At 69.5% G+C, this 115,343-nt stretch carries 92 protein-coding genes, 2 tRNA genes and 1 riboswitch (1 of these 95 only partly in view); of the genes, 59 read left to right on the top strand and 35 right to left on the bottom strand.

The features are described 5' to 3' along the window. The 7 genes from ABB55_RS11995 to dnaN form a co-directional block, all read left to right on the top strand. A protein-coding gene (locus ABB55_RS11995; RefSeq protein ID WP_054359010.1) for a DUF485 domain-containing protein crosses the window boundary here: on the top strand, nt 1-244 show its 3' portion. The gene continues 65 nt to the left of window position 1, outside the view; 244 of the gene's 309 nt are visible here — the last part of the coding sequence; its start codon lies off the left edge, out of view; the stop codon is at nt 242-244. After that, a complete protein-coding gene (locus tag ABB55_RS11990; protein WP_054359009.1) occupies nt 241-1,944 on the top strand; it encodes a cation acetate symporter in 1,704 nt (567 codons plus the stop codon). The genes ABB55_RS11995 and ABB55_RS11990 overlap by 4 nt, the downstream gene beginning before the upstream one ends. Before the next feature lie 154 nt (nt 1,945-2,098). Continuing rightward, entirely contained in the window at nt 2,099-3,913 is a 1,815-nt protein-coding gene (locus ABB55_RS11985) for a putative nucleotidyltransferase substrate binding domain-containing protein (RefSeq protein WP_054359008.1), read from the top strand. Next, the gene (locus ABB55_RS11980) at nt 3,913-4,584 is read left to right on the top strand and encodes a 3'-5' exonuclease (protein WP_054359007.1); all 672 of its coding nucleotides are present in this window, start codon (nt 3,913-3,915) and stop codon (nt 4,582-4,584) included. The genes ABB55_RS11985 and ABB55_RS11980 overlap by 1 nt, the downstream gene beginning before the upstream one ends. A gap of 204 nt (nt 4,585-4,788) precedes the next feature. Beyond that, nucleotides 4,789-5,463 (top strand): nitroreductase family protein, encoded by a 675-nt coding sequence (locus ABB55_RS11975; protein WP_083463560.1) that lies wholly within the window; start codon nt 4,789-4,791, stop codon nt 5,461-5,463. Then, on the top strand, nt 5,464-5,772 hold the full coding sequence (locus ABB55_RS11970) for a DUF1330 domain-containing protein (protein WP_054359005.1): 309 nt from the start codon (nt 5,464-5,466) through the stop codon (nt 5,770-5,772). Nucleotides 5,773-6,008: 236 nt separating this feature from the next. Then, the gene (gene dnaN / locus ABB55_RS11965; protein WP_054359004.1) at nt 6,009-7,151 is read left to right on the top strand and encodes a DNA polymerase III subunit beta; all 1,143 of its coding nucleotides are present in this window, start codon (nt 6,009-6,011) and stop codon (nt 7,149-7,151) included. Between the two features lie 49 nt (nt 7,152-7,200). On the opposite strand, the gene mepA is transcribed toward dnaN, so the two are convergent. Next, nucleotides 7,201-8,130 carry a penicillin-insensitive murein endopeptidase gene (gene mepA / locus ABB55_RS11960; RefSeq protein ID WP_054359003.1) on the bottom strand — a complete coding sequence of 310 codons (930 nt, stop codon included), beginning with the start codon at nt 8,128-8,130 and terminating at the stop codon, nt 7,201-7,203. Between the two features lie 965 nt (nt 8,131-9,095). On the opposite strand from mepA, the gene ABB55_RS11955 reads away from it, so the two are divergent. The 8 genes from ABB55_RS11955 to ABB55_RS11925 all read left to right on the top strand — a co-directional run bounded on the left by ABB55_RS11955 (nt 9,096) and on the right by ABB55_RS11925 (nt 12,738). Next, nucleotides 9,096-9,359: a hypothetical protein gene (locus ABB55_RS11955; protein WP_054359002.1), complete on the top strand. Its 264-nt coding sequence runs from the start codon at nt 9,096-9,098 to the stop codon at nt 9,357-9,359. Beyond that, a complete protein-coding gene (locus tag ABB55_RS11950) occupies nt 9,356-9,655 on the top strand; it encodes a hypothetical protein (protein WP_054359001.1) in 300 nt (99 codons plus the stop codon). Before ABB55_RS11955 ends, ABB55_RS11950 begins: the two co-directional genes overlap by 4 nt. Beyond that, a complete protein-coding gene (locus ABB55_RS30615; protein WP_181184010.1) occupies nt 9,648-9,791 on the top strand; it encodes a hypothetical protein in 144 nt (47 codons plus the stop codon). The genes ABB55_RS11950 and ABB55_RS30615 overlap by 8 nt, the downstream gene beginning before the upstream one ends. 49 nt (nt 9,792-9,840) lie before the next feature. Continuing rightward, nucleotides 9,841-10,068, top strand: coding sequence for a hypothetical protein (locus ABB55_RS11945; protein WP_054359000.1), 228 nt, complete (start codon nt 9,841-9,843; stop codon nt 10,066-10,068). A gap of 11 nt (nt 10,069-10,079) precedes the next feature. Further along, on the top strand, nt 10,080-10,418 hold the full coding sequence (locus ABB55_RS11940) for a hypothetical protein (protein ID WP_054358999.1): 339 nt from the start codon (nt 10,080-10,082) through the stop codon (nt 10,416-10,418). After that, nucleotides 10,415-10,687 carry a DUF1488 family protein gene (locus tag ABB55_RS11935; RefSeq protein WP_054358998.1) on the top strand — a complete coding sequence of 91 codons (273 nt, stop codon included), beginning with the start codon at nt 10,415-10,417 and terminating at the stop codon, nt 10,685-10,687. The genes ABB55_RS11940 and ABB55_RS11935 overlap by 4 nt, the downstream gene beginning before the upstream one ends. Before the next feature lie 8 nt (nt 10,688-10,695). Continuing rightward, the gene (locus tag ABB55_RS11930; RefSeq protein WP_054358997.1) at nt 10,696-11,508 is read left to right on the top strand and encodes a transglutaminase-like domain-containing protein; all 813 of its coding nucleotides are present in this window, start codon (nt 10,696-10,698) and stop codon (nt 11,506-11,508) included. 264 nt (nt 11,509-11,772) lie between these two features. Next, complete coding sequence (locus tag ABB55_RS11925; RefSeq protein ID WP_054358996.1) at nt 11,773-12,738, top strand: sulfotransferase family protein; 966 nt, start codon at nt 11,773-11,775, stop codon at nt 12,736-12,738. A gap of 17 nt (nt 12,739-12,755) precedes the next feature. Here the strand turns inward: ABB55_RS11925 and ABB55_RS11920 are convergent, their stop codons facing one another. The 4 genes from ABB55_RS11920 to ABB55_RS11905 all read right to left on the bottom strand — a co-directional run bounded on the left by ABB55_RS11920 (nt 12,756) and on the right by ABB55_RS11905 (nt 19,715). Beyond that, nucleotides 12,756-13,658: a class I SAM-dependent methyltransferase gene (locus ABB55_RS11920; protein ID WP_054358995.1), complete on the bottom strand. Its 903-nt coding sequence runs from the start codon at nt 13,656-13,658 to the stop codon at nt 12,756-12,758. A gap of 65 nt (nt 13,659-13,723) precedes the next feature. Further along, on the bottom strand, nt 13,724-14,419 hold the full coding sequence (locus ABB55_RS11915) for a class I SAM-dependent methyltransferase (protein WP_054358994.1): 696 nt from the start codon (nt 14,417-14,419) through the stop codon (nt 13,724-13,726). Between the two features lie 128 nt (nt 14,420-14,547). After that, on the bottom strand, nt 14,548-15,900 hold the full coding sequence (locus ABB55_RS11910; RefSeq protein WP_054358993.1) for a nucleotide sugar dehydrogenase: 1,353 nt from the start codon (nt 15,898-15,900) through the stop codon (nt 14,548-14,550). Then, a complete protein-coding gene (locus ABB55_RS11905) occupies nt 15,897-19,715 on the bottom strand; it encodes a glycosyltransferase family protein (protein ID WP_160321219.1) in 3,819 nt (1,272 codons plus the stop codon). The genes ABB55_RS11910 and ABB55_RS11905 overlap by 4 nt, the downstream gene beginning before the upstream one ends. A gap of 234 nt (nt 19,716-19,949) precedes the next feature. Between ABB55_RS11905 and ABB55_RS29700 the strand changes: the two genes are divergently transcribed. Then, the gene (locus tag ABB55_RS29700) at nt 19,950-20,489 is read left to right on the top strand and encodes a hypothetical protein (RefSeq protein ID WP_152982022.1); all 540 of its coding nucleotides are present in this window, start codon (nt 19,950-19,952) and stop codon (nt 20,487-20,489) included. A gap of 283 nt (nt 20,490-20,772) precedes the next feature. Further along, nucleotides 20,773-20,988, top strand: a complete 216-nt coding sequence (locus ABB55_RS29695; RefSeq protein ID WP_140941344.1) for a hypothetical protein — start codon at nt 20,773-20,775, stop codon at nt 20,986-20,988. A gap of 1,405 nt (nt 20,989-22,393) precedes the next feature. Here the strand turns inward: ABB55_RS29695 and ABB55_RS11895 are convergent. After that, entirely contained in the window at nt 22,394-24,184 is a 1,791-nt protein-coding gene (locus ABB55_RS11895) for a polysaccharide pyruvyl transferase family protein (RefSeq protein ID WP_054358990.1), read from the bottom strand. Nucleotides 24,185-24,700: 516 nt separating this feature from the next. Between ABB55_RS11895 and ABB55_RS11890 the strand changes: the two genes are divergently transcribed. From ABB55_RS11890 to ABB55_RS11875, 3 genes are all read left to right on the top strand, one after another. Then, complete coding sequence (locus ABB55_RS11890) at nt 24,701-29,146, top strand: glycosyltransferase family protein (RefSeq protein WP_054358989.1); 4,446 nt, start codon at nt 24,701-24,703, stop codon at nt 29,144-29,146. A gap of 248 nt (nt 29,147-29,394) precedes the next feature. Further along, the gene (locus ABB55_RS11880) at nt 29,395-31,650 is read left to right on the top strand and encodes a class I SAM-dependent methyltransferase (RefSeq protein WP_054358987.1); all 2,256 of its coding nucleotides are present in this window, start codon (nt 29,395-29,397) and stop codon (nt 31,648-31,650) included. 147 nt (nt 31,651-31,797) lie between these two features. Then, on the top strand, nt 31,798-33,381 hold the full coding sequence (locus tag ABB55_RS11875) for an alpha-amylase family glycosyl hydrolase (RefSeq protein WP_054358986.1): 1,584 nt from the start codon (nt 31,798-31,800) through the stop codon (nt 33,379-33,381). Here ABB55_RS11875 and ABB55_RS11870 read toward each other — a convergent pair. After that, nucleotides 33,337-35,328 (bottom strand): glycoside hydrolase family 15 protein, encoded by a 1,992-nt coding sequence (locus ABB55_RS11870; RefSeq protein WP_054358985.1) that lies wholly within the window; start codon nt 35,326-35,328, stop codon nt 33,337-33,339. The genes ABB55_RS11875 and ABB55_RS11870 overlap by 45 nt on opposite strands. Before the next feature lie 367 nt (nt 35,329-35,695). Further along, nucleotides 35,696-35,785 (bottom strand) — tRNA-Ser (locus ABB55_RS11865). A gap of 521 nt (nt 35,786-36,306) precedes the next feature. On the opposite strand from ABB55_RS11865, the gene ABB55_RS11860 reads away from it, so the two are divergent. Continuing rightward, complete coding sequence (locus ABB55_RS11860; protein WP_054358984.1) at nt 36,307-36,966, top strand: hotdog domain-containing protein; 660 nt, start codon at nt 36,307-36,309, stop codon at nt 36,964-36,966. A gap of 341 nt (nt 36,967-37,307) precedes the next feature. Then, entirely contained in the window at nt 37,308-37,832 is a 525-nt protein-coding gene (locus tag ABB55_RS11855; RefSeq protein WP_054358983.1) for a PaaI family thioesterase, read from the top strand. Nucleotides 37,833-37,958: 126 nt separating this feature from the next. Here ABB55_RS11855 and ABB55_RS11850 read toward each other — a convergent pair whose 3' ends face one another. Further along, nucleotides 37,959-39,281 carry a cobyrinic acid a,c-diamide synthase CobB gene (locus ABB55_RS11850; RefSeq protein ID WP_054358982.1) on the bottom strand — a complete coding sequence of 441 codons (1,323 nt, stop codon included), beginning with the start codon at nt 39,279-39,281 and terminating at the stop codon, nt 37,959-37,961. After that, on the bottom strand, nt 39,278-40,108 hold the full coding sequence (gene cobA / locus ABB55_RS11845; protein ID WP_054358981.1) for a uroporphyrinogen-III C-methyltransferase: 831 nt from the start codon (nt 40,106-40,108) through the stop codon (nt 39,278-39,280). Before cobA ends, ABB55_RS11850 begins: the two co-directional genes overlap by 4 nt. Before the next feature lie 128 nt (nt 40,109-40,236). Here cobA and ABB55_RS11840 point away from each other — a divergent pair, with 128 nt between their 5' ends. Then, nucleotides 40,237-41,418 (top strand): cobalt-precorrin-5B (C(1))-methyltransferase, encoded by a 1,182-nt coding sequence (locus ABB55_RS11840; protein ID WP_083463556.1) that lies wholly within the window; start codon nt 40,237-40,239, stop codon nt 41,416-41,418. A gap of 111 nt (nt 41,419-41,529) precedes the next feature. Here the strand turns inward: ABB55_RS11840 and ABB55_RS11835 are convergent, their stop codons facing one another. The 4 genes from ABB55_RS11835 to ABB55_RS11820 form a co-directional block, all read right to left on the bottom strand. After that, nucleotides 41,530-42,330 (bottom strand): FAD binding domain-containing protein, encoded by an 801-nt coding sequence (locus tag ABB55_RS11835; protein ID WP_054358980.1) that lies wholly within the window; start codon nt 42,328-42,330, stop codon nt 41,530-41,532. 124 nt (nt 42,331-42,454) lie between these two features. Further along, nucleotides 42,455-44,809 (bottom strand): xanthine dehydrogenase family protein molybdopterin-binding subunit, encoded by a 2,355-nt coding sequence (locus ABB55_RS11830; protein WP_054358979.1) that lies wholly within the window; start codon nt 44,807-44,809, stop codon nt 42,455-42,457. 242 nt (nt 44,810-45,051) lie between these two features. Beyond that, nucleotides 45,052-45,537, bottom strand: coding sequence for a (2Fe-2S)-binding protein (locus tag ABB55_RS11825; protein ID WP_054358978.1), 486 nt, complete (start codon nt 45,535-45,537; stop codon nt 45,052-45,054). Nucleotides 45,538-45,638: 101 nt separating this feature from the next. Further along, nucleotides 45,639-46,316 carry an SRPBCC family protein gene (locus tag ABB55_RS11820; protein WP_054358977.1) on the bottom strand — a complete coding sequence of 226 codons (678 nt, stop codon included), beginning with the start codon at nt 46,314-46,316 and terminating at the stop codon, nt 45,639-45,641. A 394-nt stretch (nt 46,317-46,710) separates the two neighbouring features. On the opposite strand from ABB55_RS11820, the gene ABB55_RS11815 reads away from it, so the two are divergent. Together ABB55_RS11815 and ABB55_RS11810 are read left to right on the top strand one after the other, a co-directional pair. Then, complete coding sequence (locus ABB55_RS11815; RefSeq protein WP_152982019.1) at nt 46,711-47,958, top strand: FIST N-terminal domain-containing protein; 1,248 nt, start codon at nt 46,711-46,713, stop codon at nt 47,956-47,958. Then, nucleotides 47,955-49,331, top strand: a complete 1,377-nt coding sequence (locus tag ABB55_RS11810) for an ATP-binding response regulator (protein WP_054358976.1) — start codon at nt 47,955-47,957, stop codon at nt 49,329-49,331. Before ABB55_RS11815 ends, ABB55_RS11810 begins: the two co-directional genes overlap by 4 nt. A 111-nt stretch (nt 49,332-49,442) precedes the next feature. On the opposite strand, the gene ABB55_RS11805 is transcribed toward ABB55_RS11810, so the two are convergent. From ABB55_RS11805 to ABB55_RS11795, 3 genes are all read right to left on the bottom strand, one after another. Next, nucleotides 49,443-50,825: an HD-GYP domain-containing protein gene (locus ABB55_RS11805; RefSeq protein WP_244472024.1), complete on the bottom strand. Its 1,383-nt coding sequence runs from the start codon at nt 50,823-50,825 to the stop codon at nt 49,443-49,445. Nucleotides 50,826-51,079: 254 nt separating this feature from the next. After that, nucleotides 51,080-51,439, bottom strand: a complete 360-nt coding sequence (locus tag ABB55_RS11800; protein WP_054358975.1) for a hypothetical protein — start codon at nt 51,437-51,439, stop codon at nt 51,080-51,082. A 244-nt stretch (nt 51,440-51,683) separates the two neighbouring features. After that, nucleotides 51,684-52,340: a glutathione S-transferase family protein gene (locus ABB55_RS11795; protein ID WP_054358974.1), complete on the bottom strand. Its 657-nt coding sequence runs from the start codon at nt 52,338-52,340 to the stop codon at nt 51,684-51,686. A gap of 269 nt (nt 52,341-52,609) precedes the next feature. Here ABB55_RS11795 and ABB55_RS11790 point away from each other — a divergent pair, with 269 nt between their 5' ends. From ABB55_RS11790 to paaE, 10 genes are all read left to right on the top strand, one after another. Then, nucleotides 52,610-53,824, top strand: a complete 1,215-nt coding sequence (locus ABB55_RS11790) for a polyhydroxyalkanoate depolymerase (RefSeq protein ID WP_054358973.1) — start codon at nt 52,610-52,612, stop codon at nt 53,822-53,824. Between the two features lie 113 nt (nt 53,825-53,937). Continuing rightward, complete coding sequence (locus tag ABB55_RS29690) at nt 53,938-54,120, top strand: hypothetical protein (protein WP_152982018.1); 183 nt, start codon at nt 53,938-53,940, stop codon at nt 54,118-54,120. Continuing rightward, nucleotides 54,117-54,722: a hypothetical protein gene (locus ABB55_RS11785; RefSeq protein WP_054358972.1), complete on the top strand. Its 606-nt coding sequence runs from the start codon at nt 54,117-54,119 to the stop codon at nt 54,720-54,722. Before ABB55_RS29690 ends, ABB55_RS11785 begins: the two co-directional genes overlap by 4 nt. Nucleotides 54,723-54,812: 90 nt before the next feature. Then, nucleotides 54,813-56,072, top strand: a complete 1,260-nt coding sequence (gene coaBC, locus ABB55_RS11780) for a bifunctional phosphopantothenoylcysteine decarboxylase/phosphopantothenate--cysteine ligase CoaBC (RefSeq protein ID WP_054362009.1) — start codon at nt 54,813-54,815, stop codon at nt 56,070-56,072. After that, nucleotides 56,065-57,006, top strand: coding sequence for a PaaX family transcriptional regulator C-terminal domain-containing protein (locus ABB55_RS11775; RefSeq protein ID WP_054358971.1), 942 nt, complete (start codon nt 56,065-56,067; stop codon nt 57,004-57,006). The genes coaBC and ABB55_RS11775 overlap by 8 nt, the downstream gene beginning before the upstream one ends. Before the next feature lie 142 nt (nt 57,007-57,148). Next, nucleotides 57,149-58,150: a 1,2-phenylacetyl-CoA epoxidase subunit PaaA gene (gene paaA / locus ABB55_RS11770; RefSeq protein WP_054358970.1), complete on the top strand. Its 1,002-nt coding sequence runs from the start codon at nt 57,149-57,151 to the stop codon at nt 58,148-58,150. 59 nt (nt 58,151-58,209) lie between these two features. Beyond that, entirely contained in the window at nt 58,210-58,497 is a 288-nt protein-coding gene (gene paaB, locus ABB55_RS11765; protein ID WP_054358969.1) for a 1,2-phenylacetyl-CoA epoxidase subunit PaaB, read from the top strand. A gap of 250 nt (nt 58,498-58,747) precedes the next feature. Next, a complete protein-coding gene (gene paaC, locus ABB55_RS11760; protein ID WP_054358968.1) occupies nt 58,748-59,500 on the top strand; it encodes a 1,2-phenylacetyl-CoA epoxidase subunit PaaC in 753 nt (250 codons plus the stop codon). 14 nt (nt 59,501-59,514) lie between these two features. Continuing rightward, a complete protein-coding gene (gene paaD / locus ABB55_RS11755; RefSeq protein WP_083463555.1) occupies nt 59,515-60,081 on the top strand; it encodes a 1,2-phenylacetyl-CoA epoxidase subunit PaaD in 567 nt (188 codons plus the stop codon). Between the two features lie 107 nt (nt 60,082-60,188). Continuing rightward, the gene (gene paaE / locus ABB55_RS11750) at nt 60,189-61,274 is read left to right on the top strand and encodes a 1,2-phenylacetyl-CoA epoxidase subunit PaaE (protein WP_054358967.1); all 1,086 of its coding nucleotides are present in this window, start codon (nt 60,189-60,191) and stop codon (nt 61,272-61,274) included. A 121-nt stretch (nt 61,275-61,395) separates the two neighbouring features. On the opposite strand, the gene ABB55_RS11745 is transcribed toward paaE, so the two are convergent. Beyond that, entirely contained in the window at nt 61,396-62,415 is a 1,020-nt protein-coding gene (locus ABB55_RS11745) for a DMT family transporter (protein ID WP_083463554.1), read from the bottom strand. A 442-nt stretch (nt 62,416-62,857) separates the two neighbouring features. Between ABB55_RS11745 and ABB55_RS11740 the strand changes: the two genes are divergently transcribed. The 4 genes from ABB55_RS11740 to coaA all read left to right on the top strand — a co-directional run bounded on the left by ABB55_RS11740 (nt 62,858) and on the right by coaA (nt 65,680). Further along, on the top strand, nt 62,858-63,193 hold the full coding sequence (locus tag ABB55_RS11740) for a hypothetical protein (RefSeq protein ID WP_054358966.1): 336 nt from the start codon (nt 62,858-62,860) through the stop codon (nt 63,191-63,193). Nucleotides 63,194-63,332: 139 nt separating this feature from the next. After that, entirely contained in the window at nt 63,333-64,109 is a 777-nt protein-coding gene (gene hisF / locus ABB55_RS11735) for an imidazole glycerol phosphate synthase subunit HisF (RefSeq protein WP_054358965.1), read from the top strand. A gap of 59 nt (nt 64,110-64,168) precedes the next feature. After that, the gene (locus ABB55_RS11730) at nt 64,169-64,492 is read left to right on the top strand and encodes a phosphoribosyl-ATP diphosphatase (RefSeq protein WP_054358964.1); all 324 of its coding nucleotides are present in this window, start codon (nt 64,169-64,171) and stop codon (nt 64,490-64,492) included. A 216-nt stretch (nt 64,493-64,708) separates the two neighbouring features. Beyond that, nucleotides 64,709-65,680: a type I pantothenate kinase gene (gene coaA, locus ABB55_RS11725; RefSeq protein WP_054358963.1), complete on the top strand. Its 972-nt coding sequence runs from the start codon at nt 64,709-64,711 to the stop codon at nt 65,678-65,680. A gap of 27 nt (nt 65,681-65,707) precedes the next feature. Here the strand turns inward: coaA and ABB55_RS11720 are convergent, their stop codons facing one another. The 5 genes from ABB55_RS11720 to ABB55_RS11700 all read right to left on the bottom strand — a co-directional run bounded on the left by ABB55_RS11720 (nt 65,708) and on the right by ABB55_RS11700 (nt 71,666). Further along, nucleotides 65,708-66,526 (bottom strand): hypothetical protein, encoded by an 819-nt coding sequence (locus tag ABB55_RS11720; RefSeq protein ID WP_054358962.1) that lies wholly within the window; start codon nt 66,524-66,526, stop codon nt 65,708-65,710. 26 nt (nt 66,527-66,552) lie between these two features. Beyond that, entirely contained in the window at nt 66,553-67,014 is a 462-nt protein-coding gene (locus ABB55_RS11715; protein WP_054358961.1) for a type III secretion system chaperone, read from the bottom strand. 298 nt (nt 67,015-67,312) lie between these two features. Beyond that, entirely contained in the window at nt 67,313-67,993 is a 681-nt protein-coding gene (locus ABB55_RS11710; protein WP_054358960.1) for a response regulator transcription factor, read from the bottom strand. A 137-nt stretch (nt 67,994-68,130) separates the two neighbouring features. Further along, nucleotides 68,131-69,333: an aminotransferase gene (locus tag ABB55_RS11705; protein WP_054358959.1), complete on the bottom strand. Its 1,203-nt coding sequence runs from the start codon at nt 69,331-69,333 to the stop codon at nt 68,131-68,133. A gap of 14 nt (nt 69,334-69,347) precedes the next feature. Then, on the bottom strand, nt 69,348-71,666 hold the full coding sequence (locus ABB55_RS11700) for an NADP-dependent malic enzyme (protein WP_054358958.1): 2,319 nt from the start codon (nt 71,664-71,666) through the stop codon (nt 69,348-69,350). A 330-nt stretch (nt 71,667-71,996) separates the two neighbouring features. Here ABB55_RS11700 and ABB55_RS11695 point away from each other — a divergent pair, with 330 nt between their 5' ends. The 4 genes from ABB55_RS11695 to ABB55_RS11680 all read left to right on the top strand — a co-directional run bounded on the left by ABB55_RS11695 (nt 71,997) and on the right by ABB55_RS11680 (nt 74,808). Next, a complete protein-coding gene (locus ABB55_RS11695; RefSeq protein ID WP_054358957.1) occupies nt 71,997-72,299 on the top strand; it encodes a hypothetical protein in 303 nt (100 codons plus the stop codon). Nucleotides 72,300-72,497: 198 nt separating this feature from the next. Then, nucleotides 72,498-73,163: a peptide-methionine (S)-S-oxide reductase MsrA gene (msrA, locus tag ABB55_RS11690; protein WP_054358956.1), complete on the top strand. Its 666-nt coding sequence runs from the start codon at nt 72,498-72,500 to the stop codon at nt 73,161-73,163. 31 nt (nt 73,164-73,194) lie between these two features. Continuing rightward, nucleotides 73,195-74,070: a CHAD domain-containing protein gene (locus ABB55_RS11685; protein ID WP_054358955.1), complete on the top strand. Its 876-nt coding sequence runs from the start codon at nt 73,195-73,197 to the stop codon at nt 74,068-74,070. A gap of 222 nt (nt 74,071-74,292) precedes the next feature. Beyond that, on the top strand, nt 74,293-74,808 hold the full coding sequence (locus tag ABB55_RS11680; protein WP_054358954.1) for a TIGR00645 family protein: 516 nt from the start codon (nt 74,293-74,295) through the stop codon (nt 74,806-74,808). Between the two features lie 24 nt (nt 74,809-74,832). On the opposite strand, the gene ABB55_RS11675 is transcribed toward ABB55_RS11680, so the two are convergent. Both ABB55_RS11675 and ABB55_RS11670 read right to left on the bottom strand, forming a co-directional pair. Beyond that, nucleotides 74,833-80,469: a DUF4011 domain-containing protein gene (locus tag ABB55_RS11675; RefSeq protein WP_054358953.1), complete on the bottom strand. Its 5,637-nt coding sequence runs from the start codon at nt 80,467-80,469 to the stop codon at nt 74,833-74,835. A 197-nt stretch (nt 80,470-80,666) separates the two neighbouring features. Continuing rightward, nucleotides 80,667-81,632, bottom strand: coding sequence for an alpha/beta hydrolase (locus ABB55_RS11670; protein WP_083463552.1), 966 nt, complete (start codon nt 81,630-81,632; stop codon nt 80,667-80,669). Nucleotides 81,633-82,103: 471 nt separating this feature from the next. Here ABB55_RS11670 and ABB55_RS11665 point away from each other — a divergent pair, with 471 nt between their 5' ends. The 4 genes from ABB55_RS11665 (at nt 82,104) to ABB55_RS11650 (ending at nt 88,227) form a co-directional block, all read left to right on the top strand. Further along, nucleotides 82,104-83,897 (top strand): sensor histidine kinase, encoded by a 1,794-nt coding sequence (locus tag ABB55_RS11665; RefSeq protein ID WP_152982017.1) that lies wholly within the window; start codon nt 82,104-82,106, stop codon nt 83,895-83,897. A 78-nt stretch (nt 83,898-83,975) separates the two neighbouring features. Further along, nucleotides 83,976-86,090 (top strand): ATP-binding protein, encoded by a 2,115-nt coding sequence (locus tag ABB55_RS11660; RefSeq protein WP_152982016.1) that lies wholly within the window; start codon nt 83,976-83,978, stop codon nt 86,088-86,090. Between the two features lie 291 nt (nt 86,091-86,381). Further along, a complete protein-coding gene (olsB, locus tag ABB55_RS11655) occupies nt 86,382-87,251 on the top strand; it encodes a l-ornithine N(alpha)-acyltransferase (protein ID WP_054362006.1) in 870 nt (289 codons plus the stop codon). A gap of 181 nt (nt 87,252-87,432) precedes the next feature. Beyond that, entirely contained in the window at nt 87,433-88,227 is a 795-nt protein-coding gene (locus tag ABB55_RS11650; protein ID WP_152982015.1) for a DUF4272 domain-containing protein, read from the top strand. Between the two features lie 53 nt (nt 88,228-88,280). Here the strand turns inward: ABB55_RS11650 and mutS are convergent, their stop codons facing one another. Both mutS and wrbA read right to left on the bottom strand, forming a co-directional pair. After that, a complete protein-coding gene (gene mutS, locus ABB55_RS11645; RefSeq protein WP_054358948.1) occupies nt 88,281-91,100 on the bottom strand; it encodes a DNA mismatch repair protein MutS in 2,820 nt (939 codons plus the stop codon). A 94-nt stretch (nt 91,101-91,194) separates the two neighbouring features. Continuing rightward, entirely contained in the window at nt 91,195-91,797 is a 603-nt protein-coding gene (wrbA, locus tag ABB55_RS11640; protein ID WP_054358947.1) for an NAD(P)H:quinone oxidoreductase, read from the bottom strand. A gap of 415 nt (nt 91,798-92,212) precedes the next feature. Between wrbA and ABB55_RS11635 the strand changes: the two genes are divergently transcribed. Continuing rightward, a complete protein-coding gene (locus ABB55_RS11635) occupies nt 92,213-92,929 on the top strand; it encodes a L,D-transpeptidase (protein WP_181184296.1) in 717 nt (238 codons plus the stop codon). A 73-nt stretch (nt 92,930-93,002) separates the two neighbouring features. Here ABB55_RS11635 and ABB55_RS11630 read toward each other — a convergent pair whose 3' ends face one another. After that, entirely contained in the window at nt 93,003-93,566 is a 564-nt protein-coding gene (locus ABB55_RS11630) for a cupin domain-containing protein (RefSeq protein WP_054358946.1), read from the bottom strand. Nucleotides 93,567-93,726: 160 nt separating this feature from the next. Here ABB55_RS11630 and aptA point away from each other — a divergent pair, with 160 nt between their 5' ends. Next, nucleotides 93,727-95,049, top strand: a complete 1,323-nt coding sequence (aptA, locus tag ABB55_RS11625; protein WP_054362004.1) for an omega-aminotransferase AptA — start codon at nt 93,727-93,729, stop codon at nt 95,047-95,049. Nucleotides 95,050-96,284: 1,235 nt separating this feature from the next. On the opposite strand, the gene rtcR is transcribed toward aptA, so the two are convergent. Then, nucleotides 96,285-97,901, bottom strand: coding sequence for an RNA repair transcriptional activator RtcR (gene rtcR / locus ABB55_RS11620; RefSeq protein ID WP_054358945.1), 1,617 nt, complete (start codon nt 97,899-97,901; stop codon nt 96,285-96,287). Between the two features lie 154 nt (nt 97,902-98,055). Next, a riboswitch (cobalamin riboswitch) is annotated at nt 98,056-98,282 on the top strand. Nucleotides 98,283-98,493: 211 nt separating this feature from the next. Between rtcR and ABB55_RS11615 the strand changes: the two genes are divergently transcribed. After that, nucleotides 98,494-98,715, top strand: a complete 222-nt coding sequence (locus ABB55_RS11615) for a hypothetical protein (protein ID WP_054358944.1) — start codon at nt 98,494-98,496, stop codon at nt 98,713-98,715. 15 nt (nt 98,716-98,730) lie between these two features. On the opposite strand, the gene ABB55_RS11610 is transcribed toward ABB55_RS11615, so the two are convergent. Then, nucleotides 98,731-99,804 carry a LacI family DNA-binding transcriptional regulator gene (locus ABB55_RS11610; RefSeq protein ID WP_054358943.1) on the bottom strand — a complete coding sequence of 358 codons (1,074 nt, stop codon included), beginning with the start codon at nt 99,802-99,804 and terminating at the stop codon, nt 98,731-98,733. 116 nt (nt 99,805-99,920) lie between these two features. On the opposite strand from ABB55_RS11610, the gene ABB55_RS11605 reads away from it, so the two are divergent. From ABB55_RS11605 to ABB55_RS11585, 5 genes are all read left to right on the top strand, one after another. Then, nucleotides 99,921-100,937 carry a TRAP transporter substrate-binding protein gene (locus tag ABB55_RS11605; RefSeq protein ID WP_054358942.1) on the top strand — a complete coding sequence of 339 codons (1,017 nt, stop codon included), beginning with the start codon at nt 99,921-99,923 and terminating at the stop codon, nt 100,935-100,937. A 105-nt stretch (nt 100,938-101,042) separates the two neighbouring features. After that, nucleotides 101,043-102,944 carry a TRAP transporter large permease gene (locus tag ABB55_RS11600; RefSeq protein WP_054358941.1) on the top strand — a complete coding sequence of 634 codons (1,902 nt, stop codon included), beginning with the start codon at nt 101,043-101,045 and terminating at the stop codon, nt 102,942-102,944. Between the two features lie 40 nt (nt 102,945-102,984). Then, entirely contained in the window at nt 102,985-103,524 is a 540-nt protein-coding gene (locus ABB55_RS11595; RefSeq protein WP_054358940.1) for a VOC family protein, read from the top strand. An 11-nt stretch (nt 103,525-103,535) separates the two neighbouring features. Continuing rightward, on the top strand, nt 103,536-104,816 hold the full coding sequence (locus tag ABB55_RS11590) for a ribulose-bisphosphate carboxylase large subunit family protein (protein ID WP_054358939.1): 1,281 nt from the start codon (nt 103,536-103,538) through the stop codon (nt 104,814-104,816). Then, on the top strand, nt 104,813-106,246 hold the full coding sequence (locus tag ABB55_RS11585) for a four-carbon acid sugar kinase family protein (protein WP_244472023.1): 1,434 nt from the start codon (nt 104,813-104,815) through the stop codon (nt 106,244-106,246). Before ABB55_RS11590 ends, ABB55_RS11585 begins: the two co-directional genes overlap by 4 nt. Before the next feature lie 267 nt (nt 106,247-106,513). Here the strand turns inward: ABB55_RS11585 and ABB55_RS29685 are convergent, their stop codons facing one another. From ABB55_RS29685 to ABB55_RS11575, 3 genes are all read right to left on the bottom strand, one after another. Beyond that, a complete protein-coding gene (locus ABB55_RS29685) occupies nt 106,514-106,798 on the bottom strand; it encodes a hypothetical protein (protein ID WP_152982013.1) in 285 nt (94 codons plus the stop codon). Nucleotides 106,799-107,981: 1,183 nt separating this feature from the next. Continuing rightward, a tRNA-Ala gene (locus ABB55_RS11580) sits at nt 107,982-108,057 on the bottom strand. Between the two features lie 484 nt (nt 108,058-108,541). Then, nucleotides 108,542-108,916: a TIGR02300 family protein gene (locus ABB55_RS11575; protein ID WP_054358938.1), complete on the bottom strand. Its 375-nt coding sequence runs from the start codon at nt 108,914-108,916 to the stop codon at nt 108,542-108,544. 314 nt (nt 108,917-109,230) lie between these two features. Between ABB55_RS11575 and aroA the strand changes: the two genes are divergently transcribed. Both aroA and ABB55_RS11565 read left to right on the top strand, forming a co-directional pair. Continuing rightward, complete coding sequence (gene aroA, locus ABB55_RS11570) at nt 109,231-110,583, top strand: 3-phosphoshikimate 1-carboxyvinyltransferase (RefSeq protein ID WP_054358937.1); 1,353 nt, start codon at nt 109,231-109,233, stop codon at nt 110,581-110,583. 147 nt (nt 110,584-110,730) lie between these two features. After that, entirely contained in the window at nt 110,731-111,504 is a 774-nt protein-coding gene (locus ABB55_RS11565) for a HesA/MoeB/ThiF family protein (RefSeq protein WP_054358936.1), read from the top strand. Between the two features lie 96 nt (nt 111,505-111,600). On the opposite strand, the gene ABB55_RS11560 is transcribed toward ABB55_RS11565, so the two are convergent. Both ABB55_RS11560 and ABB55_RS11555 read right to left on the bottom strand, forming a co-directional pair. Next, on the bottom strand, nt 111,601-112,488 hold the full coding sequence (locus ABB55_RS11560; RefSeq protein WP_054358935.1) for a prephenate dehydratase: 888 nt from the start codon (nt 112,486-112,488) through the stop codon (nt 111,601-111,603). Between the two features lie 49 nt (nt 112,489-112,537). After that, a complete protein-coding gene (locus ABB55_RS11555) occupies nt 112,538-113,272 on the bottom strand; it encodes a 3-deoxy-manno-octulosonate cytidylyltransferase (RefSeq protein ID WP_054358934.1) in 735 nt (244 codons plus the stop codon). Between the two features lie 212 nt (nt 113,273-113,484). On the opposite strand from ABB55_RS11555, the gene ABB55_RS11550 reads away from it, so the two are divergent. Together ABB55_RS11550 and ABB55_RS11545 are read left to right on the top strand one after the other, a co-directional pair. After that, nucleotides 113,485-114,042 (top strand): c-type cytochrome, encoded by a 558-nt coding sequence (locus ABB55_RS11550; RefSeq protein WP_083463551.1) that lies wholly within the window; start codon nt 113,485-113,487, stop codon nt 114,040-114,042. A gap of 378 nt (nt 114,043-114,420) precedes the next feature. Then, nucleotides 114,421-115,343: ABC transporter substrate-binding protein (locus tag ABB55_RS11545; RefSeq protein WP_244472022.1), on the top strand; the 923-nt coding region annotated here is incomplete at its 3' end.

Raw genomic sequence — 115,343 nt, 5'->3', positions numbered from 1 at the left:
CACCCGCTTCGGCTGGACGCTGACATTCGTGATGCTGGCCATCTACTACGGCTTCATCATGGTGGTCGCCTACAAGAAGGAATGGCTGGCGATCAAGCTCGGCTCGGGCGTGATGACGCTCGGCATTCCGGTCGGCGTCGCCGTGATCCTGTCGGCCTTCATCCTGACCGGCATCTATGTGGCGCGGGCCAACCGCGACTACGACGCCCTGATCGCCGCCATCAAGGAGGACGCGTCCAAATGAGCCGCTACGCCAAGACTTTCGCGGGCGCTGCGGCGCTCCTTCTCGCCGGTGCGACCGTGGTCGCCGGTGCGGCCCTGGTCGCCGGAGCGGCCCATGCGGCCGGCCCGGATGTCGGTCAGGTCCAGCAGCAGGCGACCAACTGGACGGCCATCGGCATGTTCCTAGCCTTCGTGCTGCTGACCCTCGGCATCACCAAATGGGCCGCCGGGCAGAGCCGGTCAGCCGCGCAGTTCTATACCGCCGGCGGTGGCATCACGGGCTTCCAGAACGGCCTGGCGATCGCCGGCGACTACATGTCGGCCGCCTCGTTCCTCGGCATTTCGGGCCTCGTCTACACGTCCGGCTATGACGGCCTGATCTACTCGATCGGCTTCCTGGTCGGCTGGCCGATCATCATGTTCCTGCTCGCCGAACCGCTGCGCAACCTCGGCAAGTTCACCTTCGCCGACGTGGCCTCGTTCCGCCTCGGCCAGACCCAGATCCGCACCCTGTCGGCCTGCGGCTCGCTGGTCGTGGTCGCCTTCTACCTGATCGCCCAGATGGTCGGCGCCGGCAAGCTGATCCAGCTCTTGTTCGGTCTGCCCTACGCCTACGCGGTGGTGGCGGTCGGCCTGCTGATGATCGTCTACGTGACCTTCGGCGGCATGGTGGCGACCACCTGGGTGCAGATCATCAAGGCGGTCCTGCTGCTCGCCGGTGCCAGCTTCATGGCCTATATGGTGCTCGCCACCTATGGCTTCTCGCCGGAGGCGATCTTCGCCAAGGCGATCGAGATCAAGAAGACCGACGCGATCATGGCCCCCGGCGGCATGGTCAAGGACCCGATCGAGGCCGTCTCGCTCGGCATCGGCCTGATGTTCGGCACGGCCGGCCTGCCGCATATCCTGATGCGGTTCTTCACCGTGTCGGACGCCAAGGCGGCCCGCAAGTCCGTCTTCTACGCGACCGGCTTCATCGGCTACTTCTACATCCTGACCTTCATCATCGGCTTCGGCGCGATCGTGCTGGTCGCCACCAACCCGCAGTTCCTCGACGCCAAGGGCGCGCTCCTCGGCGGCAGCAACATGGCGGCGATCCATCTCGCCAATGCGGTCGGCGGCAATCTGTTCCTCGGCTTCATCTCGGCGGTCGCCTTCGCCACCATCCTGGCGGTGGTGTCGGGCCTGGCGCTGGCCGGCGCCTCGGCGATCAGCCACGATCTCTACGCCTCGGTGATCGCCAAGGGCCGGGTCTCGGAAGACAAGGAAATCCGCGTCTCCAAGATCGCGACCGTGTTCCTCGGCATCCTGGCCATCGTGCTCGGCATCGCCTTCGAGAACATGAACATCGCCTTCATGGTCGGCCTGGCCTTCGCGGTCGCGGCCTCGTGCAACTTCCCGGTGCTCCTGATGAGCATGTTCTGGAAGGGCACCACCACCATGGGCGCGCTGGTCGGCGGCTTCGTCGGCCTGATCGCCTCGGTCGGCATGGTCGTCGCCGGTCCGGCGGTGTGGGAGGGCGTGCTCCTGAACCCCAAGGGTTCGGCGCTGATCCCCTACAACAACCCGGCCCTGTTCTCGATGACGCTCGCCTTCCTGGTCATCTGGCTCGTCTCGCTGATCGACCGCACCCGTGCGGCGGCCGCCGAGCGCGCCAGCTTCGAAGCCCAGTATGTCCGCTCGCAGACCGGCATCGGGGCTTCCGGCGCCAGCGCCCACTGATCCGCGACCCGTCCCGCCCGCCCGGCCCCAGGCCGGACGGGACCCCGTCCGTCTCTCCAGCGCCAGGGCTCGTCCCTGGCGCTTCGGCCTCGGGCGATCGGATGCCGGCTTGTTGTCGGATCCGGCCGTCCGGACCCGACCGAAGGACAGAGCCATGCCGACGGCTTTCGACGCCCTCAACCCGCCCTTCGACCGGCTCGGCCATGACGAGGTCGAGCGGCTGCGGCGGCAGCTCGATATCGGCTACTTCCCGCCCGGTGCCGTCATCGTCGAGGCCGGCCGGCAGTCCGACGCCCTGCATGTCGTGATCAAGGGCGCCGTCGAGGAGCGCGATGCCGCCGGCGACGTGACCGCCGTGCTCGGCCCCAAGGACAGTTTCGATGCGCGCGCGGTCGTCCATGGCGCCGCCGATTCCCGCTTCGTCGCCGCGGCCGAGACGCTCGCCTATCTGATCCCGCGCGAGACGGTGCTCGATCTGGTCCGCCGCAACCGCGGCTTCGCGGCCTTCTTCTATTCGGAGATCTCCCGCAAGCTCGACGCCATGGCGCGCGGCGGCATGGCCGGCGGGGTCGAAAGCGTGATGCGCGCCCGCATCCGCGACGCCCGGCCGCGTGCGGCGGCCTTCATTCCCGCCGCCGCCTCGATCGAGGCGGCCGGCCACATGATGCGCGAGCGTGACGTGAACGCGCTCTTCGTGCAGGACGGCGACCGGCTCGGCATCGTCACCGGCATGAACCTCTCCAAGGCGGTCGTGCTGGCGCGCAAGCCGCTGGAGACGCCGATCGGCGACGTGACCCACTACGACATGGTCGCGGTCGACGAGGACGATTTCGTCTTCGAAGCGCTGATGAAGATGACCAAGAGCAACAAGCGGCGGCTGGCGGTCACCCGCGCCGGCGCCGTCACGGGCGTGCTCGAGGATATCGACATTCTCGGCCTGTTCGCCGGCAATTCGCAGCTGATCCCGGGCCGCATCGACCGCGCCCACGGGCTCGACGATCTCGCCATCGCGGCCGGCGACATCCAGGAGCAGGTCGGCCGCCTGCAGGCCCAGGGCGTGCGCGTCGAGGACATCGCCGAGATCACCTCCGACCTCAACCGCCGCCTGCTCGCCCGGCTCTTCCACATGCTCGCCCCGGCCTCGATCCGAGAGGCGGGCACGCTGATCGTGATGGGTTCCGAGGGGCGCGGCGAGCAGACCGTGCGCACCGACCAGGACAACGGGCTGATCCTGGCAGCGCCCGTGCCCGAGGCCGATCTCGACCGGTTCCGGAGCGAATTTTCCGGCGCGCTGGCGCAGTTCGGCTTCCCGCCCTGTCCCGGCAACGTGATGGTCTCCAACCCGGTCTGGTCGGCGACCGAGGAGGTCTTCGGCCGCCAGATCCGCCGCTGGGTGCTGGAGCCCGACGACGAAGCGCCGATGCATCTCGGCATCTTCTTCGACGCCATCGCGGTGGCCGGCGATCCGGCGCCGCTCGACCGGGTCAAGGCCGCCTTCATCGCCATGATGCGCGGCGAGAGCGCCTATCTGGCGCATTTCGCCAAGGCGATCGACCAGTTCCCCGGCCCCGGCGGCGTCATCGGCACGCTGATGGCGACGGTCGGCCGCGAGGAGGTGATCGACCTGAAGAAATCCGGCACCTTCCCGATCGTGCACGGCATCCGCAGCCTGGCCATCGAGCACGGCCTCGCCGAGGCCGGCACGGTGGCGCGCATCGGGCGGCTGGCGGAGATCGGGCTGCTCTCGGCCGCCTTCGCACGCGAACTCACCGGCGCCTTCCGCTTCTTCAGCGAGTTGCGCCTGCGCGCCCAGCTGCGCGCGGTCCGCGTCGGCGAGCCGCACCAGGAGCGGCTGGTCCGGCCGTCGGACCTCACCAGCACCGACCGCGACCTGCTGCGCGACGCGCTGCGCGTGGTCAAGCAGTTCCGCGACATCGTGCGCAGCCATTTCAAGCTGGGGCTGTTCTGATGGCGCTCCTCGGCGCGGTGACCAAGCTGATCGACCAGCAGCGGCTGTGGGACAAGCGCTGGCTGTGGATGTTCGAGCCGGACGCGACCGGCGAGGTGGTCTCGGTCGACTGCGAGACGACCGGCTTCGACACGCGCCGCGACGATGTCGTGTCGATCGCTGCGGTGCGCATCCGCGGCAACCGCATCCTCACGTCCGAAGCCTTCCGGGCCGTGATCCGGCCGGAGGCGGCGATGACCGCGGAGGCCATGAAGGTGCACCGGATTCTGGGCTCCGACGTGGTCGACGCCCGCGTCATCCGCGAGGTGTTGCCTGAATTCCTGGACTTCGTCGGCACGCGGCCGCTGGTCGGCTACTGGATCGACTACGACGCGACCATGCTGAACCGCTACACGATCGAATATTACGGCCTGCGGCTGCCGAACCGGCGGATCGAGGTCTCGAAGCTCTATTACGACCGCAAATACGGCAAGGCCCCGCAGGGCTCGGAGATCGACCTGCGCTTCGCCACCATCCTGGCCGATCTCGGCCTGCCCGACCGCGTCCAGCACGATGCCTTCGAGGACGCGCTGGCGGCGGCCGAGATGTATGTCGTGCTGAAGGACATGATCGCCCGGGACGTCCGGCTCGGCCGCGACCGGCCCGGCGCCGGCGGCCCGGTCGGCGTCTGAGGCGGCACCCGCCTCGCACGCGCCGGATGCCGTTCCGCATGGTCGGGTCCGTGCGGGCTGTTCGATCGCGGCAGGTCGCCCCGGTTCGGACTCTGCTTGCTGAGGGCGTTCGGGGGGCGACCGGGACGGCGCCGCGGTGCCGGGCGGGAAGGGGGTACCGGCCGGGCCGCGATGGGGCTATGTCTCAGGCGGGAGACCTTGCCGATGACTCAGGCCGATTTTCAGCCGCTTGCCTTCGATGTCCTGCCAGAGCCGGAGATGCGGGCGCGGGCCGACGCCTTCCTGGCGCTGATGCGCCGGCGGCGGTCCTTGCGCGTCTTTTCGGCCCGCCCGGTGCCGCGCGACCTGATCGAAACCGCCATCGCGACGGCCGGCACCGCGCCGTCCGGGGCCAACCAGCAGCCCTGGACCTTCGTGGCCATCGGCGATCCGGCCGTGAAGCGGCGCATCCGGGAGGCGGCCGAGGCGGAGGAGCGCGCCTTCTACGGCGGTCGCGCCGGGGATGCCTGGCTCGATGCGCTCGCGCCGCTCGGCACCGACGCCGACAAGTCGTTTCTGGAAACCGCCCCCTGGCTGATCGCGATCTTCGGCCAGCGCTGGGGCACGGCGCCGGACGGCACCAAGGTGAAGCACTACTACGTGCCCGAATCGGTCGGCATCGCGACCGGCTTCCTGATCGCCGCGCTGCATGGCGCCGGTCTCGCCACGCTGACCCACACGCCCTCGCCGATGGGCTTCCTGAACGAGATCCTGGGTCGCCCGGACGCCGAAAAGCCCTATATCCTGCTGGTCGCCGGCTATCCGGCCGAAGGCGCCACGGTGCCGCGCATCACCAAGAAGCCGATCGGCGAGATCGCCGTGTTCATCGAGGAGGATTGAATGGCCAAGGCATACTGGATCGCCCGCGTCGACGTGACCGACCCGGAGCGCTACAAGGCCTATGTGGCGGCGAACGGTCCGGCCTTCGCCAAGTATAACGGCCGCTTCCTGGTGCGCGGCGGCCCGTTCGACAATCCGGTCGGCTCCGCGCGCGACCGCAACGTGGTGATCGAGTTCGACAGCCTGGAGCAGGCGCGCGCCTGCTACGCCTCGCCCGAATATGCCGCAGCGATCGCCGCGCGCGGCGACGGCGCGGTGATCGATCTGATCATCATCGGCGGCTATGACGGGCCGCAGCCGGGCGCCTGAGCCCCGGTGCGGCGGACCCGTGCGGTTCCGTCGCGATCAGTCGTCGTCTGATGCGAGGTTTTGCTTGCGTCACGAAGGCGTTCCGGCCAAGTTTCACAGCCCGGCGGGGTCGTTCGCGACCGGTTCGCCATGTGGTTCCACCGGGCCGCATGGGCGACCGGTGCCGCCGGGGCAGGCCCACCGACCAGCGCGCCGAGACGCCGGCCGCGCGAGGCATCATCCAGAGTTCGAGCCCCATGAAAGTCACCGTCGAGCGGGCGCATCTCCTCAAGTCTCTGAACCACGTGCATCGCGTGGTGGAGCGCCGCAACACGATCCCGATCCTGTCCAACGTGCTTCTGCGCGCGGAGGGCGGCGAGTTGAAGCTGAAGGCGACCGACCTCGACCTGGAAGTCTCCGAGGCGATCCCGGCGATGGTCGCCGAGCCCGGCGCCACCACGGTTCCGGCGCACATGATCTACGACATCGTGCGCAAGCTGCAGGACGGCGCCCAGATCGAACTGGCCACCCGCAACGACGGTGCCACGCTCGATCTGAAGGCGGGCCGCTCGAAATTCGCGCTGCAGATGCTGCCGGAGACCGATTTCCCGGATCTGACCGCCGGCACCTTCGGCCATCGCTTCTCGCTGTCCGCGGCCGACCTGAAGCGCCTCGTCGACCGGACCCAGTTCGCCATCTCGACGGAAGAGACGCGCTACTATCTGAACGGCATCTATTTCCACACCGTCGAGGCGGGCGGCGAACTGCGCTTCCGGGCCGTCGCCACCGACGGCCACCGCCTGGCCCAGGCCGAAATGGTCGCCCCGCACGGGTCAGAGGGCATGCCGGGCATCATCGTGCCGCGCAAGACCGTGGGTGAGATCCAGAAGCTGGTCGAGGACCCTGAGGCCAAGGTCGGCGTCGAGGTGTCGGACAGCAAGATCCGCCTGACCTTCGCGGCGGCCGGCGAGGGCGCCACCGGCGCCGTGGTGCTGACCTCGAAGCTGATCGACGGCACCTTCCCGGAATATGGCCGGGTCATCCCGCAGGGCAACGACAAGGAACTGAAGGTCGACCGCGACGAGTTCGCCGCCGCCGTCGACCGGGTCTCGACCATCTCGTCGGAGCGCGGCCGTGCCGTGAAGCTGACGGTGGGCGACGGGCGGCTGGTGCTGACCGTGGTCAATCCGGATTCCGGTTCGGCGACCGAGGAACTGGCGGTCGAATACGAATCCGATCCGCTCGATATCGGCTTCAACAGCCGCTACCTGCTCGACATCGCCGGCCAGCTCGAGACCGACACGGCGGTGTTCCGCCTGGCCGATCCGGGCTCGCCGACGCTGATCCACGATTTCGGCCAGTCCAACGCGCTCTATGTGCTGATGCCGATGCGGGTCTGAGCGACCCGCGCCGGCCGTCCCGGCTCGTCGCGTCGGCTTGGCGTCGGCGTCACGGCGTGGCGAGCACCTGCGCGCAGGTCTCGGGCAGGTCGGCGAGCTTCATCGGCGGCTTCGGCGGGGAGGGCGGCGACGGCTTCCAGGGCTCTGGGCCGAGCCACCAGGCGAGATCGGTGCCGCAGCCGTCGCCCTCGGGCGGCTTGTCCTGATCCTTGCAGTCGGCGATGCCGGCCGGGCAGGCCAGCCGGACGTGGAAATGGTAGTTGTGCCCGTACCAGGGGCGCACCTTGCCGAGCCAGCGGGCCCGGTCCGGTCCGCCGTCCTTCCAGTCGCACAGCGCCTTCTTGATCGCCGGATGCACGAAGATGCGCGCGACCTCCGCGTCGCTGGCCGCGCGCCGGATCAGCCGGGCATGCGCCTCGGTCCAGACCCGGGCATCGATCTCGCGGGTCGCCATCTTGACCATCGAGACGGCGCTGATCGATTCGCGCTCCTGCAGCAGCAATTCGCGCTGCGGCATGGCGAGCAGCCAGATGTCGGCGTCGAGCCCGATCTGATGGCTGGCATGGCCGGTCAGCATGGGGCCGCCGCGCGGCTGCGACATGTCGCCGATCAGCAGGCCCGGCCAGCCGTCGCGCCGCGCCGCCTCGGCAAAGCGCTCCAGATAGGCGATCAGCGCCGGGTGACCCCAATTGCGGTTCCGGCTGAGCCGCATCACCTGCCAGGCCGGTCCGTTGACCGGCATGGCGATGCCGCCGGCGAGGCAGCCGCGTGCGTAGGACCCGATCGAGCGGGCGGCCAGCGGCGCCGGCTGCGTCATTGAACCGAACAGGACCTTGGCGGCATCGGCCGGCAGCCCGTTGCGCGCCGCGACGATCTCGGCGCGGCTCTCCTCGGCGGTCGACTGTCCCTGCGCCGGCAGGCCCAGCCCGCACAAGGCCGCCAAGCCAACCGCCCATCTCCAAACCGGCCGCACTGCCATGCCGTCTCTTCCGTTCCTGGCCACCCGCCTCGCGAAGGCATCCCCCGGAGCAAGGTCCGATCCGGGCGACGGTCGCGCAGGCCGCAAGGCCTGCCGCCGATTCGGCCGCACCACCGGGACGACTGCCAGCCTAGATCATCTGCAGGCCGAACGGAATCGGGCCACGGCCCGGGGCCCGGGGCCCGGTGGCCGGGACCCGCCAGCTGCGGCCCGCGAATGTCCGATCGACCTGATCCCGTCGCCAGTGCGTTCGCGGTGTGCAGTCACGACGCGGATGGCACCCGTTCGTCCCGATCGAGCCGTCGGACCGGGCGGGCGGTCGCCTCGCGGTGCGGCCGCCACCGCAACCGGCCTTGCGGTTCGAGCATTGGCGGCGAGGCCGGGGCTCCGGGAGCAGTCCAGTCCCCGCAATCCGATGTCGATGCACCCCGGCGACCCGATCCTCCCCAGTCGATCGGATCGGCGCCATGGCATTGCCGAATCGATGTCTTCGAATTCAGCCGAGGGTGGCGCCGATGGCCCGGGCCGCAAGGCGGATATAGGCTTCGGTCGCGTTGTCGATCTCGTCTTTGCGAAGCACGGCGGTAATGTATTTGATCGACCGGATTTCTTTCTGTCCCGCAGCCGAATGCGCGCAAATCGCTTGTGTTGTGGTGCAATGAAGTACATATAAGGAACTCGTAGATTTGGCCGATATGGCTTTGCGGTGTCAGAGACCCGCCACTTCTCTCGAATTTTCGATCGCCAAGGCATGCGCTGTTCCGGCGCGGATGTCGCTCGATTCGAATGCTGGAATGAATTCAGGCACTGACCACGGATGTACTGGCAGTCGGAGTTCGTTCCGGTTCGAATGTGAACGGCGCATGCGGCGTATCCCTTGTGGTCGAAGGGCGCGTGGGTCCGTCCGGATCGGAAGAGGTTTTTCCGGTCCGCTCGCGCCATCCGCCCCGCGGAGACCCGCACGCATGACCAGTCGCACGATCGAGACCACCGTCCGCTTCGCACAGCCGTTCCGGCTGCCGGGCTTCGACATGCTGCAGCCGGCCGGCGACTACCGCATCGATCATGACGAGGAGGCCCTCGAAGGCCTCTCCCAGATCGCCTGGCATCGGGTCGGCTCCTTCATCCACCTGCCGGGCATCGGTCTGTCCGGACCGACGCGCCAGATGGTGCCGATCAAAACCGCGGACCTCGAAGCCGCATTGGAAAAGGACAACAGGGGCTCATGACTGCCGCCAACCATCCCCGTCGCGGCTCCGCGCCGAACCGCTCCGAAGACCAGACGCATCTGTTCGCCATCGGACAGGCCGTCCGCCTGAAGGGCGGCTTCGGACAGATGTCGCGGGCCTCGGACGTCTATCGCATCACCGGCACGCTCCCGCCGCGGGGCGACCAGCCGCAGTATCGGATCCGCAACGAGGCCGAACGCCACGAGCGGGTCGCGATGCAGGACACGCTCGAACCGCTCCGCACCGCGCCCGGCGAGGGCGCCGCTCTCATCGAAAGAACCTTCGGACATGGCTAAGGCCCAGAAACGCAGCAACCGCGAGACCCGCAAGCCGAAGCAGGACAAGCCCGCGGCCAAGCCGCCGGTGCTCGGTGCCGGCCAGAACAAGGTGACCGCAGCGTTCAGCACCGATCGGACCAAGGGCAAGACCTGATGCCCGATGCGGCGTGCGGTCCCGGGGGCGCGGCGATGAGGGTCATGCCATGAAGGTCGTGATCGAATTCTACCGCATCCGCCCCTCCGACCAGGCGTGCGCCGTCGTCGGACGCGAGACGGTGGAGGTCGTCGACAGGGACGATGCGATCGCCGTCGCGCTGCGTCTCCGCGACACGCTGAACATGCCGCAACGGCCCGACGGCATGGCGATCAGCGACGGTCAGGGGAACAAGTTTCACTCCGGATCGTTTGATCCAGACGAGGTTCCGGACTGAGAGGCCGCCGCATGGACGCCCCAAGACACGACAGAGCCGGCGCGCGGCAATCCCTCGCGCTCGGCGCCTGGGAAAACGAGGGCGGAGCACCGGCCATCGCGATCCTCGATCATCAGTTCGGACGGCGCATCGAAAGCGACCGGTCCTGGACGGTCTATCACGTCTTCACCGGCGTGCCGGCGCGGCGCGGCGGGAAGCCGATGACCGGCCTCAGCCGCGCGGAAGCGACCGACGGCATGGTGTCCCTCAATCGGCTCGATGCCCGGGTCAACGCCCGGCGGCGCCGCGAGCGCGACCGGTCGACGACCGCGTGCGCCGGGACGTCCGACGACATGGGGCGCCCGTCATGACGCTGGCCTTTCCCAATCCGACCCGCAGCTTCGACGCCACGCGCAACGCGGTTCGCTTTCTCGGTCACGACGGCATGGTCGAGGTCCGGTTCTTCATCGAAGCGTCGGCGCTCGGCGGCGCGGGACCGCGCGGCGGCGCCGATCTGACGGAAGACGAATGCCTGTCCGCCTTCGACCGGCTGCGCAGCACCATCCAGGCGGTCGCGCTGAAGGCCTATGCCGGCCGTCGGCTCGAAAGCTACACCTTGACCACCACCCAGATGCGATAGTGGGGCCGATGCTCATCCGTTGCGGTTACGAAATCACCATGTCGTTCGACCAGCCCACGGCGTTGGTCTGTCTGCTCTCCGTCCACGAGGATCGGCGCGCCGATATCCGGAGCCAGGAGACCGCCTTCACGACGCCCGAAGTGCCGATGTCGATCTATGTCGACCTGTTCGGCAACCGCTGCCGGCGGCTCGTGGCGCCGCCGGGCGATCTGATGATCTGGGGCGATGCGACCGTCGAGGATAGCGGCCATCCGGACCCGGTCCTGCCCTGGGCGCGCGAGATCCCGGTGACCGAACTGCCGGATTCGACGCTCGCCTACCTGATGGGCAGCCGGTACTGCGAGACGGATCGTCTCAGCCAGATCGCCTGGGACCATTTCGGCAAGATCCCGCCGGGCTGGGGACGCGTCCAGGCGATCTGCGATTTCGTCAACAATCACATCAAGTTCGACTATCTGCAGGCGCGTTCGACGCGGACCGCCTACGAGGTCTACCATGAGCGCATCGGCGTCTGCCGGGACTTTGCGCATCTGGCCGTCGCCTTCTGCCGCTGCCTCAACATCCCGGCCCGCTACGTCAACGGCCATCTCGGCGATATCGGCGTGCCGGTCGTCGAGCCGATGGATTTCAGCGCCTGGATCGAGGTCTTCCTCGACGGCGCGTGGCGCACCTTCGACCCGCGCAACAACGTGCCCCGGATCGGCCGGATCGTGGTCGCCCGCGGTCGCGACGCCGCCGACGTGCCGCTGGTCAACTCCTTCGGCCCGCATGTGCTGAAGACATTCCGCGTCTGGACCTACGAGGTCGGGCAAGCCGCCTAGCGGTCGGACCCCGACGGTCGCGTCCCGCGGCTGTCCGACGGAATCGGTCACGCAATCAAAGAGTTGGCGGGTCCGATCCGCGAGCCGGATGGAACCCTCCGTCTCGATCGAGCCACCGGACCGGCTCCGATCGGGGGCGTGCTCCGATCGGGCGGGACGGTCCCTCGGGTTCGGATTTTCAGGTGGCCGCGCGCGCCATTCCCCATTTTCAAAGACCTCCATACCCTTGATAATGGAAGGGTATCGGGTCCATGGGGACATTGGGTGGCGAACGAAGAATGGCACGGCAAGATCGCGGGTCCGCAACGACGGGCGGTGGTCGTCCTGGGCATGCACCGGAGCGGCACCTCCGCACTGGCCGGGATCGTCGCGGCCCTCGGGGCGGGAACGCCGGCGCGCCTCATGCCGCCGGCGCCGTTCAATCCGCGTGGCTATTGGGAGCCGGTCGCCATCGTCAAAGTGCATGACGAAATCCTGCGTGCGCTCGAGATCGAATGGTCGACCTGGCGCTCGGTGCCCGCCGCATGGTTCCGCTCGGATGCGGCGGCCCGCTACCGCGCGGTGCTGTCCGACCTCGTCCTGTCCGAGTATGACGCGTCGCCCCTGTTCGTCATGAAGGACCCGCGCCTGTGCCGGCTTCTGCCGCTCTGGCATCGGGTCTTCGCCGGTCTCGGGATCGCTCCGGCCTTCCTCATCACGCTCCGCCATCCGCTGGCCGTCGCCGCCTCGCTGGAGCGCCGGGAGGGGATCGGCACCAGTCATGCCGTGCTCGTCTGGATGCGCCACATGCTGGAAGCGGAAGCCTCGACGCGCGGCCGGGTCCGCGCCTTCGTGAGCTACGAGGCCGTGCTCGCGGACTGGCGGGCGGAACTGGGCGATGCCGGCCGCCGCATCCGGGTCGATTGGCCGCTCGACGACGAGGACCGCCGGGCCGCGGTGGACGCCTTCCTGTCGGCGGATCTGCGCCACCACGCGCCGCCGCCCTTCGACGACGCCCTGCAGGGCATCCTGCCGCACGCCGCCACGGTCTATCGGCTTCTGAACGCGCTCAGGGCCGGCGACGACAGCGCCGCAAACCGGGCGGCGCTGGATGCCATTCGCCGGGAGACGGACGCGTGGTGCCGCCTGTTCGGCCATGTCGGACTGGAGCTTGGATCGGCCGGCCGCCGCAAGCCGGCGCCATCCGCGCCGGACGCCGCCGCGCCGATGCCGTCGGCGACGGCCACCTGAACCGATCGGGAACCGCTCTACCGGGTCGCCATCGCGACCGCGTAGTGGGTCTCTCCCAGCAGGGTCAAGCTTTCGTCGAGCAGCAGCGCGGTCTTCAGGAGCCCTTCGTCGGCCTGCTCGTCGATGTTGGACAGGATGTCGTTGAGCGCCGAATGATAGATGACGCCGCCGGTGAGCCTGATGAGGACGTCCGGAAAGGTCGCCTTGAGCGACGGGATGATCCGGTCGCTGTCGGCGGCCTCGGACGGATCCTGCGTGATCATGAATTCGACCGTGGGGCGCCGGACCGCGCGCGGGATCGATCGCGCAGGATCGCCCGGGGCGACGAGATAGCGATCCGGCAGGCCCTGGCGGAACCGCGTGCCGAAGTCGAGCATCCGGTCCGTCCACTGGAAGCGTGACGGTCCGACGAAGTCGTTCATCGCAAAGATGCCGCCGGAGCGCAGGCGCTCACGGCTCCAGGCGACCGCCATCTCGGTATCCGGCATGTGATGAAGGGCGTCATGCCAGTAGACGAGGTCGAACGTGCGATCCCGGCAATCCGCGAAGGCGTCGGTCTCGTGGAAAAAGACCTTGTCGGCGATGCCGAGTGTCTCGGCGTGCTTGCGGCCGGCGGCGATCCGCACGCTGCTGATCTCGTAGAGATGGAATTCGCCGACCAGCCCCGCGACGACCAGCTCCATCTCCATCACGCCGGTCCCGCAGCCGACCGAGACCGCGCGGGCGAACGGCCCGCGCGACGCTGCCTGTTCGATCAGGTGATGGAAGCCGGCATGGGCGCCCGAGATCGCCTGCCCGGTCGTCATGCGGTTGATATGGGCGTGAATGGTCGGGAACTGCCACCATCGCGCCCGCGCCGGCAGAGACCGGCGCTGCGGATCGTTCCAGTACGCGGCGGCCCGGCTGGTCGTTGGGTCCATCGGTCGGGTCCCGGGGTGAGCGGCGTTGCGGGGAACGGGCCTGCCCGTTCGGCGGGGTGTCGCCTTCAGGCGTCCCGAGGGGGCGGCTGAAGGCTGCGATAGCGGGAGTCCTCGCGCAGATAGGCGCCCACGCCGGCGAGCACGGCCGCCGATTTCGCGATCAGGTGGACGGCCTCCGTGTCGCCGGTGACCGGGTCGGCCGTCTGGACGACGAGCAGATGCAGTCCGGCTTCGGCCAGGCCGAACCGAACCGCGAAGTCGCGTCCGTAGAGATGGAAATACTGGTGCACGCCGGTGGCGGTCTCGAAGTCCTGGCTGGTTTCGCGCGAGAGGGGCCGCGAGACGACGAGATGGATCAGCCCGGCGGGGCTGAGGATGCGCGTCAGTTCGCGAAAGGATGCCCGGTCGTCGGGCACGAATTCGAGCACGTGACTGAGGGATATGAAGTCGTAGGAGTCGTCCGGGCGGTCGATCTTCTGCAGGTCGAGACTGTTCTGGCCGCCATAGACGGAGACCTCCAGCGAGGCGAACCAGGCGGGCGCCAGGGCCACGTCCGGGCTGAACTGCAAGGCCCGCCGCCAGGACAGCACCCCGATCGGCAGGTGCTGGAACAGGGCGCGATTGGCGCGATGCCGCTCCAGCGAGCCGCACCGGGTGCAATGGGGCGGCTTGCCGGACTCGGACAGACGGCCGGCAGGGCCGGGCGAAAACACGGTCCCGCCGCAGACCGTGCAGGCAGGGGTGGGTGAGGGACTGGTCATGAACTGCTTCCTGGGTCTTCGAAGGACCGGCTGCTGCCTGCCCGGTTCGGAACCTTCATGTCGTCGGGTGCCGTCGCCGGGACATGCCGCCGGTGCCGCAGGGCGGCATGCGACGACGGCTGCGCCGGTCAGGCCTTGACGATTCGATCGGCATGCCGGTCGACATGGCGCATCGCGTTGCGCGTGTCCACGATCAGCGGGCAGAATTGCGCCAGCATCTCGTAGTCGATCTGGTCGTGATCCGTGACGATCAGCGCCGCATCGAACGCCGCCAGATTGCCCGGCGACCATTCGATCGAGCGCAGTCCGGCCAGGTCCGGATGCTCGCGCGTGATCGGGATCGCCGGAATGTGGGGATCGTGGAACGCGACCTCCGCCTTGCGTGCGCGCAGCAGCTCCATCAGACGCAGTCCGGGCGATTCGCGGCAGTCGTCGACATTCTTCTTGTAGGCGACGCCGATCAGCAGAATGCGGGCCCGGCTCAGGCTCTTGCCCTGGCGCAGATCCAGCGCCTCGGCCAGCCGGTCGACCACGTAGCGCGGCATCATGGTGTTGATTTCGCCGGCCAGTTCGATGAAGCGCGTCGAGATCTCGTATTCGCGCGCCTTCCAGGTCAGATAGAAGGGATCGATCGGGATGCAGTGACCGCCGAGGCCCGGACCCGGGTAGAACGGCATGTAGCCGAACGGTTTCGACTTCGCCGCCTCGATCACCTCCCAGATGTCGATGTTCATCCGATCGAACACGACCTTCAATTCGTTGACGAGTGCGATGTTGACCGACCGGAAGATGTTTTCCGTCAGCTTGGTCGCCTCGGCGACCCTGGCGGACGACACGGGGATGACGTTCGAGACGACCTGCCCGTAGAGGGCGCTGGCGAGGGCGCGGGCCTTGTCGCCGTCGCCGCCGACCACCTTGGGGATGCTGGTGGTCGAGAAATGGGCATTGCCGGGATCCTCGCGCTCCGGCGAATAGGCGAGAAAGAAGTCGGTGCCGGACTTGAGGCCGGTTTCCTCCAGGATCGGGCGCACGACCTCTTCGGTCGTGCCGGGATAGGTGGTCGATTCGAGCACGATCAGCTGGCCGGGGCGGAGATGGTCCCGGATCATGCGGGCCGTGGCGACGACGAAGCCGAGATCGGGCTCGCGCTGCGGCGTCAACGGGGTCGGCACGCAGATGATGACCGCGTCGGCGGCATCGAGCGCCCCGGCATCCGATGTCGCTTGGAACCGGCCCGTGGCCACGGCCGCCGCGATGCGCGCGTCCGCGATCTGCCGGATATAGGATCGGCCGGCATTCAGCTGCCCGGTCTTGCCGGCATCGATGTCGAAGCCGGTGGTCGGAAAGCCGGCGCCGCACAGCGCCAGCGCCAGCGGCAGTCCGACATAGCCGAGGCCGATCACGGCGATGCGCGCCGTGCGCGCCTGGAAATGGGCATCGGGACGGCCCGACCCGGCGGGAGGATTGTCTTCCAAGATCATGCCTGTTCTTTGAGGGCGGCCGGGGCCTGGAAGCGGGCGACGATGTCCAGGATGTCCGAGACGCGGTGGTCGAAGGTGTGCCGGGCGAGCACGATGTTGCGCAGGGCGGCGCCCATGGCCTTGCGCCGGTCGTCGTCGGCGAGCAGCGCCCGCACCGTGCCGCCGAGATCGTCCGCGTTCCGGTAGGTGGCGACCGCGTCGCCGAACAGGTCGGCCATGCCGGGCACGTCGTCGCTGACGATGGTGGCGCCGCAGGCCCCCGCATCGAAGATGCGGTTGGAGACGAACCCTTCCCGCTTCATGTCCTGCCAGTGATCGTTGAAGACGATCTTGGCGTTGGCGTAGTGGTGGCGCAGCCGTTCGTTCGGCAGGTAGGTGCCGCGGATCTGCTTTTCGGGGATCAGCCCGTCCCACCGGCTGCCATAGACGCCGACGTCGACCCCCGCCCGGACGGCATCGTCGATGATCGGGCGCCGGACGCCGCGGGAATTGGCGACGAACAGGAGCTCCGGCACCGCCGCCGGGTCCGCCGCGGCGTCGCGTTCGCCGCCGTCATGGAACAGGGCCGGATCGGTGCATTGCAGGAGCGGCGACACGCGGTCGCCGAGCCGGCGCCGCAGGACTTCGGCATAGGACTCCGACGCGACGAAGACATGGTCGTAGGCGTCGAGCTCGCTCAGCGGCACGTCGTCCGGATGGCTGATCAGCCAGAGCAGATTGATCTTCGAGGCGACCGGCTTCCAGGCGGACAGCCCGCGCAGCACGATCACGACATCGTCTCCGGCGCCCTGCTGGGTAGCCCAATCGGGCAGGATGTCGATGCGCGCGAAATGCCCGGCCCGGGTCAGCGCGCGCTGCAATCCGAGAGCGAAATGCCAGTCGCCCCAGGAGAGCTTCTCCTCGTGATTGGGAACGCCGATCTTGATGCTGAAGCGCAGGGTGCTGCGGGCGAAGGCCTGCAGGGCTTCCTTGAACGCCATCGCCCGGTTCTTGTAGGTGTGCTTCTCGCGCACTTCGGCGCAGAGGCGCGCGGCCAGCGCCGCCCGCTCCTCCGGATGGCCCAGATAGCGGGCCAGGAGCGCCGACAATTCCTCGGCGGTGGAGAAGGTCGGCAGCAGGTCGCCGAACAATTCCTTGGCGCCGCCGCGGCAATTGGTGACGACCAGCGCGCCGCTGCCCAGCGCATCGAAGATGCGCGAGTTCAGGGAATTCCAGGTCCGCGTGACCGGATGCGAATCGTCGATGACCAGCCGGGCGGACGGGTAGATGTCGGGCAGCTCGTAATAGGGCACCGAGCGGCGCCAGTGCCGGCGCCAGCGCGGATGATCCCCCCATCCGTAGCCGTAGATCGCCAGGGACCCCGGCAGGTCGACCTTGTCCAGGAGCCCGACGGCCTCCCGCTCGTGGCTGAAATAGTAGCTGCCGGTGAAGACGATGTCGGTGCGGTGTTCCTCGACCGGTTCCCGGGGCGAGAAGCGCTCGTCGTTGGTCGCGATCGGCAGCAGATAGGCGGTCCGTCCGGTCGCCTCGGCGATGTGGCGGATCGCCAGCTCCGACGAGCAGAAGATCAGGTTGTAGGATTGGAAATGCGGCGAGGCGAGCCATTCGTCGACCCGGTTGCGGATCCAGGCGACCGTGACCAGTCCCGGATTGGCGCTGCGGGCCTTGCCCAGGTCGTAGTCGTGGCGCATCGCGACGGCGACATCGGTGCCGTTGAGGTCGGGCAGGCCGAACCGGACGAACAGCGTTTCCCAGCCGTACAGCGTGCGCATGGCCGAGGCCATTTCCATCGCGGTGTAGAAGTCGCCGGCCGGTGTCGAGAAGGAGGCGTCGGTGACGATGAAGGTCACGCGCAGGGGGCGCGCCCGCCAGGTGGTCTCGCCGCCGATCAGCGACAGGAGCGTGCGCTGGACGATCCGGCGTTTGAAATGCGCGTTGAAGGTCTGATGGTTGGCGATCTGGGACTTGGGATTCGACAGGATCGGATTGGGCTTGCCCGAGACGAGGCGGGCGGTCCGGGTGTAGCTGCGATTGTGGATCGCGGTGACCGAGGTGTCGCAGACGATGCGCCGGCCCAGCCGTTCGGCCAGCCGCAGGCACAGGTCGACATCCTCCATGCCGTAGAAATAGGCCTCGTCGAAGCCGCCGACGGCCTGGAAGTCCGCCTTGCGGCAGAGGAGCGCGGCGCCGGTCACCGCCGGCAGCTCGTAGGCGGCGCCGATATCGGAATATTCGTCGGCCACCTCCGCGGGGTGATAGGTCACCTCGCCGGAGGCCTGGATCCGGGGACGGAACTGGATCCCGCGATGGTGGGTCTCGTATTGCAGCGTGCCGTTCTGGTCGGGGATCGGTTCGACCAGGCGCATGCCGACGGCGCCGACGGTCGGGTCGCGCTCCAGCCAGCCGGCCATCGCGGGCAGGCAGTCGCCGGTGAACAGGATGTCGTTGTTGACGAAGAACAGATACTCGCCCTCGGCCATGCCGGCGGCGAGATTGTTGGACGACGAGAACGAGAAATTCGCGTGGCGCGGGACGATCTTGAGATCCAGCCGCGCCTGGAAGCCGCGGGCCACGTCGAGGCTGTCGTCCGACGAGCCGTGATCGACCACGATGACTTCGACCGGCCGCGAGGTCATGTGCCGGGCGATGGTTTCCAGGGTCTGCGCGAGGATCCGGGCGCCGTCCCAGTTCAGAATGATGATGCTGACGCGGCCGGCCGGTGCGGCGGCGGCCTGGGGCGCCGGAGCGGCGGCGGCCGGCGGCGGCCGGCTGACGATGTTGGTGAGCGGCACCGCCATGGTGTCGCGGCGCGGGGACAGGCTGTCATAGGTGGCGAAGAAGTCGACCAGCGGGAACAGCACGCGGCGGCTGCGCTCCCGCTTCTCGCCGATCTCCAGCACCGCGCCTTCGCTTTCGACGATACGGGCCTCGACGATGCGCCAGGTGCCGTTCATCAGATGCGCCGGCCACCGGAAGCTGAAGGCGTGAAACCCGCTTTCGGTCACCGTCTGCAGGCGCTTCTGGAACTGATTGGCGGTCACGATGGCGACCGAGACGCCGTCGACCAGAAGCGAGATCCGTATGGGCCGAAAGGGGGTCTGCAGGTTGACCGCCCAGCCTTCGACGGTCTCGCAGTCGACATGGTCCACCCGGCCGGCGAAGCGGTCGCCCTTGCCCTGCAGCAGGCTCCGGCTGAGGCTGGCCGGCAGGCGGCGATGGCTCGGAAAGGTCAGGGATTCGCCGGCGACCTTCAAGGTCAGCCAGTGACCCAAGCCGTCGAACAGGGCCTGGGGAACCGGCAGGCTGAAGCCGTGGGTGCCGAAGATGCCATATTTGGCGTTGACGTCGTTTCGGGTCACGGTCGTTTCGGCGCCGGCGACGAAACGCTTGCCGTCCCACAATTCGACCGTCACGGTGGCATCGGCCTGGGTGCTGTCGAAGGCCCAGCCGCGAATGATGCCGCCTTCGACGGAATCGACCGACATCAGCACCTTCGCCTGGTACAGCGCCAGGTTCCGGCCGCTGACATTCGGCAGATGCCGCCCCGGCTCGCCAGCCGGCGTGACGCCGATCCGATGGGGCCGGTTGTCCGCAAGAGCCTGCGGCAGGTGATAGGCGAAGGACGCGAGCGGTCGATAGGGCGTGTCGGCCGATGGCTCAGCCACGGTGACGGTCAATTCCGCGAGCTTCTCGCCGTCGCACCAGACCGCCAGGCGGATCGCTCCGCGTGCCGCCGGGATCAGCCATCCCTGGATATCCCGGCCGAGGATGCGCCAGCTGCCGTCAACGAAGCTCGTCGAGAGGGGACGCGGCATCGGACGCGATGGCGCCGTCGGCGGGACGGGCGAGGCCGAATCGGACGACATCATATCGGCGTCCGGCGCAGGGGGCGATGCCGGCGCCAGGACCGGAGCGGGGTCGAGGCCGCCGTCCGGCGCGAGGTCAGTCGCTGCCGTAAGGTCAGCCGCTGCCGCGGGGGCAATCGCTGCCGCCGGGGCAGCCGCTGCAGTGGGGGCAGGCGCTGCCGCTCGGTCAACCGTTGCGCGACTTTGGTGGTCGTCGGCCGGCTGGCGTGCCATCTCTCTCAATCGGTCGAGAAACGCCGCATTGCTGAACGGCACCCTGACATCCGGCAGGACGTCCAGATCGATCGATTCGGGCGCGTAGCGGATACGCAGAGCGGCCGGAGCATCGGGGGCCGCCGCCACGGCCTGCGCCAGGTCGTCCAGGATCGGGATGATGACGGCGGGCGGGATTTGCGCCCAATCGATTTGAAATCCACCGAGACAGTCGGCCCTTCCGATGGCGGCTGCCAGGTCGGGGCGGTGCCGGTCGGCAAGGATCGACCCGAGCGTCCGGCCCTGGAACACCAGCGCGAGTTCGGCGATCGGGGCGTCTTCGTCGGTGCCGATGCACCACCCGCCGAGGCTGGTGTCGTTGCACCATTCGACCGCGCCGCGAATGCTGGGGGACTCACGGAGATTGCCGAGGTTCCACGATGCGGCGACGGCAAGTCCCGTCGCTTCCGCTGCTCCCGTGCCGGCTGGCTGTGCCGCGTCGGCCGGCGTCCCGTCAGAAACAGTCGTTGACGCGGTCTGCGCTGCGGCGCGGAGTCCAAGCTGAACCAAAGGTAGTCTCCAGAAAGTCTGCGTTACGTATCGTTATGTTCCGTTACGGGGCCCGATCCTCAGCATGGTCCCGGCTAGCACAGGTGGCCGGTGCTAGAAACCGTAGATTCTACTACTTTGGCTACACCGGGAGGCTTGCACCAACCTCTCGTCTCTCCAATTCGCATACCAAAGGCGAGTGTGGGAAGCATGGAAGCGCAAGATCTATTGCCCATGGTGACGCGGCGCACGACTGAGGAATTGCATGCAATACCTTGCTGCCGGTCCGGTGGGCGTAGCTGCGAATGCGCTTCATTCCCTGATTTCTCAGGCTGTCGAAAGACTGCCAGGACGGTCCGAGGAGCGCCGCCTGAACGCCGCCACCGCGATGGTGACGGTGTCTATCGAGTATGAGCCGGTTGACACCTCTCTCTTCCGCAAAGGAAAGCGCCCTGCGGATCATCCCGATGTGAGAATCTGACGATAATATCATCAGCCGTTTGCTATTTTTGCAAGCGCATCAAAAAAATCCGTTCTGAAAAAATATCACTATATTAAAAAATATCAGGGCCAAAACAGTAGTGAAACCCGCGCTGAACTCAGTTTAGTTCATATGACACTCCCGATTGGCGCAGAAATTCGGAATGCAGTATATAAAAATATAAGATTGTTATGATCTATATTATTGTGAATGCGTTGATCTTTCAGATCCGGAATATTTTGCGAATCCTGCCGACGGTTGGCTTCTGTAATATTTCTATAATGTTTCCAATCTGCGTCTTCTCATCGGCGATCCTTGCCGAGATCGAACCGGCACGCGCTGTCGATGCGCGCAAAAGCTCACCTCCGCCTCATCTCGAATCGAATGGTTGAATAGTACTGATTCGTTGAATTGATATTTTCGGCATTCTTGGGCGCCATCGCAATGATTTCCCCGGTTGGGCTGGACTCAGACAGGATTTTCGCCAAAATAACAGTTGCAATGACATGCAAAGAAAATCGAATTAAGTGAGATGCATACTCAATGACTCGGTTGTACAACTATGAGTCGCAGATTCAATACTGCAGAATGAATGCGTACAACGAGGTGGGGTATATTGCATCTTCTGGGATCGAGCGGTGATGGCTACCACCACAGTGGCTAACGCCCGACAGGATGGTGCCGCCGTCGAAGATGCGACGGGGAGGAGCCATCAGGCCGACGTCCGCCGCGGCGCAGAAATCCGGTCGTCCCCGGCTCTCGATGTCCTGCGGACGGAGTTGCACCTGTCGCGGGACGCGGGCGTGCCGGTGCGGATGTGGTGGCGGGATGACGATCTCGTCGCAAACTCGCGCGGCTTCGACGCGCTGATCGGTCTGGCGCGAACCTTCCGGGCGCCGCTTCTGGTTGCGATCATCCCCGGATTGGCGTCGGAGGCACTCGATGTCTCAGAGGCCGATCCGGACCTCATTGACTTCTGCCAGCACGGCTGGCGGCACATCAATCACCAGCCCTTGGGCGGCGGCAAAAGCGAATTCGGTGCCGGACGCGACCCGGAGGCGGTCGAAGCCGAGATCGCCGCCGGTCAGGTCGCGCTCGCCCGCCTCCTGGGCGACCGCTCCAGGCCCATTTTCGTCCCGCCCTGGAACGCCTTCGACGAGCGTCATCTGGACATCGTGCGGGCCCGCGGATTCACCGGCCTGTCGACCTTCGGGCCGCGCCCGCGGGCCTTCGCGGTCGATGGCCTCCGGCTGGCCAACACCCATCTCGACATCCTGCAATGGGAGGCGCCGGGCGGCCCGCGACCGGTGCCGTTCGACGATGCCTGCCTGCGCCTGGCCCGCATCGTTCGCGAGCAAAGAGAGAAGCCCGAGGCGGATGCCGAACCGATCGGCATCCTGTCCCATCATCGGGCGATGCGCGAGGAGTCCTGGTCGTTGCTGGAGGGGCTGCTCTCGGCTTTCGCGGGCGTGCCGGGCGTGTCCTGGCTGACCCCGTCCCAGGTCTTCGCGCCGCCGCCGGCCTGAATCCACACCGCAAACGCCTGCGGATGCAGCCTCGGGTCGACAAGCTCGACCCAGGCGAAGCGATTGTGATCTTCGGTGGACGCCATGCTGGTCGCGATCAGGAGGCTTCCGCTCCCGTCCACGCCCCGCGGTATCCTGATCTGCCACGGCGTGACGCCGGTGGCGTCGGCCACGACATCGGCCCGCCCCAGCATCCGGCCATCGTGGCCGACCAGCATCAGGCCGAAGCGGACCGGCCGTCCGTCCGGATGGGCGACCGTCGCCCCGCCGCGCAAGAGGTCGCCGCCGCGCAGTGGGATAGGGTCGAGAGCGGCCTCGGTGATGCCGCGCGGCGGCGGATGCAGGGCCAGGCGGTCGCCCCGCCGGCCGACATGCTCGGGCAGTCCGCGCAGCGCGAGCAGGTTCGTTTCAAGAAGGCTCACGGAGGGCGCGGTGCGCGTGCCGGCCGCCGATCGGTCCGCAATGCCGGCAAGGCGGGCGATCCAACCCCGCGAAGCCGCGTTGTCGGCCACAACGGCGCGGGCGAAATCCGTCCTCAGCGCCTGGCGCGACGCATCGGCCGGCGCCGCGAGGACGCCTTCGATCGCAGCCCAGTGGGCATCGAGCGCCTCCTGCACCACCGCCAGGGCGGCGATCCGCGGCGCCTCGTCGCCCGCCGCGGCGGCGAGGCGCTCCGCCACGTCCGCCCAGTCGCCGCAGAGACGGTCCGGCAGCCGATACTGGTCGGTCAGGTCGGCGGCCCAGGGCGTCGCGGCGCCGGCGATCAGGACGCCGGGATTGCCGTAGGCGAAGGCGGCCAGGAAGCCGTTCCGATCGGACCCGACATAGCCGTCGCTGGCGGCAAGGCAGGCCGCCACGTCGCGCAAGGCGGCCGGCCGGTCGAGCAGGAGGTGCGGGACGGGAAGCACGGCCGACACGGCGCGCGCCAGGGCGCCGGCATTGCGGTCGGTATCGCCCGCCAGCAGGATCGGCACGCCCCGGGCGGCGGCGGCCACCTGCATCACCCGCTCGGACAGGGCCGGGGCGGCAATCCCGGCGCGGTCGTCGATATGCACGACCACCGACCGGGCCGGAACCGGCTGGCCGCGACGGACGAACAGCGCCCGGAACCGTTGCGTCAGGCTCGCGCGCGGCCAGAGGCGCGCGATGTCGAGGATCGGGTCGGGAACCAGGGACACCGGGACGGTCGCATCGGTGCAATCCTGAAGACGCCGCAGGCTCGAGCGGTCGCGAACCGCGACATAGTCGCTGGCGGCGAGAAGGGCAGCCACGAGCCGCTGCAATTCCGCCGTCCAGGCGGAGCCGGCAACACCGGGCGCGTTCCAAATCAGACGCGCGCCGGCCCGCTCGGCGGCGAGGCCTGCGCCGAGCCACAGGGACGGCAGGGCGACATGGCGCATCGGGTCGTCGGTGCCATAGGCGGGCTCATCGGCGGCCCCGATTCGGACCACGTCGCCGCCGCCGATCAGGCAGGCATCGCAGCGAAAGCCGTCGTCGAGCGCACGCTCGGACGCGACCGATGCCCCCGCATCCTGCCAGCGCAGGGACGTCCCGCCCGCCGGAGCGAGGGCCGTCAGCCGATGGTCGGCCAACCGGGCGCGCGCGATCAGCGGCATCAGCAGATCGCCGAAACCGCCGGTATCGAAGCATCCGAACTGGGCGATATCCATTCCGGCGTCTTCCTTGCCCTGGGCCCGCCTGCCGCGACCTAGGGCGGGCGGACCGATTTTGCAATCCGGCAGTCATCGATCGCGCCTGCCCTGAAGGGGCGGCGGGTTTGGACGGGCGCGGGCCGCAACCGGTTCGCGCAAGCGCTGCACCGGTCATCCCTTTTCGCCATTATGCAATCTATACGGGAAAAATCAACGATAAAACGATCCGTGATCGTATAGCTCCGCGATAATGCGTGGCGCCCAGCGCATCATTGACGCTCATGCGAGAGGCAGTATACGGCATCATGAAAGTGCGATTAGGTTTGCATGTGTCACAAGAGGGAATGCCTGTATTTTCGGTTGTATGGGCATATTTCTCCGCCAATAGATAGAATTTCTCGATAAGCGGCAGCTTTGACTACCGGAAAAGGGGCCACCATGAGCCTGAGAAGCCTGTCGACATCATGGTCGGATGACGATTCGGTGGGGACCGAAGCGGCGCGGTCCGGGTCCCGCGTTGCGACGACCGGGCCGATGTCCAGCTGGGCGCTGGACGATCTGGCCGCGGCGCCGTCGATCCGAGGGGCCGTCGAGCAGGTTACGGCGGGCGGCGTGCGCGGCTGGTGCCTCTGGGCATCCGATCCCCGGGCGACCGTCGATCTGGAAATCTCGTTTCTCGGCGTACCGCTGTATTCGGGCAGGACGGGCGTCGGGCGTCCCGATATCGGCGACATCTTGGGGCGGGGTGCCGTCCCGGTCGGGTTCGAAATCGCCTGGGCATCGCTTTGGTTCCGCGATGTCGATACCGGCGCGCTGGCGGCCGAAGTGGCGCGCGCGCCGCATGCGCCCGCCGCGGTGTCCGTCCGGGTCGCCGCCGAGGGGCGGCCGTTTCTGCCCTGCCTGCCCAATGCCGACCTTGCCCTCTCCAATGCCGAAATGCTTGCCATCGTCCGGGAGCGGACGGCGCCGACCGGCGGCATCGACAGTGCCGACCTGCTGACGGTCGACGCGCAGATCTGCTGGCCCGGCAAGGAGCGGCCGATCACGATGGCGCTGATGGTGGACGGGCGCGCCGTCGCCACGGAGAAGACCGCCCCGCGCGCGTCCACGGACGGGATCGAACGGGTCCGGATCGCGATCCCGGCCGATCTGGTCGACGGAGGCACCCATCGGATCGGTCTTCTCGCCGTGGCCGAGCCGCCGGTCCCGGTCGGCGCGCCGATCGAGCTGCGGCTGTCGGTCGTCAGCGAGGCGGCCTGGTCGGTCCGCGGGACGCTCGTCGAGGGCTGGATCGTCGGGGCCTGCGATCGGGCGGTGACGCTTGATCTGATCGCCGACGGCAGCGTCGTCGCCTCCGTGCCGGTGACGCTCGAGGCCGGTCGGCCGGCGACCTTCGCCGGCATGCTGCCGCACCAACTGACCGACGGGCAGACGCATCGACTGCAGGTCGCCGTGGCCGGGGAACGGGCCACGCCCCTGAAACACGTCTCCGGGGGCCTGGAGGTGGAGTTCCGGCGCCGGATCGCGGCTCGGGTCGAGACGACCGCCAATGGGGCGATCCAGGGCTGGGCCTTCGACCGTCTGGCCCCGGATGCGGCCGTCGAGGTCGAGCTTTGGGAGGGCCCGGTCCTGCTCGGCCGGACGATGTCGAACCTGACCCGGTCCGATGTGAATAAGGCCTTCGGCCTGCAGGGCCCGCATGGCTTTGCGATGTCGATTCCGGCCCGGCATTTCGACGGGATGGTGCATCACCTGACGCTTCGCATCGGCGGCGAGGAGATCTCGATCGCGCCGGACAAGCGTCTGCCGAAGGTTCTGGCGCCGTCGCTGATCGCCGATCCGGCGCTGCGCTATGCCGGCCGCGTCGAGATTCTGTCCGCGCAGCAGGTCTCCGGCTGGGCGGTCAATCGCCTCGCGCCTTACGAACCGGTGTCGGTGTCGATCTTCGTCGACGGCGTCTGCGAGGCGGTCGTTTCCGCCGATCAGTTCCAGAAGCGCCTCCAGGGCATCGCCGGCTCGGGCTATCATATCTTCCAGTACAAGTTCCCGCTCCGTCTGATGAACAACAGCCTGCGGACCGTGGAGGTCTTCATCAGCGACGGGCATATTCCGCTCGAGGTCATCCTGCACGGCAAGCCGCCGGGCGAGCGGGCCCACAAGGGCGAGGTGTTCTTTCCGCTGATCGACTATTTCGGCGCCACCGCCGGCGCCCCGGCCTGCAACGATCCGTATCCGCACCGGCTGACCAACATCGTCGAGGGCCGCCCGAACCCGTCGCCGCTCCGGCCGGCCGGCTCGGGCGATCCCGAGGTCAGCTTCATTCTGCTGAACTGGAACGGAGCGCCGCTGCTCGATCAGATGCTCGAATCCGTTGCGGCACATATGGCCGGCGAGAGTATCGAACTGCTGATCGTCGACCACGGCTCGACCGACGACAGTCTGGCGGTCATCGAAAAGTATCGGGCGGCGCTGGATATCCGGGTGTTGGCCCGTGGAGCGAACTTCTCCTTCTCGGCGTCGAACAACTACGCCGCCGCGCAGGCCAGGGGGCGCTATGTCTTCCTGGTCAACAACGACCTGGTCTTCCCGAGCAACTGCCTGCCCACGCTTTTGTCCTGGCTCGAACAGGATGCTTCGGTCGGCATCGTCGGCGCGGGCCTGCTCGAACCCCTGCCCAAGGCCGGCGGCGGATGGCGGTACGCCTCGCACCATCGCGGCGTCCAGTTCGCACCGTTCGCGCGGGCGGGCGACGATCCGACCTTCGGGCCGATCGAGACCCACGACAACTACTCCGCCATCGGCGCGGCTCTGGAGGTGCCGGCCGTCACGGGTGCCGCCCTGCTGTGCCGGCGCGAGGACTTCCTGGCCGTCGGCGGGCTGGACGAAATGTATTTCTACGGCATGGAGGATATCGACCTCTGCATGCGCATGTCGCGCCATTTCGGCACGCGCATCATCTGCGACCTGACGGCGATCATCCTGCACAATCGCAGCTTCACCCGGGCGGGGCGCCTGGTGACCGGAAAGCCCAATCCGGTCCTGACCCATTCGACCAGCCAGAACCAGAACACCAGGCTGTTCAGCCGGCGCTTCAAGCGGCGGTTCGTGCACGCGTCGCTGGCTTCGGCGATCGAGAGCCAGACCCTGTGGCGCAACCAGCCGCTTCGCGTCACCTTCGTGGTCAGCGAGGTCTCTCTGGAGGCCCCGGCGGGCGATTTCTCCATCGCCCTGGAAATGGCCGAGGCTCTGCGATCGGGGCGCGGGTGGGAGGTCGTCTTCGCGCTTCCGGAAACGACCGACATGATCGGGACCGATGTCCTGGTCGTGATGCGCCCCGATTTCGATCTCGCCGCGGTCCGCAACGGAAATCCCGGCATGGTCTCGGTCGCCTGGATCGGAGACCGCGTCGACCGATGGCAGGAATCGGCACATCTGCAGGGCTACAATCTGCTGTTCTGCACCTCGTCTTCCGGGGTCGACGCGATCGCGCGGACCACGGGCCGGACGGCCCACCTCTTACCGCTCGCCGCCAACGAGGAGCGCTTCCATCCCGGAACGTCGGTGCCGCACGATGCCGCCGACGTCGTCTTCGTCGGCAGCCGCCACGATGGCCGGTCGCGGGCGGCCGTCGACCTGCTCGGCGAGATCAACCTGACCGGCGAGGTGGCGATCTACGGCTTCGGCTGGGATCGCCCGCCGCAACCGGCCGGACATTGGCGCGGGCCGCGCCGCTATGACGAGCTGCCCGAGATCTACGCCTCCGCCAAGATCGTCGTCGACGATTCCCGCCCGGACCGACAGGAATGGGGCGCGCTCAATGCCCAGGTCTTCGACGTGCTGGCATCGGGCAGTCTCGCCGTCACCAATTGCCGGGGCGGATCGCAGGATCTGTTCGGCGGCCGGCTGCCGACCTTTGCCGGCAGCGCCGAGCTGGCCAACCTGCTGAAGCGCCATCTCGACCACCCGGCCGAACGGGAGGCGCTGGCGGCGGCCCTGCGCGCCGAGGTTTTAGAGAAGCACACCTACCGGCACCGCGCCGAGACCTTCAAGTCGGCCTTGGCGGCCCTGGTGCGGGACAGCCTGCGCTTCGCGATCAAGGTTGCGGCACAAGGCGCCGATGACCGCGACGGCGCCGAAACCTGGCAGATGGCCCTCGGCCTGCAGCGCGCCCTGCATCGGGCCGGGCACTTCGCCCGCGTCGATCTCAGGCCCGATTGGGGTTACGGACAGTCGGCGGGCGACGACGTCGTCATCGTTCTGCACGGCGGCGGCGCGTTCGAGCCGATGCCGTCCAAGATCAACATCCTTTGGCTGACGGACGGCCCGGACGACCTCCCGTTGGCCGAATTCGACCGCTACGATCACGTCTTCGTCGCGTCGGCCGCCCTGGCCGACCGCCTGAAGTATCGCCTGGGCGACCGCGTCTCGACCCTGCTGCCCTGCGTCGACCCGGAGGTCTTCCGGCCGGTCGAGGCGGATCCGGAGACGGCTGCCGATGTCGCCTTCGTGGGCGGCGGCCACGGCGGGCGTCCGGCCATCGTCGATGCGGCGCTTCAGGCCGGGATCGCGGTCCGCGCCTTCGGACCGCGCTGGGACGGACAGGTTCCGGCCGGATCGGCATGCGGCATGTCGCTCGCCATGGAGGCGCGCCGCGCCTGCTATTCGGGCGCCGGGATCCTCCTGCACCAGCATTCGGCCAGCATGCGCCGGGAGGGCATCGTCTCGACCTGGCTGATGGAGGCCGGGGCCTGCGGCGCTGCGGTGATCTCCGACGACCTTGCCGGCCTGTCGGAGATCTTCGGCGATGCCGTCGCGGTCTGCAGCGGCGTCGAAGACCTGGAGGCCACGACGCGCGCGCTGCTGGCCGACGGCGATCGGCGGCGGGCGATGGGCGCCGACCTGCGCCGGATCATCGTGGAACGGCATTCGCCCGATCGGCGCGTGCAGGACATTCTGAAAGTCGTCGAGACCTTCCGGTGAGGGCACGAAGGCCCGGAATGGTTCACGGCGGCCGGCGCCGGCCTGTCCGGCCGCCCGCCGAGCCGGCATTCTCGCGGTCGTCGGTTCGGATCGAATCGGGCGCGTGCCGAAGGAACCGGCCGGCGACCGCACCCGCTTGGGGATCCGGCCGGGACTGATCGGCCGGCAGATGCCGGCCAGGACCCGGCGACCGCCGCATCGCCGGCACGCGACGCCCATCGGGGATGGGATCGGAGAGGATCTTTCGGATGCTGTTCAATCAGGTCTCGAAGCCGCAAGGCGATGCGGTCTTCATCCATGTCCATGTTCCGCGGACCGGCGGCACGTCGCTGCGCCGGCTGTTCGAGCGGACGTTCGGGGCCGAGTCCTTCATCTTCAACTACAATGGCGAGATCGAGACGGCGACAGTCGATCAACGAGATCGATGCCGGCTGATCAGCGGCCACATACCGTATGGGGTGGACAGGTACTTTTCGAAACCCTGCCACTACATCACCGCGACGCGCGATCCGATCGCCCGCTACCAGTCCCTCTATGCCGAGTTCCTCACCAATTCCAACAGCCGGCTGCACCATGCGGCCGTGCGCTACGGCATCGACGATTTCCTGCGCTTCTGCATCTACAGCGACGACGCCTATACGCTCCACCAGTTGGGCAACCTGCAGTGCCGGCTGATCTCCGGATCGAATGATTTCGAGACCGCCAAGGCGTTCATCGACAGCAAGTATCTGCTGGCCTGTCCGTTGCCGGAACTGGATCTGATGGTCGCCATGTTGGCGGAGGTCGCCGGAGCGGGCGCCGTGGGCGCCGTCGAGCGGGTGAACTGGTCGGCGCTGCGCCTGGAGGGGCTGCCGTCCCGGCTGGTCCTGTCGGACGCGTCGCTGGACCTGCTGTTCGAACATGACTCGGGCGATTTCCACCTGCACAGCTATGTGCAGCAGGCCTTTCGGAAGGTCGCCGAGACCTGGGTGCCGGATGGGGCGCCGGCCGTGGCGCCGGATGCGGCGCCGACACGGGCCGTTGCCGCGCCGGTGCCGACCCGGCCGGATCCAGAAGAGCAGACGATCCCGCCATCCGAGCTGCGCTTCATGGGCGAGGCCGATGCGGACTTCATGGGCATGGCGCTGTCGCTGGCCGACCAGGTCCGCACCATGCTGCCGCGCGAGATCGGCGACGATTTCGAGCTTCTCGATGTCGGCTGCGGCTACGGCCGCCTTGCCTATGGTTTGAGGGCGCGGGACTATCCCGGCCGCTACACCGGCTTCGACTGCCTGCCGCGACAGATCGATTGGCTGAACCGGAACTTCGGGAACCGCGATACCTATCGGTTCCATCATCTCGATCTCGTCAACGAACGCTACAATCCGACCGGCCGGCCGCTGGCCGACGTGAGCCTGCCGATGGCCGAGCAGTCGAGCGACTGCCTGGTCGCGCTGTCCGTGTTCACGCACATGTACGAACACGAAGTCGTCCAGTATTTCCGGCGATTGAAGACGCTGATCCGGGACGGCGGCCTGTTCATCGCGACCTTCTTCCGGCTTCCTCCCGGCTTCGCCCTCGGCGCGAAGTATCCGCAGGCCGTTTACGAACTGACCAAGCGGGTCTCGGAGAATGCCTTCATCGCGTCCGAGGACCAGCCGCTATGGGTCATCGCCTTCCGCGAGGCCTTCCTGTTGAAGCTCTTCGCGCGGGAAGGCTTCGAGGTCGTTCTGCAGCGCAAGGGCAAGTGGCTTTCCGGCGACAACGCCATGGGTCTGCAGGACTGGTTCATGCTCCGCAAGAAGCCGTCTCCCGGCTCGGACACGGTTCGCTTCACGCCGGTCGCCATCGGGGTCGAACCGGGGACCTGCCCGATCTGCGGCTCGACGGCTTTCGCGCCCGGGCCGGGCGGCCGCCTGGCCGCCAACGGAAGCAATCCGCGCTGCCTGCAGTGCGATTCGCTGGAACGTCACCGCAGCATCCGCACCATGGTCCATGGCCTGCCGATCGGGCTCCTCAATGGGCGGCACGCGCTGCTGATCGGCTCCGCCGGTTGGATCGAGCCCGGCTGGTTCCGATCGATCGACCGTCTCGACCTCGAGCGGCCGGAGGACCTTGCCGAGCGGCTCGCCGCGCTCCCCGACGGCAGCTGCGACTTCGTGGTGCTCGACCATGTCCTTGAGTTCGTCAGCGACGACCGGGCGGCTTTCGCGGCCTTGCGCCGGGTCCTGTCCGGGCGCGGCATCCTGCTGATCACCTTCGCCAATTCGGCACAGTCCGACCGAACTGTGGATTTTGCCGAGCCGACCGGCGCCTATGCGCGCCGGCACGCCTATGGCGCGGATCTGCCCCGTCACTTCGATCTCAAAGGCCACCGCATGCGCATGCTGGCCGTCTCGGTCGAAGACCCCGGCACCGGGGTCCGGGAGACCGCGCACCTGTTCTTTTCCGATCAGGCGGCGTTTCATCAGGTCCGACGCGTGCTGGGCGCCTCGAACGCCACCGGCGCCGACGGGAGCGAATGATCCTCGGTCAGGTCTTGCACGCGCTCGTCCGATCCGAGCCGGTCGCTCCGATCGGATCGTGCGCGGGCCGCGGGGGCCGCTTCCGACGGGGCCGGCGCGCGCCGACCGTATCGGCCGGGATGGTCCGCACGGAGGAGGGGAGCCGGAATGGCCGTCGGGACGCGGCCCTGGTGGGCAACCGGGGTTCTCTACGAGGTCTATCTGCGCTCGTTCCAGGACGGCAACGGGGACGGCATCGGCGATCTCGCCGGGCTTTCGGCGCGTGCCGACTACCTGGCCGCGCTCGGCATCCGGGCGGTCTGGATCACGCCCTTCCAGCCCTCCCCGATGGCCGATTTCGGCTACGACGTCGCCGACTATTGCGACGTCGATCCGCGCTACGGCTCGCTCAAGACCTTCGACGCCGTGCTCGACGGCCTGCGCCGGCGCGGCATCGGCACCATCGTCGACTTCGTTCCGCACCACACCTCGGATAGCCATCCCTGGTTCCGGGAGGCCCGGTCGTCGCGGTCCTCGCCGCGGCGGGACTGGTATCTCTGGCGCGACCCGGCGCCTGGCGGCGGACCTCCGAACAACTGGCTGAGCCAGACGGACGGCCCGGCCTGGACGCTCGATCCGGCCACCGGCCAATATTACCTGCACAGCTTTCTGCCGCAGCAGCCCAGCCTGAACTGGCGCAATCCCGATGTCCGGCGCGCCCTGCTCGACGCCATGGCCTTCTGGCTCGACCGCGGCGTGGCCGGGTTCCGGGTCGATGTGTTGCAGGGCCTCCTGGTCGATCCCGGCTTCCGCGACGATCCGCCCAACCCGCAGTGGCGGGAGGGCGATCCCGGTTTCATGCGCCTGGACGCGGTCAACAGCTCCAACCAGCCGGACGTGCTCGAGATCGTCGCCGAGATGCGCGCCCTTCTGGCCGCCTATCCGGGCGACCCGGTCCTGATCGGAGAGATCTACCGGCCCGTCGAGACGCTCGTCGCCTATTGCGGGACACCCGAGCGCGGCCTGCAGATGCCGACGAATTTCAATCTCTTTTCGACGCCCTGGCGGGCCGAGGCGATCCTCGATCTGGTGGCGCGCTATGAGGCCGCGCTTCCGGCCGGCGCCTGGCCGAACTGGGTCCTGGGCAATCACGACATCGGCCGGATCGCGACCCGCATCGGCCGCGCCCAGGCCGCGGTCGCGATGCTGATGCTGCTGACGCTGCGCGGCACCCCGACCCTCTACCAGGGCGACGAACTCGGCATGGAGGACGTGACAGTGCCCCCGGATCGCGCCCGCGATCCCTTTGCACGGTTCGGCGCAGGGCGTGGGCGTGATCCGGAGCGTACGCCGATGCCCTGGGACGAAGGCCCTCAGGCGGGCTTTTCGACGCAGACGCCGTGGCTGCCGCTGCCGCCGGCGGGACGGCCCCGCCCCGTCGCCGCACAGGCGCGCGACCCGATGTCGCTCCTGTCGCTGACGCGTCGGCTGGTCGCCCTGCGCAACCGCGAGCCGGCCCTCCAGCAAGGCAGCTGGACCGGCATCTCGGCCAGCGGCGGCGTCCTGGTCTACGATCGCCACCATGCCGGGCGGACCTTTCGGGTGGTCCTCAATCTCACCGCGGCGCCGGCCCGGATCGACGTGTCCGCCGACGGCCGAGCCGTCCTGTCGACGCATCGGATCGATCCGCCGGGGGTATCGGACGGGTCACTCGCGCTCGCGCCGGATGAAGGCGTCCTGCTCCGGCTCTGAGGGCGCCGCCGAACCGGACCCGGAACTGGACCCGGCGCCGGCTTCGGCCGCGGCCGCCGCGATGGCGAGATCGGTCTGCGCCAGGATGTAGAGGCCGGCGCCGTAGCCGACCATCGGGATCGACCCGGAATAGCGACCGGCCGGCGCCACGTCGTAGGTCTCCGGGATCAGGCCGAAATGCCGGATCGCCCGGGCGGTCGTGAGGTCGAGCAGCTGCCGGGCCCGGTCGAGCCGGCCCCGTCGGGCCGCCACGCTGGCGGCGCGGAGGTTGACGAAGCCCCATTCGGCCGAGGCATAGCTGCCGCCGCCGGCGCTGCGCCGGTAGCCGCCGGAGGCAACCCGCAAGGTTTCGAGCGCCGCATAGGTGCGCTGCGCGACCGGCGCTTCCGGGTCGGTCGCGACGCCGAGCGCGTAGAGTTCGAAGGCCGCGCCGTCGATGTCGGTTTCCGGGCTGGATTCGCGCGCGCCGCGCAGGTGGCCCGTGGCCGGATCGCGGAAGGTCTCCGGGATTGCGGTCGCGATCGCCTCGGCGAGCGCGGCATCGCGCGCGGCGTCCTCGGACCGCCCGCATCGGCCGGCCAGCCAGGCGAAGTCGGCCAGGCCGCGCGCGGCGGTCACGCTGGTATAGAGGAAGTGCCGCGCATTCTCCTGATGCACCTCCCAGATCGAGCAGTCCGGACGCATCACCGGCGCCTCCGTCTCGATCCGCGCCGCAATGGCCTCCGCCACCTCCTCGCGCAGGATGTCGTAGACGGGGCGTCCGTCCAACGGCGTGGCCAGCCAGGCGGCGTCGCCGCTGGTCTCGATCAGGATGCGGGTCGCCCACAGCACCAGACCCCAGCCGTCGGTTTCGATATTCGGGGTGGCATGGCCGGCATAGTCGGCCTCTTCCTGGCCGTCGCCGTAATAGCGCACGACCGAAATCCGGTATGGGATGCCGCCGACCCAGTCGCGGTAGCGCCCGGCGCGCCTGTTGCCGATCAGGAACTGCAGCGCGCGCCGGGCCTCGTCGTGATGGCCCATGGTGGCCAGCGCGGCGATCGCATAGCAGCCGTCGCGGACCCAGCCGATCGACCATTCGCCCGGCGCCAGCGAGGCGAGCATCATGCCATCCGCGGCCGTCTCCCGAACCTGCCCCATGCGCAGCACCGCCTCGCTCTGCCGCCAGACCGAGACGGCATCCGGCTGCGTCAGCCAGCCCGGAGCCGGCCGCCGCCACGCCCGCCACGCCTCCAGTTCCGCTTCGACCAGCGCCTCCGCATCGCGCTCCGCGACCCAGGCGTCGATCGCCGCGATCGCCGCCGCGCGATCGGATGCCGCATCGAGATAGGCGACCACGAAGCCCAGCGCCGGCCCCGCGCCGGCCATCGCGACCGGTGCCGTCGCCCGGCCACCGGCCGGACCGTCCCGCCGCGCCGTCGTTCGGCCGACGGCCCGATAGAGCAGCGCGCCCTCGCCCGGCCCCTGTTCGATCAGGAGATCCGGCCGGATTTCGGTATAGACCGGATCGCCCGGGCCGGCGACGATCTCGAACGGGCTCTTCCAGAACGGCTCGGCGACCGGGCGCAGCCCGAGACGGAAGGAGAGATCGGCGCCGGTCGACGCCGCGCCGGGGGCCTGCAGGCCGATCAGGACGGCATTGAGGGCCAGACCGAAGGGCGACACCACGGTCAGCCGCGCCGCGGCGGCGAACCGAACCCGGACGACATGGGTCTCCTCGACATAGCCGGCGTCCCGGACCGGCCCGGGTGCCGCGCCGTCGACGCTGAAGGCGAGATCGGCCAGCAGGTTGCGCCGTTCGATCCCGAAGCCCGTCGGGTCCGGCCCGGGGCCGAGATAGCGGTAGGGATGATCGAGAAAGGCGGTGACGCGGCCGGTCCGAGCATCGACCAGCGTGAAGTTCCGGCCGTTGCCGGTGGTCAGGGTGAAGTAGCTCCGACCCTCCACGTCCGCGCCTCCTCGCGCCCTGAGCCAGGTCCGACCGAAGCGACCCGCTCCGGTCGAAACAAGCGTGCGCAAACAAAAACACCGAAAGCGTCAACCGATCCCTTCGGCTCGGATCACGCTCCAACGGACCCCGCTGCGGCCGAGCCGGCAGAAGCGGCGGGGTCGCGGGTCCGGACGTTCATGCGTCGCGCGCGCCTTCGGCCGGGACCCGCACCGACACGGGGATCGGACGCGGCGCTGCCGGCAACCATAGCCGACCGGGCGGAGGGGAGGCGAGGGCAGGCTCAAGCCGAAGGCCGGAACCCGTCCGGCCGACCCGTGGCCTTCGAAGCTGCGATTTTCGTTGGAGCGACGGTCGCGAAGGGAATGGCGGAGAGGGTGGGATTCGAACCCACGGTACGCTTGCACGTACAACGGTTTTCGAGACCGTCCCAATCGACCACTCTGGCACCTCTCCGCAAGAAGACCCGGTCGACAGGCGGCGGAACCTACACAGAGAGATTCGGGATGGCAAGCCCGATCATGGCCGGTTTGGAACCTTTCCTGACCGGGGTGCGGATCGTGGCGCCGGCGCCACCGGGACCGTCGCGCGGCTGCGTCCGGGGCGGGCCAGAGGGGCCGTTCCGGCGTCGGCGGGCGGCCGGCGGCCGGCCGGCTGCGGGGCGGCTCAGGGCATCCGTCCGGGTGGCTTGCCGGGGCCGAGGCGGCAGCGCACCCTGGGCATGTCCTGATCGGTGCCGGAGGGGCGCGCATCGTGAGCGATGTCGAGGCTGAGGCGGCTCAGGGCATCCGTTCGGGCGGCTTGCCGGGGCCGAGGCGGCGGGGCACCCTGGGCCGTCCTGATCGGTGCCGGAGGGGCGCGAATCGTGAGCGATGTCGAGGCTGGGGCGGCTCAGGGCATCCCTCCGGGCGGCTTGCCGGGGCCGAGGCGGCGGCGCACCCTGGGCCGTCCTGATCGGTGCCGGAGGGGCGCGAATCGTGAGCGATGTCGAGGCTGAGGCGGCCGCGGGAGCCGGGCGGGCGGCGGATGGCGCCGGACGGGGGCCGGCCGGAGGGCGCGCCACCGGAGGGCGCCCCACCCAATCCGACCCCACCGAATCCGACCCGGCCGACTTCGACCCGAGCGGCTTCGACCCGGCCGCCGAGGGGTGGCATCCCGAGCCCTATGGCGACTTCGTCGCCCATATCGGCCCGCTCTGGCGGCGCGTGGACGGGGCCGAGGAGCAGATCGCCCTGCGGGTCGCGCCGCAGCATCTCGATCGCGGCGGTGCCGTGGCGGCGGGCCTGCTGCTCGCCCTGTTCGATCACGCGGTCGGGGTCGCCAGCTACCGGGTCGCCGGGGAGCAGGCCATGCTGGCCACGATCCAGCTCAATTGCCAGGTCCTGCGGCATGCCGGCTGCGGCGATTTCGTAGTCTGCCGCGTCGCCGTCGCCGGCATGGACACGACCGAGATCGTCCTGACCGGCGACTGCCGTGTCGACGGCGCCCCGATCCTGATCGGCAGCGGCATCATCAAGCGGGGGCGGGCGGGGTCGCGGGAGCGCAAGGCCGCCGCGGGTGGGGCGGATGCCGGCGTGCCGGGCGCAGCCGGGGCAGCGGTCCCGGAGCGCATCATCCGATCCGACGGAACCGGGTGATGCTCTTTATTTCGTTGTTTTCGTAGGTATTTCCAGATCAGAGCGGGCTGCACCGACCGGACCGTGCCTGAGGCGGTCCGACCGCCTGGCGGGATCCCGGAGCGGCCGCAGCGCAGGAGCCGACGCGACCGCTCCGGCGCGCGGTGCGGCCCGAGACCGGCATTCTGCGCCCACCGGCTTCGGGGACCAGCCCCTGGCGAGAAAGGCCGGCACCGCCGGACCCGACCGTTCGGCCGGCTTTTCATCGGCCTGCGGCCATGATCGTATCGGCCCGGATGCCGGGGCGGGGTCGCGTGGCGCGGGCCGCGGGCGAGGGAGCCGGTCGGGGGCGCAGGCGAGCCGTGAGCAGAAACGAAATCCTCGAGCCGTCCCGGCCGGATCGCCTCGGCGGCGTGCGCGGCGGCGAGGCGGCCCTGCCGCATGCCGGCTACCGGATCATGCCGCTGCCCGACGCCTTCACGGCGGCCGTCGGCCCCTACTATGCGCGCGTCGATGCCGGCCGGCCGCTGATCGGGCTGCCGCTGCGCGACATCCATGTCAGCGTGCGCGGCTTCTGTCATGGCGCGGTGATCACGGGCCTGGCCGATCTGCAGTCGCTGGCAGCGAGCTACACGGTCGGCATGCACGATCGCTTCGCCGCCACCATGTCGCTGACGGTCGACTTCATCGCACCGGCCGGTCATGGCGATTTCCTGGAACTGAGGACCGACCTGCTGCGCTCCAGCCGGCAGTTCCTGTTCACCCAGGCGCTGGTGGTCAAAGCCGACGGCGCCTTGGTGGCGCGCACCAGCGCGGTCTACAAATGGGATCCGGCGCCGCACGAAACCCCCGACATCGTCCGGCGCCTGTTCGAGCCGTCCGCCTGAAGGCGGAGGGCCTTGATGTGTGGGTGTGGTCTGAGGGGTGGGCGGCCTGAGGGGGGAGCGCCTGAGCGTTGGGCGTCCGGGCCGGTGGTGCGTCGGCCCGGCCGGCGATTCGCCGCTGGGGCATGATCACCCGCGCGCGATGGCGTGGAAGAAGCTGCCCGAGACCCGGCCGCGCCGGCTGCCGGCCGGGGCCGGAGCGGCGCCGTAGGCGTCGGTGACCGTCGCGAAGGCCGGATCGGTGCCCGGATCCGCGATGGTCGCGTAGTGGAACTCGTGGCCCTTCAGGACGGTGCCGGCCGGGCCGAGCGGTCCGTCGGCCAAAAGCGTCGCCGTCCGGTAGCCGAGCGTCATGCGGCGCCGGGCGAAGCTGGTCGCCACGTCGAGCAGGCCCGCCATCGGATGGGCGACACCGTCGGCATCGGTCAGGCTGCGGCCGAGCACCATGTAGCCGCCGCATTCGCCATGGACCGGCCGGGTCTCGGCGAAGCGGGCGAGGCCGTCGAGGAAGCCGCGCGCGGCGGCCAGCCGGCCGGCATGCAGTTCCGGATAGCCGCCCGGCAGCCAGCAGGCGTCGCAATCCGCAGGCGGGGCCATGTCGTCGAGCGGCGAGAAGAACACGATCTCGGCGCCGGCCAGCCGCCAGCCGCGCTCCAGATGCCCGTAGAGGAACGTGAAGGCCGCATCGCGTGCCACGGCGATCCGCTGGCCGGGCGGCGGCAGCATGGCGTCGGGCGCCGCGGCCGGGCCGGCCTGCGTCCTCGCTGCCGTGGCGGCGGCGACGATGCGGTCGAGATCGACATGGGCTTCGATGAGATCGGCCATGCGGTCGAGGATTGCGGCGAGACCGGCGGTCTCCTCGGCCTGGACGAGGCCGAGATGGCGTTCGGGCAGGACGACGGCGTCGGAGCGCGGCAGGCTGCCGAGCACCGGCAGGCCGATCGCCTCGATCGCCTCGGTGGCGAGGCGTCGGTGGCGCTCCGAGCCGACGCGGTTCAGGATCACGCCGGCGATGCGCAGGCGCGGGTCGTAGCGGGCGCAGCCGAGCGCGACCGCGGCGGCGGATTGCGACTGCCCGGAAATGTCCAGCACCAGGAGGATCGGCCAGCCCGTCGCCGCCGCCACGTCGGCCGAGGCGCCGGAGCGGCCGGGGCCGGCCGGCACGCCGTCGAAAAGGCCCATCAGGGCCTCGGCGACGATCAGATCGGCGCCGTCGCCGGTCGCGGCCGCAAGGGCGGCGACGAGGTCCGGCGGCATCGCCCAGGCATCGAGATTGAGGCTCGGCCGGCCGGTCGCGGCGCGGTGGAAGGCCGGGTCGATATAGTCCGGGCCGCATTTGGCGCCGGCGATCGCGAGCCCGCGCCGGGCCAGGGCGCGCATCAGGCCGAGCGTCACGGTGGTCTTGCCGCTGCCCGAGCGCGGCGCGGCGACCAGGAGGCCGGGCGCGATCATGCGCCGGAACCCGGTTCGACCGCGTCCGGGCCGATCGCGAAGGGCGCCAGGGCGGCGCGCAGGCCGACGATCGAGCCGATCGCCACGATGGCCGGCGCCTTCATGGCGGCGGCGGCGACCTCGGCCGCGCAGGTGTCGAGCCGGGCGACCAGCACGCGCTGGCGCGGCGTGGTCGCGTCGGTGACCACCGCGACCTCCGTGTCCGGCGCCATGCCGCCCTCGAGCAGGCGCCGGGCGATGGCGTCGAGATGCGTCATGGCCATGTAGAGGATCAGCGGCGCGCCGGTCGCCGCGAAGGCCGGCCAGTCGGCATGGCTGGCGGCGGGGCCCTCCGCGCCGGCGGCGGGGTGGCCGGTCATCAGGATGACGGCATGGTTGGTGCCGCGCGTCGTCGCGGGAATCGAGGCCGCCGCGAGGCCGGCGAGGCCGGACGTGATGCCCGGCACGATGTGGAAGCGGATACCGGCCGCGGCCAGCGCGAGGGTCTCCTCGCCGCCGCGCCCGAACACGAACGGGTCGCCGCCCTTCAGGCGCAGCACGCGCTTGCCGGCGCGGGCATGGGCGATCAGCCGCTCGGTGATGTCGGCCTGGCTGTGCGAGGGGCGTCCGCCGCGCTTGCCGGCATAGTCGCGCTCCGTGCCGGGAGGCGCGAGCGCCATGACGCCGTCGCCGACCAGCGCGTCATGGACGATCACGTCGGCCTGGCGCATGGCCTGCAGGCCGGCCAGCGTGAACAGGCCCGGGTCGCCCGGCCCGGCGCCGACCAGCCAGACGGTGCCCGGCTCGAAGACGGGAAGGTTCGGCACGAGGGCGTCGAGATCGGTCATCGGCTCTGTCGGATGTCTGGCATGGGGAGACGGAGGACGGGTCTTTCGAGGACAACCGCGGCGCCGGCGCCGCAAAGGACGGCTTGCCGGCTTTGCCCGGCATCCGGCTTCTTATAGGAGAGAAGCCGATGGACGAAAGCGCAAATCCCGACCCGAACGACGCGGATGCGACGCCCGACCCGGCGCCCGAGGCGGGCGAGCCGCCGGCCGGCACCGTGCTGCGCCGCGGCTGGACCACGGGCGCCTGCGCGACGGCTGCGGCCAAGGCCGCCTACGAGGCGCTGCTGACGGGGGATTTCCCGGACCCCGTCGCGATCCGGCTGCCCGGCGGCGAGACGCCGGCCTTCGCGCTCGCCCTGCAGGACGCCGCGCCCGGCTGGGCCCGGGCCGGCATCGTCAAGGATGCGGGCGACGATCCGGACGTGACCCATGGCGCGCTGGTCACCGCCACGGTGCGCTTCGGCCCGGTCGGGTCCGGGGTGACGTTCAAGGCCGGCGATGGGGTCGGCACGGTGACGCGGCCGGGCCTGCCGATCCCGCCGGGCGAGCCGGCGATCAATCCCGTGCCGCGGCGGATGATGCGCGAGGCGATCGCGGAGGTCGCCGGCCGGCTCGGCCGCTCCGGCGATGGTCGATCGGGCGATGTCGAGATCGAGATCGCCATCCCGGGCGGCGCCCGGCTCGCCGAGCGCACGCTCAACGGCCGGCTCGGCATCGTCGGCGGGCTCTCGATCCTGGGGACGACCGGGATCGTCGTGCCTTATTCCTGCGCGGCCTGGATCCACTCGATCCATCGCGGCATCGACGTGGCGCGCGCCATGGGCTTCGATCACGTCGCCGGGGCGACCGGTTCGACCTCGGAGGATGCCGTCCGGGCGCTGCGCGCGCTCGACGAGGTTCAGCTGATCGACATGGGCGACTTCGTCGGCGGCATGCTGAAATACATTCGCGCCCATCCGGTCGCCCGGGTCACGGTCTGCGGCGGCTTCGCCAAGATGGCCAAGCTCGGCCAGGGTCTGCTGGACCTCCATTCCAAGCGCGGCGCCGTCGATCTGGACTGGCTGGCCGGTCGTCTGGCGGAAGCCGGCGGTGCGGCCAATCTGGTCGCGGCCGCGCGAAACGCCAACAGCGCGCTCGAAGTCATGGAGATGGCGCGCGCCGCCGGCCTCGATCTCGGCCGCCTGGTCGCCGCGGCGGCCTGGGCGACGGCGGCACGGCCCTTGGCCGGGACCGGCATCGCGCTGGAGATCGTGGTGTTCGACCGGCAAGGCGGGCTGGTCGCCGAGACCGGGTTGCGGACGGTCGGCTGACGGGCGCGCGCGGGGCATCCGGTCGACCCTCCTGACGCAAGAAGCCGCCCGGCGGGCCGGGCGGCTTCGAGGATCGTCATGCGGTCGTGCCGAGATCGGCGTGCCGAAATCTCAGCCGGCGGCGGCCACGGCCCGGCGGGCCATGACGTTGACCAGGTTGGCGCGGTATTCGGCCGAGCCGTGGATGTCGGAGAGCAGGCCCTCCGGCGAGACGGCGACATTGGCCAGCGCCGCGGCCGACCAGTTCGCCTGCAGGGCGGCTTCGAGCGCCGGGAAGCGCAGCACGCCGCCCTCGCCGACGCCGGTCGCCGCGACGCGGACCGAGCCGTTCTTCATCTTGGCGACGAAGACGCCGGCCAGCGCATAGCGCGAGGCCGGGTTCGGGAACTTGGCATAGGCCGCCTTGGCGGGGATCGGGAACTGGATCGCCTTGACGATTTCGTCCGTGCCCAGCGCCGTCGAGAACATGCCCTGGAACCAGGCTTCGGCGAAGATGGTGCGCTTGTCGGTGATGATGCCGGCGCCGAGTGCGAGCACGGCGGCCGGATAGTCGGCGGCCGGGTCGTTGTTGGCGATCGAACCGCCGATCGTGCCCATGTGGCGCACGGCCGGGTCGCCGATGCCGGCGGCGAGCGCCGCGATGGCGGGAATCGCGCCGCGCACGGTGGCCGAGGTGGCGACGTCGTAGTGGCGCGTGGCGGCGCCGATCGTGACCGTGTCGGCATCGGCCTTGATTCCCGACAGATCCGGGATGCGGGTCAGGTCGATCAGGTCGCTCGGCGCGGCGAGGCGCTGCTTCATGGTCGGGATCAGGGTCTGGCCGCCGGCCAGATACTTGCCGTCGGTGGCCGCGCCCATCTTGGCGCTGGCGTCGGCGAGATTCGCGGCGCGGCTGAAATTGGTGGCGTACATGCTGTCCTCCGGAACGTTCGGTTCCGCGTCCGGCCGGGGTCTCGGCAGATCCGAGAGCGCGCGCGGCGGGCGCCGGGAATGGGAGAATGGCCGCCGGGGTCGCCGGCGGCCAGACGGGATCAGATCACTCTGCAGCGGCCCGGCCGTGGATCGCGGCCCAGACCTTGGCCGGGGTCGCCGGCATGGACATATCGTTGTGGCCGATCGCGTCGGTGATCGCATTGATCACCGCCGGCGGCGAGCCGATCGCCCCGGCCTCGCCGCAACCCTTGATGCCGAGCGGATTGCCCGGGCACAGGGTCGTGGTGTGGTGTAGGTCGAAGGACGGCAGGTCGTCCGCGCGCGGCATGCAATAGTCCATGTAGGAGGCGGTCATCAGCTGGCCGTCGTCCGAATAGACCGTGCCTTCCAGGAGCGCCTGGCCGATGCCCTGGGCGAGGCCGCCATGGACCTGACCCTCGACGATCATCGGGTTGATCATGCGCCCGAAATCGTCGGCGGCGACGAAGTTGACCACCTCGGTCTTGCCGGTGTCGGCATCGATCTCGACCTCGCACACATAGGTGCCGGCCGGGAAGGTGAAGTTGGTCGGATCGTAGAAGGCGCCTTCCTTCAGGCCCGGCTCCATGCCGTCCGGCAGATTGTGGCCGGTATAGGCGGCGAGCGCGACCAGCGCGAAGGGCATCTTCTTGTCGGTGCCGGCGACCTTGAACTCGCCGCCCTCGATGACGATGTCGCCCTCGGCCGCTTCCATCAGATGCGCGGCGATCTTGCGCGCCTTGGCCTCGACCTTGTCCATCGCCTTGACGATGGCCGACATGCCGACCGCGCCGGAGCGCGAGCCGTAGGTGCCCATGCCGAACTGCACCTTGTCGGTGTCGCCATGGACGATCGAGACCTGGTCGATGCCGATGCCGAGCCGCTCGGAGATGAGCTGCGCGAAGGTGGTCTCGTGGCCCTGGCCGTGGCTGTGCGAGCCGGTCAGAACCTCGACGGTGCCGACCGGGTTGACGCGCACTTCCGCCGATTCCCACAGGCCGACGCCGGCGCCGAGCGAGCCGACCGCCTTGGACGGGGCGATGCCGCAGGCTTCGATGTAGCAGGAGAAGCCGATGCCGCGCAGCTTGCCGCGGGCCGCCGCGGCCGCCTTGCGGGCCGGGAAGCCGGCATAGTCGATCGCCTTCAGGGCCGCATCGAGCGAGGCGTTATAGTCGCCGGCGTCGTAGGTCATGATGACCGGCGTCTGATACGGGAAGCTGGTGATGAAGTTCTTCCGGCGCAGATCGACCGGATCGAGGCCGAACTGACGCGCCGCGGTCTCCATCATGCGCTCGAGCAGATAGGTCGCCTCGGGGCGGCCCGCGCCGCGATAGGCGTCGACCGGCACGGTGTTGGTGTAGACGCCGTCGACCTCGGCATAGATGGCCGGGATGACATACTGCCCGGACAGCAGCGTGGCGTAGAGATAGGTCGGCACCGACGACGAGAACAGCGACATGTAGGCGCCGAAATTCGCGTAGGTGTGGACGCGCAGGCCGAGGATCTTGTGGTCGGCGTCGAAGGCCATCTCGGCCTTGGAGACGTGGTCGCGGCCGTGGGCGTCGGTCAGGAAGGCCTCGGTGCGGTCCGAGGTCCACTTGATCGGCCGGTTGACCTTGCGCGACGCCCAGAGGCAGACGATCTCTTCCGGATAGATGTAGATCTTCGAGCCGAAGCCGCCGCCGACATCCGGCGCGATGACGCGCAGCTTGTGTTCCGGCGCGATGTTGTAGAAGGCCGAGAGCACCAGCCGGGCCACATGCGGGTTCTGCGAGGTGGTCCAGAGCGTCAGAGCGTCGTCGCCGGAATCGTAGTTGGCCACCGCCGAGCGGGGCTCCATCGGGTTCGGCACGAGGCGGTTGTTGGTGATGTCCATCGACACCACATGGGCGGCGCCCGAGAAGGCGGTCTCGGTCGCGGCCTTGTCGCCGATCGACCATTCGTAGACGCGGTTGCCCGGCGCCTCGGGGTGCAGCTGCGGCGCGTCGGAGGCAAGGGCGGCGGCGACGGTGGTGGCCGCCGGCAGTTCTTCATACTCGACCGTGACGGCTTCCGCCGCATCGCGGGCCTGGTTCTTGGTCTCGGCGATCACCACCGCGACCGCCTGGCCGACATAGCGCACCGTCTCCGGCGCCATCGCCGGATAGGCGCCCATCTTCATCGGGCTGCCGTCCTTGGAATGGACCATCCAGCCGCAGATCAGGTTGCCGATGCGGTCGGCGACCAGTTCGGCGCCGGTCAAAACCGCGATCACGCCCGGCATGGCCAGGGCGGCGGCGGAATCGATCGAAACGACCTTGGCGTGGGCGTGGGGCGAGCGCACGAAATGCGCATGCGTCATGCCGACCAGCTTCACGTCGTCGGTATACTTGCCCTTGCCGGTGATGAAGCGCTTGTCTTCCTTGCGGACGACGCGCTGTCCGATCCCTTCCATACCCATGATATCGTCCCTCCCAGGACCGATCGCAATTCTGTCGAATTCAGCCGACTGACCGTCGGCTCGTTCGCATGGCCAGTGCAGTCGCATGTCGGCCGTTCACGGCCCCGGACCCGCCCCGCCCGCGCGCGATCACCCGCGCCTTCGGCTGGGCGGCCTCCCAGATCCGCCACCCGTGTCGCCGAACGATCGGCGCGCGGGCCAGGCGGGTCCGGCGACCGGACCGGTCGACCGCTCGCGCGCCGTTACTCGGCGGCGGCCGGCATCTGCATCTTGGCGGCGGCGTCCAGAATGGCCTTCACGATATTGTGGTAGCCCGTGCAGCGACAGATGTTGCCTTCCAGCTCGTGGCGGACGGTCGCCTCGTCGAGCTGGCCGCCATGGCGGCGGATCATGTCGACCGCCGTCATGATCATGCCGGGGGTGCAGAAGCCGCACTGCAGGCCGTGATGCTCGCGGAACGCGGCCTGGACCGGATGCAGTTCGTCGCCGGTGGCGAGACCCTCGATGGTGGTCACCGACGAGCCGGCCGCCTGGACGGCCAGCATGGTGCAGGACTTGACGGCGCGGCCGTCGACATGGACCACGCAGGCGCCGCACTGCGAGGTGTCGCAGCCGACATGCGTGCCGGTCAGGCTGATCGCATTGCGCAGGTAGTCGACGAGCAGCGTCCGGTCCTCGACATCTGCCGAGACCTGCCGCCCGTTCACCGTCATGGAAACGGTCGTCATTCGAACTCCTCCCTATCTGGCCCGGGGCGCCGTCGCCCTTCGGGCTCACGGTCGTTGTCTGCCTGTCGATCGATCCCGCCCTCCCGGGCGCGAGACCGCCGTTAGGCCTTAAGTTTCCAAACGATCAGCGCCAGCGCAAGGGCCGCGACGATCCAGATCCACGACGGGATCCCGCCGGACTTGGCCGGCGGGGTCGCGGCGCCGGCCGGGGGCGCGCTGGTCCGCGGCGCGGCGGCGGGCGTTGCCGCCGGAGCCGGAGCCGGGGCCGCCGTGCCGGCCGATGCCGGAGCGGCGGAGACCGCCGCGGCAGCCGGTGCGGTGTCGGTCTCGTCCTCGGCGCCGCCGCCGGCCAGTTCGGCGAATTTCGCGAAGAACTGGTCGGCCATCATCTTGGCGGTGGAATCGATCAGCCGGGCGCCGAGCTGGGCCAGCTTGCCGCCGATCTGCGCCTTGGCGTGGTAGACGAGCAGCGTGCCGGCGCCGTCGGGCGTCAGCTTCACCTCGGCGCCGCCCTTGGCGAAGCCGGCGACACCGCCCTGGCCTTCGCCGGAGATCGTGTAGCTCTCCGGCGGCACGATGTCGTTGAGATGAACCTTGCCGGTGAAGGTCGCCTTCACGGGGCCGATCTTGGCCACCACCTTGGCGGTCATCTCGGTCGGCGACGCCATGTCCAGGCTTTCGCAGCCCGGAATGCACGCCTTCAGGATCGCAGGGTCGTTGAGCGCCGCCCAAACCTTCTCCCGCGGGGCGGGGATCCGGTACTCGCCGGACATTTCCATCGGACATCCTCCCGTCACGCAAATTCCGATGCCGTCGTGCCGGCATCCATCTTGGCATTGCGGCGCGCCGCCGTCGCGTCCCCCGCGAGGCTCCCGTCTCCCGCGAGGGCCCCGTCTTCCCACGGAGCCAGCGTCCCCCCGGAGCCAGCGTCACTCTGGAGCCAACGCCCCGCCGTCCCCGACGCCGCGCACCGGGTCGACAGTGCCTGCCGGAGACGGCGACTGCAATGCGGGCCGGAGGTTATGTCCGGCCCCGGCAGGCGGGAATTGTACTTTCGGTCGGCGCCGGCTTGGCCCGGTCGCGCGGGATCTGTTACATTTTTCGGCCCGCACGCGGCCGGGCGGCGGCCCGACGCAGAAGCGGGCTGCCGGGAGACGCCAGGGATCGGACACCATGAAGGCTGAGAGCGGGATCCCGACCGGTCCGGCCGGCGGCGCCGCCAGGGCCGGCCCTGCCGGCGGCATGACCGCCGTCGCGGCCCGGCCGGCGCGATCGTCCGGGGGAATCGTGACCGTGTCGGCCCATGCGGATTGCGTGTCCACGGCGCTCGACCAGATCGCCGGCGTTCTCGGCGACCCGGGGGCCATCGGCTTCCTGCTGGTCTTCGCCAGCCCGGTTTACGATCCCGCAGACCTCGCAGCCGGGCTGACGGACCGGTTTCCGGGCATCGGCCATGCCGGCGGCACCACGGCCGGGGAAATCGGGCCGGAGGGGCTCGACGAGGGCAGCCTCGTGGTCGTGGCGCTGCCGCGCGACGGATTCGTGGTCGAGGCCGCGCTCCTGCCGGATCTGCGCAGCTTCACGGTCGAGCAGGGGCCGGAGATCGTCTGGCCGCTGCAGTCGCGGCTCGCCCGCCGGACCGCCGGCCTTGCCGAGGGCGCCACCTTCGCGATGACCTTTCTGGACGGCATGTGCCGGCGCGAGGAGGTGGTGGTCGCCGCCCTGCAACGCTGCCTGGACAACATGCCGCTGGTCGGCGGCTCCTGCGGCGACGGACTGGATTTCCGCAACACCTGGGTGTTCCACGACGGCCAGGCCTGGAACAATGCCGGCATCCTCGTCCTGATCCACACCGACCACCCGTTCGAACTGATCCGCTCGGAGCATTTCGAGCCGACCGACGTGAAGCTGGTCGTGACCGAATGCGACGGCGAGACCCGCACCGTCTCGGAGATCAACGCCGAGCCGGCCTCGCTCGCCTATGCGGAGGCGGTCGGCCTCGACGGCGCCACCCTCGGCCCGCTGTCCTTCGCCTCGCATCCGGTCCTGGTCCGGGTCGGCGGCGAATACTATTCGCGCTCGATCCAGAAGATGAACGAGGACGGCAGCCTGTCCTTCTTCTGCGCCATCGATACCGGCGTGGTGCTGACCGCGGCCCGGCCGGTCGATCTGGTCGGCGCGCTCGGCCGCGCGCTCGGCGAGGTCGACAAGGCGGTCGGCGGGATCGAGGCTCTGATCGGTTTCGACTGCGTGCTGCGCCGTCTGGATGCTCAGAACCGCCAGGTCATCCGGCAGGTCAACGATCTCTACCTGAAGCACCGGGTGGTCGGCTTCAACACCTATGGCGAACAGTACCGCACCATGCACCTGAACCAGACCTTCACCGGGGTGGCGATCGGACGCCGGGAGGCGCTCCGGTGAGCGAAGGCGGTCGTTCGCCGGTCGATCCGCAGGCGGCCAGGATTGCGGAGCTGGAGACGCGGGTCGCCCGGCTCGAAAAGGTCAACTCGGTGCTGATCGACCGGGTCGAGCGGTCGATGGACAGCCAGGGCTCCGCCTTCTCGCTGTTCCAGACGGCGATCGGCCTCGAACGGCAGATCCGCGAGCGCACCGACGAATTGACCCGGACCCTGCGCAAGTTGGAGCGGACCAACGAGGAGCTGAAGACCGCGAAGGATGCGGCCGAAGAGGCCAACCGGTCCAAGACCCGCTTCCTGGCCGCCGCCGGCCACGATCTCCTGCAGCCCGTCAATGCCGCGCGCCTGTCGGTCTCGGCGCTGTCGGACACCCGCGTTTCCGAGGAGGGCCGCCGCTTCGTCCGCCAGATCGACCGCTCGCTCAACACGATCGAGAGCCTGCTGCGCACGCTGCTCGACATGTCCAAGCTCGATGCCGGCGTGATGGTGCCGAACCTCACGTCCGTGCCGATCGCCGAGGTGCTGGCCTCGCTCGAATCGGATTTCCGGCCCATCGCCCGCCGCAAGGGCCTGCGCCTGGTGATCGCGCCGACCACCGCCTGGGCGGTGACCGATCCGGTCATGCTGCGCCGCATCCTGCAGAATCTGGTCTCCAATGCGCTGCGCTACACCGAGCGCGGCGGGGCGCTGGTCGGGGTCAGGGCGCGCGGACCCGACCATCTGCGCATCGACGTGGTCGATACCGGCGCCGGCATCCCGCCCGACCGGCATCTGGCCATCTTCGAGGAGTTCCACCGCGGCGGCACCGAAGCCGACGATGGCGAGATCGCGCTCGGGCTCGGCCTGTCGATCGTGCAGCGCCTGGTCGGTGCGCTCGGCCACCTGCTGTCGCTGACCTCGACGGTCGGCCGCGGGACGGTCTTCTCGCTCGTCCTGCCGCGCGCCGAACCGGTCCAGCCGCTGGCGCTGGAGAACCTGATGACCCGGTCGCTGCAAGGCTTCGGCCTGTCCGGAGCCCTGGTCGCGCTGGTCGAGAATGACGAGGCGGTGCGCGAGGCGACCACGGCGCTCCTGGAACGCTGGTCCTGCCGTGTTGCGGCCGGGCGCAGCATCGACGCGGTGGTGACCGCCTTCGAGGCCGAGGGCCGGGCGCCGGACCTGGTCCTGGCCGACTACCATCTCGATGCCGGCCGGACCGGCATCGAGGCGATCCGGGTGCTGCGCCGGCGCTTCGGCTGGGACATTCCGGCCATCGTGGTCACCGCCGACCATGGCGACGAGGTGGCCCAGCAGGCCGCCGCCTCCAGCGCGGAATTGATGCTGAAGCCGGTCAAGCCGGCGGAATTGCGCGCCCTGATGACCCACATGCTGCAATGAGCGCCGGTCGGGTCCGCTCCGGTCGATCGCCGGAGACGTGGACACCCGGAGACCCGGTGCCGCCGGTCGTCCTGCCGCGCCCCGCGGTGAGGTCGTGCGCCCGTCGGGCGGTCAGGCGACCATGGCCAAGCGCCCTTCGGACGCCTCGATGACCCGCTCCAGGGCCGCGAAGCAGACCGGGTCGAAGGCCGTGCCGACATCGGCGCGCATGATCTCGAACGCCTTCTCGACCGGCATGGCCGCCCGGTAGGGCCGGTCCGCCGTCAGGGCGTCGAACACGTCGGCGACCGAGACGATGCGCGTCTCCTCCTCGATCTCGTCGCCGCGCAATCCGCGCGGATAGCCCCTGCCGTCGAGGCGCTCGTGATGGGCGCCGCCGATGCGGGCCATCGCGCAGAAGACCGGCACGCGCGACAGGATCTCCTCCGACAGGGCGGCATGGCGGCGCATCAGTCGCCATTCCTCGTCGTCGAGCTTGCCGTTCTTGTCGAGGATGGCGTTGGAGACCCCGAGCTTGCCGATATCGTGCAGCAGGGCGGCGCGCCTCAGCCAGCGTCGCCGCGCCGGCGGATAGCCCATCTCGCCGGCGACCATGTCGGCGTAGAGCGCGACGCGCTCGGAATGGCCGGACGTGAACGGGCTCTTCGAATCGACGATCTGCGCGAAGGCGCGGGCAATGTCGTCGAGATAGTCCTCGTCGACCGTGATGGTGCTGCGGGCCGGGGCCAGCGCGAAGACCACATCGGCAATGCCGTCCGAGGCCAGCGTCGCCCAGAAGGCCGCATCGGCGGCGACGGCTTCGAAACACGCCACCGCCTCCGGATCGAGCCAGCTGCCCTTGCGGGCGCGCACTTCGGTCAGTGCCGCCTCGCGGCCGGCCGCCGAGTGGAACACGTCGGCGACCTGGGCGAGCAGGGCGATCCGCGCGTTGATCGGGATCGCCGTCCCGGCTAGGCGGTCCGGCCGGCCCTGGCCGTCCCAGTGCTCGTCGAGCGAATGGACGCCTTCGGAAACCCCGGTGGGGAAGCGCAGGTTGCGGGCGATCGCCGCTCCGCGATGGCAGCGCGTCTGGATCAGGTCGTCGACGATGCTTTCGCCTTCGCGCATGATGTTGAGGAGGGCGCGCAGGCGGTCGCCGAGGGCGGAGCGCCGGCCGGTATGGGACAGGATGAAGCCGAGCACCTTCGGCAGGCTCGATCCCATCGTCTTGGCGTCGCGCTTGAAGGCGAGGTCGTCGGACAGGTAGAGTTCGCAGATGCGCGCGGCATTGCTGGAACAGCCGAGGTCCTTGAGCAGGATCGTGTAGTAGAGTTCCCAAAGCTGGTCTTGATTGAGGCCCATGCGGCGGCCGACCTGCATGCCGATCCAGGTCGCGCGGACGCAATGGCCGACCGGCTGCCCTTCCGTCAGGTCGAGCGCGTAGCTCAAGGCGCCGAGCAGCGCCGCCAGGGGAATGTTCTGCGCGCGGTCCGGCAGGAAAGAAGTTTGGTTCACCGGACTGCGCCTCCCGCTTTGTCTTGAGCCGACACGCGGTAGTCTTGCCCAGGAATGTTAATTTCGGACTATGGAATACTTCAAATCCTTAGGATTCGGGCCTGCCGGGCAGGCGCGTCATCCCCGCGCCGCTCCGGGCGCGCGGATCGCCGCGACGCGCACCGGCAGGGCCGGGCCGGCCGATCGGGGCAACGTCCCGGCACGTCCGTGCCCCGTCTCCTGCGTCGTCGGCGTGTCGGCCGGCGTCGAACCGATCAGCCGCGCGTCAGCCGCCGCGCATTCGAGCGCACGCGCTTGAGGGCCGGGCCGAGCGCCGTTTCGGCGATGGCGAGCGAGCGGCCGGGCAGATGCTCCGGACGCAAGCGGCCCATGGCGTAGTCCATGGCCAGTTGCTGCGCCGCGGCGCCACCGGCGAGGGCACCCTGCCAGGCGGCGGTCATCTTCTCGGAGGCGGCGCGTTTCACCTCCGCGCTCGGCGGCCGGGTCGGGTCCAGGGCCAGGGCGGCGAAATGCGGCAGGCGATGCGCGATGGTCACCGCGGCATTGAGGCTTGCCGCCTGCGCACCCATCATGAAGCGCGTCGTGTCGAAGAACAGGCGGTTCCAGGGATCCATGGTGACGTCCTTGTCGTGAGCAACGGGCCGAACGTCTCGCCGCCCGGCAGCTTGCCGGGATGGGCGGCGACCGGCGCAGACCGGGGGTCTGACCGGCAGGATACTGATCGGGGTGGATGCGGGCGGTGCGGGGCGTGTCGCCGCCCCTCATCAACGTGCGAGCGGCGGAAAGGTTCGGCGTCCGGGGGCGGGCCGGGCTCGGGCCCGGGCTCGTCGATCCGCGCGGGAAACCGCGGCCCGGCGCTCAGAATTCAACGTCGAGCTCTTCCAGTTCCTCCGGCTCGGACTTGGCCGCCGCGATCCATTCCGCCATCGGCGCCCAGGCCAGGATGGTCTGGCAATAGGCCTTGCAGAGCGCGTCGAGCTTCACGTCATAGGTCGTGAAGCGGGTGCAGACGGGCGCGTACATGGCGTCGGCGACGGTCGGCTTGGCACCGAACAGGAACGGTCCGCTGGACGCCGCCAGGCATTCGCGCCAGATGGTGACGATCCGGTCGATGTCCGGCAGCGCGCCGTTCCAGACCTTGAAGTCGGGATAGTGGGCGCGGAGATTCATCGGCAGGGCGGAGCGCAGATTGTAGAAGCCGGAATGCATCTCGCCGGCGATCGCGCGGCAATGGGCGCGCTGGACGCGGTCGGACGGCAGGATGCCGGCCTTCGGCTTGAGCTCGGCGAGATACTCGGCGATCGCCAGCGTGTCCCAGACCCGGGCGCCGTCATGGGTCAGGCAGGGCACCAGGAAGGACGGCGACAGGAGCAGCAGCTCGGCCTTGGTCGACGGATCGTCGAGCGGCATCACCTGTTCCTGCACGTCGAGGCCGGCCATCCGGCAGAGCAGCCAGCCGCGCAGCGACCAGGACGAATAGTTTTTGCTCGAAATGGTCAGTGTCGCCCGTGCCATGTCGTTCCCCTGGTGGCGATGGCCCCGTGCCCTCGCGCCGCGCTGCGCCCGTGTGAGCAGGTGCGCTGAGAATTATCTCGCAGCGCAAAAAGAATTGCACTAGCGTTTCCACAAGGGACCAGCGGGCAAATGCGTAAGCGCGGGTCTGACGCGGCGGCACCCTGCAGCCGGGCGTGAGCGCCGGGCTCAGGAATCCTGCTGCGTCGCCATAAGGGTAGTTCGCCCGACAGCGTCCACCGGACGCCGGGTGCTCCAGGGGGTTGGGCCGGATGCTCTATTTCGCCTACCAGTGCCAGGACGACCTGATGGAGCCGATCCGTGCCGCGGCGGCCGGGGCGCTCGACTATTGGGGCGACTGGGCGCGCGCCGGGGGACTGCCGGGATCGCGACGCATGGCTGCCCAATGGGAAATGGTCAGCCGGATGCGGATGTCGCACCATCGGCCGGACTACGGCATCACCTCGGTGACCACCGGCAATCGCGAGGCGACGGTCACCGAGGAGGCGACTTACTCGACCCCGTTCGGCACCCTTCTGCGCTTCCGCAAGGATGTCGACATCGTCCAGCCCAAGGTGCTCTTGGTGGCGCCGCTGTCGGGCCATTTCGCCACGCTCCTGCGCGCCACCGTGCGCACCCTGCTGGCCGATCACGACGTCTACATCACCGACTGGCACAATGCCCGCGACGTGCCGCTCTCGGCCGGCCGCTTCGGCTTCGAGGACTATATCGAGCACGTCATCCGTTTCCTGGAGGTGCTCGGCCCCGGCGCCAATGTGATCGCCGTCTGCCAGCCCTGCGTCCAGGTGCTCGCCGCCACCGCCATCATGGCCGAGGACGACAACCCGGCGACGCCGAAGACCATGACGCTGATGGCCGGGCCGGTCGACACCCGCGTCAACCCGACCAAGGTCAACGAACTGGCCACCTCGAAGCCGATCCGCTGGTTCGAGGACACCCTGCTGGCCAGCGTGCCGGCGCGCCATCGCGGCGGCGGGCGGCGGGTCTATCCCGGCTTCGTTCAGTTGATGGCCTTCATGTCCATGAACATGGAGCGCCACGTCAAGCAGCACCAAGCCCTGTACGACCATCTCGCCCGCGGCGAGACCGCCGAGGCCGAGGCGATCAAGACCTTCTACGACGAATATTTCGCGGTGCTCGACCTGCCGGCGGAATTCTACATCGAGACGGTCGATTTCGTGTTCCAGCGCGCGCTGCTCGCCAAGGGCGAACTGACCTTCCGCGGCCGCAAGGTCAATCCGAAGGCGATCCGGCGCACCGCACTGCTGACCGTCGAGGGCGAACGCGACGACATCTGCGCGCTCGGCCAGACGGTCGCCGCCCACGACCTCTGTTCCAGCCTGCGCCCCTTCCTGAAGCGCCACCACATGCAGGTCGGCGTCGGCCATTACGGCGTCTTCTCCGGCCGCAAATGGGAAGGCCAGATCTATCCCAACGTCCGCAACATGATCCTCGCCAACGCGTGAGGGGCGGGAAACGCCGCCAACACAGCGGTTGCACCCTTCGGCCGATCCTGGCACGCTCGGCAATCGAAGGCGACGCACTCGGATATTGGAATTTGCTTCGTTGAGGACGTGCCATGGTTCAGGGTGAGCGAAACCTCAAAATCATGAAGGCGATCGAAGCCAAGACGAACCGTGTTCTGGCTTCCAAGCAAGCCGCACGTCAGTCGCTGGTCGATGAAGGCATCTATACGAAGGACGGTGATCTTCGGGTAGAATTCGGCGGCTCCAGCGAGAAGAAGGCTTCGAAGACCGCTTGAGTCGACTGGCGACATCGTTCGTGCTTGGCTACCACGGTTGTGACGAGGCCGTGGCAAGGAAAGCCGTATTGGACGGCGCTCGGATCCTGCACAGCGACAAGGACTACGATTGGCTCGGTCCCGGGGCCTACTTTTGGGAATCCGATCCTTTAAGAGCGAAGGAATGGGCAGACCGGAAGGTTCAAACCGGGCAGTATAAGAAAGTTTCCGTGATCGGCGCCGTCATCGATCTGCGAAACTGTCTCGATCTTGTCTCTCGCGAAGACATTGAACTCCTGCAGGCGGCGCACAGCTCATTCGTCGCGGTGCAGGAGAAAGCCGGGCTGCCCGTTCCTGTGAACAAGGATCCGAAGGGCGCGGCCGATCGCGATCGCGTTTTGCGGTTCCTGGATTGCGCCGTTCTCCGGCATCTTCACGAGATCGTCGAGGGTGCGGCCGAGACCGACCCGACGATCGAACCGTTCGACACGGTCCGCGGCATGTTCGTCGAGGGCGGCGAAGCGTTTCCGGGCAGCGGTTTTCATGTGAAGAGCCACGTTCAGATTGCCGTGCGCAATCCGGCCTGCATCAAGGGTCTCTTCTATCCGCTGCCCCCGATCTGAACCGTTGGCGGACGACAAGCCGGTTCCCGATCGCCCTCGAACCGCTCTATGATCCCGGCCGAAATATCTCCCGGCCAAACCGGAGCCATGATGCTGCAGGGCAAGCGCATTCTTCTGATCATCGGCGGCGGCATTGCCGCCTACAAGGTGCTGGACCTGATCCGGCGGCTGAAGGAACGCGGCGCCACGGTGCGCGCGGTGATGACCGCGGCGGCGAAGGAATTCGTCACCCCGCTCTCGGTCGGGGCGCTGACCGAGGACCGGGTCTTTTCCGAGCTCTTCGACCTCACCGCCGAGCACGAGATCGGCCATATCCGGCTGTCGCGCGAGGCCGACCTGATCGTGGTCGCGCCGGCGACCGCCAATCTCCTCGCCAAGATGGCCAACGGCCTCTGCGACGATCTCGCCGCCACCATCCTGCTCGCCACCGACAAGCCGGTGCTGGTCGCGCCGGCCATGAATCCGCGCATGTGGGACCATCCGGCGACCCGCCGCAACCGCGACCGGCTGGCCGCCGACGGCATCGCGATGGTCGGTCCGAATGTCGGCGCCATGGCCGAACGCGGCGAATTCGGCCCCGGCCGGATGGCCGAGCCGATGGAGATCCTGGCCGCGATCGAGGCCATGCTGTCGCCGCTGCGGCTCCCCGGCCAGGCCCTGCTGGCCGCCGATCCGGCGATCGCGACCCGGCCGGGTCCGCTCGCCGGCCGGCGCATCGTGATCACCTCCGGTCCGACCCATGAGCCGATCGACCCGGTCCGCTACATCGCCAACCGCTCCTCGGGCAAGCAGGGCCATGCCATCGCGGCCGCCGCCGCCGCGGCCGGCGCGACCGTGGTGCTGGTCGCCGGGCCGGTGACCGTCGCCGATCCGCCCGGCGTCACGGTCGTGCATGTCGAGACCGCGCGCGAGATGCTCGCCGCCGTCGAGGCTGCGCTTCCTGCCGACGTGGCCGTGATGGCGGCCGCGGTCGCCGACTGGCGCGTGGCGTCGGAGGCCGACGAGAAGATCAAGAAGGGGCCGGCCGGCGCGCCCGCCCTGCATCTGGTCGAGAATCCCGACATCCTGGCCACGGTCGGCCGGCACCCGACGCTGCGGCCGCGCCTCGTCGTCGGCTTCGCGGCGGAGACCGAGAACCTGATCGCCAACGCCACCGCCAAGCTCGAGCGCAAGGGCGCCGACCTGATCGTCGCCAACGACGTGTCGCCGGAAACCGGCATCATGGGCGGCGACCGCAACACGGTGCGCATCGTCGCGCGCGAGGGCATCGAGGATTGGCCGGATCTGCCCAAGGCGGCCGTCGCCGACCGCATCGTCGCGCTGATCGCCGACAGGCTCGGCCGTGCCTGAGCGCGGCGCCCTTCTGGAAGCGGCCGTCCTGCCGGCGGCGCGGCATCCGGCCCACGCGCTGGCGCTTGAGGTGCTGCACCGGCGCACGCCGATCCGCGCCTGGTCGCTGATCGTCACCATGTTCGGCGATTGCATCTCGCCGCGCGGCGGTTCGATCGGGGTCGGCAGCCTGCAGGACATGGCCGGATCGCTCGGGCTCGATGCCGGCGTCGTGCGCACGGCGCTGACCCGGCTCGCCGCCGACGGGCTGATCGAGCGCATCCGCGTCGGGCGCAACAGTTTCGCGTCGCTCAGCCCGGCCGCGGAGGCCGATACCCGGCGCGTCGCGCCGCAGATCTACCGCTTCGTCGAGCGGCCCTGGGCGGGGCGCTGGCGGCTCGCCTTCCTGGCCCCGGCCGGCGACGCGATCGCGGCGGCGCGCGCGGCTCTGGTCCGGCAGGGTTTCGCGCTGGTCGCGCCCGGCCTCGCCATGGCGCCGCTCGGCGAGGACGGCCGGCTCTATTCCGGCCGTCTGCCGGAGGCCGGCGCGGTCGCCTGGCTCGACGCGGCCGGGCCGCCGGCGGAGGCGCCGCTCTATGCCGCCGGGCTTTGGCCGCTCGCCGGGCTGGCGCAGGCCTATACCCAGTTCGTGGCGGATTTTTCGGCCGTCGAGGCTGCCGTGACGGACGGGCCGGAACCGGCAGGGATCGAGGCGCTCGCGGTCCGGATCGCGGTGGTGCACGAGTTCCGCCGCCTCGCCCTGCGCGACCCGTTGCTGCCGGCCGATCTCCTGCCCGCCGACTGGCCCGGCCGTCCGGCCCGGGCGCTGGCCGGCCGGCTCTACGGGCGCGTGCTCGCCGCGGCCGAGGCCTGGCTCGACCGCGAGGCCAAGAGCCTCGACGGCGCGCTGCCGCCGCCCGACGATCGTCTCGCCCGCCGCTTTCCTCCGGTCTGATCGCCCGATCCGGCGCCGCGCCGTCCGGGACGCGCCGTTTGCGTTTTTGGACGTGTTACAGAAAACCGCTTGAAGATCGAAATTTCGTGACATATACTAATTCCAGGTCGCCGGGGACAGGCGGCAGGCGAGGAGGACGCCCATGTACACCCAGGCGCTGAACACGCTCGATCCGCAGGCCGCCGCCGAGGATTCGGTCCTCGAAGCCCGCTTCCAGGCCCGGATCGACGCCGAGGAGAAGATCGAGCCGAACGACTGGATGCCGGCGGCCTATCGCCGGACGCTGGTGCGGCAGATCTCCCAGCATGCCCATTCCGAGATCATCGGCATGCAGCCCGAGGGCAACTGGATCACCCGGGCCCCGTCGCTGCGCCGCAAGGCCGCGCTGCTGGCCAAGGTCCAGGACGAGGGCGGCCACGGCATGTATCTCTACGCGGCCGCCGAGACGCTCGGCGTCAGCCGCGAGGAACTGGTCGAGCAGCTTCTGTCCGGCAAGGCCAAGTATTCCTCGATCTTCAACTATCCGACGCTGAACTGGGCCGATATCGGCGCGATCGGCTGGCTGGTCGACGGCGCGGCGATCATGAACCAGATCCCGCTTTGCCGCTGCTCCTACGGTCCCTATGCGCGCGCCATGATCCGCGTCTGCAAAGAAGAGAGCTTCCATCAGCGCCAGGGCTACGAACTGATGCTGACGCTCTGCCGCGGCACGCCCGAGCAGAAGGCCATGGCGCAGGATGCGCTGAACCGTTGGTGGTGGCCGAGCCTGATGATGTTCGGTCCGTCGGATACCGAATCGGTCCATTCCGGCCAGACCATGGTCTGGAAGATCAAGCGCTTCAGCAATGACGAGCTGCGCCAGAAGTTCATCGACGCGACCGTGCCGCAGGGCCATTTCCTGGGCCTGACCTTCCCGGATCCGGATCTCGCCTTCAACGAGACGACCGGCCATTGGGAACATGGCGAGATCGACTGGAGCGAGTTCGCCCGCGTGGTCGCCGGCGACGGCCCCTGCAACCGGCAGCGCCTCGCCGCCAAGCGCAAGGCCGAGGCCGACGGCGCCTGGGTGCGCGAGGCCGCGCTGGCCCATGCCGACAAGCGCCGTCAGCGTCAGGCCGCGGCCTGGCGCGTCGCGGCAGAGTGATCCCGATCGCCCGATCCAATCGTCGAAAAGCCGCGCCAGACGGCCGGGAGGACATCGATATGACCGAGAAGAAGATGCCGCTCTGGGAGGTGTTCATCCGCTCCCGCAACGGGCTCGCCCACCAGCATTGCGGCTCGATCCATGCGCCGGACGCCGAGATGGCGCTGATCGCGGCGCGCGATGTCTATACCCGCCGCGGCGAGGGGCTTTCGATCTGGGTCGTGCCGTCCGCGGCGATCGTCGCCTCCGACCCGGCCGACAAGGATATGCTGTTCGAGCCGACCGCCTCCAAGGTCTATCGGCACCCGACCTTCTACGAGATCCCGGACGAAGTCGGCCATATGTGACCGGGGCGGCGCGACCGCCGGCGCGGCCCCGGCGCCGACGGCGTGCCGGCCGGCCGCACCGCACCGCATCGCGCGTCCCGTGTCGGGCCCGTCCGGCGGTCCGGTCTTCTATCGGCGACCGGCCGCGATAGGGCTCGGCCCTCGACAGGGCTCGTCCCGCATCCTGCCGCCGGCATCGCGCCGGCGCGCCGCGGGCGGGGACGCAGCCGAACACCGCTTTCCATCCGTTCGCCGAAGGCAGGGACGAACCATGTCGACGCCGCTTTTCGCCTACACGCTTCGCCTCGCCGACGACGCCCTGGTGCTCGGCCACCGGCTCTCGGAATGGACCAGCCGCGCGCCGACCCTGGAAGAGGAGATGGCGCTCGCCAATATCGCCCTCGACCTGATCGGTCAGGCCCGCGTTCTCTATTCCTATGCCGGCGAGGTCGAGGGCCGCGGCCGCAGCGAGGACGATCTCGCCTATTTCCGCGACGAGGCGGCCTTCGGCAACCTGCTGGTCAACGAGCTTCCGAACGGCGACTTCGCCTTCACGGTCGTGCGTCAGGCGCTGGTCTCGGCCTTCATGCTGCCCTACTGGACCGCCCTGACCGGCTCCCGCGACGCGACGCTCGCCGCGATCGCCGCCAAGGCCGAGAAGGAGGTCTCCTATCATCTGCGCCATGCGGCCGAATGGCTGGTCCGGCTCGGCGACGGCACCGACGAGAGCCGCCGCCGCTCGATCGCCGCGCTCGAAGAGCTCTGGCCCTGGACCGGCGAGATGTTCGAGATGCCCGATGACGAGCGCGCGCTCGCCGAGGCCGGCATCGCGGTCGACCGGGCGGCATTGAAGGCCGAATGGTCGCGCACCGTCGACACCATCCTGGAGGAAGCGACGCTCGACCGGCCGCGCGACGGCTGGATGCAGACCGGCGGCCGGCGCGGCGTCCATACCGAGCATCTCGGCACCATGCTGGCCGTCATGCAATCGCTCGCCCGGGCCCATCCGGGCGCCACCTGGTGAGCCCGGAGGGCGCCATGCACCCCGTCATCCCGTCCGCCGAGTCGATCCTGCCGGTCTCCCCCGCAATCCCGGCCTCCGCTGCGGATACGCCCGCGGACGAACGCCGCGCGCGCGCCTGGTCGGCGGCTGCGAGCGTGGTCGATCCGGAGATCCCGGTGCTCTCGATCGCCGATCTCGGCGTGCTGCGCGACATCCGCTTCGATGCGGCCGGCCGGGTCGAGGCCGTGATCACGCCGACCTATTCGGGCTGTCCGGCCATGAACATGATCGCGGTCGAGATCGGGCTTGCGCTGGATGCGGCGGGATTCCCGGACGCCAAGGTGACGACCGTGCTGTCGCCGGCCTGGTCGACCGACCTGATGACCGAGGCCGGCCGCCGGGCGCTCGCCGGCTACGGCATCGCGCCGCCGGTCGGCCGTGCCGGCGGACGGCGGGCACTGTTTGGCGAGACGTCGGTCGCCTGCCCGCACTGCGGTTCGCCGGAGACCGAGCGCATTTCCGAATTCGGCTCGACGGCCTGCAAGGCGCTCTACCGCTGCCGCGCCTGCCGGGAACCATTCGACTATTTCAAATGCATCTGAGCCGGGCGGATCGGCCCCGGCCCCGCAGGCCGGTGCCTGCCGGGCCCGGCCCTGCCGTTCCGCCGCCCCCACTCGCGTCACGCCGCTGGCACCCCTTGAGGCTTTCGATGATCCCGCGCTTCCACACGCTCACCGTCAAGGACATCCGCCCCGAGACCCGCGATGCCGTCTCGATCCTGTTCGAGGTGCCGGCCGATCTCGAGGCGGACTACCGCTTCTCGCCGGGCCAGTATCTGACGCTCAGGACCGAGATCGACGGCGAGGAGGTGCGGCGCTCCTATTCGATCTCCTCCGGGCTCGACGACAGCGATATCCGCGTCGCGGTCAAGAAGGTCGAGGGCGGCCGCTTCTCCGGCTTCGCCTGCGGGACGTTGAAGCCCGGCGACCGGATCGACGTGATGACGCCGTCGGGCCGCTTCACCGTGCCGCTGGAGGCCGAGGCCGAGCGCACCTATCTGGCGGTCGCGGCCGGCTCCGGCATCACGCCGATCCTGTCCCTGATGAAGTCGGTGCTGGCGCGCGAGCCGAAGAGCCGCTTCGTGTTGGTCGACGGCAACCGGACCTCGGCCGACATCATCTATCGCGGCGAGATCGAGGACCTGAAGGATCGCCACCTGGACCGGCTGACCGTGTTCCACGTGCTGACCCGCGAGAGCGCGGACGTGCCGCTGCTGACCGGCCGGATCGATGGCGACAAGCTCGCCACCATCGTGCGGCGCGCCTGTCCGGACGGGCATGTCGACCTCGCCTTCCTGTGCGGCCCGCAGGATCTGGTCGAAGCCGCGCGCGCCACGCTCGAAGCGCTCGGCCTCGCCCATGACCGCATCCATGTCGAACTGTTCACGCCGGCGGCCGATGCCCGGCCGGTGGCGACCCGGGTCGGGTCCGGCGCCGAGGCGGCTGCGGCCGGCGGCGCGGCCACGGCGGAGATCCGGCTGGACGGCCGGCGCACCCGCATCGATGTCGCGGCCGGCGAGACGCTGATCGATGCGGCCCGGCGCGCCGGGCTGGAGGCGCCCTATTCGTGCAAGGGCGGCATGTGCTGCACCTGCCGCGCCAAGGTGATCGAGGGCGCGGTCGAGATGGACGCCAACTGGTCGCTGGAACCCTGGGAACTGCAGGCCGGCTTCGTGCTGACCTGCCAGTCGCATCCGACCAGCCCGCATGTGGTGATCGACTACGACGCCATGTGATCCGAACGGCGCGCCGGCGCGGCCTCCGGGGGCCGCCGGCAGCCGCGTTGGCGGAGAAACGAAAAAGCCGGCCGGAACGGGTCCGGACGGCTCTGTAGGTGGCTTTCGGCAGAAGGTCCGCTCAGGCAGCGGCGGCGCGGCGGGCGTCGCGGGCGCGGACATGCTCGCGATGGGCGATGTAGAGACCGCTCGCCGCCACGATCGCGCCGCCGATCAGCGTCCAGGCGGTCGGCAGCGCGCCGAAGGCCATGAAGCCGAAGATCGAGGCCCAGATCAGCTGCGTGTAGCTGAACGGGGCGAGTACGGACGCGGAGGCGTGCCGGAAGGCGATCACCAGGATGCCGTGGCCGATCGTCGAACCGACGCCGATCAGGATGCCGAGTTCGATCTGCGGCTGCGTCGGCGTCTCCCAGACGAAGGGCACGGCGGCGCTCAGCGCCAGGAAGCCGACCACCGCCGACCAGACCAGGGTCGTTTCCGGCCGTTCCGAGCCGGCCATGATGCGCGTGGCGATCGCCGCGAAGGCCCAGACCAGGGCGGCGCCGGCCGGCATCAGCGCGGCGGACTGGAACACGTCCGGCCCGGGCCGGATGACGATCAGGACGCCGATCAGACCGACCGCGGTCGCGATCCAGCGGCGGATGCCGACCTTCTCGCGCAGCAGGATCACCGACAGGGCGGTGATGAAGACCGGGGCGATGAAATTGGTCGCGGTCGCGTCGGCGACCTGGAGGTAGCGCAGGCCGCCGATGAACAGCACCGAAGACCCGACCATGCCGAGCGCACGCAGGATCTGCAGGCCCGGCCGTGCGGTCGAGAGGGCGCCGGTGCCGCGCACCGCGACCGCATAGGGCACCACGATCGCGACGAAGACCGCATAGCGGATCCAGGCGACCTCGATCGCGGGCAGCTGGGCCGTCAGCATCTTGGCGATCACGTCGGTCGACGAGAAGAAAACTGTCGACAGTATGATCAGCCCGATCCCGAACAGCGCCCGCTCGCGCGGCGCCGTCGCGGCCGCCGCGACGGGGGCAGCCGGTGCGGCGGCGGGACGCGGCGGCATCCGGGTGGGACGGGCGACCAGGCCGATCCCGGAGTCGAGATCGGCAAGGGTCGCGGCGGCGGCAGGCGGGGGGCTCATGGGGGTCCTGGGAAGGCGCTTGGCGCCCGGGCCTCGTCTGGAAGGGCCGGCAGCGCTGGAATCGTACAACAAGGTAACCGAGAGACATTTCTCGACCATTTCGCCGATGAGTAAAACACACGAGTCGACAGATGAGGCATGTCCCGAGCGGTCGCGTCCGCCTCGCCATGGTCACGATCGCGCGCCCGGCCGCCCGGTTCGCCCCGGTTTCGCCGCATGTCCTGACCGATCGTTGATGCCGGGACCGTCTGCGCCGGGGTCGGGAACCGGCCCGGCCCGGAGCGCGTTGGCTGGTCGACGGCGACCGGCCCCGTCGGCTTTACGGCCCCGTGGGCTTCGCGCCCTCTGGGCTTCGCGCCTTATGGGCTTCACGGCGCCGTCACGGGAATCGCATAGGCAATCGGGCATTCCAGGCCCGTGCCGCGAGCAGAGGAAGACCGACGTGCGCGATCACCGGTTCCGCGTTCTCCTGATCAGCCGCCCTGAAGATCCTGTCCGTCCCCCGCCGCTGTCATTCTGGTTCCTGGAACGCGAGGATGCCGAAATGGTCGCCGCGCTGTCGGCGGTCGATCACCCGGCCGTTGCCGTGCTCGGCTATGCGCCGGGCGGACAGGCCCGCATCCTGCGCTTTCACGGCGGCGCCGAAGGTCGGGCGGCGCTGGCCGACAGACTGGCCGCCTTCGCCGAGCCCGAGGCCAGCGCGGCACGGTTCTTCGCCTCCAGCGGTCCGTCGGGGCCGGCGAAGCCCGTTGACCGGATCGCGGCGCCCGCCGCCTGAAGGCCGGATCGCGGCGCCCGCCGCCTGAAGGGACGGCCGCCGGATCGGAACCGGTGCTCTGGCCTCCGGCGCCGGCGTCGTATAGGAGACGGTGGCCGGGCGGTCGCGTCCGGCGACCCGACCTGCCGACGGATCCGCCATGCTGAAAGCCCGCGTCATTCCCTGTCTCGACGTCAAGGACGGTCGGGTGGTCAAGGGCGTCAACTTCGTCGACCTGGTCGATGCCGGCGATCCGGTCCAGGCGGCGGAGGCCTATGACGCGGCCGGCGCCGACGAACTCTGCTTCCTCGACATCACGGCCAGCCACGAGAACCGCGGCATCATCCTCGACGTTGTGCGCCGCACCGCCGAGGTCTGCTTCATGCCGGTCACGGTCGGCGGCGGCATCCGCACGCTCCACGACATCCGCAACCTGATGGAGGCGGGCGCCGACAAGGTGTCGATCAACTCGGCGGCCGTGAAGGACCGCCAGTTCGTCGCCGACGCGGTGCGCAAGGTCGGCGGCCAGTCGGTCGTCATCGCCATCGACGCCAAGCGGGTCTCCGAGCCGGGCGCGCCGCCGAAATGGGAGGTCTTCACCCATGGCGGGCGCAACCGTACGGGCATCGACGCGATCGGCTATGCGCGCGAGGTGGTCGGCCTCGGCGCCGGCGAACTGCTGCTCACCTCGATGGACCGGGACGGCACCAAGGCCGGCTTCGATCTGGACCTGACCCGCGCGGTGGCCGATGCGGTGTCGGTGCCGGTGATCGCGTCGGGCGGCGTCGGCACGCTCGATCACCTGGTCGAGGGCATCCGCGAAGGCCATGCCAGCGCGGTGCTTGCCGCCTCGATCTTCCATTTCGGCACCTACACCATCCGGCAGGCCAAGGAACACATGCTGGCATCTGGTATACCAATGCGACTCGACTCCTGACGGCGAAACGCTTAAGAAGCGGCAGCAAGGGCGGTTTTGGCGCCCGGAGACTAGTCCGAATGTCCGGCTTTACCCTCGACGCGTTGGAAACCATCATTGCCGTACGGGCGGGATCGGGTGATCCCGGTTCCTACACGCGCAAGCTTCTCGACGCGGGCATGGCGAAATGCGCCAAGAAGCTCGGCGAGGAGGGCGTCGAAGCCGCCCTGGCGGCGGTTTCCGGGGACCGGATCGAACTGGTCAAGGAATCCGCCGACGTGCTCTTTCACCTGCTCGTGGTGCTCCGTGCGGCGGATGTGCCGCTTGCGGAGGTCTATGCCGAACTGGAACGGCGCACGGTGCGAACCGGGCTTGAGGAAAAGGCGTCCCGGCCCGCGGAGTGAAACCGGCGGGACGGAGCGCCGTGCGGCCGGCATCCGCCGGTCGATGCGGACGGGATGACGCCCTCGGGCGATCATCCGGACTGGGTGCGGCGGCAGGCCTTGCAGGCCGTCAGGGGCAGGGGGTCCGCCGGCGACGGCGCGGCCGGTCGACGAAAGGGAGCATCGGACGTGGACCGAGGCTCGACGATCGCAGTTGCACAAGACATTCCGGCTCCGATGCTGTCGCCGGAGGCCATCGCCCGTCTTCGGGGCTCCGAGGCGACGCCATACCGGACGTTCGACCGCGCCGAGTGGTCGAACCTCCGCGGCGAGACCCCGCTGACGCTGACGGCGGAAGACCTCGCGCGGCTGCGCTCGCTTAACGACCCGATCCAGCTGGACGAGGTCGTCGACATCTATCTGCCGCTGTCGCGCCTCCTCTCCATGTATGTCGAGGCGACCCAGAACCTGTTCCACGTCACCAGCCGCTTTCTCGGCGTGCGCGACGGCAAGGTGCCGTTCGTGATCGGCCTCGCCGGTTCGGTGGCGGCCGGCAAGTCGACCACCGCCCGCGTCCTCCGGGCGCTGATGTCGCGCTGGGCGTCGAGCCCGAAGGTCGACCTGATCACCACGGACGGGTTTCTCTACCCGAACGCGGTGCTGGAGCGCGAAGGCCTGATGCGCCGCAAGGGCTTCCCGGAGAGCTACGACATCCCGACGCTCTTGAAGTTCCTGTCCGACATCAAGGCCGGCAAGGCCCATGTCGAGGCGCCGGTCTATTCGCATCTGGTCTATGACGTGGTGCCGGGCGAGAAGGTCACGATCGACCGGCCCGACATCCTGATCCTCGAAGGTCTCAACGTCCTGCAGACCACCAAGCTGCCGCGCGACGGCAATGCCGTGCCGTTCGTCTCGGACTTCTTCGACTTCTCGATCTATCTCGACAGCGAGGAACCGCTGCTGCATCAATGGTATGTCGAGCGGTTCATGAGCCTGCGCGAGACCGCCTTCCGCGACCCGCAGAGCTACTTCCACCGCTATTCCAAGATCTCGGCCGAAGAGGCGCTGACCATCGCCAACGATCTCTGGAACAACATCAATCTCGTCAACCTGCGCGAGACCATCTTCCCGACCCGGCCGCGCGCCCATCTGATCCTGCACAAGGGCAACAGCCACCGCATCGAACGGGTCCGGTTGCGCAAGCTCTGAGGCGCGGCGGATCGGGAGGTCGGCCGGTCAGCTGCCGATCCGGTCGAGGGTCGACAGGAGGTCCTGGGCCTGCCGGTCGGACAGACGCAGCGAGGCGACCGGATCGCGCTCGATCCCGCACAGCCGGTCGAGAGTCGACAGGAGTTCGTCGGCCTTGCCGGGGCTGAGACGCAGATTGGCCTCGTCGTGCTTGTCGAGCCACTTGGTGGCGAAGCCGGGCAACTGGTCTTCGATCGACGCGTTCATGGTCCGATCGATGACCTTGATCACGTCCTTGAGGTCGCCGATCGTGACCCGCTGAACCCCCTTGACCACGCCGCGGTTGTCTTCGGTCTCGAGGCTCTTCAGGGGTACGACGCCCTCGCCATGCCGGGTCTTCACCGCGACCTTCGACAGCATCTCGGCCGCCGAGCCCCCGACGCCGAGGAACAGTTCGGGCTTGTCGTTGGCGAAGGTCATGACCATTTCGTCGATTTCGGATTCCGACAGATCGGAAAGGCGCTGGGCCAGTTCGCTGGTGCCGTTGGCCCGCAGGTCCATCAGCTTTTCCTTGAGGAGCGACTTGCCGAATTCGGCCGCTCCGGTGTTGAAGCGCATGCTCAGGGCGACGACCGTGTCCATCGCGACGGCCGATTTCTTGCCGAACTCGATGCCGCCGCGCGACTTGACGGTCGGCGTGTCGGACAGCTTCTTGTAGGCGACCTCCTCGCGCTTCGTCGTGTAGCCGAGCGCGAAGTCCGGCTTGGTCAGCGTTCCGCCGGACTTCTTCACGAAGCTGCTGTCCTGCGAGGTGCCGATCACCTGCTTCAGCTGCGACATGCTGGGGCTGTTGAGGATCGAAGCCATGGCCCTGTCTCCCGTTCAAGCGTGGATCAAGCGCGGATGAGCGTCGTTTCCTGTCGGGTCATCAGGTCGCGCATCGCCTTGGCGTCGGCCACCTCGTCGAGCTCCAGCCCGAGCCGGACGAGGCCCCGGGCGGCGTCGGCCTTGGCGACGATCGCGCTGATCGCGGCGTCGAGCCCGGCGGCGTCGAGGGCGGCGATCGGATGGCTGGCGACCAGCAGGCAGGTCGCGGTCTCCGGGGCGTAGCCGAACGCATAGCCGCCGCTGCGCATCAGCATCAGATTGAGTTCGAGCAGGCGGGCCGCCAGTTCGTTCGAGACGGTTTCGAGCGTGGCGACCGGCGCTGACAGGGTGATGCGCTGAGAATCCGCCTCGTGGGTCAGAAACAGCGGCTGGCCGCCGATCTCGAAATAGGCGCCCGTATCCTCGAACTCCGCATCGTCGAGGCCGGCCAGCCGGCTGAAATCACCCATGAGTTTGTGATAGTTCATGGCTCACCTCTCGCAATGTTGTGCGTGTATACATTGCGGGGCGGCATGAAACCGAAATGACAGTCCGAACAACAATTGATGTCGCCGGAAATGAATAAGCCGGCCAACTTCGAAATCGGCAAGAAGACGGAGCGAATCCGGCAATCGACGGGCGCGCCGGCTCAACAAGTCTGCATTATACCAACGGCCCAGGATGCTGACGCATCGGGCCGTTGAAGTAACGCGAATTTCTCATTTGCGTCAGAGGCATGAGAAATTCGCGTATCGAATACCGACGATCATTCCACGACCGTCGGTATCAGACCTGCCGGTCCTCGCCGGGCTCCAGGGTGATCCGTTCGAAGTCGATCCGTGACGCCTCGATCACCGCCTGGGTCCGGCTGATCACGCCGAGCTTGCGCAGGATCTCGGAGACATGCGCCTTCACGGTGGTCTCGCCGACCTGCAGTTCGTAGGCGATCTGCTTGTTGAGCAGGCCCTGCCGGATCATCTGCAGGACGCGGAACTGCGCCGGGGTCAGGGTCTTCAGCCGTTCGACCAGCCGCTCGCGATCGTCCTCGGGGATCGCCGGCACCGCCGCGCCCGGCGTGTCGGCCGGGACATGCAGGCCGCCCGCCATGACGGTCCGGATCGCCGCGACCAGCTCGGCCTTTCCGGATGCCTTCGGGACGAAGCCGGACACCCCATAGGCCAGGGCTTCGCGCACGATGCGGGGATCGTCGAGGCCGGAGACCACGACCAGCGGCAGGCGGGGAAACCGTGACCGGAATTGCAGGATGCCGTCGAAGCCGGTCGTGCCCGGCATGGACAGATCGAGCAGGGCGAGGTCGAAGGCCGCCCCCGGCGTGCCGGCCAGGGCGAGCGCCTCGTCCATGCCGGTCGCCTCGACGATCTCCGCCGCCGGATGGGCCGCCATGATGGCGCTCTGCAGCGCTTCGCGGAACAGCGGATGGTCGTCGACGATCAGGAACCGCTCCATGCCGCCTCCCGGCTGAAAGGTCGTCCGGGCGAGCGAGCGCGGTCGGAACGATCCCGGCCCCATTGTGGCGGCGGCGCCCCCGGCCTTCGCCGGGACCGCCGGCCGCTCCGGCCGTTGTTCCGATGGGTATAACCTGTTTAGTCCAATTCCAGAAAGCGTTCCGCGATGCGGTCGAGCGCCGCGTCGTCGACATTGGCGAAGGCGATGCGCAGATGGCCCTCCTGGCCGGGCCCGAACCAGGAGCCCGGCAGGGTCAGCACGCCGCGCTCCCGGCACAGTCTCTCGGCGACCGCGAGCGCCGGCTGTCGGCCGGGATGGCGCACATAGGCGAAATAGGCGCCGGCCGCTTCGACCCGCCAGCCCGGGACCGTAGCGAGCCGGTCGGCGAACAGCGCCGCGCGCCGGTTGATCATGTGCCGGTTCGCGGCCCGCCAGCCGCCGAGCGCCGGGATCGCCCAGGCGATCGCCGCCTGGCCGGCGCGGGGCGCGCAGATCTGCAGGCAGTCCTGGACCTTGATCACCTGTTCTACCAGCGCCGGCGCGGCGACCAGTGCGCCGAGCCGGTGGCCCGGGATCGAGTAGGCCTTCGAGAAGCTGTAGAGGTGGATCAGGGACGCCCGGCTGCGGCCGGTGGCGAACAGATCGTGCGGACGGTCGCGTCCCTCGGGCAGGAAGTCCCGATAGGTCTCGTCGAGGATCAGAAACAGACCGGCCGCCTCGGCCAGATCCGCGAAGGCCGCGATGGTTTCCGGCCGGCAGGTGGCGCCGGTCGGATTGTTCGGGCTGACCAGCACGATCGCCCGGGTTCGGGGGCCGATCAGCGCCCGCGCCGCGGCCGGGTCGGGCTCGAAACCGTCCTCGGCCTTCAGGGCGAACGGCCGCGCGACGATCCCGAGCATGTCGAGGATCATCTTGTGATTGAAGTACCAGGGTGCCGGCAGGATGACCTCGTCGCCGGCGCGGGCGACCGTCAGGGCGGCGGCGAAGAAGGCCTGGTTGCAGCCGGAGGTGATGACGACGTCGCCGGCGTCGACCGGCCCGCCATAAAGCGCGGTCATCTCGGCGGCGAGCGCGGCGCGCAGGTCCGGTTCGCCGGGGATCGGCCCGTAGCGGGTCGTCTCCGGCGCCCCGGCCGCCTCGGCGAGGCGGGCGAGCAGTTCGGCCGGCGGCGGATCGCCGGGCGCCGCCTGGCTCAGATTGAGAAGCGGCCCGGCCTTGCCGTCATAGGCGGCCAGCCAGGCCTGCGCGGCCGGTATCGGCGGGGCTTCGACGGCCTCCAGGAGGGGATTGGGCCGATGCCCGGCGGTCCCCCGAACGTCCGTCTCTGCACTCGCCGACATGCTCTTCAGTCCTCTCAGCGTTTGCGGGCCAGCGCCTCGACGGCGGCCAGCGTCGACATGTTGACGACGCCGCGCGAGGTGACCGAGGGCGTCAGGATATGGGCCGGCTTGGCCGCGCCGAGCAGGATCGGGCCGACATGCAGAGCCTCGGTCATCGACTTGATCAGGTTCAGGGCGATGTTGGCCGAGTCCAGGCTCGGGAAGACCAGCAGGTTGGCCTCGCCGGACAGGAAGGATGTCGGCATGACGCGCTCGCGGATATCCGGCGACAGCGCGGAATCGCCGTGCATCTCGCCGTCGACCTCGAGGTCGGGCGCGCGCTGGCGGATGATCGCCAAGGCCTCGCGCATGCGCTTGGCGGAGGCGATGTCGCGGGTGCCGAAATTCGACGCCGACAAGAGCGCGGCCTTCGGCACCAGGCCGAAGCGGCGGATATGGTTGGCCGCCAGGATGGTCGCCTCGGCGATCTCGACCGGCGAGGGCGTGTCGGTGCAGTAGGTGTCGGTCAGGAACCAGGCGCCGCGGCTGTTGATCAGGAGGCTGACGGTCGAGAAGTCGGTATCGATCGATTCCACCCCGATCACGTCGAGGACGTTGCGGCGGTGGCGCTCGAAGCGGCCGTCGATGCCGCAGATCAGGGCGTCCGCGTCGCCCCGCTCGACCGCCAGCGCGCCGATCACGGTCGCGTTGGTGCGCACGATGGTCTTGGCCGCCTCCGGGCTGACGCCCTTGCGGCCGACCTTGGAGAAGTAGAGGTCGACATAGTCCTTGAAGCGGGGATCGGAATTGGGATCGATCACCGAGAAATCGGTGCCCTGGCGGATGCGCAGGCCGTAGCGTTCCAGCCGGTTGTCGATCACCTGCGGCCGGCCGATCAGGATCGGCAGGCCGACCTGCTCCTCGAGCATGACCTGGGCGGCGCGCAGGACGCGCTCGTCCTCGCCGTCGGAATAGATGATCCGGGCCTTCACCTTCGATTGCTTGGCCGCCGCCGTGACCGGCTTCATCACCAGGCCGGAGCGGAACACGAAGCGGTTCAGCCGGTCCATATAGGCGTCGAAATCGGTGATCGGCCGGGTCGCGACGCCGGCCTCCATGGCGGCGCGGGCGACCGCCGGCGCGATTCTGAGGATCAGCCGCTGGTCGAAGGGCGACGGGATCAGGTAGTTCGGCCCGAAGGTGTGGGTGACGCCGCCATAGGCGCGCGCCGCCACGTCGGAGGGCTCCTCGCGCGCCAGCGCCGCGATGGCGCGCACGGCGGCGAGCTTCATATTCTCGTCGATGGTGGTCGCGCCGACATCGAGCGCGCCGCGGAAGATGTAGGGGAAGCAGAGGACGTTGTTGACCTGGTTGGGGAAGTCCGACCGGCCGGTGCAGATCATCGCGTCGGGGCGGACCGCGCGGGCCTCCTCGGGCATGATCTCCGGCGCCGGATTGGCGAGCGCCATGACGAGGGGCTGCGGCGCCATGCGGGCGACCATGTCGGCCTTCAGCACGCCGCCGGCCGACAGGCCGAGGAACACGTCGGCGCCGTCGATCACCTCGGCGAGCCGGCGCTTGTCGGTCTCTTGCGCGTAGGTCGCCTTGAGCGGGTCCATCAGGGTGGTGCGGCCCTCGTAGACCACGCCCTCGATGTCGGTGACCCAGATGTTCTCGCGCCGCGCGCCGAGGGAGACGAGGATGTTGAGGCAGGCGAGCGCGGCCGCACCGGCGCCCGACGTGACGATCTTGGCATGTGCGATGCTCTTGCCGGCCAGTTCCAGGCCGTTGAGGATCGCGGCGCCGACGATGATCGCGGTGCCGTGCTGGTCGTCGTGGAAGACCGGGATGTTCATCCGCTCGCGCAGGCGGCGCTCGACCTCGAAGCACTCCGGCGCCTTGATGTCTTCGAGATTGATGCCGCCGAAGGTCGGCTCCAGGGCCGCCACGGTGTCGACGATCAGATCGACCTCCATGGCGTCGATCTCGATGTCAAACACGTCGATGCCGGCGAATTTCTTGAACAGGACCGCCTTGCCCTCCATCACCGGCTTGGCGGCGAGGGGGCCGATATTGCCGAGGCCGAGCACGGCGGTGCCGTTGGAGATGACGGCGACCAGGTTACCCCGCCCGGTATAGTCGTAGGCCGTGGCCGGGTTGGCGGCGATGGCCAGGCACGGCGCGGCGACGCCCGGCGAATAGGCGAGCGCGAGGTCGCGCTGGTTGCCGAGCGGCTTGGTCGCCTGGATCTCCAGTTTGCCGGGGCGGGGGTTCTTGTGGAAGAAGAGCGCGGCCTCCTCGAGCTCGCTCAGCCGGACCGGTTCCGGATTTGAAGGCGTATCGATCTCGGACATCGGTTGGCTCCCCTCGCCTGGTCTCTTGTGGCCGGTGTCCGGCCCGTCACGCAGGCGTTACGGCCCGGTCGCGTTGCAGGGCGGATCGGCAGACATTATCTCTGGCACCGTAGCGGTCATGCCGGTACGAATCGAGTGCCAGTGTCGGGGCTTTAGCGCATGTTCCGCCCTGGCGAAATCGGCCGGACGCGGGAACCGGCCGTTTGCAAAGCTTCGCGATTCCGCCGGTTTGCGCTAAAACGGTTGAATTCGTCCGGCCGGAAGCCGCTGCCGGATCGCCCGCCGTCGCGCCGGCCGGCGGCACCGGTCGGCGAGGTCTGAGGAGGTGCCATGATCACGTTCCTGATTCGCTCGATCGGCCTCTGGATCGTCGCCGGCGCGATCGTGGGCGTGGTCATCGACGGCATGAAGACCATCGCATCCGGAAAGCTGATGCTGACGCCGCTCGGCACGGTCTGGTCGGATCTCGCGCCCGCCAGCTTCGCCGCCGCCAAGGCGGCCGTGCCGGCGGTGGTCTGGGACAGCCTGTTCCGGCTGATCCTGGCGCTGCCGAACTGGGCCGTCCTGTTCGCCGTCGGCCTCGCCCTGGTGGCGATCGGCAGCCGGCGCCGGCGCGCCGCCTTCGTGCTCTGATCCGCCGCCGGTCTTGCCGCCCCGCCGGTCCTGACCGGCCTGCCGGTCCTCACCGGCCACCCGGCCCTCGTCGGCCAGCCGTTCCTTCCCGCCTGCCGGTCCTTACCGGCCAGCCGGTCTTCGCGCCGCGCGCGGCGTTCCGAATCCGTCCCGACCTCTGCGGGGACCGTCGCGTCGCCGCCAGAAAGGAGCCGATCCATGTTTCTGATCGACATCTTCAACAAGAAGCTGCATCTGCCGACCGCGGATGGCGCCCTGCCGGGCCGGGCCGCCGCGATCCCGACGGCCGAGACGCACTACGTCAACGGTCATGCGCTGCACGGTCCCTATCCGGACGGGCTGGAGGTCGCCTATTTCGCGCTCGGCTGCTTCTGGGGCGCGGAGCGCAAGTTCTGGCAGGCCGGCGAGGGCGTCTGGACGACCGCGGTCGGCTATCAGGGCGGCGTCACGCCCAACCCGACCTACCAGGAGACCTGCACCGGCATGACCGGTCACACAGAGGTCGTGAAAGTCGTCTACGACCCGGCCAAGATCTCCTATGCGGCCCTCCTGAAGCTGTTCTGGGAGAGCCACGACCCGACCCAGGGCATGCGCCAGGGCAACGACGTGGGGACGCAGTACCGGTCGGCCATCTACACGACCACCGAGGCTCAGGCCGCCGCCGCGGAGGCGTCGAAGCAAGCCTACGGGCAGGCGTTGAAGGCGGCGGGCCGGGGCGGCATCACCACCGAGATTGCGCCGGCGCCGCCCTTCTACTATGCCGAGGCCTCCCATCAGCAGTATCTCGCCAAGAATCCCGGAGGCTATTGCGGCCTCGGCGGCACAGGCGTTTCCTGTCCGATCGGAACCGGAGTCGACGCCTGAACGGTCGGCGGCTCCGCCGATCGGAGACCGCATGCCCATGCCGTTCCGTCTCGATCCGCACGAACCTTTCGCGGCCGGCCTGAAACGCATCCTGATGGGCGAGATCGCGGTCGCCCGCGCGGCGGTCGCGGTCCCGCGCGCCGAACAGGCGGCGGGCATCCATCGTGCGCGGCGCGCATTGAAGCGCGCCCGCAGCGTGCTTCTGGTCTTCCGCCCGCTGATCGGAGAGGACTACCGGCGCCGCCGCGACGTGCTGCGCGATGCGGCGGATCACCTGTCCGCCGCCCGCGATGCCGACGCGATGGTCGCCTCGGCGCAGAAGCTCGACGACCGCCGTCCGCATGACGGCGCCGGCGTCGTGATCGGGCGCCTGAGCCGGGCGGCCGAAATCGCCCATGCCCAGCGTCCGGACACCGGCCGCGTCGCGGCCCTGCTGCGCATCGCGGAGGCCGATGCGGCCTCCCTGCCGCTGGCGCCGGCGGCCGGACGTCTGTTCGTCGAGGCGCTCGGCGAGACCTACCGCCGGGGCCGGGCCGACTGGCGCAAGGCCGAGGAGGAGGGCGGCGAGGACGTTCTGCACGACTGGCGCAAGCGGGTGAAGCACCGCTGGCACCTGTCGCTGCTGGTCGTCGGGCGAACGGCCGTCACCTCACGCTCGATCGTCGGCGATCTCGACGAACTCGGCGAACTGCTCGGCGACGAGCACGATCTCGCCCTTCTGGTCCGCCGGCTCGGCAAGGAGGCGGACGTGTCGGGCTCCAGGAAGGCCGCCCGCCACCTGGCCGAGGAGGCCGAACGCCGCCGCCGCAAGCTCGCCCGGCGCGCCTGCGAACTCGGTGCCGAACTCTATGGCGACAAGACGCGGCACTTCCTGCAGAAACTGGACGGCCTCGCGACCGACGCCTGAGCGGTTCCGCCCGCGTCGGTCAAGCCTGCGCCGGTCGAGGCTGCGAAATGCCTCGGCCGCCTGCCGCCGTTTCGGGCTTGGCGCATGGTCGGCGAGCCGGTATCGCTGCGGGAGTTCGGCGAAGGCCGCGCCGATCGCCGCGAACCGCTCGCCGGCGGGTCGGCGGCAGGAACATGTACGGCGTCGCGGCGAGGTCCGCCGGCGGCGCCGATCGGAGGCAGCATGATCGAACGGAATCTGGAACGCGGACTTTTCGCCAGCCGCTGGATCATGGCGCCCTTCTATGTCGGGCTGGTCTTCGCGCTGGTCGGGCTCCTGATCAAGTTCATGCAGGAACTCTTTCATTTCGCGGTCGAGCTCACCCGTGCGGGCGAGGCCGACGTGGTGCTCGGCATCCTGTCGCTGATCGACCTGTCGCTCGCCGGCAACCTGCTCCTGATCGTGATCTTCTCCGGATACGAGAATTTCGTCTCCAAGATCGACGTCGGCGATCACGAGGATGCGCCGGACTGGAAGGGCAAGGTCGACTTCGGCGCCCTGAAGCTGAAGCTGATCGCCTCGATGGTGGCCATCTCGGGCATTCACATGCTGAAAGTCTTCATGGGACTGGCGAAATACTCGGACCGCGACATCATGTGGATGACCATCATCCATGTCGTCTTCGTGGTCACCGGCGTCCTGCTGGCGCTGATGGACCGCCTGTCGCATGCCCCGGACGGCATCCGTCCGGAACATTGAAGCCGGCCAAGAGGCCGGTCGGGCTCAGGCGCCCGAACGGTCCTCGTTGGCGGAGAGCGCCGGTTCGTCGCGCGGGACCACCGGCAGGCCGCGCGAGGCGGCCAGACGCAGGCCCTGGCCGCGCACGCGGCGGTCCAGGATGCCGCAGATTTCCGGCAGGAACATCCGCCGCTCGGCCGGATTGGTGCCGGCACGCAGGTAGCCGGGGACCGAGCGATCCCAGTCGTTCGGATCGTCGAGGCGGCTGTCGATCAGGAACTCGATCATCGTGTCGCGCAGGATCGAGCGCTCGCGGTCGAAACGCGGCATCCGGCGGGCGATGACATGCTCGCGGAAATCGACCAGGGCGCGGGCGAGCTCGCGATCGCTGCGCATGTCGGGGCCGCCGCCGCGTCCGCCCTCGTTGAAGCCGAACAGGCCGCTCGGCCCGGGATCGCCGCTCATCGTGACGAGCCGGATGGTCGCCTCGTCGAACGGGGCTGCCGGCGGGGCTTCGCGGTCGAGATCGGCCAGGCGACGGCCGAAGGCGATCTCGATATCGGCCGGCGATGCCATGGTGCGTATCTGTTCCAGCCGCCGGACGAGGCGCTCCGTCTCCTCCTCGGCATCCTCGAGCCAGTCGGTCGACCACAGCCGGATCAGGTCCCAGCCGCGCAGGCGCAGCACCTCGTCGCCGATCCGGTCGCGGTCGCGCGCGCTGGCGATCAGCGCATAGTCGGCGCCGTCGCCCTGCAGGCCGCACAGGAAGCGATCCGGCCGGTCGGGATGCCGGATGGCCAGTTCGACCCGCCGGTGCGACAGCCCGATCCGGGTGGCGACCTGATAGCCGCGGTCGCTCAGACGCCGGCCGATCTCGCGTTCGAAGTCTCCGTCCGGCGCCAGCGCGGCGGCGGCCGCGAGGACCCGTCCGCGGGTCTCGACATGGTCGAGGAAGCGCTTCAGGGCGAGTAGCCCCGGTGCGCTCGTGTCGGTGACGGCGACATCGTCGGCGCCGAAGGAGACGAAGAGACCGATCCGGCGCCGGGCGCGGGTCACCAGCACGTTCAGGCGATGGGCGCCGAACCGCCCCTCGAAAGGACCCAGTCGTTGGCCGAGGCCGCCCCCGCCGCGGTCGCGTCCGAAGGTCAGCGAGATCAGGACCACGTCGCGCTCGTCGCCCTGGACGCTGTCGATCGTCTTGACGAAGACCGGCTCGCCGAGATTGGCGGCCTTCATCCGATAGACCTCGACGGCGCCGTCGCCGGCCTCCAGGCGACGCAACTCGGCCAGAATCAGGTCGCGCTGCTCGGCGGTCGCGGCGACGATGCCGAGCGTCGGCATGGTCTCGGACCCGCTGGCGGCGAAGCGGCGCATGAAGCCGATCGCCTCCTCGGCGATCCGGGCCGCCTCGGAGACGTTGCGGCGGTAGTGGCAGGCGCCGTCGACGCGCACCAGGTCGACCGCGAAGGCATCGGTGCGGGCTTCGGGGACGGTGGTCAGGCTGTCCTGGTAGAATTCCCGGTTCGGAAAGGCGAACAGGCTTTCCGCGCGGCTGCGGTAGTGCCACTTCAGCCGGCGGACCTGCCCGATACCATGCCGGCAGGCATCCAGCACCGAAACCGTGTCCTCGTCGAAGCGGTCGTCGGCCTCGTCCTCGAAGGCCTGCGCGTCGGATATCGCCGGCTCCATCGGCGGCAGCTGGCGGGTGTCGCCGAAGACGACGACCTGGCGCGCCCGCGCCAACGCGCCGAGGGCGTTCTCCACCGGCATCTGCGAGGCCTCGTCGATCACCAGAAGATCGAAGCTGAGCCGGTCGGGCTCCAGATAGCGGGCGAGCGAGAGCGGCGAGGCCAGCAGGCAGGGCATCAGCGTCTGCGCGGCCTGCCCGGCCCGGCGCAGCAGCGTGCGCACCGGCAGATGGCGGCGCTGCTTGCCGAATTCGTTGCGCAACAGCGCCATCTCGGTCCAGCCCGTGCGCATGCCGCTGATCGAGCCGACCGGCGGGGTCGCCTGCAGCAGGCGCGCGACGATCGCCTCGCGGTCCGACTGCATCCGGCGCCGGTCGCGGTCCGCGAAGGTGCGCCGCCGCGCTTCCAGCGAGACGCCTGTGACCTGCCACAAGGCCGGCGATCCGCGCCGGGCATTGTCGGCGCGGCGCTGCGCCACCAGCGTCTCGAACAGGATCGGCAGACGCTCGGGTGCGACCCGGGCGCGATCGCAGGTCTCCAGGAACTCGCCGGCGCCGGCCTCGGCCAGTTCGCGGCGCAGGCGGCCGAGCGCCAGATAGCTGTTCAGCTCCGCCTTGCGTCCGAGCAGCGTATCGACGCGGGCGAGCACGGCGTTGGGTTCGGACAGGTTGAGGCCGAGCTGGCCGAATTCCGCCTCGATGGTCGCCTTCAGCTGCGCGAACCGTCCGAGCGGCGGGTCCAGGCGGGCGGCCAGATCCGCAAGCCGGCGCCGCATGGCGGGCGCATCGGGGCCGGACAGACATTCGAGATCGAGCCGGCCGGTCGAGGAGCGCACCGAGCGCAGGTGGCCGACCGTCTTGACCCATTCACTGGCGCGGGCGACCTCGGCCATGCCGGTGCCGTCCGGGAACAGATGGTCCCAATCCTGCGCCAGCTGCGAGGGTCCGATCGCCTCGACGATGCTCGCCCGTCGTTCCAGCCGCGTGTGCATGTCGGCGATGTCGCGGATCGGAACCGGGATGCCGCTCAGCTCGCGGTCCGGATCGAGGTCGATCAGCGCCGAGAAGCTGTCGCGTTCCGCCTCGATGGCCGACAGGATGGTGCCGAGACCGCCCGTGCCGTAGCGCTTGAGCAGGGATTCGGGCAGGCTCCGGAACGCCTGCGCGGCGGCGGCCATGTCGGCGAGGCGCGAGATCACGCCGGGGCCGGCGCCCACGACCAGCGTTGCGATGCGCGCGCTGCCGGGACGTTCGGCGAGCGCGGCGCGAAAATCGCGGCGGATGATGGCGCAGTCTTCCATCGGCGTGCCGAGCCCGGCCCAGGCCGGGCCGAACAGGGCGGCGAGCTGCGGATCGTTCTCGAAGGCGGCGAGGTAGCGCAGATAGATGATGAACTGGGCCAGTTCCTCGGCATCGGGGACGACGCCGTCCGGCCCGGCCAGGCGGGCGAGCAGGGCGCGCGCCGTCTTCTCGGAGCCGCCGCGCAGGCCGAATCGGCGGGCGAAGCCGCTTCGGTTCAGGGTCGCCTCGCAGGCCTCGATCTCGGCGATGGTCGGCCAGGGCTCGTCGCCATAGGCGACGAAGGCGGTCCGCCAGTCCGTCTCGGCATCGACCGCGTCCAGCCAGCGCTGCCGCACCGACAGGAATTCCCGTTCCTCGATCAGGGCGAAGCGGTCGAGCAGGCTGCGGCGTCCCGGCTCGGCGCGGGACAGGAACTGGATCGCCTGGGCGAGCGTATCGATCTCGGCCAGCGTCGACTGCCGGTCCAGCCCGATCATGTCGACGGCCGGCAGCATGCGGTCGATGGCGCCGGCCAGACGGCGGCCGTCGGCGATGCAGCGGTCGGCCTCGACCCGCGCCGCATCCGGGTTGAGATCGAGCAGGCGGCCGTCGAGCCCCGCCGTGACCATGGCGCTGGCGCGCGCCAGAACCTCGAGGGGAATGCCGGCGACCTTCGGCCGCGCGGCGAGTTCCGCGTCGACCTGCTTCAGCTTTTCGCGCAGGCCGGCGATCCGGAAAACGTCTTCGTGATCGAGGTCGACGAAGCGCTCGGGCTGGCTCAGTGTATCGGGCGGCACGCCGAGCATGCGGTCGGCCGTCACGATCGACTGCAGATCCGCGATCGAGCGCGCCCCGAAGGCGACGGCCTCCTCGGCGATGTCGCAGAGCGCACCGGTCGCCGCGAGCATCTCGCCGAGCAGGTCCTTCAGGCGGCCGATATCGGCGGCGGAGATGTCGGCCAGCACGGTCTGCGACCAGGGCGACAGGGCCGGATGTCCGTAGTCGCGCGCGAAGGACTCGGCGGCGGCCGCGTAGACCTCGAGCTTGCCGACGGCCTCCAGGATGCGCATGCCGCTGTCGAGCAGGGACTTGGGCAGCGAGACGCGGCGCAGCGCCTGGATCACGTCGGCATGCCGGTTCTGGCCGGCGATCGCGTTCCAGATCAGTTCGTAGGGCGTGCGGCCGTCGTCGCCCTCCTGATGCAGGGCTTCCACATAGCGGTCGAGCTCGCGGCGGCTTTCGTCCATCGTCGCGTCGCGCAGGATCGGCTGGGCCCGCGGCGCACGGCCCCAGCCCAGTTCGGCGCGGCGGCGCAGGGCATCGACGACGCGCTGCGGGCTCGCCCGTTCCGAGTGCAGGGAAAGACAGAAGTCGCCGAGGCCGGCCGCATCGAGCCGACGGCGGACCGTCTCCAGGGCGCCCTGCTTCTCGGCCAGAACCAGCACCGTCTTGCCGCTGCCGAGCGCATTGGCGACGATATTGGCGATCGTCTGGGACTTGCCGGTTCCCGGGGCCCCCTGGACGACCAGGTCGCGGCCGCGCGTCGCGTCGACCAGGACATTGTGCTGGCTGGCATCCGCGTCGTGGATCAGATACGGGACGACCGTCTCCGCGTCGGGATCGTCGATCGGATGGTCCGGCAGTACAGAGGCTTCCGCGTCCCAGCGGCCTTCGTCGGTGCCGGCGAGCACCGCGTCGACCAGCCGCCGTCCGGCCGGAGGATGGCTCCAGGCGGTCGGATCGAGATCGGCATACATGGCGAGCCGGCCGACCGGGAAATGCCCGAGCACCATGGTCCGCCGGACCTGCCAGCGTCGCAGCAGCTCGATCGCGATGCGGACCTGTTCCAGATAGGCTTCGATCGAGCCGGTGCCGTCCTCGTCGGTTTCGAAGTCCGGCAGGGACAGGCCGAAATCGCGCTCCATCAGCCGGGCGAGGCTGGCATTGATCTCGGCCGCGCCGATCGCCAGGATCGACCATGTCCGGCCGCTGTCGGTGGTCCGGGCCTCGATGCGGACCGGCAGCAGCACCAGAGGCGCGAGCAGCTTGCGTTCCGAACTGTCGCTTTCGAAGCGCTGCAGGAAGCCGAAGGCCAGATAGAGATCGGATTGCCCGGTTTCCTGTTCGGCCAGGCTGGCATCGGCGCAGATGCGGTCGAGCGTGGCGTCGAGCTCGTCGGGATATTTGAGGGTCTGGAGATTGCGGTCGGTGTGGCTCGGCTTGTAGCCGGCGGCCGGCAGATCCGGATTGGGCTCGATGCCGAGCCGGCGCGCCTGCGCCATGCGGTCCGTCTCGACGCGGCGGTCGCGCTGGGGCAGGCCGAGTTCGACCCGGACCCGGTCGCGCAAGGCCCGGTCGAGCACGGCCAGCGCGGCATCGTCGTCGCGGCCGGCCGCCTCGATCGCCAGGGATTCGGCGATATGGACGGCATCGCCGACCCGGGCATGCTCGAGCGCGATCCTGAAATCCGCCGTTTCCTCGTCGTCCGGCGCATCCTGCGGGCGCGGCAGCGGTTCCAGATCGAGCGCCACGCCGTCGGAGACGAGCAGACGGTGGACGTCCTCCATGATTTCGTCGACGATCACGACCTGCCGGCGCGAGCGGGACCCGACCGGATAGTTCAACATCCGGTTCCGGCTGGAGAGATCGAGCAGGCGCTCCCGCAAACCGAAATAGAGCCGGGTCGAGCGCTGCTGGTCGTCTGTAGGCGGCATCAGGGGCAAGGTCCTCGTTCAAGTCTCTGCGCCGCAACGGGCTGGACAGGCCCTGCTTGCCGGCGACGTTCGAATCGGCATGGCCCCCCGGCCGATTCACAGTTGCTTAATATTCTATGCTCCAACGGTCGAGTCGGGTGCTGTCCGCACCATCACGCAAATACCGGCTTCTTCCCTACGCATTCGGGTGCTTGCGGTCAAACCGGAGCGGTCCGCCCTTGCGCGAATGCGGCCAGGGCGTCGGCGATCGCGCGGAAGGCGGCCATCGCCGGCGCCGAGTGGTGGCGCGCGCGCATGAAGCTGTGGGCGAGCGCGGGCTCGCGCCGCAGCGTGGAGGGGATCCCGGCGGCCAGCAGCCGTTCATGGAACGCGACCCCATCGTCGCAGAGCGGGTCGTGCTCGGCCACGATCACGAAGGCCGGCGGCAGGCCGGACAGATCGGCCGCCAGCAGCGGCACGGCCCGCGGATCCGTCCAGCCGGCCGCGCCCCTCGGCCCCAGGAAGGCTTCGAGGAAGTAGATCATCTCTGCGCGGGTCAGGCAGGGCGCCTCGGCATTGGCACGGTAGGACGCGGTCTCGGTGTCGGCGCCGAGCACCGGATAGATCAGGACCTGCGCGAGCAGTTGCGGCGCGCCGGTCGCGCGGAGGTGCAGGGCGGCACCGGCCGTGAGCTGGCCGCCGGCGCTGTCGCCGGCGCCGATGATGCGCGCGGGATCGATGCCGTGCCGGGCGCCTTCGGCGCGCAGATAGGCGAGAACCGCGAGCATGTCGTCGAGCTGGGCCGGATGGCGGTGCTCCGGTGCCAGCCGATAGTCGACCGCCGCCACCACCACATCCGCGCCGGCGGCGAGCTCGGCGCACATGTCGTCATGGGTCTCCAGGCTGCCCAGGACCCAGCCGCCGCCATGCCCGTAGAGCACGCCGGCCTTCGGCGCCGCCCCCTCCGGGCGATAGAAGCGCACGGCGATCGGGCCGCCCGGTCCCGGCACCGCGACGGTCTCGACCGACAGCCCGGCCGGATGCGGCGCGCGGAACGACCGGCACACCGCCTCCCAGCCGCGCCTCTGCTCCGGCAGCGGCCAGTCCGTGCTCTCCGGCGGGGATTGGCTGGACAGCGCCTCGTAGAAGCGGAGCATTCCGGGGTCGACGGGGATTTCGGACATGGCAGGCCTGTCGGATGATGGGCGTCGTGGGACCCAACACCTAGACCATGGCGCCGGGAAAACGGAAAGTGCGTCCTTTCCCGCCCGCCCGCCCGCCCGCCCGCCCGCCCGCCCGCCCGCCCGCCCGCCCGCCCGCCCGGGCGGCCTGTTGGCAGGCCCGCGGCGGGCGACCGGCCGACCGGAGCGCGAGCCCTGCGCAGGCGGCCCGGACGGCGCCCGGTTTCGGCGGTCCGCGGCGGGCGGCAAATCCGCGCAACGGCATGGAACCGATGGCCGGCTTGCGCGTTCGGGCTTCAGTGACCCCGGACCGCGTCGGGAAACGGGGACCTATGCATTGGCTTGGATCGGTCGGCGCGGCCGGCCGCATTCGCAATGGCACCGGGCTGGACGGGTGCACCGGGGTGATTTGTCTTGCGCGGAATCGTTGATTTTCTTTTCGGTTCGCAATCCCTCGCCGCCGTCGGCTCGGGAATGGCCTGGAGCGCCGCCCTGGTGCAGCCGGCGGCGTTGGCCGGTCTGGCCGTCGCCGCGACGCTGATCGCGGCCGCCGTCGCGATCGCGCTGTTCCTGCGCGGCCGGTGCGACGTGACGTCGGAGACCCGCCGGCTCGCCCGGATGGTCTCGATCGTCCTGATCGCCGGCGCTGCGACCGAACTGACCGGCGTCGCCACGCTCTGGCAGCCGGTCTACGGGCTGCACATCGTCATGAAGGCCCTGTTCGTGGGCGTGACGCTCGGCGCCATGGCGGTCGCCTGGCGGATTCTCCCCGGCGTGCTGGCGATGCCGTCGCGGGCCGCGCTGGCCGATGCGAACCACCGGCTCGAGACCTTGAATGCCGAACTGGAGGTCCGGGTCGAGGCGCGGACCCGGGAACTGGCGGAGGCCAAGGAGCGGTTCGAGGCGGCGCTGTCGGGCTCGCGCATCTCGGTCGCCACCCAGGACCGGGACCTGCACTACCGCTGGATCCACAATCCGCCGCTCGGTCTGGCGCCGGAAGCCATGATGGGCCGGACCGACGACGACATTCTCGATGCCGCCGCCGCCGCCCATATGCGCACGGTCAAGTTCGGCGTGATCAATGCCGGCCAGCCGGCCAGCACGGAGATCGAGACGCAGGATCGGCAGCGCGGGCGCGTCTGGCTGCGGGTCCACGTCACGCCCTATTGCCCGGGCGGCCGGGCGCCGGAGGGGGTCACGCTGGTGGTCGTCGACATCACCGACGAGCGCCGCCGCGCCGAAATGCTGGAACATGTCACGCAGGCGCTGGCCGAGGCCAACGCCCGGTTCGACACCGCGCTGGCCGGCTCCAACATCACCATGTTCCGGCAGGATCGCGACCTTCGCTATACCTGGATGCACAACCCGCCGCTGGGCATGACCGCCGAGGACTTCCTCGGCCGCGACGACGAAGCCGCCTTGCCGGAGGCGACGGCGCGCGTCGTGATCCCCCTGAAGCGGCGGGTGCTGGAGACGGCCGAGCCGGAGCGCGCCGAGGTCTCGATCAAGATCGGCGACGGGCTGCACTGGTTCGACCTGCGCATCGAGCCGTTCCACGAGCGGGGCCGGATCGCCGGCGTCATGTGCGTGGCGATCGACATCACCGGCCAGAAGGAATACCAGCAGCAGCTCAAGGTGGTCATGCGCGAGCTGACCCACCGGTCGAAGAATCTTCTGGCCGTGGTCCAGGGGATCGCCCGCCAGACCGCCCAGACGGTCGACGACATGCCCGCCTTCGTCGACCGCTTCGGCGCGCGTCTGCAGGCGCTGGCGCGGGCGCACGACATCCTGGTCGACGAAAGCTGGCGCGGGGCGTCGATCGACGAACTGGTGTCGAGCCAGCTCGGCCACGTCATGGAAACCTCCGGCGACCGCCTCGACGAGGGCGGCACGCGCGTCATGCTGAAGCCGGAGGCGGCCCAGAACGTCGCGCTCGCCCTGCACGAGCTGGCCACCAACGCGGCCAAGTACGGCGCGCTCTCGACCGCCGAGGGCCGCATCGCCGTGCATTGGGGCGTGCGCGCCTCCGAGACCGCGGGGGACGGCGGCCAGGTCTTCGAGATCACCTGGCAGGAGCAGGGCGGACCGCCGGTCGAGGAGCCGCGGCGCAAGGGCTTCGGGCGGATGATGATCGAGCGCCTGGTACCGCGCGCCATCGACGGCACCTCGGAACTGGTGTTCGACCCGGAAGGCATCCGCTGGACGCTGCGCTTCCCGACCGACTACCTGACCGACGACGGCAAGGGGTCGATCGCCGTGCGCTCCTGAGCGGATGCGGGCGCCGGCCGGCCCCGCGATCGTGGCGGCGTCAAGGCTTTGGCAAGCCCGCCCGGCTATCCTGCCGGCATGAGTGCACATGCGGTCGATCCGAACTCCGGTGCTGCCGGTGCCGCCGGTCTGCGGCGGGCGCGCGTGCGCCGTGCCGTCTGGGCGGCTGCGGCGAGGCTCACCCGGCCGGCCCATGCGGAGCGGCGCGACCTGGCGGCGCGCATCGAACGGCTCCAGGACGAGGTCTGGACCCTGCGCGAGGAGGCGGAGCGCTGGCGGTCGGTCACCGAGGCGGCCGGCGACCTGATCCTGCGCTGCGACGCGGCCCGCCGCATCCGCTTCGTCAACGAGGCCTTCGCAGAGACCTTCGGGCTCGACGGGGCGTCGGTCGTCGGCGCGGATGCCGACGCGCTGCTGAACCGCTTCGGTCTCGATCCCGGCGACGAAGCGGCGATGGCGGCCGGCGACCGGCTGATGCGGACCACGGCGGGCGCCGCCTGGTATGCGCTGGTCGAAAGCCCGGTCGCGGGGCGCGGCGGCGACGGCGACGAAATCCAGATCACTCTTCGGGATGTCGGCGACCGGCGCGCCTTCGAGGCCGAACTCAGTCGCGCCCGCGACCTCGCCGAGGCGGCGAGCGCGGCCAAGTCGCGCTTCCTGGCCATGGCCAGCCACGAGATCCGCACGCCCCTCAACGGCATCGTCGGCATGGCCGACCTGATGGCCGAGACCCAGCTCTCTTCCGAGCAGCAGGCCTATCTGCGCGCCATCCGCACCTCCGGCGAGGCCCTTCTGTCGCTGGTCGAGGACGTGCTCGACTTCTCCAAGATCGAGGCCGGCCGGCTGGATCTGGCGCCTGCGCCCGCCGGCCTGGAGCCGATGGTCGAGGCGGTGATCGAGCTGGTCGCCCCGCGCGCCCAGGCCCGCGGCATCGAACTTGCCGCCCATGTCGCTGCCGACGTGCCGCTGCGGCTGGTCTTCGACGAGGCCCGGCTGCGGCAGGTTCTGATCAACCTCGCCGGCAATGCGGTCAAGTTCACCGAGCGCGGCGGCGTCGCCGTCACGGTCGCGCGCCTCGATGGCCGCGCCGATCGGGCGCGCCTGCGCTTCGAGGTGACCGATACCGGCATCGGCATCGCGCCGGAGCATCTCGAGCGGATCTTCAACGAATACGAGCAGGCCGAGAGCGGGCCGGCCCGGCGGTATGGCGGGACCGGCCTCGGGCTGGCAATCTCGCGGGCGATCGTCGAGCGGATGGGCAGCCGGATCGAAGTCGAGAGCAAGCCCGGGCGCGGTTCCTGCTTCGCCTTCGACCTCGACCTGCCGATCGCCGAACCGCCGAACCTGGCGCGACCGCTGGCCGGCCGGCGCATCCTGGTGGTCTCGCCCGGGCTGATCGATCCGGTCCAACTGTCCCGCCGGCTCGGCGATCTCGGCGCGGACGCCAGGCTGGCGGCCGATGCGACGGCCGCGCGCGCCGCCTTGGCCGAACCGGGCGGCGGCGGCTACGACGCCCTGCTGGTCGATCACCGGGCGGATTTCGATGCCGGCCGCCTGCTCGCCGCGCTCGGGCGCAACCGCCCGCCGGCCGCGGTCATCGTCGCGCCGGCCGACCGGACCGCGCTCGAACGGCTGAAGTCCGGCGGCTTCGGCGGCTGGCTGGTCAAGCCGGTGCGCCAGCGTTCGCTCGCCATGGTGGCGGCCGCGCTGGCGGAAGGCCGCGCCATCGCCAACGACGCGACCGACATCCGCGTTCCGGCAACCCGATCCGAGCGCGCCGGCACGGGCCCGCTGCGCATCCTGGTCGCCGACGACAACGCCATCAATGCGCTGCTGGCCCGGGCCCTGCTCGCCAGCCTCGGCCACGAGACGATCACGGTCTCCGACGGGGCGCTGGCGGTCGTGGCCGTCGCGGCGGCGGCCCGGGCCGGCATGCCGTTCGAGGCCATCCTGATGGACCTGCACATGCCGGGTCTCGACGGCTACGCGGCGATCCGCGCCATCCGGGCCGCCGAGACGGCGGCCGGCCGGCCGCGCGTCGCCATCCTGGCGGTCACCGCCGATACCGCGCCGGAGGTCGACCGCGATGTCCGCCAGGCGGGGGCCGACGCGCGCCTGATCAAGCCGGTCGAGCCGCAGACCCTGTCGGCCGTCCTGGATCAGATCGTGCCGGGACCGCGCGCATCGGGTTGATGAGCCGGCTGAATTGGTCGTTCGGCGGGGATGTGTTTCTGCGCGCTGTCATGATCCTGTCGACTGGGCATGCTTTCCTGGTGGGAGTACAAATCGCAGGGTCGCGATCGCATCGCCCGGTCAGTCCCGTTTCGTCGGGAACTGCCCCGGAGCGATCGGGAGCGCAGCGGCCGGATTGGGGAACACATGCCGACGCCTTCCAGAGTCACCGGTCTTGCCAAGGTTCCGGGTCTCGCGCTGGTCTCCAACATGATGCCGTTCCGGCATCTGCCCCGGGCCCAGATCAATGTGATGCCCGGCCTGCGCCTGAGGGCGCCGCTCGGGCCGCTGCCCGACGGCGGCGGCGATCCGGTCCTCGGCCGGATCGGTTCGCTCGAAGTGCGCCTCGCGCGCACCGTCGGCGAGGTCAAGCGGGCGCAGGAACTGCGCTACCGGGTCTTCTACGAGGAAATGGCCGCGATCGCCGATGCCCGCACCCTGATGACGCGGCGCGATTCCGATGCCTTCGATCCGATCTGCGACCATATCCTGGTGGTCGACCACGACGCCCAGGAGCCGCGCGCCTTCGGCCGCCGCGCGCCGCGCATCGTCGGCACCTATCGGCTCCTGCGGCAGGATGTTGCCGAGCGGCATGACGGTTTTTATACGGCAAACGAATTCGATCTGCGCGCGCTGCTCGACCGGCACCGGTCGAAGCGCTTCCTGGAACTCGGCCGCTCCTGCGTGCTGCCCGACTATCGCGGCAAGCGCACGGTCGAACTGCTCTGGCAGGGCGTCTGGGCCTATGTGCTGCGTCATCGCATCGACGTGATGATCGGCTGCGCCAGCTTCGAGGGCACCAACCCGCACCGCCTCGCCCTGCCGCTCGCCTTCCTGCACCACAAGGCGCGCGCCTCGCTCGACTGGCGCGTCCGCGCCCTGCCGGGCCGCTATGTCGAGATGAACCGCCTCGCGCCGGAAGCGCTCGATGCGCGCGCGGCCATCGCCGCCATGCCGCCGCTGATCAAGGGCTATCTCCGTCTCGGCGCCATGATCGGCGACGGCGCGGTGGTCGACCACCAGTTCGGCACCACCGATGTCTGCATGATCATGCCGGTCGAGACCATCTCGCCGCGCTACATCAACTATTACGGCGCCGATGCCGGCCGCCGGGCGGCCTGAACGGGAGGTCTTGCGCCGGGCGGCCTGAACGGAAGTTTCCCCGCAGGGCGGTCCGTTTGGGGCCCGCCGGCGGGATCGCGGGAACGATGACAGGTCCGGGAACCGGCATGGGCGGGCAGCCGCATTTTGCGCGGTACTCTCCGATTTGATCGTGGAAGTTGGTCGGCCCGTGAATGGGGGCTTGGCACCCATCGACAACCTCTGGTACGGTTTGCGGGGTTTCGGACGCCGCGTATTCGGTGCGCCCGGAGGGCGCGCCTTTCCGGAAGTGTGCATGGCCGGATCGTCCATCATCGGCTTCATCCGTCGGATTTTGTTCGGGGAAGATCCGGCGGAGCTGGGTTTTACCCCTGCGCAGATCGCGCGGAAGTCGAACACCGAAGCGCGACTTCGGGCGCAGGGTGTCACGATCAACCGCGGCCTGCCGTTTACGGAAGACGAAAGCGAAGTCGAACGCCGACCCTCGACAGAGGTGCTCGATCGAATCCTGGCGCTGTCCGCCGTGTCCTGGAAGGCGCTTGGTCGGGAGGGTCTTGGAGCGTTTGTCGAGACTTTCAGCGTTCGGGAGAAACTGTCCCCGCGCGAAGCCGCATATTTCGACGATCCGTCACCGAGCGAGCGCGACAAAATTCAGTTCTCATGGCGCTGCGAAGCCGCGCAGGAACTGCTCTGGGCACTGGGCGTCGATACCGGCCGATCGGCGTGGCCAGCCTCGCAAACCCATCCGCCGGCTGTCTTTTCCGCAGCGATCGACGCGGCGCAACGCTTATTGCCCGAGCCGCGGCCCTTGCCCGAGGTCCTCGATGCGCTGGACCTCATCTATCGTTGCCATTGGGCGGTGCGCAATGAGCAAGTGGCCGGCAACACCAAGATCGCGGACCTCGATGGCAGCGTCATCATGGAACGACATCATGCCCTGAATTGGCTGGTTCGGTATTCGGACGACGACTGGGACGACGTGCCCACCGACACGTAAAATCGTGTCCGGCGGCGCGCATGGCACCGGGTCCGTCACACGGCGTGGCCGGTTCACCCCTTGCGCAGCTTTGACTTCAGCCGGTAGAGCGCCTCGAGCGCCTCGCGCGGGGAGAGGTCGTCGGGGGCGAGGGCGGCGAGATCGGCCAGGGCCTCGGCGGCGCCGGGCGGCAGGGCCGGTTCGGCCGGCCTGGCGATGGGCTTCGGTTCCGGCGTCGGTTCGGCGGCCTTCGGCTTCAGGGCCGAGAACAGCGGCAGGTCGTCGATCAGGGTCAGGCCCGGCCGCTTGCGGTCGTGCTCCTCGAGCTGGCGCAGCACCAGACGGGCGCGCTCGATCACCGAGGCCGGCAGGCCGGCCAGCCGGGCGACCTGGATGCCGTAGGACCGGTCGGCCGCACCGGGCACGATCTCGTGCAGGAAGACCACGTCGCCCTTCCATTCGCGCACCCGCACGGTCGCGTTGACGATGCGCGGCAGGCGCTCGGCGAGCGCGGTCAGCTCGTGATAGTGGGTCGCGAACAAGGCGCGGCAGCGGTTGGCCGCGTTCAGATGCTCGATCGCCGCCCAGGCGATCGACAGCCCGTCGAAGGTGGCGGTGCCGCGGCCGATCTCGTCCAGGATGACCAGCGAGCGCCGGCCGGCCTGGTTGAGGATCGCGGCGGTCTCGACCATCTCGACCATGAAGGTCGACCGGCCGCGGGCGAGATCGTCGGCCGCGCCGACGCGGCTGAACAGGCGGTCGACCACGCCGATGCGCGCCTCCGCGGCCGGCACGAAGCCGCCGGCCTGGGCGAGGATCGCGATCAGCGCATTCTGGCGCAGCCAGGTCGACTTGCCGCCCATGTTCGGGCCGGTCAGGATGACCAGCCGGCCGTCGCCGTCGCGGGTGGTCGGCCCGAGTTCGCAGTCGTTGGCCACGAAGGCATCGCCGCCCTCGCGCCGCAAGGCCTGCTCGACGACCGGATGGCGCCCGCCGACGATGCGGAAATCGAGCCCGTCGCCGACGGTCGGGCGGGCATAGCCGTCCGTCCCGGCCAGATGGGCGAAGCCCTGGCTCACGTCCAGCACCGCCAGCGCCTCGGCGGCCCGGCGGATCGCCTCGCCCTCCTCGACGGTCTTCGCCGCGAGGAGGTCGAACACCTCGAGTTCCAGCCCGAGCGCGCGCTCGCCCGCCGAGGCGATGCGGGCTTCCAGATCGGACAGCTCGACGGTCGTGAAGCGAACCGCGTTGGCGAGCGTCTGCCGGTGGATGAAGCGCGCCGAAAGCGGCGGCGCCATCAGCTTCTCGGCATGGACCGCGGTGGTGTCGACGAAGAAGCCGAGCACGTTGTTGTGCCGGATCTTCAGCGAGCGGATGCCGGTTTCCGCCTGGTACTCGGCCTCCAGCCGGGCGATCAGGCGGCGCGAATCGGCGGAGAGCTCGCGGGATTCGTCGAGGGCGGCCGAATAGCCGGCACGGACGAAGCCGCCGTCGCGCTTCGACAGCGGCAATTCATCGGCGAGCGCCGAGGCGAGCAGGGCGGCGAGGTCGTGCGGCGCCTGGGCGAGCGCGTCGCGGGCCTCGGCCATCTCGTCGGGCAGCAGGGCGGCCGCGTCGAGCCGGGTCGCGATCGCCGCGACGGCGGCGAGGCCGGCCGCGATGGCGCCGAGATCGCGTGGCGAGCCGCGCTCCAGCGCCAGCCGGCCGAGCGGGCGGACCATGTCGGGCGCGCTCTGTAGCGCGGCCCGGAGTTCGGCGGCGAGCAGCGTGTCGTCAGCCAGCCAGGCGACCGAATCGAGCCGCCGCTCGATCTCGGCGACGACCGTCGACGGGCTCGACAGCCGCTCGACCAGCAGGCGCTGGCCGGCACCGGTGACGGTGCGGTCGATCGCGGCGATCAGGCTGCCGCGCCGGTCGCCGGAAAGGGTGCGGGTCAGTTCCAGATTGGCCCGGGTGGCGGCGTCGATCAGCATGACGCTCGCGCTGCCCTCGGCGGCCGGCACGTCGAGCCGGGCGCGGCGGCCGAGCTGGGTCTTTTCGACATAGGCGACGATCGCGGCGGCGGCGATCGTCTCGGCGCGCGAGAAGCTGCCGAAACCGTCGACGGTCGCGACCCCGAAATAGGCACCGAGCCGGTCGGCGGCCGTCGCCCCGTCGAACAAGGCCGCGGAGACCGGCGTCACGGCGGCGCGCTGCAGGCGCCAGACCGGCTTCAGGTCGTCGTCCTCGTAGAGCCGGTCGGCGACCAGGATCTCGGTCGGGTCGATGCGGGCGAGATCGGCGGCGAGGCGGTTGCGGTCGGTCTCGGCGAGGCGGAAGGCGCCGGTCGAGATGTCGGCCCAGGCGAGCCCGAAGCGGGCGTCCTCCTCGCTGCTGCCGCGGATGCGGGCGACGGCCAGCAGGTGGTTGGCGCGGCCTTCGTCGAGGAGGTTCTCCTCGGTGATCGTGCCGGGCGTGACCAGCCGCACGACATCGCGGCGCACCACCGCCTTGGCGCCGCGCTTGCGCGCCTCGGCCGGGTCCTCCAGCTGCTCGCAGACCGCCACGCGGAAGCCGAGCGCGATCAGCTTCTGCAGATACTCGTCGGCGCGCGAGACCGGCACGCCGCACATCGGGATGTCCTGGCCGAGATGCTTGCCGCGCTTGGTCAGCACGATGCCGAGCGCGCGCGACGCCTTGACGGCATCGTCGAAGAACAGCTCGTAGAAGTCGCCCATCCGGTAGAACAGGATGTAGTCCGGATTGGCCGCCTTGATCTCGATGAACTGCGCCATCGACGGCGTGACATGGCCGGCCTCGGCATCGCCGGAGGAGGCGGGGCTGCTGGCAGTGGCGAGGCCGCCGGGGGCAGGGGGAGCGGTGCCGGCGGCGTCCGGCGGGAAGGCGTCGTTCATGGCGCGACGCTAAAGCATGTCCGCGCGCGACGGAATGTTCCCCGTCGCGCGCTCACGCGTTTCTCCCCGGCCGTTTCGCCGGCCGAAGGCCCGATCAGGCCGCGGCGAGCTTGGCGGCGATGCGGGTGACGTGGGCGCCCTGGAAGCGCGCGCCGGCCAGTTCGGTCTCCGACGGCATGCGGCTGCCGTCGCCACCCGTGATGGTCGCCGCGCCATAGGGCGAGCCGCCGAGGATTTCGCCGAGGCCGGTCTGGGCACCGAACGAATAGGGCAGGCCGACGACCACCATGCCGTGATGCATCAGCGTCGGGATGAAGGTCAGGATGGTCGATTCCTGGCCGCCATGCTGGGTCGCGGTCGAGGTGAACACCGAGCCGACCTTGCCGATCAGCGCGCCCTTGGCCCAGAGCCCGCCGGTCTGGTCGAGGAAGTTGCGCATCTGCGCGGTCATGTTGCCGAAGCGGGTGCCGGTGCCGAAGATGATCGCGTCATATTCGGGCAGTTCGTCGACGGTGGCGATCGGCGCCGCCTGGTCGAGCTTGAAATAGGACTTCTCGGCGACCTCGCGCGGCACCAGTTCCGGAACGCGCTTGATGGTCGCTTCGCCGCCGGCCTCGCGCACGCCTTCGGCGACCGCGTTGGCCATGGTCTCGATATGGCCGTAGGAAGAATAGTAGAGCACCAGGACTTTGGTCATCGTTCGTCTCCGCCGGGGAGCGCACCCAACCGTTTCGGGGGCGTTCGGTCGGGCGGAACATGGCGCCACCGGGGGCGGGCGGAAAGCCCCCGGCGGCAAACTCATTGTTCATGCCGGTTGAACGGTGGACGCCCGGCTGCGGCGCCGCTCCCGGCATGGAATCGGCCGTCGCATGGTCGTCCTTTCCGGCGAGCCGAACCGGCAGTCCTGTTCACGATGCTGTCACCAGCCGGGCCGATCGGCGCCGATGGTCAGAATTCAGAAACAAAATCAACCGAATATCGGAGCCGGTCGCTGTTGCCGCGAAGCCATAGCGGCGTCGCTTCCCGAAATCGCCGCAATTCTGCGCGGATCGGGACCAACCCCTGTGGCGTTAAGGCTTGTGACTGAATTGCATGGACCGGAGGGGTTTGCCATGACCGACGTTTTCGAGACGGCCGCTGCGGGGCGCCGACCGTTCCTGGTGTCGCGCCGGATTTTCCTGGCCGGGCTGCCGCTGGCGCTGGCCGGATGCCAGACCGCGCGCCTGGAGCAGACGCCGCTCGAAATGCCGGCGGCCGTGCTGCCGCGGGTCGATCCCTATTACGCGGCCATGTACGGGCCGCTTGACGACGAACCCTTCCCGATCCCGGCGCTCGACGTGAGCAAGATCGAGCCGCGCTGGCTGCGCCAGCAGGTCGCCTTCGACGGCGCGGAGCGGGCCGGCACCGTGGTGGTCGATCCCGACCAGCGCCATCTCTATCTGGTCGGCGAGGGCGGCACGGCGATGCGCTACGGCATCGGCGTCGGCCGCGACGGCTTCGCCTGGAACGGCGAGGCGACCATCCGGCGCAAGGCCGCCTGGCCGACCTGGACGCCGCCGGCCGAAATGGTCAAGCGCGATCCGCGCGCCGCGCCCTATGCCAACGGCATGCCGGGCGGCCTCGACAATCCGCTCGGCGCGCGCGCCCTCTATCTCTATCAGGGCGATCGCGACACGCTCTACCGCATCCACGGCACCACCGAGCCGTGGAGCATCGGTCAGGCCGTGTCGTCGGGCTGCATCCGCCTGTTCAACCACGACATCATCGACCTGCACCGGCGCGTGCCGGTCGGCAGCCGGGTCGTGGTGCGGCCGAGCCGGATGGCCTGAACGAAGCCGCCCGTCCCCGGCGGGCGGCGATCAGAAGCCCGTCAGAAGCCGTCAGAAGCCCGTCAGAAGCTCGTCAGAAGCTCGGTGGCGTGCAGGCGGAGACCAGGATCAGGTCGCCGTCGCCGACATTGCGGAAGGCATGCGGGCGGCGGCTGTCGAACAGATAGGCATCGCCCGGGCCGAGCACGAAGCGCTCGCCGTCGACATCGAGCTGCATCAGGCCGCGGATCACGATGCCGGCCTCCTCGCCCTGATGGGTCAGCATGGTCTTGCCGGATTCCGCGCCCGGCCGGTAGCGCTCGTGCATCATCTGCAGCGTGCGGCCTGACAGGTCCGAGCCGACCTGCCGGTAGGAGACCGCGCCGCCGGCCAGTTCGGTCAGTTCCTCGGCGCGGAACACCACCTTCTCGCGCTCCGGCTCCTCGGCCGAGAAGAACTGCGCGATGCCCATGGGGAAGCCCGACAGCACCTGCTTCAGCGCCGCCACCGACGGGCTGACCCGGTTCGATTCGATCATCGAAACGGTCGCGTTGGAGACGCCGGCGCGCTTGGCCAGCGCGCGCTGCGAGAGGCCGTAGCGCGTGCGCAGGTCGCGCAGGCGCCGGCCGATGTCGATATCGCCGTCCGATCCGTTCATGCGTTCAATATACGGAACGGGCTGAACAGCGCCAAGCCGTGGACCGGGCTTCGCCGGTCCGGTACTGTTCGCGATCTCGATCATGCGGCCGGAACGGGGTTCCGGACGCGCGACTGTCATGGCGGGCGCCGGACGGATGGCGGCGCCGCGGGAGGTCCCGATGAACTATCAGCACCGCACCAACGATCTCGAAGCCTTCTGGATGCCCTTCTCGGCGAACCGCCAGTTCAAGAAGGCGCCGCGCATGCTCGTCTCGGCCGATCGGATGCACTATCGCACCGATGACGGCCGCAGCGTGCTCGACGGCACCGCGGGTCTCTGGTGCTGCAATGCCGGCCATAACCGGCCGAAGATCGTCGAGGCGATCCGCGCCCAGGCCGGCGAGCTCGACTATGCGCCGGCCTTCCAGATGGGCCACCCGAAGGTGTTCGAATTCGCCTCCAAGGTGGTCAATATCGCCCCCGAAGGCTTCGACCATGTCTTCTTCACCAATTCCGGCTCGGAATCGGTCGAGACCGCGCTGAAGATGGCGGTCGCCTATCATCGCGTGAAGGGCAACGGCTCCAAGTTCCGCCTGATCGGGCGCGAGCGCGGCTATCACGGGGTCAATTTCGGCGGCATCTCGGTCGGCGGCATCGTCTCCAACCGCAAGATGTTCGGCACGCTGCTGACCGGCGTCGACCATATCCGCCACACCCACGATCTCGCCCGCAACGCCTTCACGCGCGGCGAGCCCGAGCACGGCGCCGACCTCGCCGACGATCTGGAGCGTCTCGTCACCCTGCACGATGCCTCCACCATCGCGGCCGTGATCGTCGAGCCGGTCGCCGGCTCGACCGGCGTGCTGATCCCGCCGAAGGGCTACCTGCAGCGCCTGCGCGCGATCTGCGACAAGCACGACATCCTGCTGATCTTCGACGAAGTCATCACCGGCTTCGGCCGCCTCGGCACGCCCTTCGCGACCGACTATTTCGGCGTCTCGCCGGACATCATCGTCACCGCCAAGGGCATCACCAACGGCGTCATCCCGATGGGCGGCGTGTTCGTGAAGTCGAAGATCCACGACGCCTTCATGAACGGGCCGGAACACCTGATCGAGTTCTTCCACGGCTACACCTATTCGGGCAACCCGATCGCCTGCGCGGCCGGCCTCGGCACGCTGGAGACCTACAAGGAAGACGGCCTCCTGACCCGCGGCGCCGAACTCGCCCCCTACTGGGAGGACGCCCTGCAGTCGCTCAAGGGCCTGCCGCATGTCATCGACGTGCGCAACATCGGCCTGATCGGCGCCATCGAGCTGGAATCGATCCCAGGCGAGCCGACCAAGCGCGCCTTCTCGTGCTTCCTCGACGCCTTCGAGCGCGGCATCCTGATCCGCACCACCGGCGACATCATCGCCCTGTCGCCGCCCCTGATCATCTCCAAGGCCGAGATCGACCAGCTGATCGGCACCCTCGCCCAGGTCCTCAAGGACTCGATCTGACGATCCGGCCCCGCGAGAGGCCGATGTCGCAAGATCTCCCAACGGCTTCTTTCCTTCTCCTTCAAGGGGGCGAAGGGGAAGGAGCCGAGGGGGCGGGGTGGCCGGAAGTTGATTTCTCGAAATCTCTCAACGGCTTCCCCTTCGCCCCCTTGGGGGGGAGAAGGTGCCCGCAGGGCGGATGAGGGGGACGGGATCGCAACTGCCGCCGTCCTCACGGTTCCGCCTCGTTCCGCCTCGTTCCGCCTCGATCTGCCTCGGACCGGTGGTGCGGACTCCGCTGCGAAATCCTCCCCTCATCCGGCCTTCGGCCACCTTCTCCCCGGAGGGGCGAAGGGGAAGGAGCCGAGGGGCCGGGGGGTGGCGGGAGGTTGATTTCTCGAAATCTCTCAACAGCTTCCCCTTCGCCCCCTGGGGGGGAGAAGGTGCCCGCAGGGCGGATGAGGGGGACGGGATCGCAACCTCCGCCGTGCTCGCGGTCCCGCCTCGATCTGCCTTGGACCGGTGGCGCGGACTCCGCTGCGAAATCCTCCCCTCATCCGGCCTTCGGCCACCTTCTCCCCGGTGGGGCGAAGGGGAAGGGGCCGAGGGGTCGGGGGGATGGCGGGACGTCGAATTTCGAGATCTCTCAACGGCTTCCCCTTCGCCCCCTTGGGGGGGAGAAGGTGCCCGCAGGGCGGATGAGGGGGACGGGATCGCAACCGCCGCCGCCCTCGCGGTCCCGCCTCGATCCGCCTCGGACCGGTGGTGCGGAATGCGCTGCGAAATCCTCCCCTCATCCGGCCTTCGGCCACCTTCTCCCCGGAGGGGCGAAGGGGAAGGGGCCGAGGGGGCAGCGGGACGGCGGGAGGTTGATTTCTCGAGATCTCTCAACGGCTTCCCCTTCGCCCCCTTGGGGGGGAGAAGGTGCCCGCAGGGCGGATGAGGGGGATGGGATCGCAACTGCCGCCGTCCTCACGGTTCCGCCTCGTTCCGCCTCGTTCCGCCTCGGACCGGTGGTGCGGAATGCGCTGCGAAATCCTCCCCTCATCCGGCCTTCGGCCACCTTCTCCCCGGAGGGGCGAAGGGGAAGGAGCCGCGGGGGCGGGGGGATGGCGGGACGTCGAATTTCGAGATCTCTCAACGGCTTCCCCTTCTCCCCCGAGGGACGAAGGAGCCGAGGGGGCGGGGTGGCGACGGGAGGGGATCCCGATACGTCATCTTCCCTTCGCCCGCCCGGATGGCGGTGCGGCGCGCGCCTACCCGCCACGCTCCGTCACCGTCGCCCAGTCGAGGCCGAAGCGGGTGAGGTATTTGCGCAGGCGGTCGGCGTCGTTGGATGAGGCCTTGTCGAGGCGCGAGGCGGCGAAGAGGGTGCGGCCGGCGGCGCTGAGGCTCGGGCTCTCGCGGCAGATGCGGATCACCTCGGCGAGCTGGAAGCGGTCGAACGGGTCGATCCGGGCGAGCCGGTCGGCCTCGATGAGGCCGGCGAGCCGCGCCTCGGGGCCGTCGCGGCGCTGGCCGTGCCAGGTCGCCATCAGCCGGCCGATCTCCTCCTCGACCACCGCCTCGTCGATGCGGCCGCCCGGCGCGAGTGTGGCCATGCGGGTGATCGAGGCGCCGAGATCGCGGAAATTGGCCGACCACAGCGCATCCGCCGACAGCGCGAAGGCCATGTAGCGGGCGCGCGCCTGACGGTTGAAGGTGACGTTGACGCCCTCGCGCTCGGCGTGGCGCTTCAGTTCGAACTCGACATTCGGCTCGATGTCCTCGCGCCGGTCCTTCAGGCCGGGCAGGTCGAAGGTCCACAGGTTGAGCCGGGCGAGCAGGTCCTCGCGGAAGCGGCCGGCCGCGACGGCGGGGCCGAGATCGCGGTTGGTCCCGGCGATCAGCTGGAAGTCGCTCGCCGTCTCCCGATCGGCGCCGACGGGCAGGAAGCGCTTGTCCTCGATGGCGCGCAGGCACATGGCCTGTTCGTCGGGGCCGAGTTCGCCGATCTCGTCCAGGAACAGAATGCCGCCGTCGGCGCTCTTGAGGAGGCCGGCCCGCTCGGCGAGCGCGCCCGTGAAGGCGCCCTTGACGTGGCCGAACAGGGTCGACATGGCGCTGTCGCCGCGCAGGGTGGCGCAATTGACCTCGACGAACGGCCCGGCGACCTGCCGCCGCGTCTTCTTCAGATCGTAGATGCGCCGGGCAAGCTGCGACTTGCCGGCCCCGGTCGGCCCGGTCAGCAGCAGCGGCGCGCGCGAGCGCAGCGCCACCTGCTCGATCCGGTCGATCATCCGGTTGAAGGCCGGATTGCGGGTGGCGATGCCGGATTTCAGGAACGAGGTCGCCTCGACGGTCTCGGCCCGGAAGCGGCGCGCGATCCGGTCGTAGCGGGAGAGATCGAGATCCGTGATCGTGTAGCCGCCCGGCGCGCCGTCCTTCCAGCGCTTCGGCGGGGTCAGCTGTACGATCCGGCCCGGCACATAATGCGCCTCGGCGAGCAGGAACCAGCAAATCTGCGCCACATGGGTGCCGGTGGTGATGTTGACGAGGTAGTCCTCGGCCTCCGGATCGAACGGATAGGCGCGGCAATAATCGTGCAGCGCGGCGAAGACCTCCTCGAAATCCCAGGGGTCGGTCAGGTTCATCTCGACCTGACGGACCTCGGTCGTCGGCGAGATGGCGCGCATGTCGGCCGCCAGCGTATCGGCCAGATCCGAATGGCGCGCATCGCGCAGGAGTTCGTAGCGGTCGACCGGGAGGCTCGGATGGGCGCACATGGCGACCGTCGGCCGCCACTTGTCGAAGCGCCGGTCGGCGCGGCCGGCATCCAGCACGGTGCCGATGAAGCCCAGCACGACGCGGCGTTTCGAAGGCGATTCGGACATGGACGGGCTCCGCCTGAGGCGCGCGAGAGTAGTCCGTGGTGCCGGCCTGTCGAGACGGCCGAACGCCGGGGCGGGGGCGTCGGTGCTTCGGGCTGGCGCGCCGGCCGCAGGTGTCGTCCTGCGGGATTCGATTGACCGGGCCGAAGCCGGACGCCTATGCTTGCTGCGTCACGGTCCTTCGCGAGACGATCGCGCGGGCTAAGAGGGAATCCGGTGCGTCCGCTCAGGCGGGCAAGGCCGGAGCTGCCCCCGCAACTGTCGGCGGTGAGCCGGTGCTCCACCATGGTCACTGCATCGTCCGGGCAACCCGGGCGGTGCGGGAAGACGGGGCACCGGTGATGACCCGCGAGCCAGGAGACCTGCCGTGGCGCGAGAAGAACCAAGGTCCGGGCGGGGTGCACCGGCGGAGGCTTCGTCGACGCCACGCGTCCGCTTCCGGCGGATCTGCGTCCGCCGCCGCGCCGTCCGCCGCGCTCTCCGCCGCACCCGAGCGGAGGGCTCCATGACGGACATCGATCGCATTTCAGCCACCTGGCTTGCCGCATCGGAGCGGGCCGGACGTCGCAGACGCGGCGCTCGGACCGCAAGGCCGTTGCGGACCGCCGCGCCGTCGACGGCCGATACCGCCGCGGTGCTGCTCAGCCTCGCCGCCTCGGCGGAGAGCGAGACCGATTTGCGTCGTCTTGCCGCCGCCATGACGCCGGCCCTTGCGGAAGCGGACCTGACCGCCGCACTCGACGAAGCGGCCTGGCGCGTCGCCCGGCTGATCGATCTGTGCCTTGCCGACCCGTCGCGGCCGTCCGCATTCACGTGACGGCGGCGGCCGGCATCAGGGCAGGTTCTCGCGGAAGACCACCTCGGAGCGGGCCGGTTCGACGCCGTCCCCGGGCGGCCGGCCAGCGCGGATATTGGCGAAGATCGAGACGCAGTTCATCAGCGAACCGTGCGGGTTCTGCGTGATGACCGCGTCCATGGTGCCGTCGACGAGCAGTTCGCGCACCTCCGGCGTCAGGCCGTGGCCGATCAGCACCACGTCCTGGTCGCGCCGCGCCTCCTTCAGCGCCTTGGCGATGCCCTCCGGGCCGCCGCCGATGCAGTAGATGCCGGCCAGATCCGGGTGCCGGGCGAGCAGCATCCGGGTCTGACGGTAGTTCTTGGCCTGGTCGTCGTAGCCCTCGCGCAGGCCGACCACCTCGATCGCCGGATAGGCCTCCTGGAACATGTGCAGGAAGCCCATCTCGCGCTCGCCATGGGCGCGGTAGCTGAGACTGCCGGCGATCATCGCCACCTTGGCCGGGCGCGGGCCGATGAAGCGGGCCATCAGATAGGCGGCCGTGCGCCCGGCGGCGCGGTTGTCGAGCCCGACATAGGCGGCGCGGCGGGCAAGGCCGATGTCGGAGATCAGCGTCACGGTCGGCACGCCGCGGTCGGCCAGGGCGTTGACCGCCTCGCGCACCGCCGGATGGTCGATGGCCATGAAGACGACGCCGTCGACATCGCGGCCGAGCTCCTTCAGATGCCGGCCGAGCAGGTCGGGGTTGAAGCTCTCGATGAAGTCGACCCGCGCCCGCATGTTGAAGCCGGCGAGTTGGTCGGTCGCCCCGGTGATCAGCCGGCCGAGGCCGGCCAGGAAGCGGTTGGTGCCGGCGGGCAGCACGAAGGCCAGCCGCATCGGCTGCAGCGCCGCGGCGGGATCGGGCGGCAGTTCGACCGCATAGCCGATCTCCGCCGCCGCCCGCATCACCCGCTGCACCGTCGGCGCCCGGACCCCGGGCCGCCCGTTCAGGACGCGGTCGACGGTCGCCGTCGAGACGCCCGAGAGGCGCGCCACATCGGCGATGCGCGGCAGCCGGCTCTGGCGCGGCCGGCCCGGCGGCGAGGGTGAGTTGGGGGGCTCCGTCATCAAATATCCCATCAAAGTCCATCAAAAACGATGTTTGACGGATCATGCCATCAATTCTTATCGTGGAAGAGGATCAAGAACCATCAAAATCAATCATAACCTCGAGGAACGCGCCCATGGCCATCCTGACCCGCCGCACCCTTCTGAAGTCGCTGGCCGCCGCGCCGGCCGTCGTCGCTCTGGGCCGCCCGGGCATCGCCCGCGCCGCCGAGTTCGATCTGAAATACGGCAACAACCTGCCGGTCACGCATCCGCTCAACGTCCGCGCCCAGGAGGCCGTCGAGCGCATCGCCAAGGAGACCAATGGGCGGGTCCAGATCCAGATCTTCCCGAACAATCAGCTTGGTGGCGACACCGACATGCTCTCGCAGGTCCGCAGCGGCGGCATCACCTTCTTCACGCCGTCCGCCCTGGTCATCGCCACCCTGGTGCCGGCGGCCGCGATCAATGCGGTCGGCTTCGCCTTCGCCGATTACGACCAGGTCTGGGGCGCGATGGACGGCAAGGTCGGCGCCCAGGTCCGCGCCGAGATCGCCAAGGTCAACCTCTATGCCTTCGAGAAGATGTGGGACAACGGCTTCCGCCAGATGACCACCTCGGGCAAGCCGATCCAGACCGCCGCCGACATGGCCGGCCTCAAGATCCGCGTGCCGGTCAGCCCGCTGTCGATCTCGATGTTCAAGGGCCTCGGCGCGGCCCCGGCCAGCCTGCAATTCTCCGAGGTCTATTCGGCGCTGCAGACCAAGGTGGTCGACGCGCAGGAGAACCCGCTGCCGATCATCCAGGTGGCCAAGCTCTACGAGGTGCAGAAGGCCTGCGCGCTGTCGAACCACATCTGGGACGGCTTCTGGTTCATCGCCAACGGCCGCGCCTGGAAGGGCCTGCCGGAGGACCTGCAGAAGATCGTCGCCGGTGCGATCAACGATGCCGGCATGAAGCAGCGCGACGACATCCGCAAGCTCAACGCGACGCTGCAGGCCGATCTGGAAGCCAAGGGCCTCGCCTTCAACCGCACCAGCCCGGACAGCTTCCGCGCCAAGCTGCGCGAGGCCGGCTTCTACGCGGAATGGAAGGGCCGCTTCGGCGACGAGGCCTGGGGCCTCCTGGAAGGCGCGGTCGGCAAGCTCGCCTGACGCCGCCGCAGGGGTCCGATCGGGACGGATGCTACCCGTCCGTCTCGCGAACCCGCACCACCAACGCCTTGATCGCTCGCCATGCTCGAACCGAGTACGACGGATATGCACGCCGCCGCGCGCCCCGCCACCGCGGGCCCTTCCGACGTCGCCCTGACGGGCGCGCCGACCGGCCTTGCCGCGCTCGCGGCGCGGGCCGATCACGTCATCGGCACCGCCGTCGAGTGGGTCGCGGCCGCGATCGTGCTGGTCGAGATCGCCATCCTGGCGGCGGGCGTCACCGCCCGCTACCTGTTCCACACGCCGCTGGTCTGGTCGGACGAACTGGCCTCGATCCTGTTCCTGTGGCTCTCCATGCTGGGGGCCGTGGTGGCGCTCCGGCGCGGCGAGCACATGCGCATGACCGGGCTGGTCTCCCGGGTCTCGCCGGGCGCCCGGGCCTTCCTGGAGGCGCTGGCGCTGACCGCGTCGATCGTGTTCCTGCTGCTGATCTTCCACCACGCGCTCGACTACGCGCAGGAGGAGGGCTTCATCGTCACCCCGGCCTTGGAGATCAGCAACGCCTGGCGGGCGGCCGCGATCCCGACCGGCATCGCCCTGATGCTGGCGGCGGCGCTCGCGCGCTTCGTCCGGCTGCATGCGCGCGGCCCCGCGTTCGCCGCGATCCTGGTCGCCGCCGGCCTGGTCGCGCTGTTCTGGTGGGCCGGGCCGATGCTGAAGCCGCTCGGCAAGCTCAACCTGGTGATCTTCTTCGTCGGCGTCGTCGCCACCAACGTCTTCGCCGGCGTGCCGATCGCCTTTTCCTTCGCGCTCGCCACCTTCGGCTATCTGGCGCTGACCACCTCGACACCGCTCCTGGTCATGGTCGGCCGGCTCGACGAGGGCATGAGCCATCTGATCCTGCTGGCCGTGCCGCTGTTCGTCTTCCTCGGCCTCCTGATCGAGATGACCGGCATGGCGGCCGCCATGATCCGCTTCCTGGCCAGCCTGCTCGGCCATGTCCGCGGCGGTCTCTCCTATGTGCTGATCGGGGCGATGTATCTGGTCTCCGGCATTTCCGGATCGAAGATCGCCGACATGGCCGCGATCGCCCCGGTGCTGTTCCCGGAGATGAAGGCGCGCGGCGCCAAGCCGGGCGATCTGGTCGCGCTGCTCTCCGCCACCGGTGCGCAAACCGAGACCATCCCGCCCTCGATCGTGCTGATCACCATCGGGTCGGTCACCGGCGTGTCGATCGCGGCGCTGTTCACCGGCGGCATGCTGCCGGCGGTGGTGCTCGGCCTCGCCCTGTGCGCGGTCGTCTGGCGCCGCTACCGGCACGAGGACTTGAGTCATGTCGTGCGGGTGCCGGCGCCCGAGATCCTGAAGCTCGCGCTGGTCGCCCTGCCGGCGATCGCGCTGCCCTTCGTCATCCGCGCCGCGGTCGTCGAGGGCGTCGCCACCGCCACCGAGGTCTCGACCATCGGCATCGCCTATTCGGTGGTGATGGGGCTCGTCGTCTATCGCCGCTTCGACTGGCGCCGGATCGGCCCGATGCTGATCGAGACCGCCTCGCTGACCGGCGCCATCATCTTCATCGTCGGCTGCGCCACCGCGATGGCCTGGGGGCTGACCCAGTCCGGCTTCTCGCAGGACCTCGGGCGCATCATGGCCGCATTGCCGGGCGGCGCCTGGGGCTTCCTGGCCGTCTCGATCGTCGCCTTCGTGATCCTCGGCAGCGTGCTCGAGGGCATCCCGGCGATCGTCCTGTTCGGCCCGCTGCTCTTTCCGATCGCCCGCCAGGTCGGCGTGCACGAGGTCCACTACGCCATGGTGGTCATCCTGGCCATGGGCATCGGCCTGTTCGCCCCGCCTTTCGGCGTCGGCTACTACGGCGCCTGCGCGATCTCCAAGGTCAATCCGGACGAAGGCCTCCGGCATATCGGCGGCTACATGCTGGCCCTGATCCTCGGCCTCCTGGTCGTCGCCGCCGTGCCGTGGCTGTCGACCGGCTTCCTGAAATTCTGATCCGCTCCCCCTCGGCTCCCTCTTTGGAAGGCATCTCCCGATGAGTCGCTTCTTCGGCCATATCCGCCAGGCCGGCTATGTCGTGCCGGATATCGAAAAGGCCATGGACTACTGGAGCCGCGTGCTCGGCGTCGGCCCGTTCTTCTACAATCCGAAGGTTCCGATCCGGAACTACCAGTATCGCGGCGTCGCCTACGAGCCGCACAACTCGGTCGCGCTGGCCAATTCCGGTCCGCTGCAGATCGAGCTGATCCAGTGCCGCAACGACGTGCCGTCGATGTATCGCGACTTCCGCGACGCCGGCCATACCGGCCTGCAGCATGTCGCCTACTGGACCTCCGACTACGACGCCGACCTCGACCGGCTGACCGCACAGGGCTTCAAGGCGGTGATGAGCGGCGAGGTCGGCGAGCGCGGCCGTTTCGTCTATTTCGATACCGAGTATCATCCGGGCACGGTGATCGAACTGTCGGAGGTCGCCGGGCCGAAGGGCGAGATGTTCCGCCTGATCCGCGAGGCTTCCGAGGGCTGGGACGGCAGCGATCCGGTGCGGCCCTTCCCCGATCTGTCCAAGCTCTGAGGACGCCGCCCGTGCCGCAAGCATCCGAGCGCTACGAGGCGCGCTACCTGATCGAGACGCCGCTCGATCCCGAGGCGGTTGCCGGGATCATGGCCGGCGAGCAGAGCTGCGGCACCTTCATCCGCGTGCAAGGCGAGACCGATGCGCTGCGCGACCGGGCCCGCGCGGCGATCATCGGCGTCGAGGAGCTCGAACCGGCCGCGGCGCCGAGCCTGCCCAACGCCTGGCTCGACCGCAAGGCGATCGGCGGCCCCTGGCGCCGGGCGCGGGTGACCTTGTCCTTTCCGGTCGCCAATGTCGGCGCCAACCTGGCGACCCTCGCCGCAACGGTCGCCGGTAATCTCTACGATCTCGGCGAGGTGACCGGGCTCCGCCTGGAGAGTCTCCGCCTGCCCTGGTCGTTCCGGCGCCGCTTTCCGCTGCCGGCGCAGGGCATTGCCGGCACCCGGCGGCTGACCGGCGTGCCAGCGGGCGTGATGGTCGGTTCGATCATCAAACCCAATGTCGGATTGAGCGCCGCGGAAACCGGTGCCCTGGTCGGGCAGCTCTGCGCGGCCGGGCTCGATTTCATCAAGGACGACGAGATCGCCGCCGATCCCGATCACGCGCCGCTTGCCGAGCGCATTCCGGCCGTCATGGCCGCCGTGCGGCGCCATCGGGATCGGACCGGCAAGGCCGTGATGGTCGCCTTCAACATCACCGACGAGACCGACGCCATGCGCCGGCATGCCGACCTGGTCGCCCGCGAGGAGGGCACCTGCGTGATGGCGAGCCTCAACTGGTGCGGCTTCTCGGCGATCGAAACCCTGCGCCGCTCGACCGATCTGGTCATCCACGGCCACCGCAACGGCTATGGCGCCATCTCGCGCCATCCCATGCTCGGCATCTCGTTCCAGGCCTACCAGACGCTGTGGCGGCTGGCCGGCGTCGATCACATGCATGTCCACGGCCTGCAGGGCAAGTTCGCCCAGGAGGACGCGGAGGTCGTCGCCTCGGCGCGCGATTGCGCGGCGCCGCTGACCGACGGCACCGACGATCGCGTCCTGCCGGCCTTCTCGTCCGGCCAATGGGCCGGCACGGCACCGGCGACCCACGCGGCGGTCGGCCATACCGACCTCCTGTTCATGGCCGGCGGCGGCATCATGGCCCATCCGGACGGCCCGGCGGCGGGCGTTGCCAGCATCCGGCAGGCCTGGGCGGCGGTCGCGGCCGGCCGGCCGCTCGATGTGGCCGCCCGTGAGCATGCCGAACTGGCCCGTGCGCTGGCCTTCTTCGGCGGAGCCCGCGGATGATGGCGGGGCGGTGGGCGACGAAGGCCCCGCGCGTCGGCTGGTACGGCGACGATTTCACCGGCGCCAGCGACACGCTGGCGACCTGGGCCGAACGCGGCTTCCGGGCCGTCCTGCTGACCCGCATCCCCGAGGCCGCACGGCTCGCCGCGCTCGGCCCGCTCGACGCGGTCGGTCTGGCCGGCGCGACCCGGTCGCTCGATCCGGCCGCGATGGCGCGCGAACTCGACCCCGCCGGCCGCTTCTTCGCCGGTCTCGGCGTCGACCTGCTGCATTACAAATGCTGCTCGACCTTCGACAGCGCGCCGCAGGTCGGCAGCATCGGCGCCGCGGTGGCGGCGCTACGCCCGCATTTTCCGCATCCGACCCTGCCGATCGTCGGCGGACAGCCGAATCTCGGCCGCTACTGCCTGTTCGGCCAGCTTTTCGCGACCGCCGGGGCGGGCGGCGAGGCCTACCGGATCGACCGGCACCCGACCATGAGCCGGCATCCGGTCACGCCGATGGACGAAGCCGACCTGCGCCTGCATCTCGCCCGCCAGGGTCTGGGAGATCTCGGTCTGGTCGACTACCCGACCTACGCGCTGCCGCCCGCCGAGGCGACCGCCAGGGTCGCGGCGCTTGCGGCGACGCATCCGGGCCTGCTGTTCGACGTTTCGCGCGAGCAGGATCTCGCCATCATCGGCGAATGGCTGTGGACCTGGGCCGAACGGGCGCCGCTGGTCGCCGTCGGCGCCAGCAGCGTCGCCCGCGCGCTCGCCGCCGCCTGGCCGGCAACGCGGGCCGGAACCCCCGCGGTGCCGATGTCCGGCCCATCCATGCCCAGCCGGCCCATGCCCGGCCCATCCATGCCCGGCCCATCTGCGGCCGCGGGACCTGTCTTCGTGCTGGTCGGCAGCCTGTCGCCGGTCACCCGGGCGCAGATGGCGCAGGCGACGCGCTACGAGACCGTCGCGCTGGATGTGGCCCGGCTCATCGCCGAGGACGCCTATCGCGACGCACAGGCCGTCCGCATCGCGGAAGGCCTCGCCGCCGGCCGTCCCATGCTCGCCGCAACCGGTCTGCCCGGCGCCGAAGCCGTCGAGGCGGGCGCGGGAGCGGCCGGAGCCGGCGCGGGGGCTGCCAAGGCGGGTGCCGACCCGCAGCCCCGGTTCGGGACGCTTCAGGTCGCCGAGGCCACCGCGCGCCTCGCAGCGGCGGTCCTGAGCCGCATTCGGCCCGCCCGCACCTGCATCGCTGGCGGCGACACGTCGAGCCTCGCCATCCAGGCGCTCGGGCTCTGGGGCCTCTCGCATATCGCCACGCTCGGACCCGGCGCCGCCCTCTGCCGCACCCATGCCGACCGGGCCGCCATGGACGGTCTGGAGATCATGCTCAAGGGCGGTCAGATGGGCCAGCCGACCCTGTTCGACGACCTCGTGGTCGGGCTCTGACATCCGCGTCCCGCCCATGTCGGATCGAATGGACCACGCAATCGAAGCGTGATTGGCTCAGAAGCACGGGTCGGATGGTTCCATCCGCTTCGATCGAACCACGAGCCGGCGGCCGAACCCGCTGCCGCGCGCCATCGCCCCGCTCGCTGTCGCCCCACCCGATATCGAACGTCCGGCACAGGCCCCGCCATCGCCGCGGGCGATCGCCGTTGCCGCCGCGGCGGGTGGCGATGGCCGAGCCGTGGGGTCGGCCAAGCCATGCCGTCCCTACAGCAGGACGTAGCTGACGATCATGCCGAAGACGGTCCCGGCCATGCCGGCACCCAGCACATAGTACATCGGCCGCACGTCGACGGCCTGCCGTTCCCGTGGCTCGGAAACACGTGCCAGTTTGGCTCCGGTCGACTCCAGGTGCTGCCCGGATATCGAATTCTCGTCGGACTCGGGCGTGGGAGCAGGGGCGCGCATCGCGGCCGGCGCCGATGACTCCGGGCTGTAGATGGGCTCCGGGACGGGATGTGGGACCGAACGGGGATCGGGGAGCGGTGTCATGGCTGCCTCCTGGGTTGTGGGCGGAAAAGGTCGCGGGATCGCGATCGCGGCGAACGGACCGTGCGTGCCTCGCGGGGCCTCCGGCGAAAGCCGTCCGGATGAGACCGGTCGGGCGGACCGAAGGCCGTCATCGGCGACCGGCCCGGCACGGCGGGATGCCGCGATGGACGAGGGACTCAGACGCCCTTGGGGCCTTGCGCATCGCGCGGATACGGCTTTTCGGCCTCCGGGCGGTCCGGCATGGGGTCTTCGCGGCGTTCGTCGGGAGCGCCGGGCTGCCCGGCGATGGGTGGCGTCTGGTAGCCGGGACTGTTCGCCGATTGGGGCTTTCGCTCCAACCCGCTTTCAGGACTTCCCGAGCGACGTTTGCTTGCTGATGTCATGCATCATCCTGTCTGCGAGCGATGTTTTTGCGAGAGCGCTGACATCCCAACGCGACACCGACCGAACAGGTTCCCCGTACACAGAATGCCGAGACGCGAATGATTGATGGGCAATTGAAAGGACAAGCTTGAGATCTTGCTCTCGATCACCGTGAACTGGACAAGCCGGCCCCGACGGCGTTTTCACCGTCGGGATCGATGCCGTTCCGGACGGCCGTCGCCGGGCGGCATCCCGCGGCGCCGGAGGCGACGTCGCCGGAACGGCCGCTCGGGCCGGCCAGCCCGCCGCGTGCCGATATCGCCGAAGACCAAGGGGTGGCGGATTGCGGCCCGCGCCGCGTCGTCCCGGAACGGCTTGGCGACCAGGACGCCCGGCTCGGGATGTGCTGTCCGGTCAGCCGCGATTCGCGACAGGCGCGGCGAAGATCACCGGGACCTCGAAGCGTTCGAGAATTTCGATGGCAGCCTCGAACCCGCAACGGCCGTCGGAGAGCTGCCATGCCGGTCTGCACCGAGTCCGGGCCGCTCGGCCCTGTCGATCGCGCCCCGCTGGCTTGGACGGCGCTCTGCCGGCGTGGGCGGTGCCCGGAGGGCTTGGGCGGGGCCTTCCGGGCGTGGGCGGTGCCACGCGGGCTTGGGAGGCGCCCCGATGGCGCTGCCGAAGGCGGCGCTCGGCCCGAGCCTCGGCTTCCATCGTCACCGATCGGTTTCGGCCGCCGCTTCGAATTCCTTCCCGGCCGCCGAAAACACGAAAGCCGCCCCATGGGCGGCTTGTGCAAGCGGTCGATTGTCTTGAGAATTGGTGGAGCCAAGGGGAGTCGAACCCCTGACCTCTTGAATGCCATTCAAGCGCTCTCCCAACTGAGCTATGGCCCCACATTCTCGAACCGGGTCTTGGGTGGGCCCGGCTGACGGCGCGGTGTGTAAGCCGAAGCTCGCCGTCGATCAAGAGGTTATTTCACTTTGCCGGAATTTCTCCGGCAAGGAAGTCGTTGCGAAGGGCGATTTCGAACCCGATCCGGCCCGGACGCCGGTCTTCGAAGCGTCGGAACGGCCCGGAATGCCTCGGTTTTGGCCGCTGCAGTCGGGCACCGCCTGCGGTGTCCGGAGTTTTCCACAGGCTTCCCGGCTGCCTCGCCGGGACCGCGCCATCGGAACCGTGCCATCGGAACCGTGCCATCGGAACCGTGCGCCATCGCGAACTCGCGTCATCACGTCCGGGCGCGATCCGTCGTCCGTCTCCGCCCGCGGTCCCGCAGGAGCGGCCCGCGCGACCGGCAGGGTCATGGCCGACCCGGCAAATCCGGCGGGCCGGCAGCCGCGGTCGGCAGGGCGGAGCCGACGCCCCGCCCGGGCCGCCTCAGCGCTCTTCGTCCTCGCCGGCGACATCGATGTCGATGCCGTCGATCTCGTCGTCCTCCTCGGCTTCGAGGAAGGTATCGTCCTCGTCGTCGGGGATGTCGGCGATCTCTTCGTCCTCGATGCCGGGCACCGCCTCGTCCGCGTTCTCGTCCGCCTCCGCTTCTTCCAGCGGCACGAATTCGATCGGAGCGGCCTCGTCGACCTCTTCCTCAGCCTCTTCGACGGCCGGAGCCGCCTTGGCGCGCGACACGACGGCCGCCACCGTGAACAGGGTGCCGCATTTCGGGCAGAGGATCGGATCGCGGTTCAGGTCGTAGTATTTGGTGCCGCAGTTCGGGCAGAGCCGCTTGGTTCCGAGCTCGGGTTTGGCCACGGATCGTCTCTCCGGGATGTCGGGTGGTCAAAAGGAAATCACGGCATAGTCGCTGGCAGGCGCCCTGTCAAAACGGAAATGCGCGGAAATCCGCGGCCGGGATCGGCGATGCCGAATGCCGCGTGCAAACTCCGCCGAGGCTGCCGGCATGTCCGGACCCCGGTCCTGGCGGCGCCGGCCGGGCGACGTCCGCCGCGCCCGCCTGCCGCAGCGTCGGGCCGGTGTGCCTGTGCAGCGGGCGGATGACGGGGCGGGGCCGGCATGGTAGGACGGCGCCCGATCCCGACGACCCACGCGCCCTTCCGGAGCCGACCATGGCCCATGCTTCTGCCGGCACGCCTCTTTCCGCCCTGGCCTCCGGCCCGCTGACCGGCCGCATCCGCGTCCCCGGCGACAAGTCGATCTCGCATCGCTCGCTGATGTTCGGCGCCGTCACGGTCGGCGAGACGCGCATCGAGGGCCTGCTGGAGGCCGAGGACGTGCTCGGCACGGCCGCCGCGATGCGGGCGCTCGGCGCCACGGTGACGCGCGACGGCGAGGGCCTCTGGCGCGTCTCCGGGCTCGGCGTCGGCGGCCTGCTGGAACCGGAATCCGTGCTCGATTTCGGCAATGCCGGCACCGGCTCGCGGCTGACCATGGGCCTTGTCGGCGGCCATGCCGTGGCGGCCACCTTCGTCGGCGACGCCTCGCTGTCGCGCCGGCCGATGGGCCGCGTGCTCGACCCGCTGCGCCGGATGGGCGTCGAGGTGATCGCCCGCAAGGGCGACCGTCTGCCGCTGACCCTGCGCGGCCCCGACACGGTCATCCCGATCGAATACCGCGTCCCCGTGCCGTCCGCGCAGGTGAAGTCCGCGGTGCTGCTGTGCGGCCTCAATTCGCCCGGCGTGACGACCGTGATCGAGCCTGTCGCCACCCGCGACCATACCGAGCGGATGCTGGTCGGCTTCGGCGCGGCGCTGGAGGTGACGGCCGGACCGGCCGGCGAACGCGTCATCCGCCTGCAGGGCCGTCCGAGCCTGAAGCCGCAGGCGATCACGGTGCCGGGCGATCCGTCCTCGGCCGCCTTCGCGATCGTCGCTGGCCTGATCGTGCCGGGGTCGGATGTCACGGTCGAGAACGTGCTGCTCAATCCGCTGCGCACCGGCCTGTTCACCACGCTCCTGGAGATGGGCGCCGACCTGACCATCGAGAACGAGCGCGTCACCGGTGGCGAGCGCATCGGCGACGTGCATGTCCGGTCGAGCCGGCTCAAGGGCGTCGCCGTGCCGCCGGAGCGGGCGCCGTCGATGATCGACGAATATCCGATCCTGTCGGTCGCGGCGGCCTTCGCGGAGGGCGACACCTTCATGGACGGGCTCGAGGAGCTGCGCGTCAAGGAGAGCGACCGGCTGTCCGCCGTCGCCCACGGGCTCGCCGCCAACGGCGTCCCGGTCGAGGAGGGCGAGACCAGCCTCAAGGTGATCGGCGGCACCCGCCGGATCGGCGGCGGCACCGTGCCGACCCATCTCGACCATCGCATCGCCATGTCGTTCCTGGTCATGGGGCTGGCCGGGCAGGCGCCGGTCACGGTCGACGACACCGCCACGATCGCGACCAGCTTCCCGTCCTTCCTCGGCCTGATGACCGGTCTCGGCGCCCGCTTCGAGGCACCGCAGAGCGCGGACTGAACGCCAGGCGTCCGGCATTGCCCGTCCGCACCGTGCCGGACTGTCGGCGGCGCCGTACCGGCAGCGTCCTCGGGAGATACAGTCTGGGGAGGCGGGCCGTCGCCGGCGACGGTGCGGCGGCCCGGCCCCATCGGGAAGGGAGGCCGCATGTTCGACCCGGATGAACTGGAGCGCTATGCCCGCCACATCGTGCTGCGCGAACTGGGCGGGCCGGGCCAGCAGAAGCTGAAGGCGGCGCGCATCCTGGTGATCGGCGCCGGCGGGCTCGGCGCGCCGGTGCTGCTCTATCTGGCGGCCGCAGGCGTCGGCACGCTCGGCATCGTCGACGACGACGCGGTCTCGCTCTCCAACCTGCAGCGCCAGGTGATCCACGCCACGCCGGATGTCGGGCGGCCGAAGGTCGAGAGCGCCGCCGCGGCGATCGGGCGCATCAACCCGCATGTCCGGGTCGAGTCCCATGCGGTCCGGCTCGATGCCGGCAATGCGCCGGCGCTGGTCGCGGCCTATGACGTGGTGGTCGACGGCTCCGACAATTTCGCCACCCGCTACCTGGTCTCCGACACCTGCTTCCGGGCCGGCCGGCCGCTGGTGACCGCCGCCGTCTCCGAATATGACGGCTCGCTCACCACGCTGATGCCGCATCGGGCCGGACCCGACGGGCGGCCGAACCCGACCTATCGCTGCCTGTTCCCGGAACCGCCGCCGGAGGGCCTGGTGCCGTCCTGCGCGGTCGCCGGTATCCTCGGTGCCCTGACCGGCACGATGGGGTCGCTGCAGGCCCTGGAGGCGATCAAGATCGTCGCCGGCATCGGCGAGCCGCTGATCGGCCGGCTCCTGATGTTCGATGCCCGCGCCCTGCGCTTCGAGACGGTGCGCTACCGCTGGGACCCGGACAATCCGCTCAACGGCACCGGCCGCTGAGGCGCCCGGTCCAGACATCCCGGTCCAGGCGCCCCAATCTAGGCGCCTCAGTTAAGGCGTTCCGGACCGGGCCGTCGTGCCGGCGGTTCGGGCCGGTCACATGCCGCGCACGGCCGGACGCAGGCGGGCGCTCTCGATATCCTTGACGCGGGCGCGGAACGGGCTCGCCCGGTAGACGCCGAGGATGCGGGCGGAGGCGAAGAAGGACAGTTCCTCCAGCGCACGGCCGAGGTCGATCTCGTCCGGATGGCCTTCCACGTCGGCCAGGAACTGGGTCGCCGTGAAGGTGCCGCCGACCATGTAGCTTTCCAGCCGGGTCATGTTGATGCCGTTGGTGGCGAAGCCGCCGAGCGCCTTGTAGAGCGCTGCCGGCACGTTGCGCACCTCGAACACGAAGGTGGTCATGATCGGCCCGACGCCCGGCGCGGCGCGCAGATCTTCCGGCGACAGGATGATGAAGCGGGTCGTGTTGTGCTGGTCGTCCTCGATATCCGCCTTGAGGATGTCGAGGCCGTAGATCTCGGCGGCGAGCCGCGACGAGATGGCGGCGCGGGTCGGGTCGCCGGCATCGGCGATCTGGCGGGCCGAACCGGCCGTGTCGGCGCCGACGACGGCGGCGAGCCCGAGCTGGCGCAGGCTCTGACGGCATTGGCCGAGCGCCTGCGGGTGGCTCTGGGCGGAGACGATCGCGTCGAGGCGGGCGCCCTTCAGGCCGACCAGCTGATGGCGGATCGGCAGGAAATACTCGCCGATGATGTGCAGCGCCGACTGCGGCAGCAGATGATGGATGTCGGCGACGCGGCCGGCGATCGAATTCTCGACCGGAATCATGCCGAGGTCCGCCGAGCCAGACTGGATCGCCGCGAAGCAGTCCTCGAAGGTCTGGCACGGCACCGCCTCGTAGTCGGGATAGACCTCGCGGCAGGCGATGTGCGAGTTGGCGCCGGGCTCACCCTGGAAAACGATCTTCTTGCGGCCGGTCATCGGCGTATCCTTCGGAAGGCTGCGAAGCGGGATGCGGAAAGCGGCAGGATCAGCGCGACAGGAGCGCGCGGGCCTTGTGCAGGTCTTCGGGCGTGTCGACGCCGAGCGGGACGGTGTTGACGATGCCGACATCGATCCGCATGCCGGCCTCCAGCGCGCGCAACTGCTCCAGCTTCTCGCGCTTCTCGAGCGGGGAGGGCGGCAGCGTCACGAAGCGTTCGAGCGCCGTGCGGCGATAGGCATAGAGGCCGATATGGTGATAGAGCGGCCCGGGGCCGGTCGGAGCGGTGGCGCGGGTGAAGTAGAGCGCGCGCAGGCGATCCGGCCCGATCGGCGTGCCGACGGCCTTGACCACGTTCGGATTGGTCTTCTCCTCCTCGACCGTGATCTCCGCCGCGATGGTGGCGATGTCCACCGCCGGATCGTCGAGCGGCGCGAAGGCGGCCTTGACGGCGGCGGCCTCGATGGTCGGCAGGTCGCCCTGCACGTTGACCACCACGTCGAACCGCCCGTCCGGATCGTAGCGGTTCAGCGCCTCGAAGATGCGGTCGGAGCCGGAGGGATGGTTGGGGTCGGTCAGCACGGCCTCGCCGCCGGCCGCGATCACCACGTCGGCGATGCGCTGGTCGTCGCACGCGATCACGACCGGGCCGATGCCGGCCTCGACGCCGCGCCGCCAGACATGCACGATCATCGGCGTGCCGAGAATGTCGGCGAGCGGCTTGCCGGGCAGCCGCGTGGCGGTCATGCGGGAGGGGATCAGGACGACGGCGCGGTCGGACATGACGGGTCGCTTTCGGCGCAGAACGGTTAGACGGAAGTGTCGCTGGGTCTGGACCCGCGGCCGCTTTATACGTATGGACAGGCCTGCGGGAAAGCTTGTAGTTTCCGCCCGCCTTGGAACCCCGGGCTGCCCCGGCGGTGCCCGCCTGTGCGCGCCCGCCTCCCCAAGGGCGACCCTCAAGATCCCGACCGGATGACCGGAGCTTCGATCCGATGGATTCCTTCGAGTTTAACAAGATCGCCGGCGCCGTGCTGGGCACCTGCCTGTTCACCCTGGGCCTCGGCGTGCTCTCCGAAATCATTTTCCACTCGCCGGCTCCGGCCAAGCCGGGCTTCGAAGTGGCGACCGCCGAGGCGTCCGGCGGCAGTGCCGGCGGCGGACAGGCCGAAAGCGCGGCCGTGGCCGCCACGCCGATCGCCGAACGGCTGAAGACCGCGACTGCGGACGACGGCAAGAAGGTGTTCGGCAAGTGCAGCTCCTGCCACAACCCCGACAAGGGCGGCAAGAACGGGACCGGCCCGAATCTCTGGGGCGTCGTCGGCGGGCCGCTCGGCCATGCCGAGGGCTTCGCCTATTCGGCCGGCATCAAGGAAGGCGCCGCGGCGGGCCAGAAATGGGACTTCGCCCATCTGGACGAGTTCCTGGCCAATCCGGCCGGCGTCGTGAAGGGCACCAAGATGAGCTTCAAGGGCCTGCCCAAGCCGGAAGAGCGCGCCGCCGTGATCGCCTATCTGCGCTCGCTGTCGGACAATCCGGTGCCGCTGCCCTGAGCCGGCGGCCCCCGGGCCCCGGAATGGATGTCAAAGGCCGGCCGTCGCGCCGGCCTTTTCGTATCTGCGCCCTTCGAAGCGCCGGGTTTCGCGCTGCCGCCGATACCGGCAGGCTGCGAAAATTCGTCATAATGTCGTGACCCCATGTGGAAACGGTGCCGGGGCGACTAATATCCCGCATCATCCCGCGGTGTCGCACCGGCGCCGCGGTCCTGCCCTGACCGAACGGAGTGCCCGTCGCCGATGCGCCAGTCGAAGATCGCCGCAGGTTTCGCCGCCCCCGTTTCCGCCGCTTCGGTCCGTCACCCGCGGTCCCCAGTGGCCGCCCTGCGGGCCAGGGTGACCGCCCTGCGGTCCAGGGTGACCGCCCTGCGTGTTATGGTTTTCGGCGCCGTTCTGGCGACCGGCCTGGCCTCGGCACCCGGCCTGCGCGCCGAGGAGCCGCAATGGCGGCACGGCCTGTCGCTGATGGGCAGCGTCAAATATCCGGCCGATTTCAAGCATTTCGACTATGTCAACCCGAAGGCGCCGCGCGGCGGGGTGCTGCGCATGAGCGCGGAGGGCACCTTCGACAGCTTCAACGCCATCCTGCCGAAGGGCAGTGCCGCGGCCGGGATCGGTCTCCTCTACGACAGCCTGATGGCCTCCGCCTATGACGAGATCTCGACCGAATACGGCCAGATCGCCGAGGCGGTGAAGTATCCGGACGATTTCGCCTGGGCGGCCTATCGTCTGCGCGCCGGCGCGAAGTGGCATGACGGCACGCCGATCACGCCGGAAGACGTGGTCTGGAGCCTGGAAAAGCTGAAGGACCTGTCGCCCCAGCAGGCCTTCTATTATCGCAGCGTGGTCAAAGCCGAAGTCACCGGCGAGCGCGAGGTCACCTTCCGGTTCGACCAGACCGGCAACCGCGAGCTGCCGCAGATTGTCGGTCAGTTGACGGTGCTGCCGAAGCACTGGTGGGAGGGAACCGGCCCCGACGGCCAGAAGCGCGACATCGGCAAGACCACCCTGGAACCGCCGCTCGGCAGCGGCGCCTACAAGATCAAGTCCTTCGATCCCGGCAAGCGCGTCGTCTACGAGCGGGTCAAGGACTATTGGGCCGACACCCTGCCGGTCAATGTCGGCCAGAACAATTTCGATGAGATTCGCTACGACTACTATCGCGACGACACGGTCGAACTGGAGGCCTTCAAGGGCGATCAGTTCGACGTGCGCTTCGAGAGCTGGAGATCCTGCAGGAGGCAAAGACCAAAGTTCCGGTGCCGGAGGAGGTCTTCACCAAGCCCTTCGCCAATCCG

Origin of the sequence: Prosthecodimorpha hirschii, from assembly GCF_001305515.1 — a bacterium.
In the GTDB taxonomy this organism is placed as follows: domain Bacteria; phylum Pseudomonadota; class Alphaproteobacteria; order Rhizobiales; family Ancalomicrobiaceae; genus Prosthecodimorpha; species Prosthecodimorpha hirschii.
This window is presented reverse-complemented; position numbering and strand designations above follow the sequence as displayed.

Excerpts from the sequence above, each read along its gene's own strand:
- ABB55_RS11930 (WP_054358997.1), top strand. The coding sequence starts at position 10,696 with ATGCTCATCCGTTGCGGTTACGAAATCACCATGTCGTTCGACCAGCCC.
- ABB55_RS11800 (WP_054358975.1), bottom strand. The coding sequence starts at position 51,439 with ATGGATCCCTGGAACCGCCTGTTCTTCGACACGACGCGCTTCATGATG.
- rtcR (WP_054358945.1), bottom strand. The coding sequence starts at position 97,901 with ATGTCCGAATCGCCTTCGAAACGCCGCGTCGTGCTGGGCTTCATCGGC.
- ABB55_RS11935 (WP_054358998.1), top strand. The coding sequence starts at position 10,415 with ATGACGCTGGCCTTTCCCAATCCGACCCGCAGCTTCGACGCCACGCGC.
- paaC (WP_054358968.1), top strand. The coding sequence starts at position 58,748 with ATGTCGACGCCGCTTTTCGCCTACACGCTTCGCCTCGCCGACGACGCC.
- paaE (WP_054358967.1), top strand. The coding sequence starts at position 60,189 with ATGATCCCGCGCTTCCACACGCTCACCGTCAAGGACATCCGCCCCGAG.
- ABB55_RS11635 (WP_181184296.1), top strand. The coding sequence starts at position 92,213 with ATGACCGACGTTTTCGAGACGGCCGCTGCGGGGCGCCGACCGTTCCTG.
- ABB55_RS11660 (WP_152982016.1), top strand. The coding sequence starts at position 83,976 with ATGAGTGCACATGCGGTCGATCCGAACTCCGGTGCTGCCGGTGCCGCC.
- ABB55_RS11820 (WP_054358977.1), bottom strand. The coding sequence starts at position 46,316 with ATGGAAATGTCCGGCGAGTACCGGATCCCCGCCCCGCGGGAGAAGGTT.
- ABB55_RS11955 (WP_054359002.1), top strand. The coding sequence starts at position 9,096 with ATGACCAGTCGCACGATCGAGACCACCGTCCGCTTCGCACAGCCGTTC.
- ABB55_RS11600 (WP_054358941.1), top strand. The coding sequence starts at position 101,043 with ATGCACGCCGCCGCGCGCCCCGCCACCGCGGGCCCTTCCGACGTCGCC.
- ABB55_RS11825 (WP_054358978.1), bottom strand. The coding sequence starts at position 45,537 with ATGACGACCGTTTCCATGACGGTGAACGGGCGGCAGGTCTCGGCAGAT.
- ABB55_RS11950 (WP_054359001.1), top strand. The coding sequence starts at position 9,356 with ATGACTGCCGCCAACCATCCCCGTCGCGGCTCCGCGCCGAACCGCTCC.
- ABB55_RS11675 (WP_054358953.1), bottom strand. The coding sequence starts at position 80,469 with ATGCCGCCTACAGACGACCAGCAGCGCTCGACCCGGCTCTATTTCGGT.
- ABB55_RS11905 (WP_160321219.1), bottom strand. The coding sequence starts at position 19,715 with ATGCCGCGTCCCCTCTCGACGAGCTTCGTTGACGGCAGCTGGCGCATC.
- ABB55_RS11940 (WP_054358999.1), top strand. The coding sequence starts at position 10,080 with ATGGACGCCCCAAGACACGACAGAGCCGGCGCGCGGCAATCCCTCGCG.
- ABB55_RS11610 (WP_054358943.1), bottom strand. The coding sequence starts at position 99,804 with ATGACGGAGCCCCCCAACTCACCCTCGCCGCCGGGCCGGCCGCGCCAG.
- paaB (WP_054358969.1), top strand. The coding sequence starts at position 58,210 with ATGACCGAGAAGAAGATGCCGCTCTGGGAGGTGTTCATCCGCTCCCGC.
- ABB55_RS11550 (WP_083463551.1), top strand. The coding sequence starts at position 113,485 with ATGGATTCCTTCGAGTTTAACAAGATCGCCGGCGCCGTGCTGGGCACC.
- ABB55_RS11985 (WP_054359008.1), top strand. The coding sequence starts at position 2,099 with ATGCCGACGGCTTTCGACGCCCTCAACCCGCCCTTCGACCGGCTCGGC.
- ABB55_RS11605 (WP_054358942.1), top strand. The coding sequence starts at position 99,921 with ATGGCCATCCTGACCCGCCGCACCCTTCTGAAGTCGCTGGCCGCCGCG.
- ABB55_RS11680 (WP_054358954.1), top strand. The coding sequence starts at position 74,293 with ATGATCGAACGGAATCTGGAACGCGGACTTTTCGCCAGCCGCTGGATC.
- ABB55_RS11880 (WP_054358987.1), top strand. The coding sequence starts at position 29,395 with ATGCTGTTCAATCAGGTCTCGAAGCCGCAAGGCGATGCGGTCTTCATC.
- hisF (WP_054358965.1), top strand. The coding sequence starts at position 63,333 with ATGCTGAAAGCCCGCGTCATTCCCTGTCTCGACGTCAAGGACGGTCGG.
- ABB55_RS11710 (WP_054358960.1), bottom strand. The coding sequence starts at position 67,993 with ATGGAGCGGTTCCTGATCGTCGACGACCATCCGCTGTTCCGCGAAGCG.
- ABB55_RS11730 (WP_054358964.1), top strand. The coding sequence starts at position 64,169 with ATGTCCGGCTTTACCCTCGACGCGTTGGAAACCATCATTGCCGTACGG.
- ABB55_RS11695 (WP_054358957.1), top strand. The coding sequence starts at position 71,997 with ATGATCACGTTCCTGATTCGCTCGATCGGCCTCTGGATCGTCGCCGGC.
- ABB55_RS11715 (WP_054358961.1), bottom strand. The coding sequence starts at position 67,014 with ATGAACTATCACAAACTCATGGGTGATTTCAGCCGGCTGGCCGGCCTC.
- ABB55_RS29690 (WP_152982018.1), top strand. The coding sequence starts at position 53,938 with ATGGTTCAGGGTGAGCGAAACCTCAAAATCATGAAGGCGATCGAAGCC.
- dnaN (WP_054359004.1), top strand. The coding sequence starts at position 6,009 with ATGAAAGTCACCGTCGAGCGGGCGCATCTCCTCAAGTCTCTGAACCAC.
- ABB55_RS11975 (WP_083463560.1), top strand. The coding sequence starts at position 4,789 with ATGACTCAGGCCGATTTTCAGCCGCTTGCCTTCGATGTCCTGCCAGAG.
- wrbA (WP_054358947.1), bottom strand. The coding sequence starts at position 91,797 with ATGACCAAAGTCCTGGTGCTCTACTATTCTTCCTACGGCCATATCGAG.
- olsB (WP_054362006.1), top strand. The coding sequence starts at position 86,382 with ATGCCCGGCCTGCGCCTGAGGGCGCCGCTCGGGCCGCTGCCCGACGGC.
- ABB55_RS11720 (WP_054358962.1), bottom strand. The coding sequence starts at position 66,526 with ATGGCTTCGATCCTCAACAGCCCCAGCATGTCGCAGCTGAAGCAGGTG.
- paaD (WP_083463555.1), top strand. The coding sequence starts at position 59,515 with ATGCACCCCGTCATCCCGTCCGCCGAGTCGATCCTGCCGGTCTCCCCC.
- ABB55_RS11560 (WP_054358935.1), bottom strand. The coding sequence starts at position 112,488 with ATGACCGGCCGCAAGAAGATCGTTTTCCAGGGTGAGCCCGGCGCCAAC.
- mepA (WP_054359003.1), bottom strand. The coding sequence starts at position 8,130 with ATGGCAGTGCGGCCGGTTTGGAGATGGGCGGTTGGCTTGGCGGCCTTG.
- ABB55_RS11895 (WP_054358990.1), bottom strand. The coding sequence starts at position 24,184 with ATGGATATCGCCCAGTTCGGATGCTTCGATACCGGCGGTTTCGGCGAT.
- ABB55_RS11705 (WP_054358959.1), bottom strand. The coding sequence starts at position 69,333 with ATGTCGGCGAGTGCAGAGACGGACGTTCGGGGGACCGCCGGGCATCGG.
- ABB55_RS11745 (WP_083463554.1), bottom strand. The coding sequence starts at position 62,415 with ATGAGCCCCCCGCCTGCCGCCGCCGCGACCCTTGCCGATCTCGACTCC.
- ABB55_RS11700 (WP_054358958.1), bottom strand. The coding sequence starts at position 71,666 with ATGTCCGAGATCGATACGCCTTCAAATCCGGAACCGGTCCGGCTGAGC.
- ABB55_RS11815 (WP_152982019.1), top strand. The coding sequence starts at position 46,711 with ATGAAGGCTGAGAGCGGGATCCCGACCGGTCCGGCCGGCGGCGCCGCC.
- ABB55_RS11840 (WP_083463556.1), top strand. The coding sequence starts at position 40,237 with ATGGACGAAAGCGCAAATCCCGACCCGAACGACGCGGATGCGACGCCC.
- mutS (WP_054358948.1), bottom strand. The coding sequence starts at position 91,100 with ATGAACGACGCCTTCCCGCCGGACGCCGCCGGCACCGCTCCCCCTGCC.
- cobA (WP_054358981.1), bottom strand. The coding sequence starts at position 40,108 with ATGACCGATCTCGACGCCCTCGTGCCGAACCTTCCCGTCTTCGAGCCG.
- ABB55_RS11835 (WP_054358980.1), bottom strand. The coding sequence starts at position 42,330 with ATGTACGCCACCAATTTCAGCCGCGCCGCGAATCTCGCCGACGCCAGC.
- ABB55_RS11970 (WP_054359005.1), top strand. The coding sequence starts at position 5,464 with ATGGCCAAGGCATACTGGATCGCCCGCGTCGACGTGACCGACCCGGAG.
- ABB55_RS11595 (WP_054358940.1), top strand. The coding sequence starts at position 102,985 with ATGAGTCGCTTCTTCGGCCATATCCGCCAGGCCGGCTATGTCGTGCCG.
- coaA (WP_054358963.1), top strand. The coding sequence starts at position 64,709 with ATGCTGTCGCCGGAGGCCATCGCCCGTCTTCGGGGCTCCGAGGCGACG.
- ABB55_RS11630 (WP_054358946.1), bottom strand. The coding sequence starts at position 93,566 with ATGAACGGATCGGACGGCGATATCGACATCGGCCGGCGCCTGCGCGAC.
- ABB55_RS11670 (WP_083463552.1), bottom strand. The coding sequence starts at position 81,632 with ATGTCCGAAATCCCCGTCGACCCCGGAATGCTCCGCTTCTACGAGGCG.
- ABB55_RS29685 (WP_152982013.1), bottom strand. The coding sequence starts at position 106,798 with ATGACACCGCTCCCCGATCCCCGTTCGGTCCCACATCCCGTCCCGGAG.
- coaBC (WP_054362009.1), top strand. The coding sequence starts at position 54,813 with ATGCTGCAGGGCAAGCGCATTCTTCTGATCATCGGCGGCGGCATTGCC.
- ABB55_RS11850 (WP_054358982.1), bottom strand. The coding sequence starts at position 39,281 with ATGATCGCGCCCGGCCTCCTGGTCGCCGCGCCGCGCTCGGGCAGCGGC.
- ABB55_RS11920 (WP_054358995.1), bottom strand. The coding sequence starts at position 13,658 with ATGGACCCAACGACCAGCCGGGCCGCCGCGTACTGGAACGATCCGCAG.
- msrA (WP_054358956.1), top strand. The coding sequence starts at position 72,498 with ATGTTTCTGATCGACATCTTCAACAAGAAGCTGCATCTGCCGACCGCG.
- ABB55_RS30615 (WP_181184010.1), top strand. The coding sequence starts at position 9,648 with ATGGCTAAGGCCCAGAAACGCAGCAACCGCGAGACCCGCAAGCCGAAG.
- ABB55_RS11830 (WP_054358979.1), bottom strand. The coding sequence starts at position 44,809 with ATGGGTATGGAAGGGATCGGACAGCGCGTCGTCCGCAAGGAAGACAAG.
- ABB55_RS11875 (WP_054358986.1), top strand. The coding sequence starts at position 31,798 with ATGGCCGTCGGGACGCGGCCCTGGTGGGCAACCGGGGTTCTCTACGAG.
- ABB55_RS11795 (WP_054358974.1), bottom strand. The coding sequence starts at position 52,340 with ATGGCACGGGCGACACTGACCATTTCGAGCAAAAACTATTCGTCCTGG.
- ABB55_RS11565 (WP_054358936.1), top strand. The coding sequence starts at position 110,731 with ATGTTCGACCCGGATGAACTGGAGCGCTATGCCCGCCACATCGTGCTG.
- ABB55_RS11915 (WP_054358994.1), bottom strand. The coding sequence starts at position 14,419 with ATGACCAGTCCCTCACCCACCCCTGCCTGCACGGTCTGCGGCGGGACC.
- ABB55_RS11980 (WP_054359007.1), top strand. The coding sequence starts at position 3,913 with ATGGCGCTCCTCGGCGCGGTGACCAAGCTGATCGACCAGCAGCGGCTG.
- ABB55_RS11555 (WP_054358934.1), bottom strand. The coding sequence starts at position 113,272 with ATGTCCGACCGCGCCGTCGTCCTGATCCCCTCCCGCATGACCGCCACG.
- ABB55_RS11890 (WP_054358989.1), top strand. The coding sequence starts at position 24,701 with ATGTCCAGCTGGGCGCTGGACGATCTGGCCGCGGCGCCGTCGATCCGA.
- ABB55_RS11585 (WP_244472023.1), top strand. The coding sequence starts at position 104,813 with ATGATGGCGGGGCGGTGGGCGACGAAGGCCCCGCGCGTCGGCTGGTAC.
- aroA (WP_054358937.1), top strand. The coding sequence starts at position 109,231 with ATGGCCCATGCTTCTGCCGGCACGCCTCTTTCCGCCCTGGCCTCCGGC.
- ABB55_RS11990 (WP_054359009.1), top strand. The coding sequence starts at position 241 with ATGAGCCGCTACGCCAAGACTTTCGCGGGCGCTGCGGCGCTCCTTCTC.
- ABB55_RS11945 (WP_054359000.1), top strand. The coding sequence starts at position 9,841 with ATGAAGGTCGTGATCGAATTCTACCGCATCCGCCCCTCCGACCAGGCG.
- ABB55_RS11790 (WP_054358973.1), top strand. The coding sequence starts at position 52,610 with ATGCTCTATTTCGCCTACCAGTGCCAGGACGACCTGATGGAGCCGATC.
- ABB55_RS11665 (WP_152982017.1), top strand. The coding sequence starts at position 82,104 with ATGGCCTGGAGCGCCGCCCTGGTGCAGCCGGCGGCGTTGGCCGGTCTG.
- ABB55_RS11685 (WP_054358955.1), top strand. The coding sequence starts at position 73,195 with ATGCCCATGCCGTTCCGTCTCGATCCGCACGAACCTTTCGCGGCCGGC.
- ABB55_RS11910 (WP_054358993.1), bottom strand. The coding sequence starts at position 15,900 with ATGATCTTGGAAGACAATCCTCCCGCCGGGTCGGGCCGTCCCGATGCC.
- paaA (WP_054358970.1), top strand. The coding sequence starts at position 57,149 with ATGTACACCCAGGCGCTGAACACGCTCGATCCGCAGGCCGCCGCCGAG.
- aptA (WP_054362004.1), top strand. The coding sequence starts at position 93,727 with ATGAACTATCAGCACCGCACCAACGATCTCGAAGCCTTCTGGATGCCC.
- ABB55_RS29695 (WP_140941344.1), top strand. The coding sequence starts at position 20,773 with ATGCAATACCTTGCTGCCGGTCCGGTGGGCGTAGCTGCGAATGCGCTT.